Source organism: Paenibacillus prosopidis (assembly GCF_003337375.1).
Taxonomy (GTDB): domain Bacteria; phylum Bacillota; class Bacilli; order Paenibacillales; family Paenibacillaceae; genus Pristimantibacillus; species Pristimantibacillus prosopidis.
Genome location: NZ_QPJD01000007.1, coordinates 115,343 through 230,685, shown reverse-complemented (window position 1 = coordinate 230,685; position 115,343 = coordinate 115,343). Strand labels below are relative to the sequence as shown.

Sequence of the window (115,343 nt, the reverse complement as noted above, 5' to 3'; positions counted from 1 at the left end):
AAGCCTTTTATCCTGCACGAGGAAGACATTATTCTCATAAACAGCAATGAAATTCATACTATTCAATCGGATCATGACAATTTGCTGCTGGCGCTGCAAATTCCTGACTCCTTCTTGAAGGAACAGGGAATCGACAGTGAGCATATGACGTTCAACTGCCATTCCTTCTGGAGCGGTCCGGAGGAGCAAGGGAAATTCGATGAAGTCCGTACGCTGGTTTCGACCATTATGTGGGTTTACAATAAGGCGGGTTACGGCTATGAGGTCAAAATTCGTTCACTGCTGCTTGACTTGCTTTACTTGTTGCTTCGGAAATTCAGAAGCGGACAGAAGCCGAAGGAGAATCAAATCAGCAAGCGGACGATGGACAGGCTGCTCCATCTGAACGAATATATTCAAACCCATTTCAATCAGCAGCTGACCTTGAACGAGCTTGCGGAAAGGGAAAATTTCTCCGTTCCTTATTTGTCCAGCTTCTTTCAGAAAAGTATGGGCGTTTCCTTTCGGGCGTACATTACACGAATTCGGTTGGAGCATGCGGTAAAAGACTTGCTGACTTCCGATTATCAAGGTTGCGCTCGATAACGGATTTCCGAATTTGAAATCGTTTCATAAGGCTTTTAAAGACGTCTATCATACGACGCCGGCTGAATACCGCAAGCAGCGGGACGCGAATATCGAAACAAAAAACTTGTCAAAGCATGAGGGAACATCCTATCTCTCTTATGATCGCGACAATGCTTATGTCAGCCTGTTCAAATATTTGCCTTCCCAGGCAAACGAACCGGCAGCGAAGCTCTCTGAACAAAGCGTGATGGTGAAAGAATATGATATTCGTCTATCCGGGAATGGCAAGCCTATCAAGCATACCTGGAAAACGTTATGCACGATCGGGAAAGCGAAGGAAGCGCTGTACGGTCCGGTGCAAGAGCATTTGAAAATGATTCAAGAAATCGTTCCTTTCCGTTATATCCGTTTTCATGGCATTTTCGATGATGAGATGATGGTGTACCGTAAAGATGCGGAAGGTGAGCCCATATTCAATTTCACCTATGTCGATAAGGTTATCGATTTCCTTCGGAGCATCGGTTTACGTCCTTTTTTCGAGCTTGGCTTTATGCCGGGGGAATTGGCAGATAAAACGAAGACGATTTTTTATAAGACGAGCTATGTCAGCTTGCCGCAAAATAATGAGCATTGGACGTCTCTCCTGCAGTCGTTCATCCGGCATTTGGCAAGCAGGTATGGCGCTGAAGAAATCAAGACCTGGTATTTCGAGTTTTGGAACGAACCGGATGTAAGATTATTTTGGCCCTATTCCTTCGAGGAGTTCACTCTGTTTTACCGAAACAGCTACCGCGCTTTGAAGAGCGTCAGTCCGGATTTGAGAATAGGCGGACCAAGCATCGTGAGCGATTCGCTGATCAAGAGCGATTGGATAGAACGATATATGACATATTGTGTCCAGCATGACTGCAGGCCCGATTTTATAACATTCCATATGTATCCTTTACTTCTGGAGAGAGGGACATTGGATAATATCGATTCCCCCACTGGTGTGCAGTATGCCGGCGAGGACTATGTAAAGGAAACAATCATGAAAGTGAAACAAACGCTGAGAAAATGGGGGGCGCCGGGCGCCGAGCTTCACGTTACGGAATGGAACTCGACTCCTCATCACCGGGAGCTGACGAATGATACTTGCTACAAATCGGCCTATATCGTCAAAAACATCATAGAAAATATCGACGAGGTCGGCAGCATGGGTTATTGGACCGTCACCGATTTGCTGGAGGAGCTGCCTTTGCCTGCCGAGACGTTTCACGGCGGACTCGGTCTCATTACGAACAATGGGGTAAAGAAGCCGGGCTTTTACGCTTATGAGTTATTGGCAAAGCTTGGGGACAGACTGCTGGACCTTGGAGAAAGCTATTGTCTGACCATGTCGCAGGACGGCTCCTATCAGCTGCTGCTGTATCATTATTGTCACTTTGATCAGTTGTACAGCATGAATGATACGTCAGCAATCGGCTCCTTCAACCGCTATGACGTATTTACGGATTCGGGGCAATTGAATCTAACATTCAGAATGGACGGAATACCGGCCGGAAACTATGAAATCCGAAAATACGCGATAAACCGGGAACACGGCAGCTCCTATGATCTATGGATGGATATGGGGCACCCGGAAGGAATGACGCCGCAAGACGTACAATACTTAAACATGCGGAGCATGCCCCGTCAAACCGTGAAGCAGGAAGCAATCGGAGAATCGTTTGCGATTCGCAGCAGCTTAAGCCCGCATGAAGTTCAATTGATTGAGATCAGGCCGGTATATTAGAAGGATCTGAGGCTATAAAAAGATAATTAACAGACACCTCCAAAGGGAAGATTCTTTCATGGAGCTGTCTGTTTTTTTGCTTTCTTTACTGGGAGATTTATCGATAAGCACACATAATCTTAAAAAATGACATTGATTTCAATAAACTTCGGAAAGATTAAATAAGCTTGTAGCCCTATAATCAGAATAGAAAAACGCTTTCATTCAAGATGGAGAAAAAATGTTACGGATTACACGATTCTGGAAAACATAAAACGCAAATTAGGAGGCATTATTTTGCAGCGAAATATACAAGAAATCATTGCGCAAATGACGTTGGAAGAAAAAGCAGGCATGTGTTCGGGATTGGATTTCTGGCATTTAAAAGGGGTGGAGCGTCTCGGCGTTCCATCGGTTATGGTGACGGACGGACCGCACGGGCTCCGCAAGCAAAAGCAGGGGGCGGATCATTTGGGTCTGTTCGACAGCGTACCTGCGACCTGTTTCCCTTCGGCCGCAGGGCTTGCATGCTCTTGGGATCGTGATTTGATCGGACAGGTAGGCGTCGCCTTGGGAGAAGAATGCCAGGCGGAAGACGTCGCAGTACTGCTTGGACCGGGAGTCAACATTAAGCGCTCGCCGCTGTGCGGCAGAAACTTCGAATATTTCTCGGAAGATCCTTTCCTGTCTTCGGAGATGGCGGCAAGCCATATCAACGGCGTGCAAAGCCAAGGCGTCGGAACATCTCTGAAGCACTTTGCGGTGAACAATCAGGAGAACCGCCGTATGTCTGTCGACGCGGTTGTCGATGACCGCACGCTCCGGGAAATTTACTTGGCTAGCTTTGAAGGAGCGGTCAAAAAGGCGCAGCCTTGGACGGTAATGTGCTCGTATAACCGGGTAAACGGGACCTATGCTTCGGAGAACGAGTATTTGCTGACCGACATTCTAAAAGAAGAATGGGGCCACGAAGGGTTTGTCGTATCCGACTGGGGCGCAGTCGATGAGAGGCATCACGCGCTTGCAGCCGGTCTGGAATTGGAAATGCCGGCCAGTAACGGCGTCGGGGAACGGAAAGTAATCGAAGCCGTGAAGAGCGGCAAGCTTTCCGAAGAGGCGCTCGACAGAGCGGTCGCCCGATTGCTTAACATCATTTTCAAGGCGGTCGACAACAACAAAGAAAATGCTTCTTATGATCAAGATGCCCATCATCGTCTGGCAAGAGTAGTAGCAAGCGAAAGCATGGTGCTGCTGAAAAACGAGAACGGCATTCTGCCGCTCAATAAGAATGGGAAGATTGCCGTCATCGGTGCATTTGCCCAAAAAACGAGATACCAGGGCGGTGGAAGCTCACACATCGTGCCGACGCGTCTGGACAATTCGTTAGAGGAAATCACGAAGCTTGCCGGTGACTCGGCACAGGTTGTATATGCTGAGGGGTATGATCTGGAAAACGACGCCATCGACGAGACGCTTCTGCAGGAAGCGAAGCGGGCGGCAAGCGAAGCGCAGGTGGCCGTCGTATTCGCGGGGCTTCCGGACCGTTATGAATCCGAGGGATATGACAGGGAGCATCTTCACTTGCCGGAAAACCATACAAGGCTGATTGAGGCTGTTGCGGAAGCGCAAAGCAATATCGTTGTGGTGTTATTAAACGGTTCTCCTGTTGAAATGCCTTGGCTAGGCAAAGTAAAAGCTGTGTTGGAAGGCTATCTAGGCGGTCAAGCTGTCGGGGGAGCCATTGCCGATCTGTTGTTCGGCGAAGCCAATCCGAGCGGCAAGCTTGCCGAGACGTTCCCGGTAAAGCTGAGCGACAACCCGTCCTACCTGAACTTTCCGGGTGAAGGTGACCGCGTGGAGTACCGGGAAGGCTTGTATGTGGGATACCGCTATTATGACGCAAAACAGCTGCAGCCGTTGTTCCCTTTCGGATACGGACTCAGCTACACGACTTTCGAATATACCGGCATCACGATCGGAAAGAACGAAATGAAGGATACGGATACGGTAGAAGTACACGTAAGTATTAAAAACTCGGGCTCGAAAGCCGGCAAGGAAATTGTCCAGCTGTACGTAAGGGATATTCAAAGTACCCTGGGTAGGCCTGACAAAGAATTGAAAGGCTTTGCCAAGGTGGAGCTTCAGCCGGGCGAAGAAAAATCCATATCCTTTACGCTGGACAAACGTTCGTTTGCTTATTATAACGTCGAGCTCAAGGACTGGCATGTGGAAACCGGAGACTTCGCGATTCTAATCGGCAAATCGTCGCAGGACATCGTCCTTCAGGAGACGATCCATGTTCAATCCACGGTGCCGGTCAAAAAAACGTACACCCGGAACTCGACGCTCGGCGATCTGCTCAGCGATCCGGAAAGCGCAGCAAAAGTGGGAGCCTTGCTGCAGCAGTTCCAGGAGTCAAGCCCCTTAGCGGCAATGGCGGATGACGATCATGGCGACATGGTTGCCGCCATGATGAAGTTCATGCCGCTGCGCGCTCTCGCAGCCTTCAGCCAGGGAGCGTTAACGGATGAGAAGCTGAACGAATTGCTTGCTGAAATTAACAGCTAATCAAAAACGGATGACACTAACCAGGTGTCATCCGTTTTTTTGTTCCTTGCAAGACAACGCGACGGATCGCAACGCTCACCAAACAGGATTTTCACACGTACAATAACCTATTAGAAAATCGATGATCTGGAGGAAAATACGGTGATACTTGTTTCGGGCAGCAATACGTTTCAACTCCAACCCTTCATGCTCTCAGAACCGGAAAGAAGAATGATGCAAGCCAAGCAGAGGAGCCCTGTCATCTACCGGTATCCTTCAACCGAAGCGTTGGTATTTGAACTAAAAATGCGGTCGCAAATTGTGGAAGCGGCGAAGGCGATGAATGCCAGCGGGGTAAACTTTGCCACCTTTGATACCTCGAAGTGCAATGAGCGATATTGGATGCGTACAGAAAACGGGGGTTTCCAGTTAAGGCGCGGCGTATTGCCATCGGTCGGGGTCAACGATGTTTTTTATAATGGACCTTTGTACGGCTTTGAATGCGCGGTCGCCATCATCATTATGTTATACAAAGCCACGCTCGACACAATTGGTGAAGAGGTGTTCAACTCCTATTTTCAAAGCTTGTATCTGAGGAGCTGGCAGTATGACCGGGATATGCCCTTAATCATGACTTATAATAAAAATGAAGCTTATCCTGGTGACGTGCTGTATTTCAAAAATCCCGCGTATAATCCCGAAACGCCGGAGTGGCAAGGTGAAAATGTCATCATGCTTGATGATAATCTGTATTTTGGACATGGCATTGGGATCGGATCGGGTCAGCAAATGATTGCTGCACTTAACCGGATGCGGATGCCGGGAAGTTTCATGTCGGCTTACCTTGATGACATAGTCGTAACTCCGGAGTTTGAATATTTGCGGCGGATTTCTATGAGGGACAATGTGCGGGAATCCCAAGCCTATGATAAGCCGTATCCCGTTGTGGCAAGAATAGGGGCAAGTAAGAGTATTTATAGATAAACAAAATTATTGAATCAAACATAAGAGCAAAATAAGTACCTGTGAGATCAGCATTAACCAGAAATATTCCTAAGCTTAAACGCTGGAACAACGGATCAAGAGCACAGAAATGTGCTCTTTTTTTTGCGTGGCGACTTGGCTCTACAGCTCCGGTTGTCGCCCCTGGCTTAATTAAAGGGAAATCCTCCTGTTCGTTGACCTTTGAAATCGTGAGGGAACCATCTAGCAGGAAAACCTCCATCTAAAGCGGCAGTTTTCTTAATCATTGACCGGATCGGATTAAATTAATGGGGGGTTTTCGCTTTATATGATCACGATATCGGTCGTGGTGAACAATTAGGAGGATGTTTTCCCGTTAAACCCGTAGGGGAACCGTTAACTGAGTGACTTAAAAAATTCGTACCGCATTGGAATACTACTGTATGCTTGCGCTTTGTCGAAAGCTGTGGTATATTTTCGTTGTGGTAACGTTACCACATACGAAAATCATAATACATCAGCCTATTTATACCAACTAAATTAATATAATAATAATACGTGGTACCGTTACCACTATTTACGAGGAGAGGGTTCGTCATCGCAACGATTCGTGATGTGGCCAAATTGGCCGGTATTTCCGTATCGACCGTATCGCGTTACTTGAACAAAAGCGGCTACGTGAATGCGGAAACGGAGCAATCGATCAAGAATGCCATCGAGAAACTGAATTATGCGCCGAATCAGGTAGCCCGAGGCTTGGCCGGTAAAAAAACGAACACGATCGCTCTCATTTTGCCCGACATTTCGAACCTGTTCTTTTCGGACCTCGCCCGCGCGGTGGAGGATGTCGCAGCAACATATGGCTATACGGTCATTTTCGGCAATTCGGACGATCAGGGCGTCAAAGAAAAAAGATATATCGAAACGCTGAAGCAGAAATATATCGACGGGATCATTTTCGCCTCCAACACGTTCGGGCACGACGATGCGGAAATGCTGACAAAGCTCGGCATCCCGTTCGTATGTTTGGACCGCGGCCCGGATGAGCAGAACTTCAGCGTCGTCCGGTCTAAGAACAGGGAAGGCGCGGTTATGGCGGTTCAGCATTTACTGGACGTCGGCTGTCGCAAAATCGCTCATATATACGGTCCGCAGCATCTGATTACAGGGAAGGAACGGCTCATCGGCTTCGAGCGGTCAGTGCAGGGGTTCGATTGGTATACGCCGACGCTGCTCGAGCCTGCCGACTTCCGGATAGCCGGCGGGATGAAAGCGACCGAGCGGCTGCTGGAGCGCCATCCGGATATCGACGGCATTTTTGCCGGTAACGATTTGATGGCGGTCGGCGCGCTGAAAGCGCTGAACCGTATGGGGATTAGGGTCGGCGAGCAGGTCGCTGTCTGCGGCTTCGACGGCATTCAAACGACGGAGATTACGGCGCCGGAGCTAACGACGATTGCGCAGCCGATTTACGATATGGGCGCGCTTATCTCCCGACTACTCATTAAAAAAATCGAAGGCACGCTCGAAGAAGACAAGCTGTACGAGCTGGATGTGAAGCTGATTGCAAGGGAATCGACATTGAGGAGGAAAAACATATGAACAAACCTAAGCTGGTCGTGATCGGCAGTTTGAATATGGATATCGTTGTTGAAACCGATAGCTATCCGCAAATAGGAGAAACGGTAATGGGAGAGCGCATAAGATTCATTCCCGGCGGCAAAGGGGCGAATCAGGCGGTCGCGGGAGCGCGGCTGGGCGCGGAGACGGCAATGATCGGAGCAGTCGGTGAGGATGCCTTCGGCGAAGAGCTGCTCCGCTGCCTGCAGGAGGACGGCGTCGACGTATCCGGTATAAAGCGGGTAGCCGGCATGGCGACCGGAGTCGCTTCGATCTATGTTGCCGAAGGCGACAACAGCATCATCGTTGTGCCGGGTGCGAACAGCCGGGTGGAGCCGGCCGACATTGACCGTTGCGAAGATAAGCTGCGGCAGGCGGATATCGTGCTGCTGCAGCTGGAGATTCCGGTGGAAACGGTCGTATATGCCGCCCGCAAAGCGAAATCGCTCGGCAAGACGGTCGTGCTTAATCCGGCGCCGGCGCAGCCGCTGCCGGATGAGCTGTTCGGGCTCGTCGACTACATGACGCCGAACCGCACGGAGCTTGGCCGGTACACCGGTATGGACACCGAAGGAGAAGCGCTCAAGCCGGCGATGCGGCGCATGAAGGAGATGGGTGCCGCCCATATCGTTACGACGCTCGGGGCGGATGGCTCCACATACTTGGACGATAACGGATCGATGCATACGATAACTGGCTATAAAGTGCCGGTCGTCGACACGACGGGGGCCGGCGATTGCTATAATGCCGGACTGGCGCTATCGATCGCATCCGGAAGGAGCCTGGAGGAAGCGATTGCTTTCGCATCGCTTGTTTCCGCGCTCGCCGTGACGAAATTCGGGGCGCAGGAGGGAATGCCAACGGAGGCGGAAGCGCGCCGGTTTGCGGAGGAACAGCAGAAGACAGGAGCGTAACGAAGCATGAAAAAGATTGGAATCATCAACAGCGAGCTGTCAAGATTGATCAGCGAGCTTGGCCATACGGACACCATTGTTATTGCGGACAGCGGGCTGCCGATTCCGCCCGGCGTGAAACGGATCGATTTGGCGCTTAGGCGCGGCGTGCCGGGTTATCTGCAAACGCTGGAGACTATTTTGGAAGAAATGCAGGTCGAACGGTATACGGTAGCCGATGAAATGAAAAATAAAAATCCGGAGCTATTCGAACAGTCGAAGCAGATGCTTGACGGAGCGGAGGCGGACAGCGTCAATCATGAGCAGTTTAAAGTTTTGACCCGTCAAGCGAAAGCGGTTATACGCACCGGCGAATGCTCGGCTTACGCGAATGTTATTTTACATGCGGGGGTCACGTTTTAGAAAGGGAGGTATTACACAGATGACAGCGCAGCTGCTGGAGATGAAGGGGATTGACAAAAGCTTTTCCGAAATAAAGGTGCTGCAACAGGCGCAGTTTTCGCTCGAAAGCGGTGAATTGCATGCTTTGATGGGCGAGAATGGCGCCGGGAAATCAACTTTGATGAAAATATTGAACGGCATATACATGAGAGATGGCGGAACGGTGAAAGTTAGAGGGGTTGAGCAAACGATCTCTTCCCCGTCGGCCGCGCTGCAGCTTGGAATCGTCATGATTCATCAAGAGCTCAATTTGATTCCGCATTTGACGGTGATGGAAAACATCTTCCTCGGCCGGGAATTTACGTTTGGACCGACGAAGCTCATTGATTGGCGCAAAATGAAGCGGGAATCGACCCGGTTTTTGTCGCAGCTTGGGCTCGCGATCGATCCGGATACGATCGTCGGAGAGCTGTCCGTCGGACAGCAGCAAATGGTCGAAATCGCCAAGGCATTATCGATGAATACGGAAATTTTGGTGCTGGACGAGCCTACGGCTGCGCTTACCGACAAGGAAATCGATGCGCTCTTTGATGTAATCGCTTCCCTCAAAAAACGGGGCGTCGGCATGATTTATATTTCGCACCGAATGGAAGAAATATTCCGGATGTGCGACCGGATCACGGTTATGCGCGACGGCCGGTATGTCGGCACGGAGAGGGTACAGGAAACGAATATGGACCAAATCGTGAAGATGATGGTCGGCCGTGAAATCAAAGACCGCTTCCCGAAGGTGGACATCAAGTTCGGCGAGGAGAAGCTTAAGGTCGAAGGGCTTTCGCAGAAAGGGATTTTGCATGACATCTCGTTCTCCGTACGGGCGGGCGAAATTGTCGGACTCGCAGGACTGATGGGAGCAGGCCGGACGGAGCTTGCCAAGGCGCTGTTCGGTGTTTCCAAAATCGACCGGGGAACGATATCCGTTGGCGGCAAGGCGATTACGCTCCGCAAGCCGATGGACGCGATCCGCGCGGGAATCGCGCTTGTAACGGAGGACCGGAAGGATGAAGGACTGCTCCTTCCGATGTCTGTAAGTGATAACTTGTCCATGACCAATTTGACGACGGTTTCAAATCTCGGTTTTCTGAGCGGAGCGAAGGAGAAGCAGCTTTCGGATAAGATGATGAAACAGCTGTTCATTAAAGCGTCAAGCGGCGCGCAGCCGGTCGGGTCGCTTAGCGGCGGTAACCAGCAGAAGGTCGTCATCGGCAAATGGCTGGCAACGAATCCGCAGGTGTTCATCTTGGACGAGCCGACGAGAGGCGTCGACATCGGGGCGAAGAAAGAGATCTACGACCTGATGAACAAGCTGGCGTCGGAAGGAGTCGCGATATTAATGATTTCATCCGAACTTCCCGAAGTGCTCGGGATGAGCGACCGGATTCTCGTTATGCATGAAGGGAAAATTTCGGGACATTTTACCAAAGAAGAAGCTACTCAAGAAAATATCATGATGTGTGCAACAGGGGGAGGAGAACAGCATGCAGGCTGATGCAATAGGCGTTCAGAAACTAAAAAGGTTAAAGTTCCAGGGGCTCGGATCGTTAGTCGGGTTATTGTTGATCATCATCGCGCTTGCAATTTCAGCAGATAACTTTTTAACAGTTAACAACCTGCTAAACGTGCTCCGGCAGGTTTCCATTAACGCGCTGATCGCGTTTGGAATGACGTTCGTCATTTTGACGGGGGGCATCGACCTTTCGGTCGGTTCAATCCTTGCATTATCCAGTGCGCTGTCGGCAGGCTTGATGGCTGGCGGAACGGACACTTGGATTGCCGTCATCGTCGGCCTCGGGGCAGGGATGGCAATGGGCGCGGTCAACGGATTGCTGGTCGCGAAAGGGCGGCTTGCTCCGTTTATCGTTACGCTGGCCACCATGACCGTCTTCAGGGGATTGACGCTCGTCTACACCGACGGGAAGCCGATTACCGGCTTGAACAAAGATTTCGCCTTGCTGGGCAAAGGGTATTTTCTGCAAATTCCGATGCCGATCATTTGGATGGTCATCTCGTTTGCAGTATTATATATCATTTTGAAACATACGACTTTCGGCCGGCGTGTGTACGCGATCGGAAGCAATGAGGAGGCGACGTGGTTATCGGGGATCAGCACCTCGAAGGTAAAAGTATTGGTCTATTCGATCAGCGGGTTATTGGCGGCGATTAGCGGCCTCATCTTGACCTCTCGGCTCAATTCCTCCCAACCTACTGCGGGCGTTTCATACGAGTTGGACGCAATCGCGGCAGTTGTGCTGGGTGGAACAAGCTTGTCGGGCGGTAAAGGCTGGATTGTCGGAACGTTGATCGGAGCCGTCATTATCGGCGTGTTGGACAACGGACTCAATCTATTGAACGTATCATCATTTTATCAACAAGTTGTAAAAGGGGCCGTCATTTTAATTGCAGTACTGTTAGACCGCTCGAAAAAACACAAATAATAAACTAATCATAAGGGAGATTAAAAACTATGAAAAAAAGATCCTTCGGATTTTCACTATTGCTTGCTGCATTTGTGATGCTTTCCGCATGCTCGACAGGCACGGAAACGAATAATGGAACGGCAGAAAACGTTGGCGACAATCAAGCAGCGGACGGCAAGGTAACGATCGGCTTGTCGATTTCGACCCAGAACAACCCATTCTTCGTAACACTTAAAGAAGGCGCTGAGAAAGCGGCAGCAGAAGCTGGCGCGGAGCTGATCGTCGTGGACGCTCAGGACGATACGGCGAAGCAAATCAGCGGCATCGAAGACTTGATCCAAAAGAAGGTTGACGTCATTTTGATCAACCCGACGGATGGCGACGCTGTCGTGACCGCAGTGGAAGCTGCTAATGACGCAAACATTCCTGTCATCACGGTTGACCGTGCAGCTAACGGCGGAACTGTTGTCTCGCATATCGCGTCCGACAACGTGAAGGGCGGTCAAATGGCGGGCGATTATATATTGGAAGCGCTTGGAGGCAAAGGAAACATCGTCGAGCTTCAGGGTACGGCCGGCACTTCCGCGGCTCGCGACCGCGGCGAAGGATTCCACAAAGCTGTAGACGGCAAGGACGGCGTGAAAGTCGTTGCTTCGCAGCCTGCTGATTTCGACCGCGCCAAAGGCCTGTCGGTAATGGAAAACATTTTGCAAAGCAACGGCGACATTCAAGCGGTATTCGCCCATAATGACGAAATGGCGCTAGGCGCCCTGCAGGCGATTGAAGCTGCCGGCAAAACAGACATTATCGTTGTCGGATTCGACGCGACTGCCGATGCGGTAACAGCCGTCAATGCCGGTACGCTGGCTGCCACAGTTGCACAGAAGCCGGAAGCAATCGGACAAAAAGCGATTGAAACAGCGGTGAAAGTAGCCGGAGGCGAGACAGTGGAAACAGCTATTCCGGTCGAGCTGGAGCTTGTGACTAAACCATAATCCTTATAGAGAAAGCAGCTATCGCAGGTCTTCTGTGATGGCTGCTTTTTTTGTTAAGCCAAGAGACATCTTCAAAGATGTCTTTTTACTTTAGATACGTATGATATGATTGTAGCCATTGTTTGGGAGAAGATTGCCTATTTGGAGTGATTTGGAGAGTTTTTTAAGAAGAGATTCAAAACTCAGACTACACCAGTAGAAGCCTGCTGCGTGATCTTCGGACAGGGGTTCTAATCCCCTCGCCTCCACCGTAAAAAACCACAACCTCATCCGGTTGTGGTTTTTTGGTCAGCGCGTAGTTATTGAATCCAGACGCAGTTCAGTTAAGCTGACGCACATAGTTTAAGGCTTTAACGGCAAGGTCTTCCCATTGTACGGAATGGCGGTTGGGCACCTGCACCCATCCGGTCATGGGGCGGCCTGGCATTGGTTCGAACGGACGGACGCCTTCCATAGACATTAAGCTTTCATCTGCAGGCAGCTTGAACACCATTTCCTCCTGGTGGAACATGGCGAAAGCTTTCTTGTTTATTTTCAGACACTTTGCGCCGAACATGTTTCCTTTTGCCACGTTATCCGTTAAGTTCAAATGGCTGGCAATTTCGTTGAATTTCACCTCGTATTGCGACAATGAAATCCCTCCTAGCCCAAATATTTCTCCAGCGAATTCCAGTAGTTATCTTTCCAACCCGGCGCCAAATGTTCGCTCTGACCTTCGGGGATGCCCGTGTGATCAAAGACCAACAGGGTATCCGCGCCTTGCTCCTTGAGTTCAAACTTGACGATGGAATATACGCCATCCGGCCATCGGGACGGACGCCAAGCCTGTACGATTCGTTGGTTAGGCACCAATTCCACGTTACGGCCAACGATATGTCCTCCAAAACAGGAGAAAGAACCGCCAACCTCCGGGCTGATCTCGGTAGGAGCACCTCCGGTAGCTTCACTAAATTGCCCGGAATTCATGAGAATCTCATAAATGCGGCTAGGGCTCGCTTTGAAAATAACTTCCTGATGGATAGATGTAGACATCTTTACGCCCCCGCCTTTAACTGTTCGTCTTTATGCTTCAACCAATTCTCCAGCATTTCAACGGTCATGCTTTTGAGCATATCCGCGTGATCGTGAATGGCGTGGTGCCACATCGCAGCTTCTACTTTATATTTATTTTCGTCCGTTACGGAAAATCCGCAGTTGCAGGATAGAGTAGTCATTTGATTTTAAGTCTCCTTTAATTAGGTATATATTTAGTTGTATTAACTTTCGTGCATAGCTTGTTCGGACCAAGGGTCGATGCCGGGATCTTGACCTTGAGCCAATAATTGCAGACGATCCATGTAATGCGCCCAACCCTGCTGATGAGACGGGATTTCCGTGGCCGGCAAATCGTAATGAGTTAATAGTAAAAGGGTTCCGTTATCTTTTGGCGTCAGCTTGAACTCGAGCGTACTTGACCCCGGAGGTACTAGCTTCGACTTTTCCCAACCCCATGTCATAACGATTTTCTCGTTAGGGATAATCTCCTTGTATTCGCCCATCGCAATGTCGCTTCCGTTAACATCGATGCGATATTTGCCGCCGATGCTCGGTTCGAGCAGAACGTGGCGCCCCATCCAACGGACCAGCTTGTCCGGGTCGATAAAGAACGAGAACAAGGTTTCCGGGCTGCATTCGATAAAAATCTCCTTAGTGACCGTGTCACTGCTGTTGATTGGATTCATGTTTTCTCCTTTCTTCCTCTTCCGCTGCTTCTTTCAAACGCAGTAAGCTATCATCCCAGAAACGGTCAATATATGCTTTCAAATCAGCAAAACCTTCCCTCCTAATTCGGTAATACCGTTTGGTTCCGTCTCTTCGAACGACAACAAGTCCGGATTCCTCGAGAACCTTGAGATGCTGCGATACTGCAGGCGCTGAAATATCAAAATGCGACGCTATCGCGCTGGAGGTAAGCTCTCCATTACGGACGAGATACAAAATATCTCTGCGTCTAGGCTCTGTAAGAGCATGAATGGCTTTTTCGATCATGACATTAATTTAGCATATACTTAATTAAGTGTCAACTTAAATAACAAATAAAGAAGAAGGCTATAGATTAGAGTTCATGTAAATAGGGGAATTTATACTCGCAGCTTAATAATGAACGTGCTCATATATGAAAGAAAACCTGAATGAAACCGCTTTACAATTTATAAATGAGCATATATAATCATAAATAAGAACAAATAGTCATAGATGAGCAAGAATAGGATAAATTCATCGGCGAATGGGCATCAAGGAAAGAGGTGTTACACACATGCTGTTTGAGGAAGAGCGAAAGCGGAAAATCGTTGAATATATACAGAGCCATGGAAGAGCGTTAGTGCCTGAGCTTGCGGACCGTTTTCAAGTTTCTGAATCAACGGTGCGCAGGGATTTAAGGGAATTGGAAGAAGCCAAGCTGCTCCGTAGAACTCATGGCGGCGCGGTCTTGCTCCAACAAGATAGCGTTGAACCCTCATTTGTGGAAAAGGAAGACCGCTACCGCCTTCAGAAGGAAGGAGTCGCACAGAAAGCGTTGTCCTTTATTGATGAAGGGGATACGATTTTTCTGGACTCGGGAACCACGACGTATTTTATAGCTAAACACTTGAGAAATTTTCAGAAATTAACCGTGGTCACAAATTCGAACATGGTCGCGCAGGAGCTGAATCAATTGAAGCATCTTGATTTGCTTCTTACTGGCGGAACCTTGCGTTATGAAACGCAGGCGATGGTTGGTCCGATTGCGGATCGCGCGATTGATTCCATCCGTGTCAATAAGCTGTTTCTGGCCATTAACGGTATTGACCCGGACGCCGGACTTACTACGCCAAACCTGACAGAGGCGGAAACGAAACGGCGAATGATACAATCTGCCAAACAAGTCATACTAGTAATGGATCATAGCAAATTCGGGAAGGTGTCGTTTGCTAAGGTTGCCGAGTTATCCGACATTCATCATTGTATCGTCGATGACGAGTTACCGGCACAAGCGGTTAGAGCGATGGAAGCAGAAGGAATAAAAGTAACAGTGGTAAGGAGATTGGAACAATGAATACCATCCAAACGGTAACATTAAATCCCGCTGTAGACAAAACCGTAACGGTGGAAAATTTTTCATTCGGCGAATTGAATCGCATCAAGACCATCCGAACGGATGCGGGCGGCAAAGGCATTAATGTCGCGAAGGTTTTGCAGCGGTTTTCGGTACCTGTCAAAGCGCTCGGTTTTCAAGCGGGACATGAAGGAAAAGTGATTTTGGAGAAGCTTCGCGAACAGGGTATCTCCTCATATCTGATAGAGGCGGAAGGAGAAACCCGCACCAACTTGAAGGTGGTGGATGAGCGGACCAAACAAACGACGGAATTGAATGAAGCCGGCTTCTCGCCAAGCGAGGCGCTGCTGGAGGAATTCGTTGAACGCTTCGAGTCGAGCCTTAGCGAAGCAGCGCTTGTTGTTTTAGGAGGAAGCTTGCCTCCGGGTACGCCGGTTGATTTTTACCGGAGGCTGATAAAGCTGGCAAACCGTAAGGGAGTCCGTACCATTCTGGATGCTGACGGTGAAGCCCTTGCCCGGGGAATTGAGGCGGTGCCGTTTGCTTTGAAGCCGAACATTCATGAACTGGAAGCCTTGTTTGATACTACGTTCACGACGGACGAGCAAATCGTATCTGCAGCGCAGCAGCTGATCCACAAAGGAATTTCCTATGTCATGGTGTCTATGGGAGGCGAGGGATCTATTCTCGTCAGCGAACGGGAAGCGATTCGTGCCAAGCCGTTTCCGATCACCCCTTTAAGTACGGTAGGTGCGGGGGATTCCATGGTAGCTGCAATGGCATATAGCTTCGTACATGGTAAGTCTCTCGAAGATATGGCAAGGTGGACTTCAGCGGCAGGGACCGTCACCGCTTCCAAGTCCGGAACAGAGGTTTGTACGCTTGACGAGGTTCAGGATAAGCTGGGGCTTGTCAATATTTTCCGATTAACAATCGAGGTATAAACAATCAGGAGGGGAAAATAATGAAGAAAATTATTGCGGTTACTGCTTGTCCGACCGGCGTCGCGCACACTTATATGGCTGCGGAATCACTTGTGAAAGCGGCAAAAGAGAAACAAATTGAGCTGAAGGTCGAAACCCGCGGCGCGGTTGGCGTTGAAAATGAGATCACGGAACAGGAAATCGCTGAAGCGCATGCTATCATCATTGCAGCAGATACGGATGTCCTAGAATCCCGCTTTCAAGGAAAGCCGGTGGTGAAAGTTCGTGTCGCACAGGCGATCAAAGATCCTAAAGGTTTGATTGAACAAGCGTTAAATATGCAGGCTTCTGACCCAACCGATTATCTTAAGCAAGTAGATAAATCTAAAGCGGAACGCAGCTCATCGCGAACGGGCGCTTACAAGCACCTGATGACCGGCGTTTCGGCAATGCTGCCGCTTGTTGTGGCGGGAGGATTGCTGATCGCAATTTCCTTCATTTTCGGAATCGAGGCATTTAAAGAAGAAGGAACGTTGGCAGCGGCTTTGATGAGTATTGGCGGGGGCGCCGCTTTCGCGCTTATGGTTCCCGTTCTTTCCGGTTTCATCGCATTCTCTATTGCTGAGAAGCCTGGACTTGCGCCGGGATTGGTCGGTGGCATGTTAGCTTCCCAACTAGGTGCGGGCTTTATCGGCGGTATCGCGGCAGGCTTTCTGGCGGGCTACTTGGCGCTATGGTTGAAAAATACAATTAGATTACCTAGAAACCTGGAAGGCTTAAAGCCCATTCTATTGATTCCGCTTATTGCGACGGCGATTACTGGGTTGTTGATGGTATTCGTTATCGGGGAACCAATCAAATTTATTATGGACAGCTTGACGGCGTGGTTACAATCGCTTGGTAAGGCAAATGCGATATTGCTTGGATTGCTGCTTGGCGCGATGATGGCCTTCGATATGGGCGGGCCGGTTAATAAAGCCGCTTATACGTTTGCGGTAGGGCTCCTGGCAAGTAATGAGTTTGGCCCAATGGCAGCGGTGATGGCAGCTGGAATGACGCCTCCGCTTGGCGTGTGGCTCGCAACGATGCTGGCGCCTAGGAAGTTCACGCAGGATGAGAGGGATGGCGGAAAGTCTGCGGCTGTGCTAGGCATTTCCTTCATCACGGAGGGCGCGATTCCTTTCGCGGCAAGCGATCCGATTCGTGTCATTCCGTCCTTAATGGTAGGCTCGGCTGTCACGGGAGCATTATCGATGTTATTCGGAGCAACGCTGCGGGCGCCGCACGGCGGCATCTTCGTACTGCCGATTCCGAACGCGGTCTCTCATTTGGGCTTGTACGCATTAGCCATTCTAATCGGAACCGTCGTAACGGCGATAATGCTCAGCATTTTGAAAAAAACAGTAAGATAAGAATTAGCAGGAGGGGTTTAATATGAACGTAAATGCACTGTTGGATAAACAATCGATTTTAATTCCTTTGGATATTTCGGACAAAACGGAATGCATACAGGCAATGGTGGACGCGTTGGCGCTATCCGGCTGCGTTACCGACAAGTCAGCCTACCTTGAGGCAGTTATGAACCGCGAGAAGACGGGTTCCACCGGCATTGGCTTTGGCGTCGCAATCCCGCATGGAAAATCCGCCGGCGTAAGCAAGCCCGGCTTAGCCTTTGCGAAGCTGGCCAAGAAGACAGATTGGGACTCGCTCGATGGAGAGCCCGTTTCCGCCGTTTTTATGATCGCGGTGCCGGAGGCAGCGGCAGGTAATGAGCATCTGCAAATACTAATTGCAATATCCCGCAAATTAATTGATGAGGAATTCCGCAATAAATTGTTCGCTGTTCAGGATTCAGAGGAATTGATCGGCTTATTGCAAACTATATAGAAGAAGGAAATGGAGAGAAACTCATATGTTGACTAAAGAAGTGACCATTCGTAATGCAACCGGCTTTCATATACGGCCTGCGCAATTGTTTACGGAGCAGGCGGCTAAGTTTCAATCGCAAGTAAACATTTTGGTTAAAGATCAAGGTGTGAAAGTGGACGGCAAAAGCATTTTGGGACTCATGACACTGGGACTTTCGCAAGGAAGTGTCATTGAGATTTCTGTCGATGGCCCCGATGAAGAGAAAGCGTTGGAATCGCTTGTGCAGCTGGTTGAAGGTGGATTTGGAGAAGTATAACAACAATGTGAAAACGGAGAGGAGGCCCGGGTCTATGTCACAGGATTTGAACATTCAAGGCTTAGGGGTTTCAGAAGGCATTAAATTAGGAAAAGCGTTTGTCTATTCGCCTGTGCGTCTGGAGGATGTCAAGGATCAAAAAACTGACGCTCCGGACATGGAAGCGGGCTTACTTCATACCGCAAAAGCGCATTGTTTAGCCGATTTGGATGCTTTAGTCGCGCGGGCGAATGACATTTTAGGGGAAGAGAAGGCGGTCATTCTAAAAGGCCAGGTCAGCATGCTGAATGATCCTTCTTTTTTTCCGCCCATGGAGAAATTGATTCATAACGAAAAGTGGACGGCGGAAACGGCAGTCCGAATGGTGACGATACAGACGGCTAGCATATTCGAAAGCATGCCGAGTGAATATATGCGGGAACGGGCTGCGGATGTTCGGGATGTGGGCAGCAGGCTGTTGATGTACGTGCGGGGACGTCAAGGCAGCCAGTTATCCGATATTCAGGAAGAAGTCATTATCGTCGCAGATGATCTATCCCCGTCTGATACCGTTCAATTGGATAAGCAGTTCGTACTTGGTTTTGTTACCCGTATTGGCGGCAAAACCTCGCATACGGCTATCTTGGCCAACTCATTGGGTATCGCGGCCATTCTGGGAGCGGGAAGCGGTATTGAACAAATTAAAGATGGCGATATGCTCGCGATTGATGGAGCTACCGGCGTTTGCATCGTGAACCCCGATACTAAGACGATTAAGGATATGCGTGAGAAGATGCGGCTTCAAGAGGAATCCCGCCAACAATTGTTGGCTTATGCGGATAAAGCAGCGGTTACTGTAGACGGCTTTAAGGTCGAAATCGCTGCGAATATCGGAACGCCTGAAGAGGCTCTCGGCCTGCTGGGAACAGGAGCGGAGGCAGTCGGTTTATACCGTACCGAGTTTTTGTTCATGAGCCGCAGCAGCATGCCGGATGAAGAAACACAATTTCAGGCATACAAATCGGCGGCGGAAGCGATGCAGGGACGTCCCGTCATTATCCGGACGCTCGACATCGGCGGCGATAAAGAGCTGCCTTATTTGGAGCTTCCTCATGAGTTGAACCCTTTTCTGGGTTATCGCGCTATTCGATTGTGTCTGGATCGTCCGGACTTGCTGGTAACTCAGCTGCGGGCTATTCTGCGGGCTAGTGCTTACGGAAATCTCAAAGTGATGTTTCCGATGATCTCAGGCCTTGAAGAATGGAGAAAAGCGAAGGGGATTTTCGAAGAGGTCCGGGAGCAGCTTCGCCTTGAGTCTATCCCGATGGCGGAGAAGATTGAAGTCGGCATCATGATTGAAATACCGTCCGCGGCGCTTCAAGCCGACCGTTTCGCCAAAGAAGTGGATTTCTTCAGCATTGGTACGAATGATTTGGTTCAATATACGCTTGCCGTGGACCGAATGAACGAGAAGGTCTCTTATCTGTATGATTATTTCCACCCTGCGGTTATCAGGCTCATTAAACAAGTCATTGATGCTTCCGACCGTCACGGCAAATGGACAGGCATGTGCGGAAGCATGGCGGGAGATCCTTTGGCCGCGCCATTATTAATGGGTTTAGGGCTGCATGAGTGGAGCATGTCTCCGTCCGCCATCCAAAAGATCAAGCGTCAAATTATTAATTTGAACCGCAGAGATTGCCAGGAGCTTGCCGAGCGAATTTTGGATATGGATACGCCTGCAGAGGTTCGCAAAGCATTAGAGGCTTATCAAAAGTAACTTTATTGCAGCGGATTATGGCTTTGTACCGCCATGGTTCGCCCTTAAGAGAAACCTGACCGGAAGGGGTCAGGTTTTTTTGTTTTGCAGGAAACTACATCGCTCAGTAGTCATCAGCCCCGAGTGTGCCCTTATCGCGCAGGAGCCCTCCGGCTCGTCTTCGTGTCACCTCTTGCTTTCATTAAAGGGAAATCCTCCCGTAATTTGTCCTCGAAATAATGAGAGATCCATCTAACAGGAAAACCTCCTTCTAAATCGGCGATTTACATGCTGATCGACCGAATAAGATCAAATTAGCGGGAGGTTTTTCATTTATATGATTACGATAACGATAAAGTAGAAAAATTAGCTGGATGTTTTCCCGTTATCTCTCACTCAGGGAAGTGAAACCCGCAGGGAGATTTTCCTATTGCCCAACCTCAGTTCTACTAAAGATTTGCGAATCTATGATAAGGCATAATCATCGGAGCAAATTCCATTGTCGGGGAATGCGATTCTCTGGTAACGTTGATTTTCATGTTTACAATATTTTCTTTATTATGCTAAAATCACTTTAACGGAAGCACCGTGCAAACAGCTTAAGAGCTGTTTGCACGGTGCTATTTCTATTTAAGGGAGGATTTTTCATGTATGCCAAAGTCGTCACGCCAGCAATTATTACTCAAGAGTGGCTGGATCAAGCATTTTCTCCATTAATGAATTATTTGAATCAAGAACACAGCGAGCGTAAAGACCGAATATTGAGTAACATGATGTTCATCGGCAATGCAGACGAGAAGTTTTATTATAAAAATCGTTTGACGCGCTCATACATCGTATTTGATCAATCAGGAAAGAAGCAATATTGTGCGGAAGATGCCCTCATCGAGGCTTGGTGACTTCTTTCATTCTCGACAGAGGCGATGCGACGATACGGTGAATTGCATCGGGAGCATCCTCATCGCGAATATTGCTTTTTTCATATATCTCGACCCAAATTAGTTGCGCGAGAACGATATGTGGGAGTGCGGGAGCCCAGATGATTTTTCGAAAATAATCAACCATTCCAAAATTGGAGTGGTTTTTTTGTAGCTTAGGAACTCCTTTTAGCTTGAATCAGAAGTAATTAATGCTGGACAGGGGTTCAACTGCCCACTCAAGCCTGATAGGCAAAGAACAGAGGGGTGATAAAAGTTCATCCTTACCGATAATGTTTTATCCACATATAATTCGAAATGTAGCAAGGGAACGAAACCCGGGAGGCTGTAATGAGCTGACCGAAACAGACCGCATTCACAAAAAGTATTTTATCTTGAATGGGAGTGATTATCATTTTTCGTAAGTTAATAGCAACGATGTTAACGTTTTTGCTGCTACTCGGAGCTTTCCTTCCGGCAGCGAATGCAAGTTCAGGGCTCGGCCAGTGGATCTGGTGGACCGATGAAGGAGAAGCCTATAAAACATTTGGAGGAAACTCCAGCATTACCATCCACACCGGGAAGATGCAAATTATTCCGCATTGTTCTGAAGGAAATCCTGACGGGTTAACCTCATGGACCGATCTTTATATCGTGAAGAGCGGAAGCATCAACGCACTTTCCCACGGGGAGGAACTAGAGGATGAGGGCGGCGGCGACCCGAACACCGTCATGAGTATATCGAACGGCATCTTCATCTCTGAAACGATCGGCTACACAGGGCCGGATGGAAAAATACCCCCTGGCGAATATGCCGTTGTGTTTGACGAATGTCAAGACGGAAAGTTCGATTATCTCATCGATGGAGTCATTGATCCTGCTTTCAAGGTAGAATATACTACCGGTTTCGTTCCACCGCTGGACCTGACGCAGCTGAAGGAAGATGCAGGAAAGCTGGCGGAGCGCTGGGAGAAGTATAGGGAGTACGCAGAGAAATTGTTTGCTCTTGCAAAAGCAGCGGATGCCAATAGAAATCCGAATGAGAAATTTGTAGATTTCCTAATGCGCAGCGGTCTTCAAGATCCGCGGACAATGGCATTGCTTCAACTCGCCAATCAGTCCAAACATTATCAAGGCATCAAGGATGACCCGCCGGATCCGGACTATAAACATATTACTCCGCTTGGAGAGAGGCTGCTCCTGGACTTCCAAAGTAACGATCCAGTGGATGCCGCCATGCAGGGTCTGGCGAATGATATTGCCAAAGAGCAAGCGATGACCCGTCAAATGTGGACGCAGCTTGAACGTTATCAAGGAGCGCAAGCGACGGGTGATGTGAATTGGGCGCTGATACACGGCAAGGCGCTTAGCGACAACATAAATCTAATGCTCTATCAGCTGCAGTTTACAAGCCAAAGTCTCTCGCGGTTTAATCAAGCATTCGCACAGAATGATGAAGCATTAAACGAGAAGGCTGCCGAATTGCGGCAGCTTCAAGAGCGAGTTGCAGCGTCAGGCTTCACGGATGAGGAAAAGCAATATTTCGCCTCGCTTGGCTTAACCGAGTCGGAAATTGTGCAGTTTAAAGCGGAATTCACGGCTATGGACTTCAATTTTTCAAAGCAAGATATGTTAGCTGAGGGTGCTGCTATCATTGAAGACAATAACGTCTTCGGTACAAACTTGGTAGACTTCGGCGGCCATGTGGTCGGACTCGTTAACCAGCTTCTGCAGGATCCGACAGTAGTCGATGATGCTCCTTATGCGGACGCCGGTGGTCCTTACTCCGGGAAAGAAGGAGATCCCGTTACGTTCAACGGCACCTGGTCCACGAGCGATGCCGGTATCGCTGCCTTTGATTGGGATCTGGATAGCGACGGATTTTTCGATGATGCTCAGGGCGTAAAGGTGACACACACGTTCACCAAGCCGGTTAATGGGCTTGTCGGGTTGAGAGTAACGGATAATAACGGAAAACAAGCGGTTCATTATGCGCAAACCGTCATTGCCGATGTGAATCGCGCACCGCTTCTCGTGGAACAATCGCCCGCCGCTCGTCAAGTGCAGCAGTATGTAGGGGAGGCGGCGTCATTTGAAATTACGGCCATTGAGCCCGATAACGACCCAATAGCTGTTGAATGGTTTGTTGATGGGGCAACCGCAGGCACAGGAACAGGAAATAAGTATACGTATGTTCCGACTTCCGTCGGCTTGCATGCGGTTGAGGCGATCGTTTCGGATTCAAATCCGCTTGGCGGAACCTTTCTAGTCAGTTGGATTGTTAAAGTCGTTCAAAAGCAGCCGCCGGCGACTATCAATCTAACACCTGAGAGCGCATCGCGTTCGCTTGGCTCAGCACATACGATAAAAGCGACAGTCCTTGATCAGCAAGGCCAACCGGTGATCGGGACACCTGTTTCCCTTGTTATTACTGGTGCTAACCCAGGCACACATACGGCAAACACGGATAATACTGGTATGGCAGCATTTCAATACACGGGCACACAGACAGGTGAAGACCGGATCGTCGCACAGGTCGGATCGCTGTCCAGTAACCCTGCAGCTGTTGTTTGGAGTACAGAGGATGTGACCGCCCCTTTCACGACAGCATCATTGTCGCCGGCTGAGCCGGACGGCACGGGCGGTTACTATCGATCCCCGGTAACCGTTTCATTTACAGTTAATGACGAGGGCAGTGGTGCCGCTAAGACGGAATACCGGGTGAATGAGGGCGATTGGGAGATTTATCGGGCTCCGGTCACATTTAGTGCGGACGGATCTTACACCATTTCGTATCGAAGCACGGACAACGTAGGTAATGTCGAGACCGTGAAGCAAGTCTCGTTTATGATTGGCGCATCGGAGGTTCCTCAAGCGTTCTTTAATCCCGTTACTGCAGGAAAGAACGTCGCACTGTTAGAAGAGAGAGCCAAGATTGAAGCCGTATCCAGCAATTATGACTCAGGCCATAGTGCAGAAAATATGTTGAAATTTAATTATCATAACCCATGGGCAACAAAGTCGAAAGACAATCAATGGGTGAAGATCAACTTGGCAGACGGCGAGTCGTACCTCATTGACCGGATCCAGATCAGACCGCGTATTTCTTTTGCGGATCAGCGGGTGAAAGATTTCGAGGTAGCAATTTCAAATACAACGTTAGACGACTTCAGTACAATCATTAGCGGTACGCTTGAAAACAATGGAGAGCTGCAGGAGTTCAAGCTTCCAAAGCCGATGTTAGCCAAATATATTTTGTATAAACCACTTTCTTCTCAAGGAAACGGTTCAGTCATTTCAACTCAGCAATTGAAAGTCAAGACCGGTCAGATCGGCGGCGAAACCGTCACTTTCCAAAACCTGTCCACAGACAAAAATAATGATATTGTTTCTTACGAATGGGATTTCGGGGACAACAGTCCGAAAAGCAACGTGAAGGAACCGACCCACACGTTCCCAGGTCCGGGCACCTATCCGGTTACATTGACCGTAACGGATTCACAGGGCCAGTCGAGCAGCGTTACGTTGCAGCAAACGGTTGAGCCTGCAGATTTCGAGTTCCTCCCGCAAAATCCGAAAGAAGGGGAACAGGTCACTCTCATAAATACGACAGCCGGCGGTGACCAAGGACTTATTACAAGCAGCACATGGGATTTCGGTGACCGATCCTACACGGATTACGGAATGTCCGTCTCGAAATATTACCATGACAGCAATACCTATATAGCAACGCTTGATATAGTGACTAAAGACGGCAAGAAATACCAAGTGAAAAAACCGATCACCCCATCGAACGTTGCGCCTATCGTCGATGCAGGAAGAGATGTAACAGTACTTGGCGGCCAAAGATATGAAGGAACTACTCGAATTATCGATCCGGCCAGAGACGACCGTCACACTTGCGTCTGGGACTTCGATGACGGAACGACATCTACATCGTGCCACTTTGATCATGCCTATCCGGTAATGGAAAAGGATTCGCCTGACAAAATTTATAAGGCAACCGTTACCGTTACGGATGATGATGGCGCAGTGGGCAAAGATACGTTTAAGATTACCGTTCGCGCCGAGCAGACACCTAGACAGATCGCTTACTATACGTTCGATGGCAATTTCCAGGACTCTTCGGGTAACGGCAACCACGGAGCGTCGACGATCGGCAATCCGACATTTATCGAAGGGATAATCGGCCAAGCCGCGAAGTTTGACGGTAAAAGCGGGGTACTCGTAGAAGACAGCGATTCGCTTGATTTGGCGACATCCTTCAGCTTCTCTATGTGGGTGTACAAAGAGAATGGAGGCACAGGCGGCTACGCGCCTATATTATCCAAGGGCCACACAGAAAATTACGGACCGTATTCCTTCTTGCATGACGGATGGGGAGATTCTCCGGGCATGCGTCTTGTAAGCGGCGACCGCAATGGATTTACACACCTCTTCCCGAGCACGCCAATGCCGGACAAAGAGTGGTATATGTCTACTGTCACCTGGGACGGCACGATGGCTAAGTACTATATTAACGGCGTATACAAGACTTCGATGGCTTGGAAAGGTATATTTGAGAATACAAACGAGAAGCTGACCATTGGATTCGATCCTCCGGGAGCGACGGAATATTTCAATGGTATGATGGACGATTTTAGAATGTACAATTACCCTCTCACCGAGGCGGAAATCAAGCAGTTGTACGAACTGAAAAACCCGGCGCCTGCGGACGTTGCGGTTACAGCGGATCCGGCCATTCTTAACGCCGGCCAATCGAGTACGGTTACCGCTGTTGTGAAGGATTCGAATGGTCAAACGATGGCGGGGCAAGAGATAACGTTCACGACGACACTCGGTACGATTACCCAAACAGCAGTAACAAATGCGAATGGAGTGGCAAATGCCGTGTTGACGTCACAGCTCGCCGGTACGGCGAAGGTGAAGGCGCAAACCGCCCGGGGAGCCTACGGGGAAACTAGCGTACAGTTTAAGAATACGAATACGCCTCCGGTTGCGCAAGCGGCTTCCGTCCAAGGGCACGAGGACCTGCCGTTGTCGGGAGAATTAAACGCGAGCGATGCGGATGGGGATAACTTAACCTTCAGCTTGGTAAATCAGCCGCTGAAAGGCACGGTTTCCATTAGTCCTTCGGGACAGTTTAAGTATGTACCGGGCCTCGACGACTGGAACGGAACCGACAGCTTTTCCTTTAAAGTAAATGACGGCAAGGCGGACTCCGAGTCTGCAGACATATCGGTAACGATTGATCCGGTAAATGATGCGCCGTCATTTAGAAAAGGAGATGACCAGGCGGCGAATAAGGCCGATGTGGTTCAAGAGGTAAGCGTGCCAGCCTGGGCTTCGAACATTTCCGCCGGTCCGGCTGACGAGTCCGGTCAGGCTCGAGCATTCAGTGTTACCAATGACCGGAACGATCTGTTCGCCGTTCAACCGGCGGTCGCATCGGATGGTACGCTGAGCTTCACGCCTGCGAATGGCGTCAGCGGTACAGCAACGGTTTCCGTCGCTCTGACGGATGACGGGGGTACGGCATACGGCGGCGTTAACGCATCCGCAGTTCAAACCTTCACCATTACGGTTGACTCCATCAATCCGGAAATTTCGGCTGATTTCCCGGCCGATTGGACGAACGACAGCGTCGCCGTGACGGCGGAGTTTGACGGAACCGGCAGCGTTGTTACGGCAAGGAAATGGGCCGCGGGTGAGCGGATGGCCGAGTTTTTTGCGGCCGGAGGCAACAACTTCACGGGTAACAGCTTTACGGTGACGTCGAACGGCAGCTACACATTGTATGCCGAGGATGAAGCAGGAAATCAGGCGGTTAAGGTGATTAAGGTAGGAAACATTGATACGGTCGCGCCGGTTACGGCAGCTTCCGTTAATCCGGCTGGACCGAACGGATGGCATACCGTCGATGCGGTTCTCACGCTTTCGGCTGCTGACGATTTGTCAGGCGTAGCCAAGACAGAATACCGGATCAATAACAGTGAATGGGCCTTATACACCGGTTCGGTCCCTGCCTTCCATGACGGGGAGTACCGGGTCGATTATCGCAGCGTGGATAACGCGGGGAATGTGGAAGCGGAACAATCAATAACGATTCGAGTGGACACAACCGCTCCGGTCTTTACCGTCAGCTTGGATCAAGGAACCTTGTGGCCGCCGAATCATAAAATGGTCGATATTACTGCAACCCTTGATTTCGGCGACGCTACATCCGGTATCGCCTCGGTCGTACTGACTTCTATTACGAGCAGCGAGCCCGATGACGGGCTTGGTGACGGCGATACGGCGAACGATATTCAAGGCGCCGATTATGGAACGCAGGATACCCAGTTTAGCTTGAGGGCGGAGCGCTCTGGGCAGGGTACGGGCCGTCTCTATACGATTACGTATACCATAACCGATAAAGCTGGCAACCAGTCGGTACAAAACGTAACCCTCAAAGTGCAGCACGATAATTCGGGTCAACTGTCCAAAAAATAATGGTTAACGTGCAAGCTGTCCCCGAAGGAGATGATCCTCGGGGACGGCTTTTTTGCATTTAAGGTTTTAGGTAATTGTAATCCCTTGTTTTATCCCGACCAACTTAGTTCTATTCCTCGTCTTCGTTCTCTGCTTGCACCTGCGGCTTGGCCGGAAGGCCGTGAGCTTCCCGGATGAGCGAGAAGTAATGATCCGCCCGCACGGCTTGATATTCCGGTCCGAGCGACTCGGTCACCGCGACGACATCCGACGGTGTCATGCTCCAAGCGAGCAGGCCGAGGGAAACGAACAACGGCGATTTGCCGTCCCAGTTTGCTTTGACTTCGTCCAAAACGTTTTTGCCGTCTTGTGCGGTGCTGATGCCCTGAATCGTCGATAACGGAAGGGAGCCGTTCACGATCTCGACGCCGTGATGGTTTTCCCAGCTGAGGAAGAGTCCCGACGCTTTGTAGTCGTTCTCATATGCGGCTGCCTTTGATTCGCTAAGCGGCACGTTCTCGCTGTTGACACGGTTCAGTACGTAAGGAATGGTCATCCCTGTTTTCTTCAGATACTTGTAAGACTGCTTCAGGAAATCCGAGAATGTGGCATCGGGCCAAGCTTCCGGATAGAAGTACCCGGCTCCGGACGGTCCGGCAATGATGAGGTCATTTTCCGTCGCTGTCTCTTGGTAGTAGTTCAGCATAGCAGGAGCGCCGTCGTAAAGGAGCGGACTCGAGGTCCAGTTGATCGGTACTTTGCCGCGGGCCGGGTCATCCCATAGAATGCGCATTCTGTGCTGGTTGTATTGGAAGTTGTCGCCTTCGCTGAAGGTATATGTGACGTAAATTTTATTTTCAAGCTTCGGTGCCTCTGGTGTCTTGGCTTCAACCGGCTTAGCCTTTGTTCCCGAGAAGACCGTCAGGTTGCTAAACCAGTCCGCCGCAAGCACGTAGACGCTGTGATTGGATGTGATTTCTACGGAGCTGAATTCGCCTTCAACGTCATTGCTGAACCAACCCAGATAAGGGGTCCCCGGCTTGACGTCTGATAAAATTTTCTCGAAGAGCGCCTTCTGTTCAGGTACATTCGAGTCGAGCCAGAACACCATCGCTTTGTTTGCGACCGCATAATCGCGGAGGTAGCCGTAAGGCTCCTTCTGCTCCGAAGAGAGTGGCTGGATATTGCCCGCCGAAACCTTGTATTGGTTCCACATAAAGACGGAGGCGGTCAGCTGCTTCGTGCCGGCCGGCGGTGTGAACTTGTAAACGAAGTAACGGCCGTTGTCGGCGAACCGGTGTCCGCCTTGTCCTGACGATACTTGGGAGCTTTGACGGTCATACAGGAACGCTTCCTCTTCGGGCGTGCCCGGGATGAACTGCGCGATCGTCTGCCCGTCCGCTTTCACGGTAACCTCGTGAACGGCCGGTCCCCAACCGTCCTGCGGAAAGGCGTCATCGAAGCGGAGGTAGACGGATTCTTTGCCCAGAAAGCCGGACAGATCAAGCTCATACGTTTTCTTGTTGTTACCGTCGCGCTCCTGCGTAAGCTCTTCCGCGATCGTCTTGAACGATTCAGGAAGACCCGGAGGCATTTTGATGGAAGTGTCCGGGCTTAAGCCGATCAGCATCCGGTTCGTCGTTTTTTTCCACAGATTCTCATATTGCCAGGTGTAAGCATCCAAACGGTCCTTGAATTTGCCCTGCAGATCCTCGAGTACCTTCAGGTTGAACGGAGATGCTTTCAACTGCGCAGCGAGCGCCGGGCTCGCCACGACGGCGTCCTCCAGTCCTGCGAGTGTGGTCGCTACATTGACGGAATCCGCGACCTTCGGATCGTAAACGATTATGCCTTTGACTTCTTTTTTATATTTCTTAACGATGTCCCAGTAATCTTCGTACAGGTTGTAGGGAACCTTAAGATCATTCAGCCAGGTCAGCTTGCCTTCTTCCTGATTTTCCAACAGGTAGATCCGCGGCTCCGCACGGTTAACGATACCCTGCAGAGTCGCAAGCAGCAGCTTGATGTCTCCCGGCGCATCATAAATATCCGCAGCATCCAGCTGTTTGGGCTTCGCAAATGTTGGGAGCGCTTGCTTTTCTGGCCAAATAACTGAGCCGTTGTTCAGAATCGATTCCGAAGAAGCGGAAGCGCCAAGCGTTAAAGACAGCGTGCTAATTAGAGCCAGACATGTGACGGTAAGTTTTCGAATCACGTCGTACACCTCGTCTTATCCCAATTTGGTGGAACTATCGTCAGAGCGGCCTTTCTAATTCCCTCCTTCTTCGGCTACCTCGCAGATAAAAAAACGATAGTACCTAAAACCTATATTAAATATATTTATATACATTACAATCGTTTCGACAAAAGTTCCGAGAGAAGACAACTTTAGAACTAACCTAAATAGGACTATGGATGCGGTAAATCGTCCGATTTAGATTAATTAAATGGTTTACACTTGTGTTTTAATAATTCATATTAAATATGTACAATTAGATCGAATTCGTATTATTTAAAACCCGGCCGTATGAGGTCGGGTTCTTTGCCATTTACGATTATGGTTTTCCCAGTCATGGTCTTAATGAAAGTGCATCAATAAGCTCATCTTGTGAAAATGGCCTCTTTCTTCCCCATCGGATGACACGGACTAAAAAGGGCCTGTCAGGATTTTTCATATGATAGAAGCCGGGTATGCGCATCACTCTCGCTAAATTTGTAATCGCAGGATCGGAATTGAATGTCCGGACTAGTGCTTTTTGGATTGGAACGAATTTACCTATTGTACCCCCTACTATGGGCCAATAAATGTGATATCCGTTGTAAGTTTCAACGATCATGGCATCCCTGATGCGGCTCCAATTCTTGCGGAGAAACTCCTTTTTCAGTTTTTGGATTCGCTTATTCGGTTCTATTGTAGTAAAACGTCCCGAAATTTTGTTTAAATCTACATCGATAAACTGTGCTCTAATTTCTTCGATCTCGCTATCCTTAGTCCCCCCAACATTTATGCCCATAAAAACGGCATACCCGTTTGCGTTTTGACTGAGTAAGTGGATAGGATTGTTGTTTTTTGCATAAAGCTTGATTTGAGGTATCCTTGTTTCCAAACGTTTTAGAGGTTTATACAAGCGGATCGCCCGTTTATGATTTGAATGGTTTGAAGAGCTAGTATTACTGCGTTTATTGCGGTCTGAGTCATGGACTAAAAGAAAATGAACGCTTTCGTTCTCTTTGTAGCGAAGTTTATTAATGAATTGATGCAGTTGGCTGGAACTTTGCCGGACACGGCTGGAATACGGGGTTTGGCTGGGCATCATGTAAAATACATCCCTCCTATAGGCTCACAGCGTATGTTGGTTTCTTTTCTAAACAATCATATTCGTTATAAATATAACAAGTGCGGATGACGGAACCCATTTTCAGGCGGAGGGCAGCCACTGTTATCTTAAACGCTGAGAGGAGCGTCGCAATCTGCGCCGATAACTGTTACTGTAAAAGATATGATGAATACAATTAGCGACTTACTGGAGGGATGTTCATGACTTCTTTTAAAGCACTAATTATTAACAATATAAATAACGAGGTTATTGCGGAAACACAGCTCATAGAGTTGAAAGACCTGCCTGAAGGCGAGCTTACGATTCAAGTTGCCTATTCCAGCGTGAATTATAAGGATGCGCTAGCCTGTACCGCCAACGGAAATATTGTACAGAGCTATCCGTTTATACCGGGTATTGATCTGGCCGGCGTTGTGGTAGATAGCAGGCATGAACAGTTTGAGCCGGGTGATGAGGTAATTGTGACTGGCTATGGGCTGGGGGTCAGCCATTTTGGCGGCTTTAGCGAATATGCCAGAGTTCCTGCGGAATGGGCGCTCAAACTGCCGCAGGGCTTGTCTCTGAAAGAAGCGATGATACTCGGGACGGCAGGCTTTACGGCTGCTTTATCCGTTCTCGAGCTTCAGCAGAACGGGATCAGGCCGGAGGATGGCCCTGTTTTGGTCACGGGTGCTGCGGGAGGCGTGGGCAGCATAGCCGCGGCGATTGCCGCGAAGCTGGGATACGAAGTGGTAGCAAGTACGGGAAAGCAGGATATGCACGGCTATTTGCTTGGACTTGGCGTAAAGCGGATCCTTTCGAGGGAAGAGCTCGCAGCCGGATCGAAGCGGGCGCTGGATAAACAGCTGTGGGCGGGGGCAATCGACTGTGTCGGCGGTCAAACGCTGTCATCCATTATGCCAAAAATAAAATATGGCGGCGTCGTAGCGGCAAGCGGATTAACGGGCGGCTCGGAGCTTGCGATGACCGTGTTTCCTTTTATCATTAGAGGCGTTCGGCTTATTGGCATCGATTCGGTCATGGCAGGCCTGGACAAGCGGGAAAAGATTTGGAAGCTGTTAGCCGGAGCTTATAAACCGCTTATGCTGGAAGATCTGTACGAAGAAATCAGCATGGAGCAGGTGAGCGAGCGGGTTGGGATTATTTTAAAAGGACAGTCGAGGGGCAGAACGCTCGTTAAGCTCTAGTAGAAGAAAGGGTTAAACTATTATATGAATTCACCATGTGGAAGCAATCTGCCCTTATAGGACTGATCGCTCCGCATATTGAATCGTTAGCCGCGTTTCAATCTCCGGGCACGGAATTGCTTATATTGAAAGTAAATGGTGCAGCCAATGCAGTAGCCGAGTATGGCGCCCAAGGCTGCAACGCTCATCATTCCTGCAATGATATAACCGGCCAAAGTCCAGCCAAACAGGAAGCTGAGCAGTGATAGGGTGAGAAAGCCTACCCCGAGCGAATTATTGAAGCGCTGCAGCTCTGCCGCTTCCGTCTTGGAAGAAGCAATGATGCGGGTAAGAAATGGACGGGCGACAGTAATAAACAGATTCGCCTTAGGACCGAATACGAGGCCAAGCACTTGAATAATCCACAACGCGGCAATAAGCCAAGGCTGTTGTAAGGCGATAGCAAGAATTATGACGGTGACGATACCGACTTGATTACTGCGGACGTACGGAATCGGAACTTCTTTCATTTATAATACCAACTTTCTTTGTTGGATTTATACACTTTAATAGTAGTGGAATGCGGCGGCTTTGGCAACGGGTAAAAACGGGAGTAGGTTAACTTTATCCTTGAGTAGGTAAAACTAATGTGTGTGAAAACAAATAGGGCGCATCTATTATAGATATGCCCTATTTGCTTTTATTATCCAGCGAGTAATAAGAGACATGTATTAACTACCCATAGCCGAAAGGCGAGAGTATATAGCGGCAATTTGTGGTCTTATTCATATAGTTGGTGGTAGTAACCCCGAACAATAAGGGAATTTTTTGGTCTTATTCACGCTGAATGGACCTCTCACTCCTCTTACTCACCTAAAACCGCAGAATAACGCCAAATTTTTTCTCTATTTTAGTAGGTAAAGCAGAAATAGAGGACATAGCGCCATTTATTACCGTTATCCTTATACCACTACTAATGAATCGATAGTCTCGGGATCGGACCAGACTGCAAATGTTCTATAAAAAATCAATCGAGGTTTAAAATTGTGATAAATTGCGACAATTTACTATTAATTTCGCTATGCATATATATATAATAGAGACATACATCTAAAGAACTATTTTCCAAGGATCAGCGTTTTTTATGCGACCATGGTCCTTACAGGGGGAATTATGTGAAAATAAAGCTCGTACATATGATAGCTTTTCTGACGGCTCTAGCTGTTTTCCTCATGTATAGAGGAACTCTCGATACGATGGATTACTTTTTCCAGGACCGGTTTATGCAGCAGGAAAGTGTCGCCGACACCCGCATCGCGATCATAGCTATCGACGACGAAAGCGTAACCGACTTCGGGAGCTGGCCGTGGAATCGAAGCGTTCATGCTCAGCTTATTCAAACGTTAGCTGAAGGTCAGCCGGCCGTTATCGCGTTCGACGTGACTTTTCCTTCCCCGTCGGCAGATGATACGGAAGCAGATCAAGCATTGGTCGAAGCAGTCGCTAGCGCTGGCAACATCGTTTTGCCGGTATACGGGACGTTTGCTCCATCCGCCAAGAAAGGCGGCATTGAAGCTTTGGAAATGTCCGAGCCGTTTGCGGAGCTTAAGGAAGCAGCGGCAGCGGTTGGTCATATTAATACGATTCCAGACCGTGACCGCGTCGTCCGCAGCTCCTTATACAGCTTTACTAATGAGGGACAACAGGTGGAGAGCTTCTCTTGGGTTATTTACCGGATGTTCAAGGAGCGCTCGGGCGAGACCGTAAATGCAGACATGCTGCCGCTGGACGGATTTGGCCGGTTTCATATTTCCTATACGGGACGTACGGGACAGTACGAAGCTATACCTTATTCGGCCGTGCTTAGCGGGGACGTGCCAGCCGATTATTTTAAGGATCGTATCGTATTAATCGGGCCTTATGCGACAGGCTTTAAGGACGATTATTTGACTCCGCTGCAAGTTAAAAGTCCAATGTACGGCGTGGAAATACACGCTAACATTGTACAAGCTCTGCTTGAGGGAGACCTCAAGAAGGAGCTGGATTGGAAGTGGAACGCAGTCATTCTGTTAATGGCTGCCGCTCTGGCATACTTCCTGTTCCGTAAGCTGAAGATGATGGTTTCCTTCCTTGCGGTTGCAGCTGTTATCACTGTTTTCGTAATTGGAAGCAGCTACCTGTACGGTAGAGGGATCATCATTTCAATTGGATATGTTGTTCCTTTTCTCGTTGTTAGCTGTATCGTCGTTGTCGGCTTTCACTATGTGCAAGAGCTGCTGGAGAGACGCAGAGTTACCGAAATTTTCGGTAGATATGTGGCTCCGGAGGTCGTCAATCAAATTTTGAAAAATGGCGAGGAAGGCTTGAAGCTGGGCGGAACGCGCCGTGAGCTGACCGTATTGTTCGTCGATATTCGCGGCTTTACGCCGCTTTCGGAGCGTGCCGAGCCGGAGGAAATCGTCGAAATCCTGAATGAATATTTGGATTTGGCAGCCAACTGCATTTTCAAGCACGACGGTACGCTGGACAAATTTATAGGGGATGCGGCAATGGCCATCTTTAACGCTCCGCTGCTGCTGGACGATCATCCGATGAAAGCGGTGGAAGCGGCATGGGCCATGAAGGAAGGCGCAGCGGCATTGGAGCGGAAGCTCGTGGAACGGTTCGGCTTTGGCGTTAAATTCGGTCTTGGCATTCATACCGGCCCGGCCGTATTTGGCAACATTGGCTCGAAGAGCCGGATGGATTATACCGCAATTGGCGATACCGTCAACACGGCAGCGCGGCTGGAAAGCAATGCGAATCCGGGGCAGATTATTTTGAGCGAGGCTGTCTATAACGTGGTTAAGGATCGTATCATAGCTAACTCGCTTGGAGAGATCAAGGTAAAAGGGAAAGAGCAGGGCATTACTATTTATGAGTTGGAGGGGTTGAAAAAATGAAGACGATAAAGCTATTAATAACAGCTTTATTAGTGCTTGTACTTGTGTTTCCGACGGTTGCGTTCGCCAAGGATACGGATAAAGCCGGAAAATTGACGGCTGTATCGGGCAAGGCCGAAGTGAAAAAGGGCGGCGGCACGAAGAAGTTTAATGCTTTTAAAGGGATGGCGATTACGCAGGGCGATACGATTTTGACAGGCAAAGACGGTAAAGTAACGTTGGACCTGGATAGTGATAAGGAAGCTACGATCGGCTCCGACACGACTCTTATCGTTAGTGAGCTGGTTAAGAACGCCAAGGCGATGGGCGGCAAGACAAGCCTAAGCCTTTTGAAGGGTAAAGTATTAATCAAAATTAAGAAGAAGCTCGAGGGCGATTCCCGTTTTGAGATCGAGACGCCGACCGCTATTATGGGCGTAATGGGAACAGAGTTTGTTGTAGGATATGAAAATGAAGAGAGCTATGTAGGCGTGTTCGAGGGCGCTGTAACTACGGCATACGGGGATGGCGGATCGAAACAAACCGTCGTTAGGCCAGATGAGCAGCTGAAGCTTGATGGAGAAGGCAATGGAACAAAAGAAGAGCTTGATGTTAAAGATCTTCCTCTAGTTGGTATGGAGCACTATATGAAGCTTCTGGAGAATGAGAATGCAGATCAGGCTTTGATCGATCAACTGAAGCAGTTAATTGAGACGAAGCAGGAGCAAGAGCAGACAGCCGCAGTGGAAGAGGAAAATAATAGCGGATCGCAAACTTCTTCGACGATTATCTATGAGGATAATGGCGGACAATCGGACGGCGGAGGTAGTTCGGTGACACCGACGCCAACGCCGACGCCAACGCCGACACCAACACCAACACCGACGCCGACGCCAACACCAACACCGACGCCGACGCCGACGCCAACGCCAACACCAACACCAACACCAACGCCGACATCAGGGGCGCCTGAGTTGGATGTAGAGGCGGTTTATCAAGACTTGTATTCGTATATGGTAAACGATCATACTTTTATATTGCCGTTTACGAGTGAGTTGGCTTTTAATACAGATACCGGAAATGCCCCTCCAAATCTATCTGAAATAGTAAGCGCTAGAGTTAAAAATTTCAGTGCATCTATATCTCCTGTACAGGGTGAGATAGGGACAATTCCGGATATATGGGGAAACCCTGAATATTCTAAATTGGTTGCCGTTAAAAGTGTGGTAATTAGCGAAAATCAACTAGTCATTACATTAGATGAAAGTATTGATTATAGATCGATAGTATTTATTACGGTTCATGAAAACAAATTGAAAAACAAGCTGAATGGTGATTCTATTGAAATTGATGTGGCTAAAAGGGTTTTCTTCCCTTTTGTCGCTGTTCCGGAACCCTTTTACATGAGCATTTCACCGGATACTACGGACTTTTCAGACTATACAGATATAACGATTCCGACGCTTGGATACGAGCTGAGAGATGCTGAATTACTCTATTATTGGACGGAAAATGATATTCCGTTTGAAAAGCACTCAGCCGAACAACAAAATCAGTATAGCCTAACAACTAGCGGCAACAGAGGACTGTTATCGCTCTCCGAAACCTTCTTGGCCGGTTTAGAAGAGGGGGAATACCGGATTGAGATACCGTTACGAAAACAAAATAATGAAACTATAGTAGGAAGCGCGATTATTTACATTTATGTTCAGCCTGAAGGTCCAAATGAATCCCCACTTCCAATAGAATCATCTGAGCCAACAGAAAGTACCCATTCCATCATCACCAGAATCATAAACATCCTGACGAGAGGAGGATAATGAAATGAAAAGAAGATTTACTATATTTACGGCGGGAACAGCTCTACTTACAGCACTCTTTGCTGTTAATTTTTCGGTATTGGCCGCACCAGATACTGCTACAGTCACTAATGCGATAGAACAGGTGAACCAGCCTTGGGGGCTGGCAGCAGCAGCGGATGGCGGCATTATTGTTGTTAGCTCTGGAAGCAATCAAATTAACAAGTATCAAAATGGACAGCTGTCGTCCTTGACCGGTCAAACAAAGAGCGGTTACTTGGACGGAGCGGCTTCGGCTTCTACGTTCAACAACCCGACTTATTCGGCCGTGGGGAGTAAGGGAACGGTATATATCAGTGATACCGATAATCACGTTATCCGCAAAATAGAAAACAACAAAGTTTATACGTTTGCCGGAAACGGCCAAGAGGGCTACAAAGACGGCAAGTACGGAGATGTACGGTTTCATGCACCGACCGGGCTGGCTTTGGATGCCAATAACAATGTGTATGTAGCGGATACTTTGAACAATGTCATTCGCAAAATAACGCCGGAAGGCATCGTGTCTACATTCGCAGGCATCGCTGGCACCACAGGCGGGTACAAGGACGGCAGTGCTGCCGAAGCTGTTTTTAACGAGCCGATGGGTCTGGTGCTTGACGAGAAAGGCGGCTTGTACGTAGCCGACAGCGGCAATCATCTCATCCGATACATTTATGATGGCAAAGTTACAACAATCGCAGGTAAGGCGACGACAGTCGACGCTCTTACTGGCTACATGACTGGTGGATACGCAAATGGTACAAGCAGTGCAGCCCGGTTCAACCGGCCTCGCGGGCTGGCTTATGCAGAAGGCGTTCTGTTTGTTGCAGATAGCTTAAATAACCGGATCCGCGCGGTTCAGCCGAACGGCAAGGTCGTTACGATTGCTGGACAAAGCAAGCCAGGCAATAGAGTAGGGGCAGTGGATACTGCGCAATTCAATCAGCCTTCCTCCTTGCTGTACCATTCCGGTAAACTGTATGTGTCCGATTCGCTGAACGATAGCGTGAAGGTGCTGGAGGTTAACCCTGCAGCACTTAAGCCGGTCAACAGCAAAGAGGATTTAATTGAAGGAACGGAACTGCTTCCGGCAGGCAAGGACATTCAAGTATGGGTTGACGGTAAGCAGGTGAAGTTCTCTTCTGCGAAGAAGGCATACAAGAGCGGAATGAAAACATATATCCCTTTAAGAGCGTTGTTTGCAGCTATGGGAGCAGACGTAGAGTGGAATGTCGCCGCTAAGGAAGTGAAAGTGGCGAAGGGCCAATGGAAGCTTACATTGAAGCCAGACGCGAAACACAATGTGCTAGTTCTAAAGGGAACGGCATACGTGGAAGCAAGCTATCTGGAAAATGCAGCATTGTTCATAGTTGCTTATGACGAAGAATACAATGCTATTGTAATCAACAGCGGACAATAAAGGACCGTTTATCCCAGCTCACGAATAAGGAGCATAATTGAAATGAGGTTGCCCATTAGGGCAGCCTTATTATTTTGCATAATGGGCCTCATTCGATAGGAGGTAAAGTGACTCAAGCATACGATTCCGTTTAGTGGTATAATGAATAGATAGCGGCGATACGGCTCGCTGGTTTAGAGGAAGAAGGGTTGCGGGTATATGTTTGTATCTGAGGACTGGAATCAGAAAGTGAAGAAAACGTTTAATGCTACTAGTAAAGAAGAGGTACTTACTATTTCTGAAGCGGGAAGCTTGCTTGGTCTAACTAAGGATCAAATGAAGGTTTATGTAGATAAAAATAAGCTTACTAAAGTTCCGATAATGAGAAATGTGCATAGATATCTTCTGCTGAAGAGTGAAATAGATGCAATTGTTTCCACAAATAATGAGTAAAGAGTAAGCGGTAAAATAAGGCGCCCCTGACATTGATGCCAGGAGGTGCCTTTTTGTATATCTATGAGTGTAACTTTCTGTACACCACTCCACTGTTACCTCTGTAGTTTCTGCAAATAAATTGAAAAATAATCCGATTATAGCAGCTAACTGCAATGGAGAGTGACCAACAGATTCAGTACAGCCCCTAACCTGCAACGGTCGGGGGCTGTGCTATAGGTTTATGTGCGCGTTCTAGTATCGTCCTTGAGCCTCCTCCCACCAGCCGAACGAGATCACGGCGGGCGAAGGGTGGTCCATGGAGCTGGTCAAGGTGAATAAGATCGCTTTGCCGGGTCCGATAATCCAGTGGCCGTCCTTCTCGCTTGCTACGCTCGAGTAAGAGGGAATGACTCTGGTGGACACGGGAATGGCCGATAAGTGAGTCGTATCGAGGTTGCTGCCGAACTGAATTTGTCCATGGGGCAGTGGGTTCGGATGAAATGCCAGATTGGCAGTCGATACCTCGTGCGACTGTTTGCCGTGAGTCGGCAAGTTTGAACAGAAGCAAATTTGCGACACGAGCTTATCATCCGACAAGTTGCTTAAGACATATATGCCAAAATAAAGGTTAACGCCCGAATGCGGGGGATTAATTAATGCCGCCCATGTCCGGTTGGAATCCGTCGGATGCAGCTGATCGGTTTCCCCCAGAAAATATTTTCCCTGCAGCGATTTATTGAGCGGATTCGTTAAATTCACTACACTTACGGGCATATACGAATACATAGCTTTCACCATCCTTCATGACATGCTTATATTCCACCATATGATAGGAATCTCGGAACATGCATGCATATCGGACTGGCGGGAGCGGTCATATTGAAATTTTACTCCTTCGAAACGTGGCTGCCCCAAATCGAAACGCCTTCCTTGGATAATGCGCTGAACGTCATCACGTAGCTGAGAGTACCTTCATTCCATTGGCGCAGCAGGGAGCCGTGGTATACGGTGCCGTCGATCGTCAGATCGAGCGTGGAATCGCCGGTGCTCTTCCAAGTTCCGTTTACGCTGCCGGTTATTTTACCGTCCTTGCCAAGCTGGATAAGGCTGGCTTGCTTGATCTCGGCCGTAATGTCCTTGCCGTGATTCACATATTTGTATTCGCCAATAATCTGATCGGAAGTCACCTTCTGGGTCGATTCACCCGCATAACGGTGCGGTGCAACGACCGGCCAGCCCTCGGAGTTCATCATCATTTGGTGTACTCTGACTTCATGTCCTTCGCCGCGGGAAGGGAAGCGGGTGTGGAAGATAAGAAACATTTTGCCGCTTTCCGGGTCAATATAGGTTGAATTATGACCGGGAGAAGCGTAGCCGGTTCCGATATTAGCGATTTCGCCGTCAACATTATCCATCTGAAAATTACCCATTAGCTTGACTCCATAAGGCGCGATAGACAAATCATCGAACAGCGTCCCGTAAGCGCCAAACGCGTCAATCATGTCCTTGCCTTCGGAATCAAGGAAGGGGCCGTCCGGATTTTTGGAACGCGCTACGCGGATGTTGTAGCCCCCGCTTGCATCCAGTCCGCCATAAGATAGGAACAAATAGTAATAGCCGGTTTCCTTGCTGTACATCATATACGGCGCTTCGATACGGCTGTGGTTATTGCCAAGCAGCTTCTTGCCGTAGCCTTGATCCGGATAAGGCAGGCCGGTTTCGGGGTTCATTTTCATAATAAAAATTCCGCCCGAGTATGAGCCGTACACCATCCATAGAATGCCTTCCTTATCGTAAAATACGTTCGGATCGACCACGTTCGGATGAACGGTCGCGTCATACACGGTGCCGTCCTCGCTTATGTCGTTCCACATGCCGGATTTTAGAATAATCCCCTTGTCGGTATAAGGCCCCTCCACTTGATCGGCGACGGCGTAGCCGAGCACTGACCTCGGAGAGTCGCCCTTGCACATGCTGTAATACATATAAAATTTACCGTCAGGCAATTGGATAACATCGCCCGCCCAGAACGTATCCGTCTCGGCCCACGCTAGTCCTTCGCTCATTTCCGTCAGCACGTCAGGAATAATCGGATTTCCTTCATAGACGCTCGAGTTGAGCTGCTCCCAAGACATGAGGTCCTTCGACTTCGCGACAGCGAGGTGTGATCCGAATACATAAAAGGTATCGCCTACTTTAATAACCGATGGGTCGTGGACGGAAGCGTTTGCGAAAGTGGGCTCCTCCTCTGTAACCGCTTCCGTTTTATCCTTCTCAGTATTAGCAGCGGGAGCTGCGCTCTCTACCGGCTCGGTATTACCGGCATTGTTGCCGCTGCATGCGCTCATAAAAGCCAGCAAACAAGCAGCGAGTAAAATAGTCGTCTGTTTCTTCAAGTTGTTGTTTCCCCCTCGGATGCCTACATATTGTTCACATTAGTATTAATCGATTAATGATTATATTATAGTTGAAAAATAAAAAAAAGAGAAGGGCTTGGCCCCTCTCAAATTATTCTACTTTTTTAGGTTCTTCAAACGTCATTCCGAGCGTATCCACCGTTACTTTTTTCATGGAAATCGGATCATTAGGTTTATCACTGGCGTCTCTTGGTTGATTAACGATCTCGTCTACCGCCTCCATGCCTTCTGTAACTTTGCCGAAGGATGCATACAGGTTATCAAGCGAAGGGGCGTCTGCAACCATGATAAAAAATTGCGAGCCTGCGGTGTCAGGCATATTTGTACGCGCCATTGAGAGCACGCCGCGCGTATGCTTCAGCTTGTTCTCGAAGCCGTTATCGCTGAACTCGCCGGGAATGCTGTAGCCGGGACCGCCCGTTCCTACGCCGTCCGGGTCTCCGCCCTGAATCATGAAGCCTGGAATAACGCGGTGGAAAATAACACCGTCATAGAAGCCTTTATTGATAAGAGAAATAAAATTGTTGACCGTATTGGGAGCAACCTCCGGGTAAAGCTCAAGCTTAATGATTTTGTCATTGCTGAGCTCGATCGTTACGACAGGGTGCTTGTCCGGTCCTAGGAGCTTCGGCTCATCTGTTACGGGTTCCTCAGTCGGGGCCGGGGTTGCCGCATTGGCATTCGTATTGCCACCGCCAAGGCTATCGTTTCCTGCTGCGCTTTTGTTAGCACCGCAGCCCGAAGCGACAATGAGCAGGGCGGCCATGAGGAGCAGCATAACCCCAAAACGTTTTTTGTTAAGCAGCATAATAACATCCTCCTAAAGTTTTGCGAATGCAAAACGACATCGTAAGCACCCGCTTTAGATTTCGCGAATGCAAAGCTTTATCGTAAGCATCCGCTTAATTTGCGAAAGTGAGCATCCGCTATGATTATCCAATTTGTATAATAGCATATCGTTCGATTTGAAAGCGAGTAAACTGTCCTAGACCATCATTGTTTTTCTGTTAAAACTTAGCGTCTTTCTTCAATTCATACACTATAATGAAATCTTCTTTGACAACAACAGAGATGACCGTCTCATTTTTTTTAAAGAAATGAACGTGTCCCATCCGTTTATCCTTCAATTCTCCCCAGCCTGACTTCTCTACTTCTTGGAAATATCGCATTGGCGGATAAAGACCTTGCTCGCCTCCAATACCTTTTAAAGTGTACTTTGATCCCTTTAGAATATTCGGATTATCAAAGTCTACGTCCTGTTGCTCAGCATTTATCGGAACGATAAAGTCCTCATTTACGGCTGATTTCTTATACCCCGCCTCCGTTTCATATGTAGAAGCATGTACTCGCACATGCAGTCAGAATTCCAAGCAATAATATAGAGAACCAAAACTTTAACATAATTGATCCCTGCTTTCCGATTAATCAAGCTCTCGTTCCAAATAGACGCAGAAATCAGTTGCAATGTTTCTGTGCTGATATCATCAGTCTAATCCTTTATTTTCTCTGTTCACTTGCCAGATTTGTTTGTTGAAACTGCTTCCGCTTCCATAGACGATAGGCAAATAGGGACAGGGCCAGAAATACGCCGTATACGCTAATCGTGACTAGAATATTTTTCGGATCGCCCATGAGGTTGTCGCCAACCGTTACGAACAGCAGCGCCGCCGGAATTTTGCCAAGAGAGGAAGCGACTGCGTAAGAGGTAAAGGATACACGGCTGAGAGCAGCATACGTATTAATAACGATGGAAGGGATGAAAGGGATTAGTCTGGCGAACAAAATCGTCAGAAATGCGTTTTTCTCAAACAGCTCCGTCAGCTTCCCTATCCGTTTATAGCGATGCAATACGTTAACGCCCCACTCTTGATAGCCGTATCGGATGAACAGAAACATGAGGATCGAAGCCGTTGCGGAGCCAGTCCACGTGACCATTGCACCTTGTACCGGGCCGAGTGCGGCTCCGATTACACCCCCGACAACCGGATAAGGAATAACGGGAAATAGAGCCATCAAAGCGGCCATTATAATGACCAGCCCCACATTATCCGATTGCTGAAACCAACTCAATATAGTATCGCCATATCGATATATTACAAAAGTGATTCCCATATATATGGCCGCCAAGCCTAGTTTTTTGTACATGACAACTCTCCCGATAGGTAATAGCCTCTATCATAACACACCTGTATGCAGAAATCGGAAGCGTTCAAAGGAAAATAGCCGCAGCTTCGCGAATATACTTTAATTTGTAGCGTATGTAGCGTATCAATCATAATGAAAAGGAATCGATATCATGAATGATAACCGCAGTCAATTAAAGCCCGAAGTGCGAGCTTATTTGGAACGAATTAAGTATGATGGACCGGTAGACGGCAGCGCCGAAACGCTTGCCGCATTGCAGGAATGCCATCTCCATACGGTACCTTACGAAAATCTTGATATTTTGAACCGCAGACCGCTGTCGCTTGAAACCTGCGACCTCATAGAGAAAATCGTCGTTCGCGGGCGAGGCGGCTACTGCTTTGAGCTCAATGCCCTCTTTGGCTGGCTGCTGCGGGAGCTGGGGTACCCGGTGACTGACTTCGTGGCACGCTTCTGGCGGGATGAACCGAACCTCCCCCCGAAACAGCGCCACCATGTCTTGAAGGTCGAGGCCCAGGGAAGCTTTTATTTGTGCGATGTGGGAGTGGGAGGTATCGTGCCTCGCCGTCCAATTGAAATGATTGAGGGCATTGCCCATCAACAAGGGGACGAAAGCTACCGATTTGAGCGCGACCGCGATTACGGCTGGGTTCTATGCGAGCTGTATCATGGCAAGTGGAGATGGCTGTACTCCTTCACGGAGGAGCGCAAGCTGCCAAAGGACTTTATAATGTCCACCTATTGGTGCGAGAACGCTCCTGATTCTATTTTCATCAAAGATGCCATGGTCGCCATCCGAACTCGCGAAGGGCGTAACACCATAGCTGGAGAGCAATTTCGTATTTTCACCTCAGACGGACTGCAAACCTTTGTTCCGCAAACCGAAGAGGAGTACAAAGAAGCCTTGCGCACCTATTTCGGCATCGTGATATAACAACATAGAAAGGGCTCATACAATGGGACTTTTATTTGCTGTCATGGGATTTCTTATTATTGATTTATATTTTAATTTGATCCCGCACTTAATACCTTTCGGCACTGTTTCATGGTTGCTGTACGCTTGTTTGTTTTTTGTGCTGGCCCATCACGTTTCTAAATTGACCGGATTAAATGGAATAGGCGATTTGGGCGTAAAAGCTCATTACGGCTGGAAAAGAAATATAAGGATCGGCTTTTTCTACGGTGCCGGCATATGGGCAATGATGTACTTGCTGCTGTGGGCATTCGGCGATTTTCAGGTTATTGGTATAAAAAAAGCACCTGAATCTCTTATTTTCCTGGTAGAAGCATTTGCGGGAATGTTTCTTGGTTCGCTAATCAATGACCTCATTGTAAGAGGGTATGTGTTTGCTCATCTAAAAGGGAAGGTTGTTAATAGCTTGCTGCTGCTTATTTCGGCATTTATCTATGCGCTTGATGATGTATGGCTTGTAGGCTTCAGCATTCAAAACACCATATTCTCAGTGATTTTAGGCTTTTCGCTTGGGTATGTTCTCTTAAAATCGGGGTCCATTTGGATGAATACGGGGATACATACGGGCTTAAATGTGACGTATTGCATCGTTTATGGCATACCGGGTCGTGAGGAGGCAAAAGGATTTCTTCTAATCAACCCCGGCGCAAGCGAATCCTTACTATTGGACCATGCACATATCCTGGCAGCCATCGTATTGTTTTTGGTTGTGTTTGTTACCTATAGCCGGTTAAGAATTAATTCTGTTAGTTAAATGTTACTGACCAGTAAAAATCCCGGGAGAGACCGCTGCAGGCGGTCTATTCCGGGATTTCTTTGTATCCACGTTACGACAAGATTAAGTTAAATTAATCGATAATCCGTCAGGTTGAAATTCCCTGACGTTTTTTTTATTTATTTTTGCGGTAGAAAGATGGTTTGACACCGTCTATTTTCTTAAAAGCTTTGCTGAATGACTGAATATCGGAGTATCCAAATTTTTCGGCAATTACAGTCAAAGAGTCCGTAGTGAACTGAATTATCTCTTTCGCTTTTTCAATTCGTAACATCTGGTGATATTGTATCGGACTCATACCGAATGTTTTTTTAAACAAATGAATTAAATAAAACTTGCTTATTCCTGAGATGTGAACGAGCTCGTCCACTGTCACCTTTTGATCGATATGATGTTTCAGGTAGTTGCGAATTTTAACCAATTCATCCATGTTGGTAACCAGATGAGGATTCTGGTTCCAATAATTCTCGCGAAGGAGATGGATAAACAGTTGAATGAACATACCCTTCACATTGGTCTCGTAATAAGGCAGCTTCATTTGGAATTCATTAATAATTTCAAATAGCATATTCTCGATAATAATAGGATTTCGAAGCCTCAGGTGGCTCGCAATCTTAAGCGAATTACTATCCAAGACGTCTTCGCGGAACCACATCATTTCCTCCTCAGAAATCTCCTCCAACGGTTTAAAAGAAATTTTCACATCAGGACTGTCTTCCTTAAATATCAAATCAAAATGCAAATGTGGTTGCCGCAACCTTCCGGTACCTATTTTCATAATGGAGTGCGGTTGTTTCGGTCGAAATAGAAATAAATCCCCAGGTTCTCCTTCATAAGTTTGATTTTCGATGGTTACTTTTACCCTTCCTTCTTTTACATAAAGAAGCTCGTAATCAAATAGAACTCGTTCTTGCAAGTGCCATTGTGACGGAACTGTACTGTCCATTGCCACACGAATATATGGAGAAAGCTTTTGAAACAACATTCGGGTCACCTCCGAGAGAAAAATAAATAAAAAGCAATATATGATAAGTATTGAAAAATTATAGCCAAGGACTTTTAACTTATATTAATATACAATGAACTCGTGGAAATCGCTACCGTTAAGCGCTTCCAACATCATCAATACTTTAACAATATAGAACAACTTATTTGTATTGTATAAGCAGATGATGGGAAAGGCATAAAGTTTATAGGAGGAAAAAACTGTGTGCTGAATATCGACAACTGATTGCCTCGAAGATGGCCGGAACATGGGTTGTGGGATCGATAAAACAAAATATAAAGGGGATGTTAGGTATGGCTTATCAGAAAAAAATGGGTTTGGTTGCTTTAGTTATCATGATGCTGATAATAGCAGTATTGTCGGGATGTACAGGCGGAAATGAAAAAGTAAGCAATACGGCAGGAAACAAAGAAGGCTCTGCGGATAAGCAAAAGGACAAGTCCCTTACTGTGCTCGTGGAAGGTGGAAGCCCCGCTTTTAAAGTGGCCACAGCAACAGCGGAAGAATTCAAGACTGAGACTGGGTACGAAGTAAAGATAGAGGCAGTTCCTTACATCGGCGTTTTTGACAAGCTCAACGCGGAATTGAAAGCAAAAACGGGTTCTTACGACGCCGCGATAATCGACATTCTGTGGTTTCCTGCATTAGCGAGTGGTTTAGAGCCAATGGACGACCTGTTTACTGACGAGGTAAAGAACGACTTATATCCTAACTTGATTAATGGCGGAAAAGTAGACGACAAAATTCTTGGCATGCCGGTTTGGACCAACTCCAAAACTATGCTATACCGAAAAGACCTTTTTGAAGATGCGAAAGAAAAAGAAGCTTTCCAAAAGGAATACGGTTATGAACTGAAGGTGCCTACCACCTGGCAGGAGTATCGCGACGCAGCGAAATTCTTCACACGCGACACGGACAACAATGGCGAGATGGATATGTACGGTACAGGTGTATTAGGTAAAAATAACGGAGATTCCGTTGCGAGCTGGCTTGATCATGCGTTGCAAGCCGGAGCTGATCAACTCGTAGTCGGTGAAGACGGTAAAGCAAATGTAAATACAAAACCGTACGTAGATGCTTTGGATTTCATCACGAAGGTTTTGAGAGAAGACAAATCGGCACCTGAAGGCGCTTTGAATATGGCTTCTGACGAAATTGCCGAGCTGTTCTGGAATGGCAAGATGGCAATGATGCTGGAATGGGGACATTTCTTCGTCCCGTCTAATGATCCTGCCAAATCGAAAGTAGCAGGAAAAGTAGCAGCTGCGCCGATGATCGGCGGAGAAGCCGGAGTTGGTGTTGTACCTGGTCCATGGTATCAAGTCATCCCAGCCTCCTCCAAGCAGAAAGACATCGCTAAAGAGTACATTAAATTCCTTTACGATCGCAATGACCAATACTTGGCTGCAATTGGTGTAGCCGCTCGTAAATCTATCCTTGAAACTAGCGGACAGAAGCCTGAGTACGCTCATCTGCTTTCGCTTGGCGAGACTTTGGCAGCTAAGCAAACAAAGAACCGCCCAGTACTTGAGCACTGGAACGAGATTGAAAGCGAAGCGCTGATTCCTGCTGTTCAAGCAGCTTTGTCGGGCAAAAAGACGCCGCAAGAAGCACTGGATGAAGCAGCTGAGATCATTAACGAAATTCAAGGTCAATAAAAATGAATGTTTTGAGCGGAGGAGGGGCTCACCTATCCTCCGCTTTCTTTAATCGAAATGAAAGGATGTGACTCCATGAACAAGAGTGATCGGAGAACAGCCCTGTTATTCTTTTCACCGGCTGCTGTTTTCATGATTCTATTTTTCGTTTATCCCATGTTTCTTCTGGCAAGAGACAGTCTGTTCGATTCCAAAACCGGTACACAATTTGTCGGCGCCGAAAATTACGTCACTGCTTTAACCTCGGCCCGTTTCTACCACTCCCTTTACAATATTATCGTTTTTGTAATTGGAGCGGTGTCGATCGAGCTCGTGCTCGGATTAATTCTGGCGCTGCTGTTAAGCACGGGTTTCAAAGGCAGTCATTTTGCGCGTACGTTATTTTTAAGTCCGCTTATGATCGCACCGCTTGTTTGCGGCTTAATTTGGAAGTTTATGCTCAACGATCAATTCGGAATTCTTAATTCCTTTCTTTTCAAGATGGGTATCATTGATAGCCCGCAGAGCATCTTGTGGTTGTCAGACGAAAGATTTGCGCTTCTGTCCTGCATGATAGCAGATATCTGGCTGACTACGCCGTTTATGATGCTGATCCTGCTGGCAGGCATACAAGGCATACCCGAAAGTCTGTACGAAGCAGCGCACATTGACGGAGCGAATAAGAGCCAATGTTTCTGGCGCATTACACTGCCATGTCTTCGTCCGGTTATCGTCGTCGCCGTCCTGATAAGAATGATTGATGCGGCACGCTCGTTTGATATCATTTGGGTGTTGACCCAAGGCGGCCCTAACTTCTCCTCTTCCCTTCTGAGCACGATGATCTATAACACGATGGCTCGTTATAATCAGGTTGGATATTCCAGTGCGCTTGCCATATTATTTATGGTCGCGTTAATGTCGATTTGCGGTTTTTTCATGATGCGGTTATGGAATCCGAACAAGAAAGCAGTATGACACAGGGGGTTATCAAATGACTACGTTCACCAAACAAAGATTAACGGTAAGCTCCATGGTAATCCTGCTTTTAACGGGATTGTTTGTGCTTGCCTTCTTATTTCCTTACGTTTATTTAATCATGACTTCCCTGAAAGAATCAGCTGAAGTTATTTCATCTACCCCGACCTTAATTCCTACCGTATTCACTTTGGAAAATTACCGGACGATGTTTGATTTACTTCCGATTGCAAAATATTTTGGCAACAGCTTTTTTACCGCAATTTCCAGTACCGTTATAAGTGTATTTCTCGGATCGCTCGCCGCATACGGCCTGTCCCGGTTTTCCTCCCGTTTGGGTAATATGTTTTTATTGCTGACCCTCGGCGTCCGGATGGTGCCTTTAATCAGCGTGGCGGTTCCGATGTACGGAATAATAAACCAGTTGGGCCTATACGATACGAAATTCGCGTTAATCCTTGTGTATACAAGCATTAATATTCCATTCGTGATTTGGATGATGATTGGATTTTTTGATGGATTGCCAAAAGAGCTGGATGAATCTGCACGTGTGGATGGCTGCAGCAGGCTAGGTGCGTTTATAAAGATCATTCTGCCCATTTCCCTGCCCGGCTTGGCAACAACCTCCATCTTTTGTTATATGCTTTCGTGGAATGATTTTTTGATGGCATTGATGATGACCAGTACATCTGCTAAAACGATGCCTGTCGGTCTTTCCGAATTTTTGGGCGCGTATAATCTTGATTTAGGGCCCATGACGGCCGCGGCTGTCTGTTTCAGTTTACCGGTAATGATATTCTCCATCATGATTCAAAAGTATATTGTAAGCGGCATGACGATGGGAGCAGTAAAGGAATGAGTGAAATGCCGGCTTCCTATCTCTTTCGTTAATGAAGCCGCATGGAAATAAGCAGGCGAACTCTATGTATGATGTTGAAGTCATTCAATCCCAGTGTCTGGCAACCAGTAAGATGGAATCACTTTTGAGAAATTCGCCGTTATAGAGGTATATACGGACGATTACCGTACGGCAGTAACCAATAATATCTATCCGGATCCAGCAAGCATAAACATGGATGTATTTGCAACTGGGGATCAGGCCAATCTGATTTCAATCGATATCTGGAAATTGTGTTTATGAACAAACACACTAAATTGATAGGAGAATTTATTTATGGCTAGTAAAAATTATTACGACGTAACAGAGTGGCCTGTCGGTAATCCGTATGAGGATATTGGCGAGGTAATCAATAGCATTATAGCAGATATTAAAAGTAGGCAAACGGACACTGATGTGAATAAAGGCGGAAAGCCGGGTGCGGTTATCTATATTCCACCGGGAGATTATCATCTTGGCAGTCAAGTAGTTATAGACATCAGTTATCTTAAAATTATGGGTTCTGGACACGGGTTTACATCTTCGAGTATTCGTTTTAATACTTCTGAGAATGAATGGGCGGACTTGCATGAATTGTGGCCGGGAGGAAGTCGCATACTCGTAGATATTCCCCTAGCAGTAAATGACGAGGAATATAAAGGAGCTGCATTTTATGTTGAACGAAGTGGAAATCCCCGAATAAGTTCGGTAGAGTTTTCTGACTTTTGTATTGATGGATTGCATTTTATTGAAGATGGTTCAGGAGAAACAAATCCGGAAAACACATACACTAACGGGAAAACGGGTATTTATGTTGCAAGTGCTTGTGACTCATTTCGGATTACAGGCATGGGGTTTGTGTATTTAGAGCATGGAATTACTATTTATCATGCAGATGCACTGACTATACATGATAATTTCATAGCTGAATGTGGTAACTGTATAGAACTACGAGGGTGGGGACAGGCTTCAAAAATAACCGATAACTTGATAGGAGCCGGTTTTAAAGGATATTCAATTTACGCTCAAAATTTTGGTGGACTTTTGATTACAGCGAATAATGTTTTTCCACGAGGTGCGAGCAGTATCTATTTTGATGGTGTGACACGTTCCAGTATCACAAATAATAGACTTCATTCATTTTATCCAGGAATGGTGGTATTCAGGGAAAATTGTTCGGAAAACTTGGTTTCTTCAAATCACTTTTTACGTGACCATGAACCTTGGACTCCTTTTCTGGGAATAGACAATGGTTTAGATGATTTGTATGGTCTCCTCTATATCAGTGGCAATAATAATTCTGTAATTGCTAATCACTTTTCTGAAGGAATTAATACTCAGAACATCAAGCCGGTAGGTGCAACACCTGTAATCATACGTATTGTTTCGGGTAATGGAAATTATATTTCTAATAATCATGTTGTTGCCACGGAGGTTCATGCCAAGATAAGTGATTCTTGTTTCTCTGCGCAAGTAGACGCTTTGTTGACTACCGAAGCAGCAGAGCCGCTTACCGTAACAACAGTATTGGTAGAAAAAGAATCGCTTCAAAATACGATTCTTGATTCGGGAAGTGATGTACAGGTTGTTATGGACAAGACTGTAAATGTATTCAGAGCCACTCCAACGCCAGGAGCATAAATAATATATTCAACTATGTTTTTGTGGTAGTTTTTGTTCCAAAGTTTCAATTGCAAGTCGGACACTTGTCATTTAATTTTTGGGGTGCTTCCAAGCGATGGAAGTGCCTCTTTTTTAGTATTTCCTATATTTGGATAAATGCCAATAAAGTAGACAGAAAAAAGGAATGTTTCTTTAGGAAGACTGCCAGAAAATTTTTACGATTCAGTTCTTCTTTCTTCATATATTAAAAAAAAGGTTCTATTACTGCATTATCCGAGAGATAAGCGAGCTTTGAATAAGATGGAACGATGGCTAAATGGTCTTGTAATTGACGGTGTTCAGAAGAAAGGTACTGTGAGCTCTATCTGTCTTTTCCATAAAAAAATCCTTTATAATGGATTGGAGGCAGTAATCCATCCAAATCCAAAATAAAGGACAATCCCATGGATAAGATTACACGAAACTGCATTTGAGCAATGGGCATCGCCTATACAAAGAAGCTCCACATGGCTTCTTTCACGAAGTTACTCTTGTACGCACAGCTTCACGAGTGCGACGGCAGTGATTCTACTTGTGTCCCTAATTTTGAGCAATTAAAAAACCTTACATTGAAGATCTAGTCAAAAGGGTATTCTTAAATAGAGATAAGGAGTGGATTTGTCATGGAAAATAAAACCTTTACGCTGAGCGAAGCGAACGCGCTGCTGCCTCAGCTGCAAGCAGATTTGCTGAGACTGCAGCAATTAACGGGCCAGCTTGAGGAGGAGTATCTGGAGCTCCGGAAGAAAAAAGTCGAATATGAACAGTTTTCTGATTACGCAGAGGGTGGCAAGGATCCTTTTTTTGAGCTGGAAAGCCGGCTTGATTTTATGCAAATGGAGGTTAATCTCTTAATTGAAAACTTCGCGCGGAAGGGTGTGCTTTTGAAGATGATCAATCCCGGTTTGATTGATTTTCCGGCGGTGCTTGATGGGGAGGACGTGCTGATCTGCTGGAAGCAAGGCGAAGAGCGCGTTACCCATTATCATGGCTGGCATGAAGGGTTCATTGGCCGAAAGTCGCATCCGGAAGCATAAATTATTAGTAAATATTAATTATTCATTTTGAATAAGAATGTGAGAAAATCTCTTATAGATTATTCATTAAGAATACTATAAGAGAAGCGGAGGCTCAATATGAGGTTGAAAAACATCGTATACAGGCTTAACGGGTACTACAAATTTGGCAAAGCAGCACCGAAGCTGCGCGGGAAAGTGTATGTCAATAGAGTAGGGGAGATTCAGATCGGCAAAAATCTTTCCGTAGTAGGACATCCCTGGGCTGTCCAGTTTACAAGCACGAAGGGGGCTAATTTGACAATTGGAGACAACGTATACATAAATGCAGGAGTGGGGATAGCCGCTAATCATAAAATCGTGATTGGTGACAATGTGAAGATTGGTCCTAGAACGAGCATTTTTGATAGTAATTACCACCGCTTGGACAGTGCCGACCAGAGTGATCTCGCCAGAAAAATCGTGATCGGGAATAATGTTTGGATAGGAGCAGATTGCACCATTTTGCCGGGAGTCACCATAGGCGATAATTCCGTGGTGGCGGCTAAAAGCACGGTTAATAAAGATGTTCCGGAAAATGTATTGGTTGGAGGAAGCCCTGCGAAGATTATTCGGGAATTGATCATCGAAGATGGATGGGTGAGAGCTTAAAGGATTGTATGACCACCGACCCAAAAGGAGCTCCTTATGCGAAGTGTATGGTACCACTACACCAAACATTGGGAGGATGCGTTATGTCGATCCTAACCGCGATCAAGGTCAACTGGCATAAGCTATCACGTAATTACCATATGTTATTGTTAGAAGATTGCTTAGATCATGAATTTAAACTTAAGCTCAGAAGAAAAGTGGAATACCACGTATTAAAGCTGAGCAACTATTAGAGACAATTAACTGAAATAAAGGGGGGCTTGGTTCATGGAACCAAGCCCCTTTGTCGTGAAATCTTTTAGCCTTGCAAAGACTGCTTCACCACTTCTTCAAGCGGAATCAGCGTGCCGATGAGATTTATCAGATCATCCGATGTTTTTGACGTTTCGCCTTCGGCTACGCTTTGGTAAATCGCTGACATCATGACAGCAACGCCCTCAGGAAGTCCGGCTTGTACGAGAAGCGCTTTATGCTCATCAAATGAAATAGACTTGTACACAACCTCTTTGCCGGAGACGTTAGCGATCGTTTGGGCGAGCTGTCCAAGTTCGTGTCCATCCTCTGTCAGAACGGCAGCGCCTGCGAGCGCAAGGTCATGACGGCTGGCCGTATGCACGCCGCCTTCTCCAGCATTGGCAACGAGCGCTACGAACTGGACAGCTGCGCCGACGCTCTGAGGATTAACGAATACGTCCGTATAAAGCGGGTTGCGCAGGAACGTGAACGGAATATTTGTCGTGCGAATAATTCTTTCGGTAATGACATGGGTGGAAGTAAGCGGCAATTGGGACGTCTCTCTAAACGCATAGCCGTAATAGATGATATGGCGGGCGTTCGCATCCTTTGCTGCCTTTGCGACATTTGCATGCTGGAGAATTCGAAGCGTTTCGTCGTGGGCGTCCGGACTTGGAATGAATAACAGCCTGGATGCTCTGGCAAAAGCTTTTTCCAACGACGCTCGGTCATTATAATCGCCATGACGCAATTCCACGCCTAAATCTGCAAGAGCGGATGCCTTCTCCGCATTGCGGACAACCGCGACAATTTCATTTGCCGAAGGTTGAATACTCACTCACTCCGATGGGTAAGAAGCTTATTCCCGTCTTGCAGCAGCTGCTCGATTGGGGAACGGATTATATGGAGCATATGGGCACGCTGGATCTTGAAAACGCAAAGCTGGATCCATCCCGCTGGACTGGTGCGAAGATACCTGCCGACGAAGCTTAGGAAAATGCGGTTGCAAGACCGGCGATGATTCGCTATAATCGCTTTAATCCATTTGAAGGGATTCGATATGATGTACAACATACAAATGAATCAGCTTCATTATTTCACCGGGCGTTAGCACACCTGATCAACATTCAGGGTGGGCTAGCGCTTCTCGCGTTGGCCTCCCTGCAGCATACGATGCGCGCAGGACCAAGAGGTCCTGCGCGTTTTTTTTATTTTGCCAAAGGGGAGGAACGATGATTATGATTATGCAAAATCTGAAAGGCACCAATGATTATGTTGGCAAGGAACAGGCGCTAAGGAAGAGGGTCCAAGCAGCACTTCGGGATATGTTTGAGCTATATGATTTCGAGGATGTGGATACGGCAATAGTAAACGAGCTCGATTTCCTGACCTCAAAATATGCCGGCGGCGAAGAGATCGTAAAGGAAATGTACCGGTTAAATGACCAGGGTGGACGCCAATTAGGACTCCGCTATGATTTGACCATTCCTTTTGCAAAGGTTATTGCGCTAAATCCGAGCCTTGAATTTCCGTTCAAACGATACGAGATCGGAAAGGTGTTTCGTGATGGGCCCGTAAAACGGGGGAGAATGCGTGAATTTTTGCAATGCGATGTTGACGTTGCCGGTATAAAGGGACCAGAGGCGGAAGCTGAGTTAATGCAGTTGGCGGTTGATGTATTTCGGAAGCTGGACATACCTATAGTGTTGAGGTGGAATAATCGACGTTTTTTGGGTGAAGTGCTTGCAGCTGTAGGTGTTCCTGATAAGGATGCGCTATCGGTTATGCTGACGCTTGATAAGCTTGCGAAAATCGGATTAAACGGCGTCAAGAAAGAGCTTGCTGATAAAGGATTGGACGCTGGTGTGACAGATGCCATTTTAGAGTGGGTGGAAGGGGGAAATCCGTCTTTGGAGGAGGCTGCGGACAAATATGGTATTAGGGAAAGGAGGGGTGCCTTGGAGGCATACGCATTGCAGGAGATGATTCGAACCCTTGGACTCGAACAGGTCTGCGTGTTTGACCCCTTTCTATCACGCGGGCTCTCGTTCTATACAGGAACCGTGTATGAAATTTTTGATGCAGCGGGCGGCTTATCTTCGAGCTTGGGCGGAGGTGGACGGTACGATGCGATCATTGGACAACTGGTCGGCACGGAGGACAGCGCATTTCCTGCAGTCGGATTATCGTTCGGGATGGAGTCGATTATGGCATTGCTCGAAAACCGTTGCATAGAGAAAACAGCTGCTTCTGTTGTCATTGTGCCCGTTGGGGTTACGGCGGTGGAGGTGCTGCAGACAGCGGCTGCGCTTCGCGCAAATGGAGTGCGGGCAAGATTGGATACCAGCGGGCGGAAGCTGAAAAATATACTCGCGTCCGTATCGTCAAGCGGAATTCGGTACGTGCTGCTGCTGGGGGAAAGTGAATGGAAGGCTGGAAAGGTACGTCTGAAGGATATGGAAGAAAGAACGGAGATAGAAGTGTCTATGGATGAAGCGATCTATTTAATAGCGGACAAATGGCTGTCATCCATCTGAACATAAACCATTATGGGCTGCTTTTGCTAGCACTTATGGTGAAGAAGGGCGACCGCAGACGGCGATACCGCAGCGGTCGCAGGCATTATTGGGTAGCAACCGTTCTGCCGTTGAGCGGCTGGACAGGGCGATGATTGTCGGAGAAAATAGCGCCGAACGCCTGGATCTGCTTCTCGGATAGTTCAATCGGTTCCTCCAGCACGGTCCAGTCCACCCCTTCCGAGCAAGGAGGCGTCGTCAACGAGCCTTTGTATCGGAATGCTTTCTTATCTTGTGGCAGCAGCGCGTTCAAATCAATGACTTGATTCAGCTTGAGATCTTCCTTGGTCTCTTCCTTCGGAAGCTTCGAGAACATTTCCGCCAGTTGTTTGTTTTCACTGCCTGACTTGATTAGAACGCCGAGCACGGCAAGTTTGCCTTCACTATTCTTGTGTACAAGATGCATCTCCATATCGAAAGTTTTACCGTTGATCTGGTTTTCGCTAGGTTTATGGAAATGCAGTTGAACGAGCGTATAATCTTTGCCTTCAATGGTAATGGTATTGCTGCCGGATGCGTCATTCGCTTGAATGGTATGCCCGTTGTTCATCAGAGTGAAGGCGGTCGGTTTATAATTGGTCTCGAATTTGCCTAACTCTTTGTCCACTTTTAATTGAGAAAGCTCAATATCGATAGGGGACTGCTCGGTTCCATTCGCGCATGCGGCATATTGCTTATCCAGGGCCGACCATTTGGCAGGGCCCGTCTCGCCCGAGTAGGACCAGTGGGCGGGCTTCGTTGCAGTTGCACCGGTGCCGGCGCCGGGTATTGCGCTATTCTGAGCAGCGCACGCCGCCAGCTGCAGAGTAAGTGCAACAGCCATCATTCCACGAATTACTGTGTTTCTGTTCATTGACATTCTCCTCGTTTCTTCGGTTAAGTTCATCTTGGAAGATTCCACAACCATAGTATTTAAACGAGAATCATATCGTCCAGTTATAAAACGTCACTCTTTCCCTATGATAGATTGTCATATGATTTTACTGACAACGTGACAACGTTATATAATCGAATGTAACGAAGTAACTTGGAGGTAACGTCATGCGCGGTCTGATAACACGATGGGAATGGTACGATTGGTTCATGATTGCGCTCAGGATTTGCTGGTGCATTTCTATCATTGGGCTATTATGGGAAGTGGAGGGGCAGTGGAACTTTCCGTTCTGGATTAAGATGGTTATTGCTTTCATTGTCATATCCGTTCCGTATCTGGTGATGCGGATCAATCAACATCTGTATGTTGCGTGCGAGCTGTTGCTTCCCGGAGTGATCCTGTTCCTGCTGAATAAATCGCACCCGGACACCCATTTGTATCTCCTTCCGATTTCGTTCATGATCGGTTACAATAGCCCCGGTTATGCGTTCATATGGCTGGCTCCTTTGACAGCCCTCGCTTTTCCGGCATGGCTCGGTTGGCATATGAACTATTACTCTTGGGATACCGTCGTGTTCGGGATTATTTTCAATTATTGCGTTGCTTACGGATTGGGCTATGCCTTTCGTTTACTTATTACTTCGACTAAGCAAAGCAAAATCATCGAAGAGCAGAACAGAATGTTGGAGCAAAATATAAAGCAGATTGAGAAAATAACGCTTCTTGAGGAGCGCAACCGGCTTTCGCGCGAAATGCACGATACGATCGGACACATGCTCACGACCATGATCATGGGTATGGAGTCGATTCGCGCGTCGATGGCTCCCGGCACGGAGAAGAGTAAGATTGAAACGCTCCTGTCCCTGACGAGGGCGGGCTTCGAGGACATTCGCAGGAATATTCACGAAATTCAAACGGAACAAACGGACTTGCCGCTTCCGGTGCTGCTGGATGATATCGCTAGGGCCTTTGCGCAGCAGACCGGCGTGAAGATTGAGCTGGAACAGTCGGGGGATCCTATTCCTGTACATCGGCCAGGCCGGTTCACGTTCATGCGCTGTTTGCAAGAGACGCTGACCAATTCGGTTCGGCACGGCCAGGCGGATCGTATCACCGTAATCCTTCGCTTCGAGAAGGATCGCATTGTGCTGCAGATCCGGGATAACGGAACGGGACTTGAAGCTTTGCAGCCCGGATTCGGCATAACGGGTATGCGGGAGAGGCTCGAGGCCTTGAACGGAAGCCTACAGGTCCAGTCCGATTCTCAGAACGGAACGATCGTGACTTGCTCCCTGCCGTATCAATCGCCGGAAACCAAGCAAGTCATTCATGTCGTCATAGTGGACGACCAGCCGATCGTACTGGAAGGACTAAAGGCCTTGTTGGAGAACGAGGACGGGATCCATGTAGCGTCTACCGCCGGGAACGGTCTTGAGGCTATTAGGGTCTGCGAACAAACGAATCCGGATCTGGTTCTCATGGACATGCAAATGCCGGTCATGGACGGAATTTCCGCTTTACAGACAATCAAGCAAGCTTATCCGGGAATCAAGGTGTTGATGATGTCCACTTTCGATGATTTGGATCAGGCCCTAACCGCTTTAAAGAACGGCGCTGACGGGTACTGCCTGAAGTCGGCGCAATTGCAGGAGCTCATTGAGACAGTACGCCTCGTCCATTCGGGGGGAACCGCGATTAATCGGGAGATCACGGCCAAAATGCTCGAGAGGTTCGATCGAGTTTCCGAGGTCGCCGAGCCCACCGCTGTGGATCGATTTCTTTACGGATTAACGAAACGCGAGATGGAGATATTGCAGTATCTGGATTCGGGGATGCGTTATAAGACGTTGGCGGCAAAGCTGTTCTTGTCCGAAGGAACGGTGCGCAATTACATTTCTACGATTTACGGCAAGCTGGGCGTCAGCAATCGCGAGGACGCGGTGGAGAAGGCGCGTACGGAAGGCTTGTTGACCGATAACTAGGTGTATTGATCAAAGCTGCCGCTTTTTATTCGGCTTTCCTTGAGATAACCCCGATTGGAATATCAAAGGGTATGCCTATATAATGGGTTGATATTAAGCAATTATGGAATTCCCGAGGAGACGCGACAAATAGATGCCTAAGAAAATCATACCTGGCTTTTATTTTATTGGTAATCACCCTGTTTTGGATTTTGTGAATACGAAGATCGCAGTGAAAGGCCAACCATTAGACCTGCTTAACACTTTCGCCGATCTGCTAGATTGGCTAAGGCAAGTCAGCTTTATAACGTTAGAAGAAGTGAAGTTGTACGAACAAAAATGGGGAGATACGGTCCAAGGTGTCAAAGTGCTGGAATCTGCGGCTGAGCTGCGGAGTTATCTGCTAACCATCATCGAAAAGAGAAAGATAGGTGAAAAAGCCCCAGACGCCAGTATTCAATTCATTAACCAATTAGTTAAACAGCATGCGGTTATCTCAGAGCTTGTTCAGAGCGATGATGGCTTTATCAGGGAAAAAAAACATGTTATGTTTCAAAAGCCTCTAGACCTTCTTGTTCCCGTTGCAGAAGCGGCAATCGATTTTTTTGTCACCCATGACCTAGCCTTGGTTAAAAAATGTGAGAATCCAGCGTGTGTGCTTTATTTTTATGACAACAGCAAAAATAACACACGACGTTGGTGTAGTCCAAAAACTTGCGGAAACCGCATGAAGGTAGCAGCTTATTTAGAGCGGCAGCAGAATCAATTAAATAAATAACGAAAAAAAATAAAGCACGAGTTTTAGAATCTAATTCTAAAGCTCGTTTTTTTAATCCCTAAAATCAATGTTTACAGGTTAAATGCTTTCATATATAATACCCTTAATAAGATATAGGTGGTTAATAAAATGCGAGGTGTTAATATGACCGATCCGTATCATACTGGGGAATTAACTGTTCAGCAATTGGCCGGGGTTTCCATCGTGGCGGAGCAAAACGGCCGCTCTATTCGAAATAGCATACCGAAAGGAGCTGTTCCTTTTCTAACTAGCCAGACTTTAGCTGTCGTAGCCTCGCAAGATGAACAGAAAAGAACGTGGTGCTCGTTTCTGACAGGAGCTCCGGGCTTCATCACCGTTGAGGATGAGGTTACTTTACACCTAGAGACTCTTCCGGTTGAGGGTGATCCACTTGCTAACAACCTTAGTATGAATCGGGATGTAGGTCTGTTAGTTATTGATTTATCGAAGCGGATCCGATTGCGCTTGAACGGAACAGGATACATCGATGGTAACCAAAGGCTAAAGGTCTTGGCTGAGCAGGTCTATGGGAACTGCCCCAAATACATTCAGAAACGAGTCATTCTCCCAACCGCAGTTAGCCATAGAAAGACCCGAACTATAATTCGAATGAACCACCTCAGCGCCAGGGCGCGGGAGTGGATTAGCACGGCGGACACGTTCTTCATTGCAAGCAGCAGCTTAGAGGGAAAAGTTGACGCTTCGCACCGAGGAGGGTCACCAGGTTTTGTGCATATCGTTGATGATCGAACACTTATTTTCCCTGATTATTTTGGGAACTCGATGTTCAATACACTGGGGAACATCTACAGTAATCCTCATACCGGGCTCTTATTTATTGATTTTAATTTCGGACATTCGTTTCAGCTTACAGGACGGTCTACAATTATTTGGGACGAAGAACAGATCAATCTGTATCCTTCGGCGGAGCGAATCATACGTTTCGAGCTGGACGAAGCACTTATCACCGAAAACAGCACTGCATTATCATGGGAGTTTATGGAGTTCTCTCCTGCGAACCCATCACTGGTGAATCTTAAGGGGAGGTGAGGGTGTTTTCACCCAGGTCAGTCATAAAGTATAAATCCATTACAATACATGATTTTCAGAGGAGGAACAAAATTGACAGCAAACAAGTATGTCATCATTATTCAAGCGAATCAACAGGATGTGGGCAAAGCAATTCATGGATTACTATATGGGCAAGAACTGTATGAAGAAGGATTTGAGGTGGAAATTCTCTTTGATGGATTAGGTACACAATGGCCTGGTCAATTCAGCAAGGCGGATCATCCGATGAATGCACTTTATAAACAAGTGATGAAAAAGGGGATTATCAAAGGCGGGTGCCAAGCTTGCTCGAATTTTTTTGAAGTGGAAGAAGAGGTTAAAGGGGCCGGAGTTTCGCTTGTTGGCGATCAAAAGGCAGAAGGTCATATCCCCTTTGGACAGTATATAAAAGATGGGTTTTTCCCAATAGTTCTATAGGAGTTTAGCAGGGACTTTCATCAATAAAAGCCTTTGGAATGAGCTCCAAAGGCTTTTGTTTTTGTACCAGAAATACAGCATTGAATTGAAAACAACATTAAACGTGCGTTGGCACACTAAGCAGCTTTTGAATGTGGCTTTCAATTTGCTCGGGTGTGTCGGTTGAACCGAAGCGCTTTAGCACTTTACCGTTCCGGTCAATCAGGAATTTAGTGAAGTTCCATTTGATGGACTTGGATCCGAGAAAACCACGGGCTTCAGACGTCAAGTATTGGAAAAGCGGATGCGCATTGCTGCCGTTCACATCAATTTTAGCAAAGAGGGGGAAATTGACTCCAAAATTGATTTCGCACGCCTCTGCAACTTCGTTATCACTGCCTGGCTCCTGATTGGCAAATTGTCCCGAAGGGAATCCTAAAACGGAAAAGCCTTGACCCTTGTAAGTATCATGCAGCTTCTGCAGCCCTTTGAATTGCGGAGCAAAGCCGCATTTGGTAGCCGTGTTCACGATAAGCATAACTTGCCCTTTATAGGGCGCAAGCGTTTGTGTTTCTCCTCTGATCGTTTTTACTTCAATATTGTAAAGTGACATATGAAAATCCTCCTGGCAAGAAGTTTATATTTTATAAAATTTAATTTTACATAATATATATGATGATGTCAATGTAGCGCGGGATAGATGGTCTGAATCATAAAAATCCCCTACTGCTCCTAGGGTGCAGTAGGGGGTTTTTTAACTAGCCTTTAGCGCCGCTTTGTTGGATTTTGCGTAGAAAATCATGCATTTGATCAAGCAGCAACGCTGCTTCTTCCGGCTTAGCGTCGAGCTTGCAGGCTAATTGAGCGGGAATGCCGACGGCCTTCTCCTTCAATGCTTTTCCTTGCTTGGTAAGCTCAACGAGTACGCTGCGTTCATCGTTTCGGTCGCGCGTACGCGTAATGAGCCCGGCTGCTTCCAGCTTTTTAAGCAGGGGGGTTAAGGTGCCGGAATCCAGATAAAGCTTATTGCCTAGCGCTGTGACCGTCACATGGTCCTGCTCCCACAAGGCGAGCATTGTGACATACTGTGTATACGTCAGGTCTAATTCTTCAAGAATTGGACGGTAAAGCTTCGTTATTTCGCGGGAGCATGCATAAAAGGCAAAGCAGATTTGATTATCTAGTTTTAACGTTTCGTTGTTATCCATGTTATTGGCCTCCATAGGAAGGGGTTTTATTTAGTGTGTTAAATCTTCAATGCCACTAAATTTAGCTAAATTAAATTGCAATAAATATAATATAGTGGAATGGAAATATGCTGTCAATGTGAGGGCAGGTTTTTGAGAAAGGGTTGTCAATAGGAGAAGACTATGACAGTATATAAGGAATTTGAAAATACTTCTTATAAATTTGAATGAACATACCTGATGGAGGAAATGAAATAATGATGGAGATGCCTAATTGCCCAAAATGTAATTCAGAATACACTTGTAAATGAAACGGAACAGGGAGTGAAAAAAATGGCCTATACCGCTGATGATGTTGCAGAATGGATGCTGAACGAGGTGAAATCCGCTGGTATTTTGCATCAAAGCGCTGCAGTTGAGCATATTAAGAGCCACTTTGGCGAATCGTTTATCTATGTGAATGAGCACGGCAACCAATCGATCGACAAAGAAGTGAAGAAGGCATTCCGTAAGCTGCACCGCGGCAAGGCGGCTTGGGAGAGAGACGGCTTTTTCTGGGGCTGGAGTTAAGCGGCGAGAGGAAGTTACGGCGGAAATGGGGGGGCCTTGCGGGATTGCTGCAAATAATAGCGGAAATTTAAGGCGTTATACCGGCCAATCGTCACTTTAAAGTGGCTTAACTGGGTGAATAACGCCGATTCATTCCGCTAATGTAACTTTTTTCCTCAAAATAAGCGAATAGCGCCTCTTTTTTTCGTTAATTATGTAGTTGAGTCGAGAGCAGCTTCACTAGCTTACTACTGCATACAGCCGATGATCAGACCAGCTATCGCATACGACACGAGGTGGTAGCCGATCGTGATGAAATACAGGCCCAGCTTATGTCCTTCGAACAGGTAGTTCATGCCGATTTTAAGTGATACGCTTATGCCGACCAGAAGTCCGACGATCAAACCGGCCGCCACCGTAGCTTCATCTGCAAGCGTCAGCAATAGCGCCAAAATAAACGCGCCGCCAAGTGCGGTTAACGCTGTCAATACATAAGTGAGCGGCCCCCCGCCTGAGATGTCCTCCATTTTCATGCCGCGCTGCTTCACCCAAGCATTGCCCAGCAAAACCGGGGAATACCACAAGAAGCCGAGTGCCATCGTCGCAACGGTGGCAATCAATACGGCTAAATAATTAACTTCCGCTAAATTTACCATGCCTATTTTCCTCCTTCGTATCATAAAGCATCTCCATCTTATCAGAAAGAAGCATAGTTCGTCAGTGCGATATTTAGACGATACGATAACTTGACAAATCAAACTGTAACTATTAAACTTACAGTAAGAGTAACGCAAACAAGACGGTACGGTTAACGAAAAGTGCATCGTCTACTTTTTTACTCCAAATGTATTTAAATTTATTACAGTTAACGTATCTCCTTACTATTATGGATAGGTGGTGTAGAAGGATGAAATTGAATATAAGTGACTGGGTAAAGGGCAAAACGAAAGACGGAGAGCTCATCCAAGGGTTTATTCAGTCGATCGATGCCGTACAAGGATTCGCAACTGTGTATGTCGTTCATTCTGATAATGAAGATGTAAAAGGGAAAATCGTTGCGGTACGTGAGCATTGGCTCAAAAAGATGCAGGAGCTTACGTTAGATGATGCCCAGCTTGTCCAAAATTTAATCGATATGGCACTGGCTACATGGGATGAAGCCTGGTTTATGGAGCTGACGGATACGCTGAAAGCCATTCAAAATGATTCCGTCCAAGCCGATGATCAATCCAAACCATTTCCCTTTTACCATAATCGGTTGGGTCCGGTAAGCCGTTAATGGAAGAAAGGCAGATAGCGCCCGCGACACGCTAACTGCCTTTCTTTTTGTTTCAGGAGCCGGTCACTTTACCCGAATGCCAATGCCGAGCGCTTCCGCCCGCATAACGAAATAATGAGCAGCAGCTATATCGAACACGGCCATACCCATAGGGCAAAATAACACGGGGTCCTCTGGCCGGAACGCCGTCAGCGCACTGCGGCATACAACATCCGCTAATGAGCGGGTATCCGCCTTCGTTAACCCGCACTCCCGGTGCAGCAGCTCAATATCGGTATTTTCCCGGCAAACCTCTTCCCAGTCGTCCACAATAATGGCTTCAATACCGCCGATAGCAGCGGACGAATAGTCCCGGAGCGACACATCAAGCAGCAGGCTTCCCGGAGCGGGAGGTTGGTCAATATATCTCTGGCTGCTTACCGTACACGTAATTATGAGATCACATTCGCTATATAACTGCTGCCAGCTGCCAGAGAGCTTCGTCCGGCTGCGTAATTCCTTCGGGACGCTGCTGAGATCCGGACTGTCCAGAGCCGGGCTGCGAATATCGTATACGTATACCGCGTCCAACCGGCTGCCGAACAGCTGGCAGCACATATCGTAATGAAGCCGTCCCACCGGACCGAAGCCAATGATGCCTAGCCGGAACCGCCGCGCCGCATTAGCCTTCAAATAATGACGAATGAGCAGGCCGCTAACGGCTGCCGTTCGTGCAGCGCTTGGCAATGGCGTATTAAGCATAGCATAGGGCAAGCCGGTATCGGCTTTATTTAAGAGCGTAATGCTGTGCGCCCGCGGCAAACCTTCATCGATATTGCCCGGAAAGCTGGCGATCCATTTCATTCCGGCCGTCTGTACCGGCCCTCCGACGTAGGCGGGCATGGCAATGATCCGGTTTTGCGGGTTTTTGTAACGTAAGTAAGGCTTTAGCGGCTGTGCATAGTCGCCCGAATCAACGACCTGTACCGCATCTTCCACGCAATCAACAAGCTGCTCCCAGTGCAATCCAATGCTGCGTATATGTTCATCACCGAGATATAGCACGGACACTATCCTTTCGATTGTAAAATGTTTTTGCCGAATTGCTGCTCCACCCATGCATCGTTATATACCGTATCCATATAACGCTCTCCACGGTCATGCAAAATAACGGCGCACACCGAGTCGTCCGGTATTTCATGCTCGATCGCTTTCATGGCGGAAATAACTGCGCCCGAGGAGGGGCCGACCAAAATCGATTCCTTCCGGACGAGCATTCTGCAGGCGATAACCATGTCCAGGTCCGTTATGTTAATGGCACGGTCCATGAATTTGGTCTGGCCGAAAGGGGGGACAATCCCTGCGCCAAGACCGGGAAACCGGCGGCTGGCCTTCGCCCCGCCAAAAATAACGCTGCCTGCCGCGTCGACGGCAACGACTTTTGTCGGAAGACCATGGTCGTTTATATATTTGGCGCAGCCAAGCATCGTACCGCAGGTGCTGACGCCGCCTATCACGTAATCGACACGCTCCAGCTGCGCTGCAATTTCACTCATCGTACCTTCATAATGGGATAAATAGTTGTACTTGTTCGCGTATTGATTCGGCCAATAGCTGTTCGGGATGCGGTCCAGCAGCTGCTGGACCCGCTGCAGCCGGGCGGGCAGAAACTCGCCCGTCGCAGCATCAGGCTCGGCAACATACTCGATTTCCGCACCATACGTTTGCATAATCCGGATGTTCTGTTCCGTCGTCTTCGGATCAATGACGCTTATGAACCGCATGCCGAGATAGGAGCATATAGCCGCGAGGCTAATGGCCATATTACCTGAGCTCGACTCTACAATAACCGAGCCGGGTTTAATTAATCCTTCGTCCCATGCGGCCGTAATGATGCGCAAAGCGGAACGGTCCTTGGCGCTGCCGTTCGGATTCATCAGCTCGAGCTTGGCATGCACTTGAATGCCGCGGTCACCCGTAAATAGGTTTGACAGCTGAATGAGCGGCGTATTTCCGATTATAGACAACAAATTTTTCCTCACAGGCTGCAGCACCTCTTAGAAATAAAGTTTTTTGGATTTCACCGTCCCGCGCTCAAGCTGTTCATCCTCCGCTGCGCGTGTCACCTCTATGCCGGAAAGCATGCGGTTTTGAATCATTTGACCGATCTCCGCAATTTTATGCTCAATAGCGTTCTGAATATGAACGAGCAGCTCCTCTCTCAGAGATTTGCTTTTGATACGAACGGAGAGCTTATTGTCACGCAGCCGTACACGAAGCTCCGCATCCTTAACAAATTGGTTCACAACGTTTTCGATATCATACAAGCTGATCTTCTCGCCGTGCTTCAGATCCGTTCCGATTCGTTTCGAAATACAGCTGAAGCATTGCCTCCGCTGACCGTTCACCTCAACCGTTTGAAAGTCGCGCACGACATCGTAGGTGACGAACCGTATAGCCGGGAACATAGAGCGCACGTATGAAGTGAGCACAAGAACGGCTTCGTTGTCCTGCAAGGGCTCAAACCGCGGATCGATTTGCTCGGCGGGCACAGCTTCCGCATAAATGCCGTCCGTAATGACGTACTGACCAAGCACATGCGAGTAGGAGGCGATGGCACCGATCTCGATCGAGCCGTACGTATCCAAAATATCGCCTGTCCCGATACCGAACCGCTCAGCCATGTTCGCCTGCCATTCGAGGGGCGCGATTTCGCCAACGAGGATTATTTTCTTTATGCCAAAATGGCCCGGCTCCGGCGCAGCGGCAACGATAGCATCCAAGATGGACGGCATCGTATAAAGCAGATCCGGCTGAAAACGTTGAAGCCCTTCGATATGATCTTCGATCGGCAAAGCATACGACAATGAATCTGCTTGCAAGCCAAGCCGCCCGAAGATCGTCAGCGCCGTGCTGGCCGCGTGTCCGGTTCCCATATCCGCCAGCGCTTTTTTTACATCGGCCAAGCTGCCTTCAAGCCATTCCTGAAAGCACGCCGTCTTGCTTTCTATATAGCTTTCATCGTCTTCCTCCGAATAGTAGATCGCCTTGCGAATGCCCGATGAGGTGCCTGAAGTCTTGTATACGGACAAGCCAGCCTCTGTCCTGCTTTCTTGCGTGAAATAATAATGCGCCAAAATATCCTCTGTCATTAGCGGAAGCTCGGAAAGCTCCGTATGCCGAGGGTCTATCCCTTTTTGCGTAAGCAGAGCGCCATACCAAGGGTGGAAACGGCAAATTAGATCGATTTGCTGCTGAAGCGTGTTTAATCGCAACATGCAATCTGAGCCTCCTAAAAGACAGCATATCAGCTGAACGAGTTACTTAAGCATATGTCGAAACAGCTTGTTGGTTCGGCTTATGCCGACAGCGGCCTAAATCCATTTTGAAAAAGCTTCGTATTGTAATAAGAGGTTATAGAACGGAGGGAGCAGGATCGAATGAGAAGGAAGTTGAGGAAGATAAGGAAGATAAGGAAGATAAGGAAGATAAGGAAGATAAGGAAGATAAGGAAGATAAGGAAGATAAGGAAGATAAGGAAGATAAGGAAGCCAGGGAAGCGGTTGAAGCGAACGAACATAGTGTTATCAGGCAAGAGAGGAAGCCGGATCTCGGACAAATGGGCGAAAACAAAGGTGCTGCGGGCGAACCCCATGCTGCGCAGGCATATCCCGTTGACGAAAAGAATGACGAAGGTCAGCTTGCGTACGATGCTGCTAAAATTCGGCATGGTGTACATCAAGCCAAATCGCGGCTCGCAAGGGCACGGCGTCATGAAGGTGGAAAGAATAATAGCGGGGAAGACTGGCCGTAAAAAAAGCTTCGTGTACCAGCTTGATGAGAAGAGATCAGACTTTTCTAACTATGAATCAGCCTACCGCTCGATCTTGAGGGATACGAAGGGCAAGCCGTATTTGGTGCAAAAAGGCATTCATCTGATTAAGCACAGCGGCAGGCCGTTCGATACGCGTCTTGTTGTCCAGCGGGCGCCGCACGGCGGCTGGGAAGCGACCGGAACGATAAGCAGAGTTGCCCATCCCCGCAAAATTGTGACGAACGGCAGTCAGGGCGGTACGATTTATCCGACTGCGTTTCTGCTCGGCAGCCACGCAAATACCGCCAAGCGGATAGCTTTGATGAAGAAAATGGACAGCATCGGCGTCAAGACGGCTAAGCGGCTGCGCCAGGCTTATCCCGGCATCATGGAAATTGGCGTCGATTTTGCTCTCGACAGCAAGCTGAAGCCGTGGATATTGGAAGTGAACACGCATCCTGACCATTGTCCCTTTGCGCTGCTTAGCGATCAGTCGATGCTCCGCAAAATCATCCGATACGGCAAGGCTTATGGCAGAACGTACCGAATGAACTGCCTGAAGGCGAAGCAGGGGCTATTGCCTGAGCGATCGACTGGGCGATTGCCTGCTCCTCCGCACATGCGAACCGGCAAGCGTTAATCCGACAAGACGAGCGGCTCCATGGAGAAGGCAGTACGGAAACGAAGGCTCTCGACGGGATCGCGCAGATCCCGGCCGGTGAGCCTTTGGCATTTTTCGAGACGGTAAGTGACGGTGTTGCGGTGGACGAACAGCTGCTTGGCTGTCTCCGCAAGCTGGCAATGCGTATCGTAGAAGGTGCTAAGCGTTTTCAGTAAATCGCTGCGCTCTTTCCCTTCAATATGGAGCAGGTCCTTGAACGTTTCCTCGTAATACTCCTTTAACTCTTCCTTTGGAATCATCCGCAGCAGGTTATTGAAGTTTTTGGCACGGTACGACTGGACGAACTGTTTCTTGCGCGCATCATAGCCGGTTTGCAGCGCTTCGACTGCTTCCTTGTAGGAGAGGGGAATGTCGGGCAGCTGAGATACCGGATTACCGATGCCCATGGAAATGGGGATGCCGTGCGTTGCGCCCAAATTGCCAACAATGAGCTTCAGCTGCTCTACGAATTTGCTCTCCTTGCCCTCCTCCGTAACGTCTTGCCCGGCATGCAGTGCGATAAGGAAGCAGAAGTATTCGTTCTTCGTAAACAGCACAAAGCGCAGATCAAACTTGGAAAACTCGCTCTTCAACAAGTTATAATGCCGATCACGTTCGGAAATAAAACGGCCGTCCGACTCCATGGCGCTGGACGCACGCAGCAGATCGTAAGACGTATCGCGTTTGGCGACGACGCTAATATAAACGGGATGATTAAGCAGGCCGTAGTTTTTGCTGCGGTGCATAAGCTCCTGCTCCGAGGTGATTAGTCCGTCGACAAAGTCGGAGAAAAACTCATTTTTGTACCGGCGCGACCGTTCCTTGACTGCTTGCTTCTTCATAAGCTCAAGCCCGATGACGTTGGCGGCCTGCTCCATCGCATGTTTGGTTAAGTTACTCAGCTGCTTAGCGTTGTCGCTGCTCAGGGCGATCAAGAAGCCTTCCAGCTGAAAGGTAACAATGGGGTGAAGCTCGGCTGCCGAGTAAGGGGTATCTGCAAGCTCCATTGTAAATGAGATAGGGGAGGAGAGCGCGGCAAGCTCGGCTTGAAGCTTTGGCAGCAGGCCGATGTAGAACTGCTCGAATAGAGAGCTTGAGTGAAAGAGCAGCTCCATATGCTGGTTAATCAGCATGACCGGCGAGTCGATAAGCTGGGACAAGGCTTCAATGACTTCCTGCGTGCTTTTGCCCTGCATAATCATTTGAGAAAACTGCTTGTGCGTCGAGAGGGCATAATGCAGTTCGTCCGTGCGCTTCTCTAATATATGGCTCAAAGAATAATTGGATATATCGCCGAGTGATTGCTCCAAGGAAAGCTCGATAATGGGAAACTGCAGCTCATTGGCACGCTGCAGCACATCCCCAGGAACCTCCTGAAGAAATCTTTTTGTCTTAATCGCCAGACCGGCGCAGCCGACGCCGGACATATTCGTAACGAGGGCAAGCAATGCATCCGGATGATCCTTCATCGCATAGCCAGTCGTTAGAAGCAGCTCCTGCGGCTTCAAATAATGAATAATATCAGGTGCGTCCATGATATTGACCGATTGGACGCTATTTGTCATGCCTTCGTGACCGGCAACCACTTTTGCATTCGCATAAACGGGGAGAGATATGAGCTCCTTGAGCAGCATGACAGCACCACCCTTGCACCAATGTTATATTTTATTACATGAATATATCATTTATTTTTCCAGCTGTAAATGTCTAATTGTTCATGATATTCAACGAGTTATGGTGATTTTTGGCTAATGTGCACAATGACATTTGGGTGGAATGGGATTATGATTTAGCTATACATCACCGATACATGTAAGTTAAGTTAACATTTAAATGGATTGGGGTTGAGGTAATGAAATTGGAAGTGCGCCAGGTTGGAAAGAGCTTCGGCAGCAGATCGATTTTGAAAAAAGTAGATCTCACTGTTCACTCTCACGAGTTTATATGCATATTAGGCCATAGCGGATGCGGCAAATCGACGCTGTTGAATATGATTGCAGGCTACTTACTGCCTGATGAGGGAGAAATAACGGTTGACGGCGAAGCGGTCAAGGGGCCGTCGAAATCGCGGGGCATGGTGTTTCAGGATCATGCTTTGTTCCCCTGGATGACGGTGCTTGACAATATTTCGTTCGGTCCCGAGGTGCAGAAGATGCCGAAAGCGCAGGCGAAGGAAACGGCCAAAGAGTTTTTGAAGCTGGTCGGACTGGAGCCATATGCTTCGCATTACCCGGGGGAGCTGTCGGGCGGGATGAAGCAGCGCGTCGGTATTGCGAGGGCGCTCGCCAGCCGCCCGGATATTTTGCTCATGGATGAGCCGTTCGGCGCTCTTGACGTGCTGACAAGAGAGACGATGCGCATCGAGCTGCAGAAGATTTGCAGCCAGCTGAAGCCGACTATTTTGTTCGTGACGCACAGCATTAGCGAGGCCGTTTATTTGGCGGACCGCGTTGTCGTCATGAAGCATGGCGAGATTGCGGAAATTTTTGAAGTTGGCATTAAGCATCCGCGCTCGTCGCATTCGGCTGGCTTCGGTGAAATGATGAGCCGAATCGAACGCGTTCTGATGGACGAAGAGCATTTGGAGCTGGCTTCTGCAAAGGTGGGTTCGTAATGAATGGAGCAAAATGGCCGACAGTGAAGGATGCCGGATCGCTCGCGTCAGCTGAAACAACCGTTATCGGCAAGCAGGTGCGCGGGAAGCGCCCCGCTGCGTCCGGTACATTTTTTCAAAAATACAACATACTCCCCTCGTTGCTGTTCTTTGTACTATGGGAGCTGTTTTCCAGAGTAAATGAATCGGCAAAGTTTTTTAATCCAAACTTTCTGCCTGCTCCGACCGTACTGCTGTCGGAAGGCTGGGAGCTGGCGAAGACAGGGATCATTACGGACAGTATCATTTCCAGTACGATCCGAATCTTGCTCGGCTTTGTGATCGGAAGCGCGGTGGCGGTTGCGCTCGGCGTCGTGATGAGCAAGTTCAAGGCGGTTGAACGCTGGTTTTCGCCGATTCTGAATCTGGTCGGACCGATTCCGGCGCTAGCCTTGCTGCCGCTGTTTATTATTTGGTTCGGCATAGGCGAGTTTCCGAAGGTGCTGCTCATCGCATGGACGACTTTTATACCGGTGCTGGTGTATACGCTCGACGGCTTCAAATCAGTGCCCTCCACGTTAATCCGGTCAGCGCTCAGCTTGGGTGCGACGGAGCGGCAAATTTTTACGAGAGTGATGCTGCCTTCCGCTATTCCGAATTTTCTCGTCGGCGCACAAGTGAGCCTCGGCTTATCGTTCTCCGCTCTCATCGTCTCTGAAATGATGGGCGCGAAATCGGGACTCGGCTATATCATCGTAGACGCAAGAAACTATTTCAAAATAACCAATATGTTCGTAGCCATCATTCTTATCGGCTTAGAATACAGCTTGTTCTCCTACTTACTGAAATTAGTCGAGAGGAGGATCATGGCTTGGCGTAAAGGCGGACTCCGCGATGCTGTAGAGAAGTAGTGCTTCCAGCTAAACCAGTCAGTCACGGGAATTAGAGAAAAAACAAACAAAAGTGGAGGGAATACCAATGAAGAAAACGGGAAAATGGTTCAAATCTGCAATCGTTTTGATGTCGCTAACCTTCGTGCTTGCTGCCTGCGGCGGCAATAATAACGCACCGGCATCCATCAATGAAGGGGCGGCGACGAATGCGCCTGCGGGTACCGAAGCTTCTGCTAAGCTGGAGACGGTTGACCTGACGCTGGTCGGCGTTCGTGACGCGCAAATTTCCTCACAGCAAATTATTGCCGATAAGCTCGGCTATTTCAAAGAAGAGGGCTTGAACGTAACGAGCCAGCTGATCGAGAGCGGACCGGACATCGGACCGATGGTTGCCGGCGGCAGCGCGCCTGTCAGCATTCAAACGAACTTTATGGATATTATCCTTAAATCGACTGATATTCCAGTCAAAATCATATCTCCGCTGGCGCAAATAGCAGGTACGCAAGCGGTTGTCGGTTCGAGCAAGCTTGAGCTGAAGAGCGCGAAGGATCTCGAGGGCAAAACGATCGGTATCCCGAGCGGCGCTGACGTCATGATCGCGATCAATAACATGGCGACAGAGCTTGGCGTGGATGCAAGCAAAATCAAATACGTGAACCTTGCGCCGAGCGATGCGGTTGTTGCTTTGGAAAAGGGGGACATCGACGCATTGGCTGCTTGGGAGCCATTCATTACGAAGGCGATTCAAGGCGGCGGCAAGTTCCTCTTCAGCGGAACGAAGAGCGAGCTGCCGGATAAACAAGGCGACGTGAACTGGATGAGCGTGCATACGACGATTCAAGTATCCGACGAATTCATTGCGAAAAATCCGAACACATTGAAGGCTGTACTGCGCAGCTTGAAGAAAGCAACGGATTACATCAATAACAACCGTGAGGATGCCATCAAAGTATTGGCTCCTGAGCTGCACCTTAGCGAAGAAGAGCTGACGCAAATTATGAGCCGCAACGTATACTCGATGGAAGTTAGCGATACTTACGTGAATGGGAGCAATGGTCCGGCCGTTGGTGAGTACCTAAAAGGAGTAGGCAATATCAAAACGATTCCGACACCTGCATCTTACCATGATCTGAGCTTGCTGAAGGAGGTTGACTCCAGCCTCATCTCGGTAGAGCTGAAGTAACTCTGGCAGTAATAGACTCACACCAATCGGGCCGCTGACTTCAAAGTCGGGCAGTAATAGACTCAAACCATTCGGGCCGCTGACTTCAAAGTCCGCGGCCTGATTGTTTTAAGGAAGCTGCTTGTTTTTAAAGCTTTTGGATACGGCGCGGACTGAGGGATGGTCGTTAGGTAACTGAGAATACAGTCGCGGACTGTTGGTGGTTGTTAGGTAACTGAGGGTACGGCGCTGACTGTTGGTGGTTGTGAGGTAACCTCATTATTTAGTAAGGAGAATCTCACTATATTGGGCCGTTTATCGGACTTTTGAAGAATTAGTGAGGGAAAGCTCATTGCTCGTGAGGCTGGTCTCATGGCGAGTGAGGTTAGACTCACTATTTTGCGGGGGCTTCTGGGAGAGCGCTAAAAATAGTGAATGCAACTTCACTATTTAATGAGGTTGCTTCATAAACTTCATTAAGTATAGTAAGAGAAGGTAATGTAACCGAGAAACGCATCGTGAGAGGCGGGCGAGTGGATGAGTGGTCAGGGAAAGTTGGATCTAGTCGTGAGAGGCGGGCGAGTTGTATGAGCGGTCAGGGAAAGCTCGATCTAGTCATAAAAAACGGCACCGTCGTATTGAAGGATGAGGTGCGGATTCTCGATATCGGTATTCGAGAGGGGCGTATCGTGTTGCTTGGCGAACTGCCGGATGAAAATAACGCGGAGACAACCGTCGACGCGGCCGGGCTTACCGTCATGGCGGGAATGATTGACGTCCATGTGCACTTAAACGAACCTGGGCTCGGCGAATGGGAAGGGTTCGAGAGCGGCTCCGCTGCGCTTGCAGCTGGCGGCTGCACAACCTATGTGGATATGCCGCTGAACGGCATTCCGCCGACGGTTACCGTCTCTGCCATGCAGCAAAAGCTCGATGCCGCGCAAGGCAGGTCGCAAGTCGATTATGCGCTTTGGGGCGGATTGGTGCCGGGCAAGCTGCATGAGCTTAAGCCGCTGCATGAAGCGGGTGTGGTTGGATTTAAAGCTTTTATGTCATCACCGGGCGATCCTAGCGAGGATGCATTCCGCGAGGTGGATGACTATACGCTGCTCGAAGGGATGAAAATTATCGCAGGCTTGAATAAAGTGCTTGCGCTGCATGCAGAGAGCGAGCCGATTGTATCGAAGCTCGGCCAAGCTATGCGGGCGGAAGGGCGATTGTCACCGGCGGATTATGTGGCCTCCAGGCCTATTATTGCAGAGCTCGAAGCGATTAACCGTGCGTTGTTCTATGCGGAGCAAACGGGCTGTGCGCTCCATTTCGTTCACATTAGCAGTGAGGCCGGCGTGAAAGCGATCGTGCAGGCGCGTGAACGCGGTCTGGATGTTACGGTAGAAACTTGCCCGCATTATTTGACCCTAACGGCGGCGGATTTGGATTTAAAGGGCGCGGTTGCCAAGTGCTCTCCGCCGCTGCGCGATGAAGCGGAGCGGGAGAAGCTGTGGCAGGAGATTGCTGCCGGGCATGTGGATATGATTTCCTCGGACCACTCGCCATGTCCGGCTTCCATGAAGGAAGCGGATAATTTCTTCGACGCTTGGGGCGGCATAGCAGGCGCGCAAAGCTCGATGGAGCTTATTATAGGCGAGGGCCATTTAAAGCGCGGTATCCCGCTCACGCTGCTGAGCCGTCTGCTCTCTTCTGCGCCGGCGAAGCGTTTCGGGCTGCACGCGGGCAAAGGCGAAATCCGTATCGGAGCAGATGCGGACATTGTACTCATCGATCTGAACAAACCTTATATTTTGGAAACTCATCATTTGTATCATCGGCATAAGCATAGTCCTTATATAGGCGAAACCTTTCATTGCAAAATAGCGGCAACCTACCTAGGCGGGCAGCTCGTGTACGATGAGAAGCGGGGCCTCGGCGAGCGGAAGCCGGGCCGGTGGGTTCGATAGTTTACAAGAGAGGGGGAGCAGATATGGGGCTGAGCGTACTTTCTCATCCACAGGATAAGGAGCGGCTGTTGGCTTATTTTGAAACGCAGATCCTGCAGGTGTTGAATTGGTTGGCTTCATTCAGCCCGGATGAAGAAGGCGGTATTACGCGGCTGCTTTACACCGAAGGATGGCTGGAGACTCAGCAGGCGTTAGCGGTCAAAATGGCAAGCCATGGTCTGGAAACCGGGTTTGATGAAGTAGGCAACTTATTTGGGAAATTACAAGGCGAGGATCGGCAGGCGCCTTCTATCATAACAGGGTCTCATATTGATACGGTTGTTCAAGGCGGTAAATATGACGGAGCTTATGGTATTGCCGCAGGCCTGCTTGCGGTAAATTATTTGCAGCAGCATTTCGGCAAGCCGAAACGCTCGATTGAGGTCGTATCGCTTTGCGAAGAGGAAGGAAGCCGCTTTCCGATGGCTTATTGGGGCTCGGGCAGCATAGTCGGCAAACGCAACTTTGAGCAAATCGTTCACTTGCAGGATACGCAGGAGGTTTTCTTTGCGGATGCGATGAGCCGCTGCGGCTTTGGCGAAGGTAAGGGTCGGAAAAGCAGGCGCACCGATATCGGGGTATTCATCGAGGTGCATATCGAGCAGGGGGCTGTGCTGGAAACGGAAGGGACGGCCATCGGAATTGTAGAGACGATTGCAGGACAACGGCGGCTGAAATTTGAGGTGACGGGGGAATCGAACCATGCGGGAACGACTCCAATGCATATGCGCAAAGATGCGCTTGAGGGCGTAAGCGTAATGATTCAGGCTTTGCGGCAAGAGGCGGTAAGGCTGGGAGCTCCGCTCGTGGCTACTGTCGGAAGGCTGCAGGTGCAGCCGAATGTGCCGAATGTTGTGCCGGGAAAGGTTACATTTACCGTTGATGCGCGCCATGATGACGAGCATGCGCTCGATAGCTTCTGTAAGTGGGTTATGCGAACGTTTACTGCCTTGGCGGAGAAAAGGCAACTAGCCATTCTCGGAACGGAATGGTTTCGTGAAGAGCCCGTTCCGATGAATGATCAATTAAAACAGCAAATGGAAGACGTATGCAACAGGATGTCGATTAAGTCGAAGCGAATGATTAGCGGAGCGGGGCACGATGCACAAATGTTCGAGCATATTTGTCCGACAGCCATGCTATTTGTGCCGAGCAGGCGCGGTATCTCGCACTCGCCGGAGGAATATACGAAGCCGGGCGATCTTGCGGTCGGCGTGCTTGTTCTGACGGAGCTGCTTTACAGATTAGGCTACGAGGGGGAAGAGCTATGAAGGCTTATAGAGATTTATCGCCGTCTCCGCGGACGATTATGACGCCGGGACCGGTAGAGGTTGATCCGCGTGTGCTGCGGGCGATGTCTTTTCCGATATTGGGTCAGTTTGACCCTGAATTTACAGCGCTCATGAATGAGACAATGGGGATGCTAAGGCAGCTGTTTATGACCGGTAATGAATGGGCCTTTCCGGTGGATGGGACGTCTCGTTCGGGTATTGAAGCGGTGCTCGCAAGTCTCATTGAACCAGGGGATAAGGTTCTCGTTCCGATTTACGGCCGCTTCGGTCACTTGTTGACGGAAATCGCCAAGCGATGCGGCGCAGAAGTCGTCACGCTCGAGAAGGAATGGGGTTTCGTTTTTGATATCGAGGAAATCGTAAGCGCCATTAAGCAGCATCGGCCTAAGCTCGTAGCTATCGTCCATGGCGAGACGTCTACCGGCCGGATGCAGCCGCTTGAGGGGATTGGACAAGTGTGCAGAGAAGTTGACGCGTTATTCGTCGTAGATGCGGTCGCGACAATTGGCGGTGTCGAGGTGGCGACGGATCGGCTGTTGATCGATGCGGTCATCGGGGGAACGCAGAAATGCCTGTCGGTCCCGGCCGGTATGGCGCCGATTACGTATAACAAACGGGCGGAATCGAAGCTGCAGGGTCGCAAAAAAATCGAAAGAGGGCTCATGCTGGATGGCGGCGAGGACGACCCGCTGCTGCGCCCGATTCAGAGCAACTATTTGGATTTAAGTCAGCTTCAGGACTACTGGAGTCCAGATAGACTGAATCATCATACAGAAGCGACATCAATGCTGTATGCGCTGCGCGAAGGGCTTCGCCTCGTGCTGGAAGAAGGGCTGGAGGCGCGATTTGCGCGGCACCGGGCGAATGAGGTTGCCTTAATTGCTGGCGTAGAGGCTATGGGGCTCCGTCTATATGGTGACCCGGCCTGCAAAATGCCGGTCGTCACATGTATTGAAATACCTGAGGGAATTGATGGAGAGTCGGTCCGGTCGATGCTGCTGGACCATTTTGGCATCGAAATCGCCAGCTCCTTCGGCCCGCTGAAGGGGAAAATATGGCGCATCGGCACGATGGGCTACAGCTGCAGCAAACGAAATGTGCTGCTTACGCTCGGAGCGCTGGAAGCGGTGCTGCTGCGGCACGGGCACAAGCTGGACGCGGGGCTTGGATTGCAGGCGGCGATGGACGCATATGGCATGAACGCGGCAGTACATTCATAGCGATAGAAACGATCGATGTAAGTTAGCTTCATGAATGCTCTAATATTCGTTTAGAAGAACTCCGATATATATTACTAATCAATAGGACGACGGTTATAAGATTAGTAGCATATTATCCTCATCTAATTCGATCTGCGGTCATGAACGGGTTGGGATGGGGTAAAGGAGTCGAAGGAATAATGGAGCCGGCAAAGATTGTACAGATACTTCACTCGCTTCCCCCGATGCTGGATGAAATCGAAGATTCGATTTATATCATGAAAGTGGATGAAAAGGATTTTCGGTATTACTATGTTAACCATGCCGCAACCCGGTTCAGCGGAATTACGATGGATGCGGTTGGTCTGACTTTTTTTGATGAGAATCCGGATCGAATGGCAAATTACTTACATAAAAAGTACTCGAAAGTTTTATCCGAACGAAAAACGGTTAAATACGAGGATGGCTTCGTTATGCCTAACGGGAAGATTAGCGGAGAGAGCATCCTTACTCCTATTTTTGATGAAAACGATAACATCGCATTTGTGTTCTGCGTCACCCGCGATATTACAGAGCGTAAAGAGCATGAAAATATGCTTCGTTATTTTGCAAATCATGATGATCTTACCAAACTTTTCAATCGAAGATACCTGCTTGAGCACGTCGTTCTTCCTGCTTCGATTCATTTGTTGGATTTAGATTATTTCAAAAATATTAACGATACATTTGGACATGACGCCGGCGATACCGTATTGGTCGAAGTAGCGAACCGCCTGAACCAAAAGTTTGGTTCTGCACATACGCTCGCAAGGCTGGGGGGAGATGAATTTATCATCGCCTCGTCCGAAGGAGCGGACTCTCCCGAATGGCTGGCGGAAAGAATTATCGAAATTTTCCTCGCTCCTTTTGCGGTCAATGACCGGCAGATGAAAATAAATGTTAGCGTAGGCATTGCCATCCGGAGAAATTATGAGAATATCCAAACGCTGCTAAAGCAAGCGGATATTGCGCTCTACAGGGCCAAAGGGGAGGGGCGAAAAAGATACCACGTCTATGAAGCCTCCTCCAAGTACGACCACGTGGAAAATTTCATCCATGAGCTTGAGCTTTCAAACGCCATTGAACGCGGAGAATTGGAGCTGCAATATCAATCTATTTACAGCCCCGTTTTGCAAAAGATCACCGGAGTAGAAGCGCTGCTGCGGTGGAATCACGCAGATGCGGGCTCCGTTTCGCCCGGAGACTTTATCCCTGTAGCGGAGGCGACCGGATTAATCATACCGATCGGTTACTGGGTTATTCGCCAGGCTTGCCGCGATTGGCACAAATTCAAAGAGACATTCGGCAACGAATTCAAAGTAGCGGTAAATATATCGAAAGTTCAATTGAACGAGCATGATTTTATTGATCAAATCTTCAAGATTTTAGAGAGCGAGAGGGTTTCGCCGCATGTAATTGTGTTAGAAATAACGGAAAGCACGGTCATCCATAATCTCCAAGCGGTACAAGAAACATTAAGAAAATTGAGAAAAGAAGGATTCACAATTTCGTTGGATGATTTTGGAACCGGGTATTCCTCGCTTAGTATGCTGACTCTGCTTCCGATCGATAATTTAAAGATCGACCGGTCCTTTATTCAGGATATGAATCAAGCCCTTGTTTCCTCTGTGCTGGTGATGGCGACGGCGTTGAACCTCAAAGTGATCGTAGAAGGCGTAGAGGATATTAACCAGTTTAAAATACTGGAAGCAATGAACTGCTGGGGCTTGCAAGGCTACTTTATAAGTAAGCCGGTTGAACAATCTTTGGTTCCTGTAAACTTTGCTGCTTCGGTCCACTGAATGTATGCTGGTTAGCCGCGAGTGCGAGTGCCGAGCTATATTGGATAAATGCAGTAACTTTTGGCATTATGGGCTCAACGTGTGCTCTATATTGGATACTTCCAATGTAGAAAGCCCACGAAAGCCCATTTTCCTCGAAAGCTTCGATTTTATCTGATATTTCTGTACGAAATCCAATGTAACTCAGCGCGCCAACAAACATCTGCTTCGATCCTGTACCGAATCCAATGTAGCCCCCGGGTTAGTCTGTTTATGGGATAGTGGAACGACGATTAGCTGGTTCCCCGGAAGTGTGGAGGTTAGTAAAGTGCGAGCGCTGAGCTATATTGGATAAATGCAGTAACTTTTGGCTTTTTGAACTCTACGTATGCTCTATATTGGATATTTCCAATGTAGAGTGCCCAGAGAACGCCCATTATCCACGAAAACACTGATTACAGCTAATATTACTGTACGAAATCCAATGTAGCTCCGCGCACCAATAAACTTCTGTTCCTATCCTGTACTGACTCCAATATAGCTATAGCAATTTCTCCAAAATCCCTCCCTTTATCTCATAATATCGTGTGGTTTGTCCCTTTGAAATCGGTTGAAGCCATCCTTTTTCAGTTAAAGAAACGAGATGCTTTCGGGCTGTACGAAAATCAATTTTCCATTCGTCGCAAACATCCTTTGGACGGATAGGTCTTCCAAGATTGCAAGCGAACAAGAGTAGTTCTTTCTCCATCATAACTGCAGGTGTAGTGGATTCTTTGCGCAACAAATAAGGGCCGATTACCATTTGCAGCAGCATGCGGCACACCTCGGGACGATCCCGGAAATCGTCGAAGGAAAAGTGAATCATTTTCCAACCTAAACCCGTTAGAAAAGTTCCTCGGCCCAGTGAGTAGCTAAACTTCTCTCTGTCCATATCTTTGACATGGGTTTGGAAACCATCGCATTCGATACCAAAACGCCCATAAGGAGAAAGAAATGCAAAATCAAGAAATATGGATTTACGATTCCAGTCCAAAATTTCATATTCCGGGTGCAAGTGATCGAAATTTCCGAATATTGGCCACCATACATTCTGGAGAAAAAGTTTTTCGCCATGTTTGTGGCCGCGGAGCAATCGTCCCTTTCTTTCTCCATTTCTACCGGCCAAATGCTTGTCTAAACTTAGCATGCATATGCCCAAAAAGATCCAAAATTGTTTCCCTCCTCGTGATTCTTACAAAAAAAGAACGTCCAGCTGCCGCACGGCAGCTGGACGTTCTTAGCAACCCGGTTGTATTCAGTCTACAACAATTTGGACTTTAGGCTTCCATTATTCTCACAGTAACGTGCGGTCCGCCCCTTTGCTACAAATACAAAAATTATATAAAGATAAAGGACTCTCCCACAATATGAAGAATAATAGATTATAGTTTAACCTAATACTTGTGGGGTGGGTCAATAATGAACATCTTTGAAAGACATAGAATTAAAAATTCATTACGAGGCTGCGATTATGTTCTGGCCGCGGACGTTATTAAAGAAAAGTTTCTTGACAAAAGCAACGAGAGTTATGGGTATCTTCATAAATACATTGAAGTTTTTTTGGCAAATCCTTGTTTAGATCATGCATTAAAACTGATTGAGCAGGATTCTATGATGTTTTTTTATTTTAACGGATGTAAGGAAGATGGCTTGTATAAAAAACAAACCAATAAAATAAAAATGGTAACTGCAAACGAATCAAAGAAACCGGTTTCTGACAATATTCTGACGATGACTAATCCCAAGAAAACAAATTTTCCTAATGTGATATCAACATTAATATATGATTGCTCTGAAATTGAGAATCAAATCAAGGAGTTCCAACGTTTGCTTAATGAAGGCAAAGATATAGAACACAATCAGAGATTATTAGAACACTATAAAGAAGGTTTAAGGGAATTCGAAAAGGCAATTAAAGTTTTACAAAAATATGATGGACTGGAACTAGGCGGGAAGTCGGTTTCAAGTCAAACGTAAGGGTTAGCCTTCTATAGTAATTGCTCCAATATTCCTTCCTTTATTTCTATCCTGTACCGAATCCAATATAGCCACCTAACATTAAAGATTAATGGAGTTAAACCGGCCAGGCTCCTAATATCATGTTGGGTTGGGCCAGCACGCATGTTTCGTTATTTTTTATAAACACTTTACCTTAACTTTACTTTGCCGCGGCGTTACTTTTACCCTCGTTCTATACAATGGCTTAATAGGGTAACTAACGGTGCAGGGGGTCGGGGAATGGTAAGGTACAAGTGGACGATGCTGATGACGATGCTTATGATTGCTTTGACAACGGTCTTCCTGCTGCAAGGAGCGGGACGCACGAAGGCTTCGGGGGATCTGTCGGACCCGTTTCTCGATCCATATGCGCTGTCCTTGGCGCATCGACACTTGGGACCGGGCATGGAATCGGCTGCGGAGAAAGGTGTTCAGATGCAGCTTTCGTGGCCCCAAGGGGAGCCGGAAGCAGGCGTATCATCACAAATGTCCCTATCTATTAAGAATAGTAACGGGAAACCGATAGAGAAATTCGAGATCATGAATGAGAAGCTGCTCCATCTTATCGTCGTAAGTGATGATTTGCAGCAATTCCAGCACATCCATCCCGAGTACAAAGGCGGCGGCGTGTTTGAACTGCCGGTTTCGTTTCCGGCAGGAGGGGCTTATAAGCTGTATACGGACTTTCTGCCGGCAGGAATGAATGAACTGACCCGAATCGGCGAAGTTACCGTGAAAGGCGAAACGCCCGAGCGCCCGATATTGAAGCCCAGCGAGACGTTATCGGCAAGTGTTGACGGGATGCGGGTTACACTCGGGTTCGCTGAGACTCTCGTGCCTCAGACGCAGACGAGCATGACCTATACGTTCACCGAAGAGAAGTCAGGTGAGCCGGTAACGGATCTGGAGCTATTCCTTGGCGCGGTCGGTCATGCTGTTGCGATCGATAAGTCGACCAAGCAGTTTATTCATATCCACCCGCTTAATTGGGCGTCATCGGGACCGCAGGCTGTATTTGGGGTTAGCTTCCCGTCAAGCGGTCTGTATAAAATATGGGGCCAATTTGGGCGGAACGGCAAGACGTTTGTTGTTCCCTTTGTCATTGAAGTGTAGCCAGGCAGTTATCGCGCATCATATCTCTTAAAAAGCTTGTCTTCAAAAGCGATCGGAAGCTTCGATTCAGGAGTTGAAGAACACTTTTGCAGATGAGCTTTTTTGTGCTGCAGTTATTCTATATTCACGCAGCTCTTCTATGAAAGTTTACCTAAAAGGGATGAATTTATTAAGTTTCGTTTACCTAAACGCCCGTGTTTTATTACCTTCAGATGTTAGAGTATGTAACATCAATAAACGGAAATGAGGGATGCGATGGAGATGCGGTAACCGTGATCTGCATTCGTTTTGAGAGAAATAATAATCGGAGGGAAACTATGAAAAAGAAAAAACTTATCGTTTCAGTCATTGCTGCGTGTGTCGTCATTGCTTCTATTAATCTTTTTCCGGGAGCGTTAGGCCTTGGCCGGCTAAGTGCCGCCGAGATCGACAAAATCGTTTATCATCCGCTTAATCCGCTCAGCCCTCAAGAAATCGAGGAAGCGGCAGCTATCATCCGTAATTCACAGTATGGCAGCAAAGACCTTTATTTCTCGGAGATCAAGCTGGAGGAGCCCGATAAGCAGAAGGTGTGGGCTTGGGATGATAAAGGCGGGGCCATGCTTCCGAGGGAAGCGACGTTCACGCTCGTGAAGGGAAATAAACCGTATGAAGGTACGGTTGATTTGGATAAGGATAAGGTCGTTTACTGGAAGGAAGTCAAGACGGGCTGGCCGCTCTATGTGGAATGGGGCCAAACCGAAGCTATCGTCGAAAAAGACAAAGACGCGGTAGCTGCACTCGCCAAGCACGGCATTACCGATCTCAGCAAAGTTACATTTGCTGACGGTCCGCTCGGAGATTACGGTCCGAAGCTTACTCCGCCGGGCTCGCGCCTCGCCATGTCGGTACCGCGTCCAAAAATCGAAGGTGCGGTAAACAATTTTGCACATCCGATGGACGGTCTTGCTTTCCTGGTCGATTTGAATGCGAAAAAAGTACTTAAAATTTACGATACCGGCAACCCTCCGGTTCCGACGGATCCTAATGATTACACGAAGGTGATCAAGACAAGCCGGACTGACCAAATCAAGCCGTTAATCATTAGCCAGCCGAAAGGCGCGAGCTTCTCCGTTAAGGGCTCATCAGTGGATTGGCAAAACTGGAAGTTCCATTTCCGCCTGGATCCTCGCGTAGGCCCTATGGTTTCCACCGTTTCTTATACCGAGAACGGAAATAAACGAAAAGTGATGTACGAGGGCGGTCTTGGAGGCATGATGGTTCCTTACGGCGACCCGGATGCGGCTTGGCTGTACAAAATATTTATGGATGCCGGAGAGTATGGCGTAGGCTTGTCGACACGTACGCTTAATGCCGGTTCCGATGTGCCGAAGAACGCCACGCTGTTCGATGCGGCCATCAATAATACGGAAGGCAAAGCGACGGTCATTAAAAATGCGTTTGCGCTGTTCGAGCGGTACGCCGACCCGGAATGGTCGCATAACGGCGATGCGAGAGAGCGCCGCGAGCTTGTGCTTCGCGCGGTAGCTACGATCGGAAATTATGATTACGTGCTCGACTGGGTATTTTTGCAGAACGGTTCCATCAAGCTGATGACAGGGGCGACCGGACTTGCCCAAGTCAAAGCGGTAGAGACGAAGACGATGGACGATAAAACGGCAGTGCGCGATACGCGTAACGGTAAGCTCGTCGATACGAATATCGTCGCGCCGACCCACCAGCACATTTTCAGCTACAGATTGGATTTGGACGTGGACGGGGAGTCAAACTCCGTCGGTGAAATTTTGCCGAAGGCGGTATCGGTTGCTAATCCGGAGTTTGCGCGCAGCGAGATGATTACGGTCGAGAAGACTTACAAGGTCGAACAGGAGGCCATTCAGAAGTTTGACCCGGACAAAATCGTGCTGGTGACGAACACCTCCAAGGAAAATAAATTAGGCTATGCAACGGGCTATCAAGTCATGCCTTATGCGGGAGGCACCCATCCATTCGTGGAGGAGCCGCTTTTCACGAAAACGGACTACGTATTGAAGCGCGCGGAATTCATTAATAATCATATTTGGGTAACGCCATACAAGAAGGATGAGCTGTATTCGGAGGGTAAATATACGACCCATAATACAGATACCGGACTTGGCCTATGGACGCAGCAAAACCGGAACATTGAGAACAAGGATACGGTTGTATGGCTTACTACGGGAACGACGCATGTCATGAGGGCGGAGGAATTCCCGATCATGCCTACGGAATGGGTAACGGCGATGATCAAACCGTTCAACTTCTTCAACGAAACGCCTACGCTGGATTTGCCGAAGGTGGAGTAAGCATAATATTCAACAAAAAAACAGTCCGTTTATTTGCCGCCTAGGCAGATGAACGGACTGTTTCTCTTATCATCGCATTATACCGCTTGCTGCTTAGATTGCCAAAGCGGCAGCGTTAAGGAGAAAATGCAGCCGCTGCCGTTCTCCTCATTTGGTGCAACCGTTAGCTGGCCGCCGTGCATATCGGCGATTTCTTTGGCAATGGACAGCCCAAGTCCGCTTCCGGGAATGCCGCTGTTTCTCGATTTATCTACCCGATAGAAGGAATTAAACACATAGGGCAGCGCACTTTCCGGGATTCCTGCTCCGGCATCAATTACACGGAAAACGACTGCATCATTGGTTTGCTCAAAAACGAATGTGATCGGACAACCAGTCCCCGAATACTTGAGAGCATTGTCAATAAGGTTGTCGATGACTCTGCCGATGAGATGCTGATCTCCGCGGAATAGACCGCTGCCCGCCAAACGCTTCGTATGAAAAGGTCTCCGCTCGAGGTTCAAAAAGGCATCCCACTTTCTGGCCGTATCGTCAAAAAAGGCTTCAGTTGCAATGACGGCAAACTTGGCTTCCAGCTGTCTCGATTCCAATAAGCTTAATTCGTTGAGGTTACGAACGAATTGATTAATCGTTTGAATGTCCTCGTAAATTCGTTTTAAATAGATGCCTGTGTCGGCAGCAGGAATTGTACCGTCGTTAATCGCTTCGATGTAGCCTCGGATTAACGTGATTGGTGTCTTCAAGTCATGCGATATGTTCATGAGCAGCTCTTTGCGCCAATGCTCCAGACGGATCAGCTCATCCACCCGTATTTCCAGCTCGTTATTCATGTCCCGCAACTCTCCGGTCCGCAGCTCTACCTTATGCTCGAGCTGCTGGTTCAGCTCGGTCTGCTGCGCCATAAGCTCGCTGATTTTGCCCGACATCCGGTTGAAGGAATGGAGCAATTGATTGAATTCGAGCGTCCTCGTATCATCGAGCTTGGCTTTAAATTGGCCTTCTCCCATTTCGGCGAACGCGTTCGCCAGTAAATTGACGGGCCTGGACACCTTCGAGCGCAAATAGAAAGCAAGCAGCACGCACAGGCATACCGCTAATAGGCCAAGCAGCGACAGCTGGATAATGAGCTGCTCCCCGGTTTGTTCGGTGAGCTTCTGTGTCGCGAAATGAATAGGCTCAAGCAGCTTTTTCTCCGGAATCACATAGCCGAGTATCCAGTTTGTCGTAGGGATGGAGCGGCTGAACACAACCTTCTGCTGACCGTTTAACTGGAGACTTCGATAGCTGTTAAGCGTATCCTCGCTAAATAAAGCGGCCAAATCCAGCTCACCGATCTCGCTCATGCCATGCTGCTGAGCCGCGATAAGCTCGTGATCGGTATCAAGCAGGAGGGCGAAGCCGTTCTCGTCACCGAATCTAGTGTCGAGCACGTTGTCCACGAATCGCTCAATTGTCACATCCGCGGCTACGACTCCTCTGAGGACGCGCCGTTCGTCGTAAATCGGCGTCGTTGCAGTGAACATCCAGCCTCTCGGCGTAATGTCGAGGTAAGGCTTCGTCCAAGCGACTTGGTTCATCTTCGGCCGCACGTTAAGGGCGTCGGAATAAAAATTGTACGAGGTGAGCGCATAAATCGGCCTGGACAAGTCCAGCGTTTCAGTGCCGACATATTCCGGGTAATAGAAAGAACCGGATTTCGGATGGATGTAGTACATCGAGACGATGTTGTGCTTGCGCGACGATTCGGATTTAAACAGAGGGAACAGCGCTTTGCTCAAAGCGAGATCATAGGCCTGGTCCGGTAACGGATACTTGTCCGGATCATCAGATCGAATCGAAATAACGCCTTGGCCGACCTGCTGCTTCTCGGTGAAGCGTTTGTTCTCCGCATCATAGACGAATGAAATCGGGCGGACGTCCGACGGGTTATCCCGCGAAAAAATAGACTCGGCCATCGCCTTGGAGAGGAGCACGGCGTCTTCGACGAGGCGAAGCTCTGTATCGATCGCCCGCACCTGCTCCTCAATGTTGGCTTCATACATGCTAATGTAATTTTTTTCGGTCAGAGCCATGTTCAGTTCATTAAAGCGGCCCAGCTGCGATGAGACGGTTTGACCGGCGAACACGGACAATAGCAGTAGAGGAATAAGGGAGACAGTCAGCATGGCCGCCAGCATTTGAAAAGCGAACGTGCGCGGCCGGACGGAAGCTTTAAAGGTCTTTAATCGGTTCATCGAATTTATACCCGATTCCGCGGATCGTAATAATGCGTGACGGAGCAGCGGGATTCTGCTCGATTTTTTTGCGCAAATGGCCAATATGTACCTGCAGGGTTTTCGTATCGAGACTGCTTTCATAGCCCCAAATATGGCTGAGCAAACGTTCGGTGGTGAGCACCTGGCGCGCGTTTTGCATGAGGTAAGCGAGCAGCTGGAATTCCTTGACGGACAGCTCGATTCGCGTGCCGTCAACATAAACCTCATGGGCATCGATGCGCAGCTGTACGTGCTCGGAGGAAATGATGACAGAGTTTTCTTCGACTTGACGGCTTCGGACAATCCGGTTGCGGCGCAGCTGGGCTTTAATGCGGGCGACGAGTTCGACCGGGCTGAACGGCTTGCTTACGTAGTCATCGGCTCCGACGCTTAGCCCGACGACCTTATCGATTTCCGTATCCTTGCAGGTCAGGAAAACGATCGGAACGTCCGTCTTTTGCCGCAGCCGGGCACACAGCTCGTAGCCTTCCATGTCAGGCAGCAGAACGTCGAGCACGATAAGCGAGGGCTGCTCATTCTCGGCCAGTTCAATCGCTTGTTTACCGCTTGTCGCGCTTAAGTGGCGAAACCCGTCCTTGGATAAGTACATTCCAACGAGCTCTCCGATTCTGACTTCATCATCGACCGTTAATATGAGTTCTCCCGGCATGTCGGTTCACCTCTTTATATGAGTTAGAAGAGCGGTACCACTCTATAACTATAATCTTGGAAGTTAGAATTATACAATGTTTATGTGAGGTTATATTACATTCCATGGTGCATGTATAATTCTGCAAGTCTGATGCAAAATATGGGTTATTTGAAAGGGTGGCGGAAAACATGATTCGAGCTCTTATCGTGACAAATGAGTTGAAGATTATAGATGATGTGCCGCTGAACCGTTTATCCGATGCCGATGTGAAATGGTTTTGGGTGGATTTCGATGCTCCTACGAATGAAGAAGTCAATCTGCTTGCTACCCATTTTGATTTTCATGCATTAGCGGTGGAGGACTGTCTTCATTTTTTGCAGCGTCCAAAACTGGATTATTACGAGGGCTATGATTTTTTTGTGCTGAACACTTTAAATCAAGATTTGCTGACTCCTGAAGAAATAGATGTATTTGTCGGGAACCATTTCATCGTCACTTTCCACTTTTCACACTCCCGTCAAATCGAAATGGTTCGGAAAAGGTTAATGGAGAACGAAATGGAGAACGAAAAAACGTTATCCAGAGGGTCAATTTACGTTTTTTATTTGATCATGGATAAAATTGTCGACGAGTATTTTCCTAACATTTATCGGCTTGAAGATGAACTGAATGAAATTGAAACCAAAAAAACAATTCAAAATTTGATTGAAGACGTTTATGGAATTAGAAGCCATTTGCTTAAACTACGCCGAATTATTTTTCCGATGCGTGAATTACTGTATCGAATACTAAATTCGGAGAGGGTGATCATCCCCAAAGAAGAACGGGTGTATTTTATGGATATTTACGATCATTTGTTGAAGCTTTCCGACATGATCGAATCTAATCGGGAAATGACGGCAGATATACGAGACAGCTACATTTCATTAAATTCAAACCGGATGAACATCATTATGAAAACATTAACCGTCATGACCTCTATTTTTATTCCCTTAACCTTTATTGCGAGCATATACGGCATGAATTTTGAGTATATGCCGGAGCTGACGCGGCGAGGGGGTTATTTTACAGTGTTAGGGGTTATGCTTGGCGTCGGCAGCGGAATGTTAATCTGGTTATGGCGCAAGGGCTGGTTTAAATGAAAAGTAAAAAAACCGGTACCCTCTACAGAGAAGGCATCGGTTTTTTAAAAGTTCACCGCGAAACGATCTTTTGCCGCCAAGGACGGCGACAGCCGTTTACGCTTGGTTTAGAAAAATCTTTTTTTCCAGAAGATCACGGCTGTGATGCTGGATAAAATGATGGAAATGAATATGGTCCCAACAAATGCATAGGGGTACTCTTGAAAGGGAAGCTTTACGTTCATGCCGTAAAAACTCGCCACCATTGTAGGTAAAGCCAATATGATCGTGATGGAAGTCAAAAATTTCATAACGATGTTTAAATTATTGGAGATGACAGATGCGAAAGCATCCATCATTCCGCTTAAAATCGTCGTATGCGTTTCAGCCATTTCAATGGCCTGCTGATTTTCGATGATAACATCCTCCAGCAATTCCTGGTCATCCTCGTACATTTTCAAATAATTGCTTTTCAGCATTTTCTGCATGACAATGTTATTCGATTTTAAGGAGGTTGTGAAATAAACCAAGCTTTTTTCCATATTCAATAAAGAAAAGAGCTCTTTATTTTTCATCGACTGCTGCAATTGCTTCTCGATTTCGTCAGTCATTTTGCTGATTTGTTTAAGATATTTCAGGAAAGAAGTCGCTATTAAATACAGGATTTGAAGCGAGAACCTGGTTTTTTTGTTTGTGAAAAAATGTTTTACTTTACTTTGCGCAAAAGAGTGGAAGATGGGGTTGTCTTTCAAGCAAATGGTAATAAAACAATCGCTTGCTATAATCATTCCAAGTGGAATCGTATCGTAAATGGCGTTTTCCTTCTCATCCTTTGACATCAAAGGCATATTAACAATAATTAGAATATTGTCATCGTCTTTCTCAATCCGAGAGCGTTCCTCTTCATCTAACGGGTCTCTTAGAAAGTCCATAGGAATTTGCAGTTTATTAGCTACATGAATAATCTCTTGTTCGGTCGGGGCCACCAAATTAACCCAGCAACCGCATGTAATCTCCGTTGTTTCTTGAAGTGCTCCATCTTCATTAGTCAAAAAAATCTTCATCATAACGTTAACCTCCTCATTTTAATAAGGAAGTCAAAAATGCCCCTGCCATACAAAAGAGATGATGTTTAGATCAGTAATCAGTCTTCTGAGGAATGGTTCGTTTATGACCTCCGCATGGGATGAACTGGGCTCAGGTTCGCTGCAACTTCGACTACTCACAAAACTCAACTCCTTAATAGTAAATATGGTTAAGCACTTTTATCATCATACGCTGACAGCTTGGAGTTGCAACTCGGATTTCCGCCCTATTATTCCAACAAAAAGAGCGTGTGCTGTTTCGCACACGCCCTAATCCATGCGGATCTAATTATTGATATAACGCTCGAAGACCGCTCCGAAATCCTTTACCCGGTATTGCTTGTGAGTGTCCACGAGCCAGGTGAAGGCGGACTTGTTAAGCGCATCGAATTGCTCGACGATATTAAAGTCGCCTTTATGGAATTGCTGCAGCGTAGTGGATGCGAGATTTAAGCTTTGTCTCGCATAATCAAGCGTTTGTTCGTTCTCGCGGTTGATTTCCGAAATTTTGAGGAGCGCCTTATACAAGTCTTTAAGCTGCTCAATAAATTTCTTGTTCACGTCAATCGACAGCGCAGCGGAGCCGATTGTGAATTTAATTTCCACGTCGAGATCGACCGTTCCCGCCGTTTCGAGCGCTACGTTTGAAATAGGGTTGGTGCTATAAGGGTAGCGTCTAAGCGTCCGTTTCTTGCTCATCGCGCTTGTGCCGTCAAGATGGATAAGCGCTTGGTTGGTAAAGCAATATTCATCGGCTTTCGATTTAATTAGAAAATAACTTTTCTCATTATCCTCGTGCATTACATAATCGTCAGAGTCAACCTTGTTGTAATTATCCGGGTGAATGACCGAGCCTACATCGCTTAGCCCGAGTACATCTGCTGCAATTTTACCGAACATGATACCAATCCTCTCTTATGCCAAGAATGAATGAATGAATGAATGAATACCTCAACATTATATAATTGTTTTTGGCAGAAATTCCACATTAACAGAAAATCCCATGGACATTCACACTCGATTGCCGTAAAATCGTGAAGTTTCCCATGGACGCCGTTAAAAGCGGAAAACGGTTAGCGGATAAATAAGGGGAAATTATGCAAACTGAGGATAGGACATGCTTGCTCAGGAAGACTTTAGCAAAATGGAATGGAGTGTTACGTTTGAATAAGCAACAAAAAGGTTCGGGTTCGCTGCGCAGAGGGCTGAAGGCCCGGCATATGACGATGATTTCGCTGGGAGGCTCAATCGGGACGGGGCTATTTCTCGCCAGCGGCGGCGCGATCCATTCGGCAGGACCAGGCGGAGCGCTGCTCGCTTACGCTTTGATTGGTATAATGGTTTATTTTCTGATGACAAGCCTTGGTGAAATGGCTACCCATATGCCCGTATCGGGAACGTTCAGTACGTATGCATCCCGTTTTGTCGACCCATCGCTCGGCTTCGCCCTTGGGTGGAACTATTGGTACAACTGGGCGATTACCATCGCCGCCGAGCTGGCGGCAGCTACATTGATTATGAAGTTTTGGTTTCCGGACAGTCCATCGATATTGTGGAGCGGGCTATTCCTGCTGTTAATGCTGGGGCTTAATCTGCTGTCTGTAAGAAGCTACGGCGAGTCGGAGTATTGGTTTGCCATGATTAAGATTGTGACGGTTATTGTATTCATTGCTATTGGCTTGCTGATGGTTATCGGCATATGGAATGGGGAGGCGGCAGGCTTCCGCAACCTGACGGATAATCCGTTTCCCGCCGGGTTTCTTGCTACGCTTGGCGTATTCATGGCGGCGGGCTTTTCGTTCCAAGGAACGGAGCTGATCGGGGTAACGGCCGGCGAAAGCGAGAATCCGCGTGAAAATATACCCCGCGCGATCCGTTCGATCTTTTGGCGCATCCTGTTGTTCTATATTCTTGCGATCCTGCTGATTGGCTTGCTGATTCCGCATACGAACGAACAGCTCGCGAGCAGCGATATTTCGACGAGCCCGTTCACGATTATTTTCGAGAAGGCTGGACTTTCGATTGCTGCATCCATTATGAACGCCGTTATCCTAACCTCCGTGCTCTCGGCGGGCAATTCAGGCATGTATGCCTCGACTCGAATGCTTTGGGTGCTGGCGAAGGAAGGGAAAGCGCCCCGTTTCCTGGCCCGGCTGAACGAGCGCGGCATTCCGGTGGCATCGCTGCTTGTGACCGGCGCGCTCGGCATGTTTGCTTTTCTCGCTTCTTTTTTTGGCGACGGAGTCGTATATGTGTGGCTGCTTAACGCATCGGGGATGTCAGGGTTTATCGTGTGGTTAGGCATTGCGATCAGTCATTACCGCTTCCGCAAGGCGTATGTGGCACAGGGGCGGAGCCTTGAAGACTTGGCTTATCGGGCAAAATGGTACCCCTTCGGTCCGATTCTCGCGATGCTGCTCTGTCTCGTTGTAATCGGCGGGCAGTTTGTCGGCGCTTTAGAGGACGGCCGAATAGACTGGGGCTACATCATCGCTTCCTATGTCGGCATACCGCTATTTCTTGCCATCTTCATCGGTCACAAATGGAAGCATCGCACGAGGATGCTGACGCTGGAGGAATGCAAGCTGGATCCGGAAGAAAGAGTGGAAGGGTATACATGCAAAGAAGGGGCTGTCCCACAAGTAGGTAAACTTACTTGAGGGGCAGCCCTTCTTTTAAGAAAACTTGAACTGAAATTAATAAAACCCATGTTATTCTAAATGTGTAGGGGTTAACTGGATGTTGCCGGCTAATAGTGGTTCCTAATTTCAGGTCTATCACCATGAACTGCATGAAGTGAAGAAGTCTGAATACAATTGATAAAAAGCTTGAAAGACTGGTTATTTTTGGTACTATGTTCACGAATCGGTGTCTTAAAAATGTATAGGAGGGTTATTTGCAGCCGAATTGACGGGAGGTAGGACGATATGGAACAAGAAGTGGAGCAGCTTTTCGGGGAGGACATTCTGCGGGAAGCAGCAGCTCGTTTCGGTCTGAAGGCAAACGCTTGGAATAAGCTCGGTGACTTCGAAAATTACGTGTATGAAGCGGATAAGGAAGGTGCCGAAGTTATTTTGAGGCTAACCCACAGCAGTCACCGGACGTTGGATGAAGTAAGAGCCGAGCTGGATTGGATCGCTTATCTATCGGCATCTGGTCTGGAACAAGAGATTTCGGGACCAATCCCTTCCCTTCAATCGCTGCTGGCTGAACGAATCGATGCGGGGGAGTCTTACTTTATTGCCTGCCTCTTCCGGAAAGCGCCGGGGCACCGTCCGGATTCCAAAGATCCGTCTATCTGGAATGCGGATTTGTACCGGGAATGGGGAGCGGTTACTGGACGAATGCACCGGGTCACACAGGGCTACCGCCCAACCGTACCGGATTTTCCGCGTCGTCCCGAATGGGATCAGGATGAGCTGATCATGCGGGCGCATCAGTACATTCCGGAGGAGGAGGAGCCGCTTGTCCGGGAAAGACTGGAGGACGTTTTGACTCATCTAAAGCGCTTACCCATGCCAGCTGACGGCTACGGTCTGATCCACAGTGACATTCATGCGGGGAATTTCTTTACGGATCAGGGGCGCATCACGGTTTTTGATTTTGACGATGCAGCGTATAACTGGTTTGTCCACGATTTGGCTATCCCGTTGTATTACACCGTAAGCAGAGGAACTCCCGAAGCGTACAATGGCGACCGGGAATCATTCGCCCGGGATTTCTTTCTGGCATTCTGGGAAGGGTATACGTCAGAGTATCAACTCTCGCCGGAGTGGCTTGAAGAACTGCCGGTATTTCTGAAGATGAGAGACTTGACGCTCTATTTGGTCATCCATAAAAAGATGGATGTTACCGCGCTGCCGGACAGTCTCAGGAGCTGGTTTGCGGAAATCCGGGAGCGGGTTCTCGCCGGGCGGTCTTTGGTTGAGTTGGATTTTTGGAGTCTCGTTCATCATCCAGATTGCAGGTAATGCAAGATCAGCGGAAAAAGACCGTCTCCGGTGAAATACCGGAAAACGGTCATAGAATTAATTTTCGTATTGTATCCCGTACTAGACCATCTTGTACTGCGCTAGTCGAGTACGGCTGTAATGTGCGCCTTCGTAATCGACCAGTGCGATGCGGTCCAAACCTTAGCTTTTTTATCGATATAAATGATTTGCGGCGATTCGTGCTTCACGGATGTGTCTTCGGCAATTTGATTCGAAACCGGACGCGACTCGATTACTTTCACGAGCACATATTCAACGTCTTCTCTTGGCTTGCTGTCCAAGTAATTATTAAACTCTTCATAAGCGTTCGCGCTGACCGGGCAAGTTGTGCTGTGCTTGAACACCACAAGAGGGCGGGAAGCCGAGTTTTCATAGACGCTGTTCCATTCTTCAATGGACGTAATTTCTTTGTATGGCATAGGGGGAACACTCCTTTTTTTCTGCAAAGTAGATCATAATGATAGTACGAGTATTATATCCTTTTATGATGAGTAAAGTCATCTTTGGGCGGATAAGAGCGCTGAGGCTTTGCGGCGAGCAGAGTTTAAATGTTCGGGTTTTAGTTGATATTGATGGGACATGGAATGGATTTCTTGTTTTATATGGATTGAATACGAACATTTATGTAGTAGGTGGTTGACGCATTCGTTATTTTGCGTTATGATTCCAATGTTCGTATATCCTCAAAGATACGGTTTGAGGGTTTCTACAAGGAACCGATAATTCCTGGCTACGGATAGGCTGCTTTGGCATACCTATTCTTGGTCAGGATTTTTTTTGCGTTCATAATCGACTCAGGGGGAATTGTAGAAATGAGCAAATACGATGCAATTGTGGTTGGAGCCGGTCCGGCCGGTATTTTCGCATGTTACGAATTGACATTGAAAGCACCCCACTGGAAAGTTTTGCTGGTGGATAAAGGCCATTCTATATATAAGCGCAGCTGTCCGATTTTGGAGGAGAAAATAAAGCTCTGTCCGCCCGCTGCGGGCAAAAAAGATTTTGCGGGCTGTCTGCCGGCCTGCTCCATAACCGCTGGCTTTGGCGGCGCCGGCGCTTACAGCGACGGGAAGTTTAATATCACAACCGAATTTGGCGGATGGATGACTGATTATTTATCGCCGTCGAAGGTGCTTGAGCTGATTCGTTACGTCGACGATATTAATTTGCAGCATGGCGCGACAACTTCGGTAACGGATCCGACCACGGATACGATTCGCGATATCGAGCAGCGCGGTTACGCGGCGGGGTTGAAGCTGCTGCGGGCGCAGGTGCGTCACCTTGGGACAGAGCAAAATTTAGAGATTTTACAGTCCATCTATGCTTACCTGGAAACCCGGGTAGATATGAAGTTCAAGGCTGAAGTTGAGGATATTACTACGGTTAAGCAGGATGGCAAGCAAAAGGTGCAGGGGATTGCGCTCAAAAACGGGGAGACGCACGAGGCGGATCTTGTTATGATTGCGCCTGGCCGCGACGGCTCGAAATGGTTGACGGATATATTGAAGAAACGCCGCTTGCACATGTACAACAATCAAGTCGACGTCGGCGTTCGCGTGGAGACAAGCGACGTTGTCATGCGGGAGATCAACGAGCATTTGTATGAGGGCAAGTTTGTATTCAACACATCTGTCGGTACGCGTGTGCGGACGTTTTGCAGCAATCCGTCAGGCCATGTCGTCGTCGAAAATCATAGCGGGGTCATGGCGGCTAATGGCCATTCCTATAAGGATCCGGCGCTTGGCTCGCAGAATACGAATTTTGCTTTGCTTGTATCGCATAAGTTCACGGAGCCATTCGATAAACCGAACGAATATGCTCGTGAAATTTGCAAGAGGGCTAATGATTTGTCGAGTGGCGGCGTCATCGTGCAAAAGTACGGCGATATTATGCGAGGCCGGCGCTCGACGGAAGGCCGGATCCGCGAGGGTTTTCTCGAGCCGACGCTCAAGGAGGCCGTACCGGGCGATCTCGGCCTGGTGCTCCCATACCATACGATGCGCAGTCTGATCGAAATGGTGGAGGCGCTGGAAAAAGTAACACCGGGTATTGCATCCGAGCACACGCTGTTCTACGGCGTCGAAGCGAAGTTTTACTCCGCCCGTCCGAAGCTGACGGAGAAGTTCGAGACGGAAATCGCCGGCTTGTATTGCGGCGGCGACGGCGCCGGTATCACGCGCGGCCTCGCGCAAGCGGGAGCAGCAGGCGTGTGGATCGCGCGGGGTATGATGGATAAGGCGGGGTTGAAGTAAGTTAGATGGGCTTAAAGTAAATTTTATGGGGTCACCCGTGCTGGATATGCGCTGTGAATGGACTGTGGGGTAGAGAGTAAGCAGAATGAGGTGCAGAAATGCATCTCATTCCTCGGGAATCGACGATGGATGCGATATGAGGTGTAGAAATGCACCTTAAAATTTGTCTACCACTCATCCAATCCTCGAGCTGGCGTAGACGGATAGAGTTGTGCTTCCTGCTGCGGCTGATACGGTTAAGGTATTGCAATCGAAAATAGAGCGTGCTATGATTACTTCTGTCGATATGACCAATTTGGTTTTTTGGTCAGTTATCAGGAGGTGGCGGGATGGCGGTTGACCGGCGGCAGCTGATTGTGGATGCGGCGGCGAAGTCGTTTGCGTTGTTTGGTTACAAGGCGACGACAATGGATCAGGTTGCGAAGATTGCGAACGTGGGCAAAGGGACGATCTATACTTTTTTTACAAATAAAGAAGAGTTGTTTCATGAAATAATGAAACGGCTTATTATTGAAATGAAGCAGGTCGCGGAGAGGGTCGTTGATCCGAATCGGCGATTTTTCGATAACTTGAATGCCGCGCTGGAGCAGCTGCTCGAATTCCGCGAGGAGCACGAGCTGGCGCTCAAGCTATCGCATGAGGTGCGCGAGATTGGGACGCCGATGGCGCTTGAAGGCATTCAGCAGATCGAGAAAGTGGTCGTTGGCTACATCCAGCAGCAGGTGCAGCTGGCCATCGACAAAGGCGAGATCAAGCCATGCAATGCGGAAATGACGGCATTCGTTATGCTGAAGCTGTATATGGCCCTCACGGTGGAATGGAAGAAGACGCACGAACCGCTCACGAAGCAGCAGGTTGCTGAGCAGCTGCGCTTTTACATGCAAGTAGGACTGGCACCGGAATAGCCCGGATGCCTTTTTTTATCCAATAGAATGACCAAATGACAAATATGGTCAGATAGTAAAAAAGGGAGAGTGGAAGCATTGAAGTTTAGAGGATTCAAGCAGTTTGGAGCGGAATTATCCGGGATCGCCCGGAATAAAATGCTGCTTATATCGGTCATCGGAGTATTAATGATTCCGGTCATGTATTCTTCTATGTTTTTGGGAGCCTTTTGGGATCCTTACGGACATCTCGACAGAATGCCGGTAGCAGTTGTGAATGCGGATGAAGGCTATGAGTACAATGACAAAATGATGCATGTCGGAGACGATTTTGAGGAACAATTAAAGGAAAATGAGAAGTTCGAATGGCATTTTGTAAGCAAGGATGAGGCGGAATCCGGTCTTAAAGACCATAGCTATTATATGGCGATAGAAATACCGTCCGATTTCTCGGAGAAGACAACCTCGCTAACATCGGATCAGCCAACTCCGGCGCAGCTGACTTACCTCGCTAATGAGAGCTATAACTTTCTGGCTTCGCAGATCGGAAGTAAAGCCGTCGATACGATGAAAGCTGAGCTGGGTAAGGAAGTGACGGCGGCCTACACGCGAACGGTATTTGAGCAAATGGAAGAGCTTGCCGATGGCATTGAAAAAGCGAGCGACGGCGCGGGCGAAATCGCCGATGGCACGGCGAAAGCGAAGGATGGCGCCGTGCTCATCGAGCAAAATCTCGCTAAGCTCGTCAGCGGATCGCTGACGCTGCAGGAGGGTGCCGCCAAGCTTGATGCGGGCGGGACGCAGCTGAGCATGGGCAGCGCCGAGCTTAGCGAGGGCGCAGCGAGTTTGGCCGGCGGCCTGGCGCAGCTTCAGGCGGCGCAGCAGCAGCTTGGCGCGGGAGCCGCATCGCTCGGCGCGGGCGCGGGTTCGCTTGGGGCCGGAGCGGTGAAGCTGAGCGACGGCTTGTCGCAGTTGTCCGGAGCCAGCGGCGAGCTGGCGGAGGGTGCGTTGAATGCACAGCAGGCGGCAGGGCAGCTGGCTGGGGGGCTTGAAGCGTCAGCGGCGGGAACGGAGCAGCTAAAGCAAGGTGCGGCACAGCTGGCAAAAGGCATGGAGCAGCTTGCGCAGTCTGATTCGCAACTAGCGCAAAGCGAGAGCTTCAAAGCCTTACTGGCAGCCAGCAAGGATTTGGCCGCGGGCTTGGAGAAGGCTTCCGCTAGCCAGTCGCAATTAAGCGGCGGCGCAGCGCAATTGAACGAAGGCCTGGTGAAAGTGTCGGAAGGCCTTGACGCATTTGATTCGAAGGTGCAGGAAGCGGCTGCTGGCGGGAAGCAGTTAGGGGTTGGCGGCGAGCAGCTGGCAGCAGGCGCAGAGCAATTTTCAAGCGGCATGGAGCAATTCGGCTCGAAGCTGGCTGAAGCAAGCGCTGGCGGAGCGAAGCTGGCAGCTGGCGCAGAGCAGCTGAACAGCGGCGCCGGAGAGCTGGCAACGGGTCTGGGTAAGCTATCCGCAAGTCTAACGTCTTTCGTCGACGGTTCGGTGAAGCTGGAGGACGGCGCACTGCAGGTTGCTTCCGGTCTGTTAAAGCTGGATGACGGTACGCAAGAGCTGTCGGGCAAGCTGGGCGATGCTTCGGAGAAAACAGATGAATTAAAGCTGACGGATGAAATGGTCGACATGTTCGCTGATCCGGTCATACTCGACGTTGAGAAAGTAACCGAGGTGACCAACTACGGCACGGGGCTCGCTCCATACTTCCTGTCGCTTGGTTTATATGTAGGCGCCATGCTTCTGACAATCGTATATTCCGTCCGCGAGCCGGCAGTTCGTCCGGCGAACGGCTGGACCTGGTTCTGGAGCAAAGCGCTCACCTTGGTGCTTGTCGGAACGATACAAGCGCTTATTGCAGATGCGGCGCTCCTCTATGTGCTCAAACTCGAGGTACGGAGCATGGCTCTATTCCTGGCCTTTACGATTTTAACGAGCATTACCTTTATGATGATCATTCAGTTCCTGGTAGCAACGATGAATAATCCGGGCCGTTTTATCGCCGTCATCTTATTGATTTTCCAATTAACAAGCTCGGCCGGCACATTCCCGATCGAGCTCATCCCCGGCTGGTTGCAAAATATATCACCATTCCTGCCAATGACGTATTCCGTAGCAGGTCTCCGGGATATTATCTCCAGCGGCGATTTCAGCTCGATGTGGAAGTATACTGCAACACTCGCGGGTATCGCTATATTGTTCGGAGCGTTAAGCTGCGCATATTTCACATTTTCACATCGCAAAAACAATTCAGTCAAATCAGAACTATAGCATTATGAGTAGAGGCTGCCGTTGATTAACGGCAGCCTCTTAATGTTCGTGTGGTGCTATAATTTTAAGTTTGATGCTGCTGAAGCTTCACGATCCACACATCATGACCCGCGAGCTCCGCTTTGCCACCCTGCAGCGCGCGCCCGCTGATCAGTTCGATGCCGGACAATTCGCCCAGATCGACCGTTTCCGCCTCTGCATTGTGGTTAAGCACAAACAAATACTCTATTCCGTCTTTGACCCGAAGCGTCGTTTCCACGCCTTCCGGAGAAGCGGGAACGAGCGGGGCGATGCCGCGGGAAGCGCACAGCTGCGGCAGCCAATCCCTTAGGAATGCCGCTTCCGGACTCGTCGCCAAGTACCACGCTTCGCCCGAGCCGAACTTGTTAACGGTGAGCGCCGGCATGCCGCGATAGAAATCGTCGCCGTATACGGCCTTCACTTCGGCGCCTTCGGAATGGATCAGGTCGCATATCATCCCGCACTCGTATTCCGGCTTGAAGCCGGGAGCGCCTCCTTGAACGATGATCCGGTTGCGCTGGCTCGGAAGCAGGGCGTCGATTTCTTCCGCCCAAATACCGAGCAGCTTCCGAAGCTCGCCCGGATAACCGCCAAGCTTAACCAGGTCGTTCTCGTCGACGATGCCGCTGAAGAAGGTCGTGATGAGCGCTCCACCTGCTTCAACGTATTTTTCAAGCTTATCGGCCACGCCCTTCTTCACCATGTACATGACGGGCGCGATGACGAGATCATAGCCGCTGAGATCGGCTTCCACGCTGACGACGTCCGCCGCGATTCCCGAACGGTACAGCGCATCGTAGAACTTGTGCGCTTCGTCCACATAACGGAGGGCGATGGTCGGACCGCTGGACATTTCGATTGCCCACCAGTTCTCCCAATCGAACAGAATGGCGACTTTAGCCTTGACCCGGGCGTCCAGAAGCGTATCGCCGAGCTTCCCGAGCTCCGCACCGAGCTGGGCGCATTCGCGGAATACGCGGGTATGCTCATGGCCGACATGCTCGATGACGGCTCCGTGATATTTTTCGCAGGCCCCAATCGACCGGCGTAGCTGGAAGAACAAGATCGTATCTGCGCCTCGGGCCACCGCTTGGTAACTCCACAATCGCATTACGCCCGGACGCTTGAGCGAGTTGTAAGGCTGCCAATTCTGCTGGCTCGGGGTCTGCTCCATCAGCATGAACGGCTGGCCGTCTTTCAGGCCGCGCATCAGATCATGCATCATGGCCGTGTAGCTGTGCGGCGTATCGAAGCTGGGATAGTTGTCCCATGACACGACATCCATGTACTTGGCCCATTTATGGTAATCGAGCTTTTTGAAGGCACCCATTAGATTCGTGGTGACGGGAATATCCGGCGTATGCTTCTTGACTGCTTCGTATTCAAGCTTGTAGCACTCGAGTAGGCTATCGGAATGGAAGCGTACGTAATCGAGCGAGATGCCTTGGAAGTTCGTTTCCGTACGCCCATTCGCACCGAACCATTCCTCGCTGAGGCCGCTCGGCAAGACGATGTCTTCCCAATCGTGGAACGTGTGGCCCCAGAACGCTGTGTTCCAAGCGCGGTTTACCTCGTCCAGCGTACCGTAGCGCGCTTTCGCCCATTCGCGGAAAGCCGCTTCGCAGTTGTCGCAGTAGCAATTCCCGGCGCCGCCGTATTCGTTGTTGATATGCCAAATGAGAAGAGCCGGATGGTCCTTATAACGCTCCGCAAGCTTCTCCGCCATACGCACCGAATACTTGCGAAAGGTTGGGCTGTTCGGGCAGGAATTGTGGCGTCCGCCAAACTTGCGTTTGCGGCCGTTGAAATCGACCTGAAGCACGTCAGGGTATTTGCGCGCCATCCATGCGGGATGCGCCCCCGTGCTTGTCGCGAGACAGACGCCGACTCCGTCCGCGTGAAGCTTGTCCATGATTTCGTCGAGCCAGGCGAAATCGTAGGTTTCCTCATCGGGCTGATTTTTCGCCCAAGCGAATACGTTCAGCGTCGCCACATCGATGCCGGCAATCTTGAACATGCGCAAATCTTCGTTCCAGACCGGCTTCTCCCATTGATCAGGATTGTAATCGCCGCCGTACCAAATTTTCGGTTTGCTTGCGTTAATCATCTTGTCGCACCTCATTTTATATGATAAAACTGCATTAGACTATTATATTTTATGACTTATGATCGCTATATCCTATATAGAATAACCGAAAATTGTATATAAAAATATGGAGGTTTTACATGAAGCGACACGTAGTTCCCGCCTTCCCGGCGGAGCTGCTGCCCCTGCAGCTGGAGACGATTGGGATGAATCCCGAACAAGAGACGTTGGAGCGACCGAACGGCTATCCCTATTTCCATTGGCTTCAGACGCTGGAAGGAGAGGGAGAGCTTTCGGTAAACGGCCAAACATGGAAAATGACGGCATGCTCGGGTGTGCTTCTGACCCCCGGGACGCCTCATCGATATGAGACCAAGATCGGCAGCCGGTGGCGGACTAGTTATATCACCTTTCAAGGAAGTATGGCCGCAAGCTTCGTGCAGTCGCTCGGTTGGAACATGGCCGAACGTTTTCAATGGGAAGCCGGCAACGATCGGATAACCGCTCAGCTGGAAAGCATGCTGGCGTTCGCCGAGTCCGGCGGCGATCCGTCTGGATGGCGGTATTCGGCGGATTTGTACCGATTTCTGACGCTGCTTCGGACCGATGCACGCACGGACAACCGGCCGTCCATGTCGAAACGGCTGGAGCGGATTCAAAGTCTGCTGAACTGGCTCGAAAATGAATTCGCCAACCCGGGGATCGGATTGGCGGAGATGGCAACGCAGCTCGGCATCGGCGAACGGCAACTGAACGAGAGGTTTCGCGAGCTGTTCGGACAGACGGCATACGCTTATTTGATTCAGCTGCGGCTCCGCAAAGCGAAGGAATGGCTTCCCTCCCGTCCGGATTGGACCATACGCCGCATCGGGGAGGCGGTAGGATTCCGTGACGCGAGTCATTTCGTGGCCACGTTTCGCCAGAAGGAAGGCATGACGCCGGACACGTACCGGAAGCTGTACCGCACGGGAACGGCTTCGGAACATCAGCCGGATTAACCGTTCTGGCTCATAATAAATATGACCAAAACCTCCTGATTAATAGGGAGGTTTTTATTTAATTAGGACATCTATTATATCCCGCCATCAATTGGCAGGGGATGGACTGATCTATGTTGGAATTTAGAAAATACCGATTAACAATCCATTGTCACGCTGAATTGACCTTTTACTCATCTAAAATCGCTAAATAGTGCCACATTTCTCTATTTCTCAACCCCGGAGCGAACGAGGTTTGTTTGACCGTAAGACGTAAAGTAGAGCTAGTTTTTAGCTCTATTTATGCAATTTTGTTTAGTTTAGGGTATAAAGAGCTAATTTCTAGCTCTATTTTCTCAGTCCGGTGCAAACAAGACTTGTTTAAGGTCGTAATGCGATAGCAGAGCTAGTTTTTAGCTCTATTCATGCAATTTTTTATAGTTTGGAGGATAAAGAGCTAATTTCTGCTCTATTTTCTCAGCCCCGGGGCGAACGAAGCTTGTTTAATGTTGTAAGACGTAGAGTAGAACTAGATGTATGGGTAGGTCTAAATAGCTCGAAAAAATAAAGTTATTGGAAAAATCCAATATAGTAACCGTGCAAGAGTGAGATGGAGAGTTCTCACTACTTGCAATCCAATTAATTCCTTATAAGCATGTATTATTCTTCCACTTCTCACTTTCACCATGTGAAGCCTATTACTCTAGTTCCAAAAAAAGGTTGTCACATTATGTAACTATATGTATAATTTTGGTTGGAAATAGATTCTAAGAACTATTCAAATAGTAGATTTGAACTAACCAGGCATTAATAAAAGGCAAACCCGTACGAAAGTCGGGGACGCAAAGCCACGGGTCTTACGTCATGATTATTCATGAACTGACAGCCGGGTTGCTTAAGAGGCTTGGTTTTTTATTTTCAAAAGAGGAGAACGATGATGAGCAGAACAAGCATGGTGTTGAAAGGATTCATTATTTTGGGATTGTTAGGGGGATTGCTGCTGCCTGCGGGGCAAAAGGCTTCTGCGGAGACGGTGCATACATATAAGGACGAGACGTCTTCCTTCGCCATAAACGGCAGTTCCGTAAGAATGACGGGTGAGCATGTCGTCTGGCGCGAAAATGGTCAGATTCGATATGGCAATACAAGCACCGGCCAAAAGACGGTTATCACGAATCACGGAAAATCGACTGATTCGCCTGCTATCGGAATCAACGGGAGCGGCGAAGCCGTCGTCGTATGGGCAGACAAGAGGAATCAAAGTGAAGGAACCGGCAATTTGAACTGGGATATTTACAGCTATAATCTGAGCACGAATACCGAGAAGAAGCTGAATGATACTGTAGGTCAGCACCGGATTCCTTCCATCGACGGGAACTATATCGTCTGGCAGACCAATCCGGATTATGAGATGCATGTATACGATATGACGGCAGGAGTGTTGACGAATTTGGGACTCGGAAGAGATCCGATTGTCGGGAATGGCCGCATCGTCTATAAAGGGGCTGCGGACGGAAGTTTATACGAATACGATATTGCTGCCCGAACGCATGAGAAGATTCTGGACTTGCCGTATTCCCAGTACGTCGAGCGGTTTGTTTTCAATGGCGAAGAGATTCTGTGGAAGCAGCGGGATATGGACGGCTATGGTAAATATACGTTCATGGATCTGGGCGAAAATAATCCCCAGCCGGTCGATCTGACTGAACCGGTAATACAGGGTGTCGAGTATAAAGAAATGAGCATCACGGATGGAATGGCTGTCTGGCTGGAAGCATCCGGCGGTTCGGTAGTCATGAAGGGTGCGGATTTGACCGGTGGTTCTTCCTACACGCTCGGCGTGACAAAGCCTTCGCAGTTTATCGGATTTAACGGGGACGGGCTTGTCCTTGTAAACAATGGGAAGCTGGTGAACCGAACCATCATCCAAACGGAAGCAGGACTTTCGAATAACCGGGACGACGGTCAAAATACTGGAGGCACAGTTATCGGTTTGGACGGCGGTATCGTGTCGGCCGACGATCAAGCGGCATCGTTGAAGTTTGAACAAGGAACGTTCAATGCAGATACCCGGATCGTTCTGGAGAAAAGCACGGAAACGGCCTTGTTCGATAGTAAGCCGGCACAAGGCATGACCTGGGCAGGCATGGCATGGAATTGGACGGCGGATGCGGAGCTGAAGAAGCCGGCCATGCTGACCTTCGAATTGGAACAAGCCTTAGATTCGGCCGATTTGGCAAACCGGATTGGTATTTACCGATATATCGAATCGGACGGCAAATGGATATATGCTGGGGGAATGGTAGATTCGGCATGGAGCAAGGTCCACGCCCAGGTTGTTACGGAGGGCTTATACGCTCTGTTTACCTATACTCCTTCTTTCTCGGATATGAAAGGCCATTGGGCGCAATCAGAAGTGGAAGTACTGGCGTCCAGATGGATTGTGAATGGGATGCAGACGGGGAATTTTGAGCCTAAGCAATCCGTGACGCGCGCCCAGTTCGCCAAGATGCTGGTCGAGACGGCGGGGCTCGGAACTGGACAAGCAGGCGGGGGATCGTTCCGTGATGTGCCGGACGGCCACTGGGCCGCCCGGTGGATAGGGCAGGCGGCTGCTGCGGGATGGATCAAGGGCTATGAAGGCAGTCTTTTCAAGCCGAATGCCGCTGTCACCCGTGAAGAAATGATGGTTATGCTGGCCAATGCCGCCCGTTTGGGGAAGGAAGACACAAGCGATACGCTCTCGGGTTATGCCGACGCAGACCGTGTGCGTGAATGGGCAAAGCCGTCTGTCGAAGCCGCAATCAAGAGCGGCATCATACAAGGGAACGGCGGCTTTTTAAATCCCGGCGGAACAAGTACGCGTGTGGAAGCGGCAGCGGTCATTTACAGGTGGCTGGCGATGAAGGGAGAGGTATTCAATGGGTAAAGAGGCAAAGAGTAGGCGTCGTAGACCGGTGTGGGGCCAAATCGGGAAATGTTTGCTTGCGTTTATCGTGCTTTTGACAGGGCTCCCGCTGCTGCCGAATGCAAATCTGCCGAAAGCGTATGCGGACACGTCGCTGCAGATCAATCCGAATTCTCTCAGTTCGGTCTATAACGGACGGACTGAGGTGAATTTCAGCTTTGATGATCCGGACCCGGATGATGAAACGCAAGAATCGCATGAAACGGTAATTAGTATGGAGAGTAACGGCTCGGCGGTCGCAACGCTAAAAAGCGGTACGTATCCGACCGAAACGAACAATAGTTATACATGGGATGGCAAGGCAAACGGGAAGCCGGTCAAGGAAGGCAGCTACCAGATTCGGGTCACGCCGACACGGTTTCCGGATAACGGCAATTCAGGCAGCGTGCAAATCATAAACCCGAATCCTCCGAAGCCGATAATGGATATCGTGTCCAATACGAAAAGCGAGGAGCATACGATCAGGGGTATTGCGGAGATCGGAACTACGATAGAGCTGAAGATGAAGCGAATTCGGAGAGTCGGCACGAATACGACTGTCGATGATGGTATCGTTGAAACTCTTGCCTCGAACATTGCAGTTAAACCAAGGATATCGCCTTGGGCGCTGGCTGTGCCGGTTAATGCCTCCTACTTTACGAATTTCCCCGTACGGTCAAATAACCTGCCTAAGAATTTCGTTGGCGAATGGGAAATAAAGGTACAGCTACCCGCATATGAAATTGCAGAAATCCAGGCTGTCGCGACGAGAGTATTCGACGGGAAGAAATCAGACAACTCGGAAACACTGCGGGTGCTGAGGTACAAAACGCCTGCATGGAATATTAACTGGTCGGTCATCGCCAGCTATTATTACAACGTGATCGAGAAAGAAGCCATTGTCGAGAAAATCGGCAAAGTCGCGAGCTTCAACGGCTTTCCCGTGGAGAATTGCAACGGGCAGACCTGCTACGGCAACCTCGAAGAGGGCGAAAACCTGCTGATTATGGAGCCGCAGCAAGGCGGAGAGATTGGCAAGGAAGATGACGAGCGAATCCACGAGGAATATGCGAACCGCAACGGCCATCCGATTGCAGATGCGTTCGACCCGGTCAACCTGGCGACGGGGGATTTCGTGTTCCGTCATCCAAATCTGAGCGTACAGGCGGTTATACCGCTTGACCTGACGCTGACGTACCACAGCCGGGACCGTTATGACGGCGATTTTGGCGTCGGCTGGCATCATACTTATGAGGGGAGATTGGAGTTCCGGGAGAACGGCGCTGTCTATGCGGTATCCCCTGAAGGCGCCAGTCACCGCTTCGAGCCGACCGGCAACGGGCAGTACGCAGGACAGGACGGCATATACGATACACTGGTGAAAAATCAAGACGGCACCTTTACGCAGCAAACGCCGCAAAGATGGTCCTATATTTATCGCAGGGACGGCCTGTTGTACCAGATATTAGATCCAAACGGCAATCGCATTCAGCTCACTTATCTGGGAAGCCTGCTTACCGATGTGGCGACGAGTGGCGCGAAGCTCACGCTCACCTATGGAGCCGGAGGCAAGGTCGTGCGGGTAACCGACCATTCGGGACGATATGCGGCCTATGAATATGATGCCGTCAATCATGATTTGACGGCTATGATCCTCCCCGACGGGGCAAAGATTGCATATGAATACGACGATAGGCACCGCATAACCGCTATAAACAATCCGAATGAAACGGCGGCGCTTATCAATGAATACGATGAGCAGGACCGGGTTGTGCGCCAGCGGGATTTTGCAGGCGTCTGGGGCAGCATCGAATATTATCCTGCAAAGATGCAGACGGTCACAACCAATGCGCTTGGAAGGCAGACCGTCTATCAATATGACGAGCGTTACCGCAAAACGGCGGTGACCTACGCGGACGGGACAGCCGAGCGTTACCTGTACGATAAGCACGACAACCTGATTGAAATGACAGACCGCGGCGGCGGGGTCTGGGGATATATGTATGACAACATAGGCAATCTGATCCGTGCCAAGGACCCGGAGGGCTACCAGACGGAAATCCGGTACAACGCCTTCAATTTGCCGGAGGAGATTGTTGATCCGCTTGGACACAAGACGGCGCTCGGTTATGATAGCAACGGCAACCTGACGGCGATTACTGACGCTGAAGGCGGTGTTTCGCGTATTGTGGTGGATGGCCGGGGCATCCCGGTATCCGTTACGAATGCGAACGGCGAAACCGTAAGCATCGAGAATGACGAGTACGGTTTTGCAAAATTTATCACGGACCCGCTGGGCAACCGCCAAGAAATGATCCGCGATCCGCTTCACCGCGTGACCGGCTTGTTGGATGCGCTGGGACAGCGGACGCAGATGGAATACGACCCGCGGGACAGAATCACCGCGAGGATCGATGCGCTTGGGAATACCGAGCGGTATGAATATGACAAGGACAGCAATCTGACCGGTTACACCGATGCGGCTGGATCGCGTACCGTCTATGCCTATGACAGCTACGCAAGAGTGATTGCGGTGACCGACGCTTTGGGAAATACAACCCATAACGAGTATGATGCCGTAGGCAACCTGACGAAACGGATCGACCCGAACGGGGCCGAAACGGTTTACAGCTACAACGAGACTAACCGTTTGAAGACGGTAACCGATCCGGAGGGCGGCGTGAGCCGTTACGAATACGACAATAATGGGAATCTGAAGCGTTTCGTCGATCCGAACGGCGGCGAAACCCGGATCGAATACGACGGGCGCAATCTGCCGCTGAAAATGACCGATGCGGAGGGAGGCGTATCGCTGATGAGCTATGACGCGGCCGGCCGGTTGACGCAGGAAACCGATCCGCTGGGCCACTCTGTCTTATACGCCTACGATACGCTGGGTAGATTGATCGAACAGACGGATGCCCTGGGTCAGAAGACCGTCTATACGTATGACAGCGCCGACCGCCTGATCCAGACCGTTAACCCGAACGGAGGGGTATGGCAGCTCGACTATGACCCGCGCGGCCTGCTCGTCAAGATCACCGATCCACTCGGACAAGTTTCCGAGATGACCCGGGACGCGCTTGGCCGGGTTGTCGACTCCATCGACGAAGCCGGGAAAGCGACGACCTATAGCTACGATGCGGCCGGACGGGTGACTTCGCTAATTAATCCGCTTGGTCACAAGACGGAAATGGACTATGATGCTCGAGGCCTGCTTACCGCCTTGAAGGACGCCAAAGGACAGACGACGCAATACGGGTACGATCCGCTTGGCCGGCTGCATAAAGTGACCAATGCGCTTGGGGCTGCGACGGCTTACAGACATGACGCCATGGGCAATATTACATCGAAAACGGATGCCCTTGGGCGAATCACAACCTATGAATATAACCTGAACAGCCAGCTGATTCGGGAAATAGGTCCGGAGCAGCGCGTGACGGAGCTGTTGTATGACAGCCTCGGCAATCGGACAGGCGTGAAGCTGCCAGATGGCGAAACGACCAGCTACGGCTATGACCTTATGAGCCATTTGACGGATATTCTCTATCCGGATGGCAAGCAGGTCGGTTACGAATACGACGCGGCCGGACGCAGGACGCGAATGACCGACGAGCTCGGCGAGACGAGCTATATGTACGATGCGCTGAACCGTCTTACTAAGGTGACCGATCCGTACAAACAAACGATTCAATATGAGTGGACGCCTAGCGGACAGCGGAGCAAAATCGTGTATCCGGATGCCACCGCCGTCAATTATCAGTACGATCTGCTGGACCGGATGACGGCCGTAACAGATGCGGAGGGCAGAGTTACAACCTATGCTTACGATGCGCGGGGCTTGCTCATTTCCAAGAACCTTCCGACAATGGGGCAAAGCAGCTACCGTTATGACGATGCCAGACAGTTGCTCGAGTTAAGACACCGGAATCAATTCGGTAAAGTGATAGAGCAAATGACGTATGCCTATGATCCTATCGGCAACCGGATTCAGAGTGAGCGTCTCTCGGACGGGAACGATGAGGATGATGCAGACGTTAGTGAAAGCCAGGAACGAGTTATAACGGACTATGCGTATGACGCGTTGAATCAGCTAGTTGGCGTTCAGACGCAGAACGGCCTGGCAGCGGAGCTTCCGGTGTCCACCGGCTACCTCTATGACGCTGTAGGGAATCGTTTGAAGAAAACGAGCGTATGGGGGGATGTGACCGATACCGAATCGTATTCGTACGATGCGGCGGATCGTCTTCTTCAGTGGACAAACGGCAGCGAGATGAAAGACTACACGTACGACCCTCGGGGCAATCTGCTGCAGGTCATGCATAAGAATTTACAGCTTCCAGAGACGGAGCTGGAGCTGGAGCCGTACGCAGCAGTGACCTCATCCGTGTATGATCCCGCGGGAACGGTCAATGAATCCGGTGATCCGAACGCGGAAGCCGATGCGGTCATCGAGTCTTTAACGGCATTAAATGAATCGCAATGGTCCGAACCGGAAATCGTCGAGAGCTACGCATGGAACGGAGCAAGTCGGCTGATTGAGCAAATCAACGACAAAGGCGACATTACGCGTTATGCTTACGATGGTGACGGCAACCGCATGAAAATGACGATTGATTATGCAGGCAGTCCGAAAGGCAACAACGGTAATGGAAATGGTAACGGTAATGGTAATGGTAATGGTAAAGGTAAAGGTAATGGTAATGAGAACAGTAATGGCAACGGTAATGGCAATGGCAATGGATCGGCCAATTGTCATGTAGTGCCGCCTGGTTTTATTCCGCCGGGACTCGCCAAGAAGTGCGGCCAGACTGACGAAGAATACCCGGATATGCATCCGGGCGGTCCGCGCGATGGATGGGAGAAACAATATAAGAAGAAGCATTGGGAATTAACTTATACCAATGATATCACTTTGGCACTTCCTGAGCCGCTGCAAGTAACGGAGGCTGACAGCACGAAGTGGAAGCAATCCTATGTGTACGGCGCAGGTGGTGAACGTCTGAGCATGACCTACCTGCCGGCGTATGATGACAACAACGGCTGGGAGCCGACTCCTGGTGATGGCGGTGCCGAACCGGGCACACAGCCTAAGACGCTCTGGTACCTGCAGGACGCCCTTGGCAGTACAATCGGCCTTGCGGAGAAGGACGGACGAGTGTCTGCAAGATACCACTACGACGAATTTGGTGTTATGCTGGACAGTAAGAAGTCCGATCTGAACTGGCCAGGCCCGGACAACTTATTCGGTTACACCGGATTGGGATATGATTATTCCAGCGGTCTCACTTATGCTAGAGCACGTTATTATCAGCCGGAGTTGGGTCGGTTTATAAGTGAGGATACGTATAAGGGGGAGCTTGGCAATCCGCAGAGTCAGAATCTTTTTTCATATGTGTATAATAATCCGTTAAGATACCTTGACCCAAGTGGACATATACCAACTGTAATGGAAGCGGCGTTAATGGCACAACACATCTACGGTGCTACAGAGGACGATATTGAAAGTAAAACAAGTCTTGATGGTGGATGGACAATAATTGACATTATGACAAATGACGAAGGGTTAAAAATGGGGGTGTACTCAAGGCTCAAGGACGATGGAACTACGGAATACTCGCTAGTTAACAAAGGTACCACCTCATGGGGAGATTGGGGCAATAACTTGCAACAACCAGTAGGCTTTTCTACAGACATGGAAGATTCAATTTCAAAATCTGAGTATTTTGTGGATAACCATAAGAATAATGAAATAACTATGGTGGGGCATTCAAAAGGAGGGGCTGAAGCGACAGCAAATGCAGTTGCTAACAATAAAAATGCTATTACATTCAATACTGCACTTGTACACCTTTATGCATATGGTTTAAGCAAAAGCGATTATACTGCTACCATGACCCATTACGTGGTTAAGGGTGAGATATTAAATCATACCTTTACTGCACCCTCAATTGGAAAAACGGTCTACTTGCCACAACAACATAAAATTAAGTGGTGGCACGCTTCCTTGTATAAAACGAACCAAAGAATAAAAAATCATTCAATGAACTCAGTAATAAATGCTTTAGAGGAGGCTGGTTACAACTGAGAGAGAAAATGATGTTAATAATAGGTATCCCGTTGATGTTGGTCATTGCAATCGTAATTTATATTGCTTGGCCGTGGTTGGCTATATTAATAGGCATCCAATTGGAGTCCAATCCCCCACGTCCTGAAATCACTTATGGAGAATTTCCATTTCGTTTGGAATATGAAATTAACGGGCAACGAATGGTGATTGAAGATACCTTAATATGTGAATATGATGGTATAGGTGCAGATGAAGGGCGAGGCAAATATCGCAAATGGAATCAAAGGTTAGCTAGTGGGCATGAGAGAGTAACGTTGTTAAAAGTCGATGAAACAAAGGAAATATACTATTCTCCAGGTAGTGCAAACTACTACATGGATGATTTGGAGCATGGTAGAGAATATCAGCACGGGTATCCAGACGCTTTAATTATTGAAAAGGATGGTAGGTTTACTAGTAATAGATTAATCCGCGCAGATCAATTACTGACGGAATACAATATAAAATTGATAAGGTGGGATGCAAGCCAACCAATAACAAATAATTTTCCCGAGGAATAAATTCAGATATTACCACATGCGAGTGTAACAATTCCATGTGGTTTTCTTTTGAGAGTCCCGCCACCGCACCATGCACCACACATAAGGCGGGCGGGAGGTAACGAAGCCAAGCAAATTCGGATGTTCACACCTCTGCTAAGACTGAACCGAATCTGAGTTTCATCCAAAAGTGTGACGGGGTGCGACAATCTAATCGAATCCACTAGGGAATTACCGTCATTATCTAGGCTTTCTTGTTATTGATGAAATAATCCGATGTGACAAATTCAAGAATCGCCTTATGCTTCTGTATGTCTGGTGATATTCCTGCCTGTAGAGTGTCTAACCTATAAGGGAAGACAACTTGAAAGGAGACATCATTCATGAATCATCCTGTTAAAGAATGCATTCAGAAGCTAGGACTAACACATCGGGCGTTCGTAATCAATATAAAATCACATGCTATTTTTATGGCCAAGCTGTAGATGATCTCCCTTGAGGAAAACGAGAGTACGGCGGGATACGACCGATTCTGAATCGTATATTGATCCGGATAATGGGGTAGTTTCTGATTCATCCAAGATTGGTTAACTGATCGGTTAGAGTTAACCCTTTATAATCTTCAAAGGAGGTAGTGTAATGTTTAATGGTATTCAACAAAATATGGATGAGTCGGAAGAGGTGAAAACCACCGATAAAATTCATCCGCTAGGCCACATGAGAGAAATGGCCTACGATTCACAAGACCAGCCGAAGACCAAATGAACTTAAGCTTCACTAAACTCAAAATTGTGAAATAAGGGCTGCCCCGGCAGGTCGAATATGACCCTGCCGGGGCAGCCCTTTGCTATTAATGGTACGTAACCCCATTAACCATTAACTCCATTAACACTATCCACTAAACCCGCGCTACTCGTGAATTCCCGTCAACAGCTTACCCAGCGCATCCAGCGCTTGCACTGCCTGCTCGCCGTCAATTTCGAGCGTCACTTCCTCGTTTGCCTTGATGCCGAGCGTGAGCATGCCCAGCGAGCTTTTGCCGTTTACTCTTTTTCCTTTGTTGATGAGGGTGATCTTGCAAGGGAAGGTGCTTGCGGTTTGCACGAATGTTTTGGTCGGTCGGACATGAAAGCCCGTTGGATTAAGAATAGTAAAGGTTTGACTGATCATTATGAACTCACTCCATTTCTTAGCTGTTCTACAAATTGCGTAATTTCTTGCGTGCTGTGCATCCGGAGCGCTTGATCGGCATAATCGGACCATTGTGCTTGATTTAGCTGACCGATAAGCTCCCTTGACGGGAGGATGGAACCGGCGCTCATACTGAATTCATGCAGGCCGAGACCGAGCAAGAGCGGAATAGCCGTAGCGTCGCCCGCCATTTCGCCGCACATGCCGACCCATTTGCCTTCCTTCTCCGCCGCTTGAATAACGAGACGAATCAAGCGCAGCAAGGAGGGGTGCCAAGGCTGATACAGATATGCCACCGTTTCGTTCATGCGGTCAGCGGCCATTGTATATTGAATTAAATCATTTGTTCCGATGCTGAAGAAATCGACCTCCGGAGCGAACAAGTCCGCGGAAACGGCTGCGGCCGGAACTTCGATCATCATGCCTACTTCAATGTGATCGGCCAGCTGAACGCCCTCGGCGATTAGCTTCTGTTTTTCTTCCTCGAGCAGCCGCTTAGCCTCCAGCAGCTCTTCGAGCACCGCGATCATCGGGAACATGATTTTCAGGTTGCCGTAACGGCTTGCCCGAAGCAGCGCCCGCAGCTGCGTGCGGAACAGGTCCTGTCTATCCAGACAGAGACGAAGCGCCCGCTGGCCCAGGAAAGGATTGCTTTCCTTCGGCAAATCCATATAAGGAAGCTCTTTATCGCCGCCGATATCCAGCGTTCGGATAACGACCGGCTTAGGGCTCATTTTCTCGAGCGCATATTTGTAGCTGGTGAACTGCTCCTCTTCGGTGGGAAGAGAGCTGCGGCCCATATATAAAAATTCCGTGCGAAAAAGTCCGATGCCCTCGGCGCCGTTATCGATGGCCCTTTGAATATCCTCGAGTTTGCCGATATTGGCTGCAAGCTCGACCTGTTTACCGTCTTTGGACAGCGTCAGCTGATCCTTCAGCTTCGCCAGCTCGATTCTGCGCTGATCGTCCTGTTGCTTTTTAGCTTGATAAGCTTCTAGTTCTTCTGTAGTCGGATTAATTAGGATAAGTCCTTCGTTAGCATCCATGGCCAAGAGAGTATTCTCCGGTACGTCATAAATCGCTGCGCCTACACCTACGATTGCGGGTATTTCCAGCGAGCGTGCCATAATGGCGGAATGAGAGGTGCGGCTGCCGACCTCGGTAATGAATCCGCGAACGACAGCCAGATTAAGCTGGGCCGTATCCGAAGGAGTCAGATCCCGAGCCACAATTACGCATTCTTCTGTCAGATTGGCCAAGTCCATATGCGGAACGCCCCGCAAATGACTCATCATCCGGCTCGAGATGTCCTCTATATCTACAGCGCGTCCTCGGAGCAATTCGTCTTCCATCGATTGCAGCAGCTCAATAAAGGATTGCGCTACCTCATGAAGCGCGAACTCAGCATTAATGGCTTCATCCGTTATTTTCTCTTCAATGGCATCAATGAGATCCGGATCCTCAAGCAGCATGAGATGTCCTTCGAAAATCTCCGCTTTGTCCGCTCCGAACCGTTCTTCGGCAGCGACGCGGATGGCTTCCACTTCGTTACGGGAGACGGCTACAGCTTCACGAAACCTCGCAACCTCCTGCTTCTCGTCCGCAACAGCAGCCCGGGCCGGAACGAAGCGCTCCGTCGCCAGGAAGAAGGTGCGGGCGACAGCGATGCCTGGCGATGCTCCTATCCCTTTCAATGATTGTGTCATCGTTCGATCATTCCTTTCCGTGCCGGACCCATTGTCCCAACTGCTGATATTGCTCCGCCGCACGCGCATGAAGAGGGCTCTGCCCGCTTAAACCCGTATACTCCGCTATCGTTCGATGAATGCCATGTTTTTTAATCGTTTCCTGCAGCTCTACGGCCTCAGGATCATCCGCATAGTCGAAGTGCAGCGCTGCAGCCATGGCGTTGGTCAAATGAGTAACCGTTATGCCGCATTGGTTAGCGAGCGATGCCGGCCGCACTAGCCGGTCTTGAGGTGAAAGCTTCCGAATCGGAGAGCGGCCAATCCGCACGATTTCATCAACCAAATAAGGGTTAATGAAACGCTCCAGTATTTGCTCGATATATTGCGAGTGCGCCGCTTCGTCGAATTGATAGGTTTGTATGAGTGCAGCTCCCGATTCCTGCAGCGCTCCTCTAACTTCAGCAACGATGGACGGATCCTTCATCGCTTCCTGGATAGTCGTATAGCCCTTCAAGTAGCCGTGATAAGCGGCGCAGCAATGTCCGGTATTGACAGTAAACAGCTTGCGTTCGATATAGGGCTCGAGCTGATCCACATAGTGGACGCCGGCGATTTCTTGATGTCCGGGCAGCACGGCAGAACGATCGATCGTCCATTCGTAAAAGGGTTCAACGGTAACCAGCAGCGGATCCT

At 48.7% G+C, this 115,343-nt stretch carries 95 protein-coding genes, 1 other RNA gene, 1 pseudogene and 2 riboswitches (2 of these 99 running past the window's edge); of the genes and pseudogenes, 64 read left to right on the top strand and 33 right to left on the bottom strand.

Annotated features, from left to right (window positions below; translation table 11 throughout):
- The 11 genes and pseudogenes from DFP97_RS31500 to ssrA all read left to right on the top strand — a co-directional run.
- Positions 1-585: the 3' portion of an AraC family transcriptional regulator gene (locus DFP97_RS31500; RefSeq protein ID WP_245976181.1), read on the top strand. Its footprint begins 150 nt before the window's first position; the window shows 585 of its 735 coding nt (coding positions 151-735); its start codon lies beyond the left edge, outside the window; its stop codon occupies positions 583-585.
- A gap of 13 nt (positions 586-598) precedes the next feature.
- The gene (locus DFP97_RS12900) at positions 599-2,341 is read left to right on the top strand and encodes a GH39 family glycosyl hydrolase (protein WP_245976179.1); all 1,743 of its coding nucleotides are present in this window, start codon (positions 599-601) and stop codon (positions 2,339-2,341) included.
- Positions 2,342-2,617: 276 nt separating this feature from the next.
- On the top strand, positions 2,618-4,888 hold the full coding sequence (locus DFP97_RS12895) for a beta-glucosidase family protein (protein WP_114380396.1): 2,271 nt from the start codon (positions 2,618-2,620) through the stop codon (positions 4,886-4,888).
- Between the two features lie 141 nt (positions 4,889-5,029).
- Positions 5,030-5,851, top strand: a complete 822-nt coding sequence (locus DFP97_RS12890) for a protein-glutamine gamma-glutamyltransferase (RefSeq protein WP_114380395.1) — start codon at positions 5,030-5,032, stop codon at positions 5,849-5,851.
- A gap of 576 nt (positions 5,852-6,427) precedes the next feature.
- Positions 6,428-7,432: a LacI family DNA-binding transcriptional regulator gene (locus tag DFP97_RS12885; RefSeq protein WP_114380624.1), complete on the top strand. Its 1,005-nt coding sequence runs from the start codon at positions 6,428-6,430 to the stop codon at positions 7,430-7,432.
- A complete protein-coding gene (gene rbsK / locus DFP97_RS12880; protein WP_114380394.1) occupies positions 7,429-8,364 on the top strand; it encodes a ribokinase in 936 nt (311 codons plus the stop codon). Before DFP97_RS12885 ends, rbsK begins: the two co-directional genes overlap by 4 nt.
- A gap of 6 nt (positions 8,365-8,370) precedes the next feature.
- On the top strand, positions 8,371-8,766 hold the full coding sequence (rbsD, locus tag DFP97_RS12875; RefSeq protein ID WP_114380393.1) for a D-ribose pyranase: 396 nt from the start codon (positions 8,371-8,373) through the stop codon (positions 8,764-8,766).
- 19 nt (positions 8,767-8,785) lie between these two features.
- The gene (locus tag DFP97_RS12870) at positions 8,786-10,294 is read left to right on the top strand and encodes a sugar ABC transporter ATP-binding protein (protein WP_114380392.1); all 1,509 of its coding nucleotides are present in this window, start codon (positions 8,786-8,788) and stop codon (positions 10,292-10,294) included.
- Positions 10,284-11,240 carry an ABC transporter permease gene (locus DFP97_RS12865; protein WP_114380391.1) on the top strand — a complete coding sequence of 319 codons (957 nt, stop codon included), beginning with the start codon at positions 10,284-10,286 and terminating at the stop codon, positions 11,238-11,240. The genes DFP97_RS12870 and DFP97_RS12865 overlap by 11 nt, the downstream gene beginning before the upstream one ends.
- A gap of 29 nt (positions 11,241-11,269) precedes the next feature.
- Positions 11,270-12,151 (top strand): annotated as a pseudogene (gene rbsB, locus DFP97_RS12860) (ribose ABC transporter substrate-binding protein RbsB); the annotation flags it as partial.
- Positions 12,152-12,157: 6 nt separating this feature from the next.
- Positions 12,158-12,468: a transfer-messenger RNA gene (gene ssrA / locus DFP97_RS12855) on the top strand.
- Between the two features lie 68 nt (positions 12,469-12,536).
- On the opposite strand, the gene DFP97_RS12850 is transcribed toward ssrA, so the two are convergent.
- From DFP97_RS12850 to DFP97_RS12830, 5 genes are read right to left on the bottom strand one after another with little or no spacing between them, the layout of a single operon-like run.
- On the bottom strand, positions 12,537-12,848 hold the full coding sequence (locus tag DFP97_RS12850) for an MmcQ/YjbR family DNA-binding protein (protein ID WP_114380390.1): 312 nt from the start codon (positions 12,846-12,848) through the stop codon (positions 12,537-12,539).
- A gap of 11 nt (positions 12,849-12,859) precedes the next feature.
- Positions 12,860-13,249, bottom strand: coding sequence for an SRPBCC family protein (locus tag DFP97_RS12845; protein ID WP_114380389.1), 390 nt, complete (start codon positions 13,247-13,249; stop codon positions 12,860-12,862).
- A 2-nt stretch (positions 13,250-13,251) separates the two neighbouring features.
- Entirely contained in the window at positions 13,252-13,431 is a 180-nt protein-coding gene (locus DFP97_RS12840; protein WP_114380388.1) for a hypothetical protein, read from the bottom strand.
- Between the two features lie 42 nt (positions 13,432-13,473).
- Positions 13,474-13,938: an SRPBCC family protein gene (locus tag DFP97_RS12835; protein ID WP_114380387.1), complete on the bottom strand. Its 465-nt coding sequence runs from the start codon at positions 13,936-13,938 to the stop codon at positions 13,474-13,476.
- Positions 13,916-14,245 (bottom strand): ArsR/SmtB family transcription factor, encoded by a 330-nt coding sequence (locus tag DFP97_RS12830; RefSeq protein ID WP_114380386.1) that lies wholly within the window; start codon positions 14,243-14,245, stop codon positions 13,916-13,918. The genes DFP97_RS12835 and DFP97_RS12830 overlap by 23 nt, the downstream gene beginning before the upstream one ends.
- A gap of 268 nt (positions 14,246-14,513) precedes the next feature.
- Between DFP97_RS12830 and DFP97_RS12825 the strand changes: the two genes are divergently transcribed.
- The 8 genes from DFP97_RS12825 (at position 14,514) to DFP97_RS12790 (ending at position 27,548) form a co-directional block, all read left to right on the top strand.
- Positions 14,514-15,293: a DeoR/GlpR family DNA-binding transcription regulator gene (locus tag DFP97_RS12825; protein ID WP_181873496.1), complete on the top strand. Its 780-nt coding sequence runs from the start codon at positions 14,514-14,516 to the stop codon at positions 15,291-15,293.
- Positions 15,290-16,237 (top strand): 1-phosphofructokinase, encoded by a 948-nt coding sequence (gene pfkB / locus DFP97_RS12820; protein WP_114380384.1) that lies wholly within the window; start codon positions 15,290-15,292, stop codon positions 16,235-16,237. The genes DFP97_RS12825 and pfkB overlap by 4 nt, the downstream gene beginning before the upstream one ends.
- A 20-nt stretch (positions 16,238-16,257) precedes the next feature.
- Entirely contained in the window at positions 16,258-17,628 is a 1,371-nt protein-coding gene (locus tag DFP97_RS12815) for a PTS fructose transporter subunit IIC (protein WP_114380383.1), read from the top strand.
- A 22-nt stretch (positions 17,629-17,650) separates the two neighbouring features.
- Complete coding sequence (locus DFP97_RS12810; RefSeq protein ID WP_114380382.1) at positions 17,651-18,103, top strand: PTS sugar transporter subunit IIA; 453 nt, start codon at positions 17,651-17,653, stop codon at positions 18,101-18,103.
- A 25-nt stretch (positions 18,104-18,128) separates the two neighbouring features.
- Positions 18,129-18,401, top strand: coding sequence for an HPr family phosphocarrier protein (locus tag DFP97_RS12805; RefSeq protein ID WP_114380381.1), 273 nt, complete (start codon positions 18,129-18,131; stop codon positions 18,399-18,401).
- A gap of 34 nt (positions 18,402-18,435) precedes the next feature.
- Positions 18,436-20,160, top strand: coding sequence for a phosphoenolpyruvate--protein phosphotransferase (ptsP, locus tag DFP97_RS12800; protein WP_114380380.1), 1,725 nt, complete (start codon positions 18,436-18,438; stop codon positions 20,158-20,160).
- Positions 20,161-20,786: 626 nt separating this feature from the next.
- Positions 20,787-21,038 carry a hypothetical protein gene (locus tag DFP97_RS12795; RefSeq protein ID WP_114380379.1) on the top strand — a complete coding sequence of 84 codons (252 nt, stop codon included), beginning with the start codon at positions 20,787-20,789 and terminating at the stop codon, positions 21,036-21,038.
- Positions 21,039-21,506: 468 nt separating this feature from the next.
- On the top strand, positions 21,507-27,548 hold the full coding sequence (locus DFP97_RS12790) for a PKD domain-containing protein (RefSeq protein ID WP_181873495.1): 6,042 nt from the start codon (positions 21,507-21,509) through the stop codon (positions 27,546-27,548).
- Between the two features lie 109 nt (positions 27,549-27,657).
- On the opposite strand, the gene DFP97_RS12785 is transcribed toward DFP97_RS12790, so the two are convergent.
- Together DFP97_RS12785 and DFP97_RS12780 are read right to left on the bottom strand one after the other, a co-directional pair.
- Entirely contained in the window at positions 27,658-29,742 is a 2,085-nt protein-coding gene (locus DFP97_RS12785) for a GxGYxYP domain-containing protein (protein ID WP_114380377.1), read from the bottom strand.
- 355 nt (positions 29,743-30,097) lie between these two features.
- The gene (locus DFP97_RS12780; protein ID WP_114380376.1) at positions 30,098-30,844 is read right to left on the bottom strand and encodes a hypothetical protein; all 747 of its coding nucleotides are present in this window, start codon (positions 30,842-30,844) and stop codon (positions 30,098-30,100) included.
- A 221-nt stretch (positions 30,845-31,065) separates the two neighbouring features.
- On the opposite strand from DFP97_RS12780, the gene DFP97_RS12775 reads away from it, so the two are divergent.
- Positions 31,066-32,052, top strand: a complete 987-nt coding sequence (locus DFP97_RS12775) for an oxidoreductase (protein ID WP_114380375.1) — start codon at positions 31,066-31,068, stop codon at positions 32,050-32,052.
- An 86-nt stretch (positions 32,053-32,138) separates the two neighbouring features.
- Here the strand turns inward: DFP97_RS12775 and DFP97_RS12770 are convergent, their stop codons facing one another.
- Positions 32,139-32,561 (bottom strand): DUF4395 domain-containing protein, encoded by a 423-nt coding sequence (locus DFP97_RS12770; protein ID WP_114380374.1) that lies wholly within the window; start codon positions 32,559-32,561, stop codon positions 32,139-32,141.
- Between the two features lie 645 nt (positions 32,562-33,206).
- Between DFP97_RS12770 and DFP97_RS12765 the strand changes: the two genes are divergently transcribed.
- The 4 genes from DFP97_RS12765 to DFP97_RS12750 all read left to right on the top strand — a co-directional run bounded on the left by DFP97_RS12765 (position 33,207) and on the right by DFP97_RS12750 (position 38,645).
- Positions 33,207-34,973 (top strand): CHASE2 domain-containing protein, encoded by a 1,767-nt coding sequence (locus DFP97_RS12765; RefSeq protein ID WP_114380373.1) that lies wholly within the window; start codon positions 33,207-33,209, stop codon positions 34,971-34,973.
- Positions 34,970-36,772, top strand: a complete 1,803-nt coding sequence (locus DFP97_RS12760) for a FecR family protein (RefSeq protein ID WP_114380372.1) — start codon at positions 34,970-34,972, stop codon at positions 36,770-36,772. The genes DFP97_RS12765 and DFP97_RS12760 overlap by 4 nt, the downstream gene beginning before the upstream one ends.
- Before the next feature lie 4 nt (positions 36,773-36,776).
- Positions 36,777-38,213: an NHL domain-containing protein gene (locus DFP97_RS12755; protein WP_114380371.1), complete on the top strand. Its 1,437-nt coding sequence runs from the start codon at positions 36,777-36,779 to the stop codon at positions 38,211-38,213.
- A gap of 198 nt (positions 38,214-38,411) precedes the next feature.
- Positions 38,412-38,645 (top strand): DNA-binding protein, encoded by a 234-nt coding sequence (locus DFP97_RS12750; RefSeq protein WP_114380370.1) that lies wholly within the window; start codon positions 38,412-38,414, stop codon positions 38,643-38,645.
- 234 nt (positions 38,646-38,879) lie between these two features.
- Here the strand turns inward: DFP97_RS12750 and DFP97_RS12745 are convergent, their stop codons facing one another.
- From DFP97_RS12745 to DFP97_RS12725, 5 genes are all read right to left on the bottom strand, one after another.
- Complete coding sequence (locus DFP97_RS12745; protein WP_114380369.1) at positions 38,880-39,413, bottom strand: DUF6143 family protein; 534 nt, start codon at positions 39,411-39,413, stop codon at positions 38,880-38,882.
- Positions 39,414-39,514: 101 nt separating this feature from the next.
- Positions 39,515-40,975, bottom strand: a complete 1,461-nt coding sequence (gene abnB / locus DFP97_RS12740; RefSeq protein ID WP_114380622.1) for an arabinan endo-1,5-alpha-L-arabinosidase AbnB — start codon at positions 40,973-40,975, stop codon at positions 39,515-39,517.
- 160 nt (positions 40,976-41,135) lie between these two features.
- Positions 41,136-41,852, bottom strand: coding sequence for a peptidylprolyl isomerase (locus DFP97_RS12735; RefSeq protein ID WP_114380368.1), 717 nt, complete (start codon positions 41,850-41,852; stop codon positions 41,136-41,138).
- A 199-nt stretch (positions 41,853-42,051) separates the two neighbouring features.
- The gene (locus DFP97_RS12730; RefSeq protein ID WP_114380367.1) at positions 42,052-42,396 is read right to left on the bottom strand and encodes a hypothetical protein; all 345 of its coding nucleotides are present in this window, start codon (positions 42,394-42,396) and stop codon (positions 42,052-42,054) included.
- A 145-nt stretch (positions 42,397-42,541) separates the two neighbouring features.
- Positions 42,542-43,189, bottom strand: coding sequence for a TVP38/TMEM64 family protein (locus tag DFP97_RS12725; RefSeq protein WP_114380366.1), 648 nt, complete (start codon positions 43,187-43,189; stop codon positions 42,542-42,544).
- 151 nt (positions 43,190-43,340) lie between these two features.
- Here DFP97_RS12725 and DFP97_RS12720 point away from each other — a divergent pair, with 151 nt between their 5' ends.
- Entirely contained in the window at positions 43,341-44,123 is a 783-nt protein-coding gene (locus DFP97_RS12720; protein WP_114380365.1) for an arylamine N-acetyltransferase family protein, read from the top strand.
- A gap of 22 nt (positions 44,124-44,145) precedes the next feature.
- Complete coding sequence (locus tag DFP97_RS12715) at positions 44,146-44,916, top strand: CPBP family intramembrane glutamic endopeptidase (RefSeq protein WP_114380364.1); 771 nt, start codon at positions 44,146-44,148, stop codon at positions 44,914-44,916.
- 136 nt (positions 44,917-45,052) lie between these two features.
- Here the strand turns inward: DFP97_RS12715 and DFP97_RS12710 are convergent, their stop codons facing one another.
- A complete protein-coding gene (locus DFP97_RS12710) occupies positions 45,053-45,922 on the bottom strand; it encodes an AraC family transcriptional regulator (RefSeq protein WP_114380363.1) in 870 nt (289 codons plus the stop codon).
- A 314-nt stretch (positions 45,923-46,236) separates the two neighbouring features.
- Between DFP97_RS12710 and DFP97_RS12705 the strand changes: the two genes are divergently transcribed.
- The 8 genes from DFP97_RS12705 (at position 46,237) to DFP97_RS30730 (ending at position 52,994) form a co-directional block, all read left to right on the top strand.
- A complete protein-coding gene (locus DFP97_RS12705; RefSeq protein ID WP_114380362.1) occupies positions 46,237-47,601 on the top strand; it encodes an ABC transporter substrate-binding protein in 1,365 nt (454 codons plus the stop codon).
- A 75-nt stretch (positions 47,602-47,676) separates the two neighbouring features.
- Positions 47,677-48,555, top strand: a complete 879-nt coding sequence (locus DFP97_RS12700) for a carbohydrate ABC transporter permease (RefSeq protein ID WP_114380361.1) — start codon at positions 47,677-47,679, stop codon at positions 48,553-48,555.
- A gap of 16 nt (positions 48,556-48,571) precedes the next feature.
- Positions 48,572-49,414: a carbohydrate ABC transporter permease gene (locus DFP97_RS12695; RefSeq protein ID WP_114380360.1), complete on the top strand. Its 843-nt coding sequence runs from the start codon at positions 48,572-48,574 to the stop codon at positions 49,412-49,414.
- Positions 49,415-49,531: 117 nt separating this feature from the next.
- Positions 49,532-49,696: a GH32 C-terminal domain-containing protein gene (locus DFP97_RS32260; RefSeq protein WP_181873508.1), complete on the top strand. Its 165-nt coding sequence runs from the start codon at positions 49,532-49,534 to the stop codon at positions 49,694-49,696.
- Positions 49,697-49,729: 33 nt separating this feature from the next.
- Positions 49,730-51,073, top strand: coding sequence for a NosD domain-containing protein (locus DFP97_RS12690; RefSeq protein ID WP_114380359.1), 1,344 nt, complete (start codon positions 49,730-49,732; stop codon positions 51,071-51,073).
- A 644-nt stretch (positions 51,074-51,717) separates the two neighbouring features.
- Positions 51,718-52,131 (top strand): DUF2203 domain-containing protein, encoded by a 414-nt coding sequence (locus DFP97_RS12685; protein WP_114380358.1) that lies wholly within the window; start codon positions 51,718-51,720, stop codon positions 52,129-52,131.
- Between the two features lie 99 nt (positions 52,132-52,230).
- Positions 52,231-52,761: an acyltransferase gene (locus DFP97_RS12680; protein WP_114380357.1), complete on the top strand. Its 531-nt coding sequence runs from the start codon at positions 52,231-52,233 to the stop codon at positions 52,759-52,761.
- 83 nt (positions 52,762-52,844) lie between these two features.
- Positions 52,845-52,994 (top strand): hypothetical protein, encoded by a 150-nt coding sequence (locus DFP97_RS30730; protein WP_181873494.1) that lies wholly within the window; start codon positions 52,845-52,847, stop codon positions 52,992-52,994.
- Positions 52,995-53,059: 65 nt separating this feature from the next.
- On the opposite strand, the gene DFP97_RS12675 is transcribed toward DFP97_RS30730, so the two are convergent.
- The gene (locus DFP97_RS12675) at positions 53,060-53,833 is read right to left on the bottom strand and encodes an NmrA family NAD(P)-binding protein (RefSeq protein ID WP_114380356.1); all 774 of its coding nucleotides are present in this window, start codon (positions 53,831-53,833) and stop codon (positions 53,060-53,062) included.
- 8 nt (positions 53,834-53,841) lie between these two features.
- On the opposite strand from DFP97_RS12675, the gene DFP97_RS12670 reads away from it, so the two are divergent.
- Positions 53,842-53,988: a helix-turn-helix domain-containing protein gene (locus tag DFP97_RS12670; RefSeq protein WP_220271157.1), complete on the top strand. Its 147-nt coding sequence runs from the start codon at positions 53,842-53,844 to the stop codon at positions 53,986-53,988.
- A 245-nt stretch (positions 53,989-54,233) separates the two neighbouring features.
- The gene (locus DFP97_RS12665) at positions 54,234-55,532 is read left to right on the top strand and encodes a histidine--tRNA ligase (protein ID WP_342773272.1); all 1,299 of its coding nucleotides are present in this window, start codon (positions 54,234-54,236) and stop codon (positions 55,530-55,532) included.
- A gap of 85 nt (positions 55,533-55,617) precedes the next feature.
- Here the strand turns inward: DFP97_RS12665 and DFP97_RS12660 are convergent, their stop codons facing one another.
- Complete coding sequence (locus tag DFP97_RS12660; RefSeq protein ID WP_114380355.1) at positions 55,618-56,424, bottom strand: carbonic anhydrase; 807 nt, start codon at positions 56,422-56,424, stop codon at positions 55,618-55,620.
- Between the two features lie 188 nt (positions 56,425-56,612).
- Here DFP97_RS12660 and DFP97_RS12655 point away from each other — a divergent pair, with 188 nt between their 5' ends.
- From DFP97_RS12655 to DFP97_RS12640, 4 genes are all read left to right on the top strand, one after another.
- Positions 56,613-58,427, top strand: a complete 1,815-nt coding sequence (locus DFP97_RS12655; protein ID WP_114380354.1) for a helix-turn-helix transcriptional regulator — start codon at positions 56,613-56,615, stop codon at positions 58,425-58,427.
- 133 nt (positions 58,428-58,560) lie between these two features.
- Complete coding sequence (locus DFP97_RS12650) at positions 58,561-59,184, top strand: CGNR zinc finger domain-containing protein (RefSeq protein ID WP_114380353.1); 624 nt, start codon at positions 58,561-58,563, stop codon at positions 59,182-59,184.
- A 129-nt stretch (positions 59,185-59,313) separates the two neighbouring features.
- On the top strand, positions 59,314-60,255 hold the full coding sequence (locus DFP97_RS12645; protein WP_114380352.1) for a pyridoxamine 5'-phosphate oxidase family protein: 942 nt from the start codon (positions 59,314-59,316) through the stop codon (positions 60,253-60,255).
- 72 nt (positions 60,256-60,327) lie between these two features.
- Positions 60,328-60,693, top strand: coding sequence for a hypothetical protein (locus DFP97_RS12640; protein ID WP_245976174.1), 366 nt, complete (start codon positions 60,328-60,330; stop codon positions 60,691-60,693).
- 97 nt (positions 60,694-60,790) lie between these two features.
- Here the strand turns inward: DFP97_RS12640 and DFP97_RS12635 are convergent, their stop codons facing one another.
- Together DFP97_RS12635 and DFP97_RS12630 are read right to left on the bottom strand one after the other, a co-directional pair.
- Positions 60,791-61,285, bottom strand: a complete 495-nt coding sequence (locus DFP97_RS12635; RefSeq protein WP_114380350.1) for a glutathione peroxidase — start codon at positions 61,283-61,285, stop codon at positions 60,791-60,793.
- A 145-nt stretch (positions 61,286-61,430) separates the two neighbouring features.
- Positions 61,431-61,880, bottom strand: a complete 450-nt coding sequence (locus DFP97_RS12630) for a MarR family winged helix-turn-helix transcriptional regulator (RefSeq protein ID WP_181873493.1) — start codon at positions 61,878-61,880, stop codon at positions 61,431-61,433.
- Between the two features lie 312 nt (positions 61,881-62,192).
- Between DFP97_RS12630 and DFP97_RS12625 the strand changes: the two genes are divergently transcribed.
- Positions 62,193-62,429: a DUF6953 family protein gene (locus DFP97_RS12625; protein WP_114380348.1), complete on the top strand. Its 237-nt coding sequence runs from the start codon at positions 62,193-62,195 to the stop codon at positions 62,427-62,429.
- Positions 62,430-62,656: 227 nt separating this feature from the next.
- Here DFP97_RS12625 and DFP97_RS12620 read toward each other — a convergent pair whose 3' ends face one another.
- The gene (locus tag DFP97_RS12620; protein WP_181873492.1) at positions 62,657-63,064 is read right to left on the bottom strand and encodes a DUF1761 domain-containing protein; all 408 of its coding nucleotides are present in this window, start codon (positions 63,062-63,064) and stop codon (positions 62,657-62,659) included.
- A gap of 251 nt (positions 63,065-63,315) precedes the next feature.
- Between DFP97_RS12620 and DFP97_RS12615 the strand changes: the two genes are divergently transcribed.
- Positions 63,316-63,687: a hypothetical protein gene (locus DFP97_RS12615; RefSeq protein WP_114380346.1), complete on the top strand. Its 372-nt coding sequence runs from the start codon at positions 63,316-63,318 to the stop codon at positions 63,685-63,687.
- 63 nt (positions 63,688-63,750) lie between these two features.
- Here DFP97_RS12615 and DFP97_RS12610 read toward each other — a convergent pair whose 3' ends face one another.
- The 3 genes from DFP97_RS12610 to DFP97_RS12600 are packed head-to-tail and all read right to left on the bottom strand — an operon-like array spanning position 63,751 to position 66,944.
- On the bottom strand, positions 63,751-64,731 hold the full coding sequence (locus tag DFP97_RS12610; protein WP_114380345.1) for a 2,3-diaminopropionate biosynthesis protein SbnB: 981 nt from the start codon (positions 64,729-64,731) through the stop codon (positions 63,751-63,753).
- Positions 64,732-64,736: 5 nt separating this feature from the next.
- Complete coding sequence (gene sbnA, locus DFP97_RS12605; protein ID WP_114380344.1) at positions 64,737-65,708, bottom strand: 2,3-diaminopropionate biosynthesis protein SbnA; 972 nt, start codon at positions 65,706-65,708, stop codon at positions 64,737-64,739.
- Between the two features lie 15 nt (positions 65,709-65,723).
- Entirely contained in the window at positions 65,724-66,944 is a 1,221-nt protein-coding gene (locus tag DFP97_RS12600) for a phenylacetate--CoA ligase family protein (protein ID WP_114380343.1), read from the bottom strand.
- Between the two features lie 162 nt (positions 66,945-67,106).
- Between DFP97_RS12600 and DFP97_RS12595 the strand changes: the two genes are divergently transcribed.
- Positions 67,107-68,120 (top strand): YheC/YheD family protein, encoded by a 1,014-nt coding sequence (locus DFP97_RS12595; RefSeq protein ID WP_181873491.1) that lies wholly within the window; start codon positions 67,107-67,109, stop codon positions 68,118-68,120.
- Here the strand turns inward: DFP97_RS12595 and DFP97_RS12590 are convergent.
- Positions 68,117-69,775, bottom strand: coding sequence for a PucR family transcriptional regulator (locus DFP97_RS12590; protein ID WP_114380342.1), 1,659 nt, complete (start codon positions 69,773-69,775; stop codon positions 68,117-68,119). The two genes, DFP97_RS12595 and DFP97_RS12590, sit on opposite strands and share 4 nt — an antisense overlap.
- 218 nt (positions 69,776-69,993) lie before the next feature.
- Here DFP97_RS12590 and DFP97_RS12585 point away from each other — a divergent pair, with 218 nt between their 5' ends.
- The 7 genes from DFP97_RS12585 (at position 69,994) to DFP97_RS12555 (ending at position 79,118) form a co-directional block, all read left to right on the top strand.
- On the top strand, positions 69,994-70,755 hold the full coding sequence (locus DFP97_RS12585; RefSeq protein WP_114380341.1) for an ABC transporter ATP-binding protein: 762 nt from the start codon (positions 69,994-69,996) through the stop codon (positions 70,753-70,755).
- Positions 70,755-71,645 (top strand): ABC transporter permease, encoded by an 891-nt coding sequence (locus DFP97_RS12580; protein WP_114380340.1) that lies wholly within the window; start codon positions 70,755-70,757, stop codon positions 71,643-71,645. Before DFP97_RS12585 ends, DFP97_RS12580 begins: the two co-directional genes overlap by 1 nt.
- Positions 71,646-71,712: 67 nt before the next feature.
- On the top strand, positions 71,713-72,810 hold the full coding sequence (locus DFP97_RS12575) for an ABC transporter substrate-binding protein (protein WP_114380339.1): 1,098 nt from the start codon (positions 71,713-71,715) through the stop codon (positions 72,808-72,810).
- 566 nt (positions 72,811-73,376) lie between these two features.
- On the top strand, positions 73,377-74,747 hold the full coding sequence (locus DFP97_RS12570; protein ID WP_114380338.1) for an allantoinase: 1,371 nt from the start codon (positions 73,377-73,379) through the stop codon (positions 74,745-74,747).
- 23 nt (positions 74,748-74,770) lie between these two features.
- Positions 74,771-76,057: an allantoate deiminase gene (gene allC, locus DFP97_RS12565; protein WP_114380337.1), complete on the top strand. Its 1,287-nt coding sequence runs from the start codon at positions 74,771-74,773 to the stop codon at positions 76,055-76,057.
- The gene (locus DFP97_RS12560) at positions 76,054-77,298 is read left to right on the top strand and encodes a pyridoxal-phosphate-dependent aminotransferase family protein (RefSeq protein ID WP_114380336.1); all 1,245 of its coding nucleotides are present in this window, start codon (positions 76,054-76,056) and stop codon (positions 77,296-77,298) included. Before allC ends, DFP97_RS12560 begins: the two co-directional genes overlap by 4 nt.
- A gap of 179 nt (positions 77,299-77,477) precedes the next feature.
- Positions 77,478-79,118 (top strand): putative bifunctional diguanylate cyclase/phosphodiesterase, encoded by a 1,641-nt coding sequence (locus tag DFP97_RS12555; protein WP_181873490.1) that lies wholly within the window; start codon positions 77,478-77,480, stop codon positions 79,116-79,118.
- A 520-nt stretch (positions 79,119-79,638) separates the two neighbouring features.
- Here the strand turns inward: DFP97_RS12555 and DFP97_RS12550 are convergent.
- On the bottom strand, positions 79,639-80,283 hold the full coding sequence (locus DFP97_RS12550) for a hypothetical protein (RefSeq protein ID WP_114380334.1): 645 nt from the start codon (positions 80,281-80,283) through the stop codon (positions 79,639-79,641).
- Positions 80,284-80,555: 272 nt separating this feature from the next.
- On the opposite strand from DFP97_RS12550, the gene DFP97_RS12545 reads away from it, so the two are divergent.
- The 3 genes from DFP97_RS12545 to DFP97_RS12535 all read left to right on the top strand — a co-directional run bounded on the left by DFP97_RS12545 (position 80,556) and on the right by DFP97_RS12535 (position 84,571).
- Positions 80,556-81,113: a hypothetical protein gene (locus DFP97_RS12545; RefSeq protein ID WP_114380333.1), complete on the top strand. Its 558-nt coding sequence runs from the start codon at positions 80,556-80,558 to the stop codon at positions 81,111-81,113.
- 261 nt (positions 81,114-81,374) lie between these two features.
- On the top strand, positions 81,375-82,247 hold the full coding sequence (locus tag DFP97_RS12540) for a hypothetical protein (protein ID WP_114380332.1): 873 nt from the start codon (positions 81,375-81,377) through the stop codon (positions 82,245-82,247).
- Positions 82,248-82,564: 317 nt separating this feature from the next.
- Positions 82,565-84,571 carry a copper amine oxidase gene (locus DFP97_RS12535; RefSeq protein WP_181873489.1) on the top strand — a complete coding sequence of 669 codons (2,007 nt, stop codon included), beginning with the start codon at positions 82,565-82,567 and terminating at the stop codon, positions 84,569-84,571.
- 77 nt (positions 84,572-84,648) lie between these two features.
- Here the strand turns inward: DFP97_RS12535 and DFP97_RS12530 are convergent, their stop codons facing one another.
- Entirely contained in the window at positions 84,649-86,805 is a 2,157-nt protein-coding gene (locus tag DFP97_RS12530) for a cache domain-containing sensor histidine kinase (RefSeq protein ID WP_114380330.1), read from the bottom strand.
- Positions 86,783-87,496, bottom strand: a complete 714-nt coding sequence (locus tag DFP97_RS12525) for a response regulator transcription factor (protein WP_114380329.1) — start codon at positions 87,494-87,496, stop codon at positions 86,783-86,785. The genes DFP97_RS12530 and DFP97_RS12525 overlap by 23 nt, the downstream gene beginning before the upstream one ends.
- A 170-nt stretch (positions 87,497-87,666) precedes the next feature.
- Here DFP97_RS12525 and corA point away from each other — a divergent pair, with 170 nt between their 5' ends.
- Positions 87,667-88,620, top strand: a complete 954-nt coding sequence (gene corA, locus DFP97_RS12520; protein ID WP_114380328.1) for a magnesium/cobalt transporter CorA — start codon at positions 87,667-87,669, stop codon at positions 88,618-88,620.
- A gap of 107 nt (positions 88,621-88,727) precedes the next feature.
- On the opposite strand, the gene DFP97_RS12515 is transcribed toward corA, so the two are convergent.
- Positions 88,728-89,666 (bottom strand): magnesium transporter CorA family protein, encoded by a 939-nt coding sequence (locus DFP97_RS12515; RefSeq protein ID WP_114380327.1) that lies wholly within the window; start codon positions 89,664-89,666, stop codon positions 88,728-88,730.
- A gap of 303 nt (positions 89,667-89,969) precedes the next feature.
- Complete coding sequence (locus tag DFP97_RS12510; protein ID WP_114380326.1) at positions 89,970-90,584, bottom strand: PH domain-containing protein; 615 nt, start codon at positions 90,582-90,584, stop codon at positions 89,970-89,972.
- Positions 90,585-90,904: 320 nt separating this feature from the next.
- Here DFP97_RS12510 and DFP97_RS12505 point away from each other — a divergent pair, with 320 nt between their 5' ends.
- On the top strand, positions 90,905-92,344 hold the full coding sequence (locus tag DFP97_RS12505; RefSeq protein WP_245976202.1) for an amino acid permease: 1,440 nt from the start codon (positions 90,905-90,907) through the stop codon (positions 92,342-92,344).
- Between the two features lie 267 nt (positions 92,345-92,611).
- Entirely contained in the window at positions 92,612-93,655 is a 1,044-nt protein-coding gene (locus DFP97_RS12500) for a phosphotransferase enzyme family protein (protein WP_114380324.1), read from the top strand.
- A gap of 101 nt (positions 93,656-93,756) precedes the next feature.
- Here the strand turns inward: DFP97_RS12500 and ytxJ are convergent, their stop codons facing one another.
- Positions 93,757-94,095 (bottom strand): bacillithiol system redox-active protein YtxJ, encoded by a 339-nt coding sequence (gene ytxJ, locus DFP97_RS12495; RefSeq protein ID WP_114380323.1) that lies wholly within the window; start codon positions 94,093-94,095, stop codon positions 93,757-93,759.
- 234 nt (positions 94,096-94,329) lie between these two features.
- Positions 94,330-94,429, top strand: a riboswitch (purine riboswitch).
- 59 nt (positions 94,430-94,488) lie between these two features.
- Between ytxJ and DFP97_RS12490 the strand changes: the two genes are divergently transcribed.
- The 3 genes from DFP97_RS12490 to DFP97_RS12480 all read left to right on the top strand — a co-directional run bounded on the left by DFP97_RS12490 (position 94,489) and on the right by DFP97_RS12480 (position 99,131).
- On the top strand, positions 94,489-95,928 hold the full coding sequence (locus DFP97_RS12490) for an NAD(P)/FAD-dependent oxidoreductase (RefSeq protein ID WP_114380614.1): 1,440 nt from the start codon (positions 94,489-94,491) through the stop codon (positions 95,926-95,928).
- 329 nt (positions 95,929-96,257) lie between these two features.
- The gene (locus tag DFP97_RS12485; protein ID WP_114380322.1) at positions 96,258-96,833 is read left to right on the top strand and encodes a TetR/AcrR family transcriptional regulator; all 576 of its coding nucleotides are present in this window, start codon (positions 96,258-96,260) and stop codon (positions 96,831-96,833) included.
- A 78-nt stretch (positions 96,834-96,911) separates the two neighbouring features.
- Positions 96,912-99,131 carry a YhgE/Pip domain-containing protein gene (locus tag DFP97_RS12480; protein WP_114380321.1) on the top strand — a complete coding sequence of 740 codons (2,220 nt, stop codon included), beginning with the start codon at positions 96,912-96,914 and terminating at the stop codon, positions 99,129-99,131.
- Between the two features lie 64 nt (positions 99,132-99,195).
- Here the strand turns inward: DFP97_RS12480 and DFP97_RS12475 are convergent, their stop codons facing one another.
- Positions 99,196-101,259, bottom strand: a complete 2,064-nt coding sequence (locus DFP97_RS12475) for a beta-galactosidase (RefSeq protein ID WP_114380320.1) — start codon at positions 101,257-101,259, stop codon at positions 99,196-99,198.
- 119 nt (positions 101,260-101,378) lie between these two features.
- Between DFP97_RS12475 and DFP97_RS12470 the strand changes: the two genes are divergently transcribed.
- The 5 genes from DFP97_RS12470 (at position 101,379) to DFP97_RS31910 (ending at position 112,536) form a co-directional block, all read left to right on the top strand.
- Complete coding sequence (locus DFP97_RS12470; RefSeq protein WP_114380319.1) at positions 101,379-102,236, top strand: AraC family transcriptional regulator; 858 nt, start codon at positions 101,379-101,381, stop codon at positions 102,234-102,236.
- Positions 102,237-103,021: 785 nt separating this feature from the next.
- Positions 103,022-103,114: riboswitch (cyclic di-GMP riboswitch) on the top strand.
- 35 nt (positions 103,115-103,149) lie between these two features.
- Positions 103,150-105,144, top strand: coding sequence for an S-layer homology domain-containing protein (locus DFP97_RS12465; protein WP_147275050.1), 1,995 nt, complete (start codon positions 103,150-103,152; stop codon positions 105,142-105,144).
- The gene (locus DFP97_RS12455; RefSeq protein WP_114380318.1) at positions 105,137-111,250 is read left to right on the top strand and encodes a DUF6531 domain-containing protein; all 6,114 of its coding nucleotides are present in this window, start codon (positions 105,137-105,139) and stop codon (positions 111,248-111,250) included. Before DFP97_RS12465 ends, DFP97_RS12455 begins: the two co-directional genes overlap by 8 nt.
- A gap of 35 nt (positions 111,251-111,285) precedes the next feature.
- Entirely contained in the window at positions 111,286-111,792 is a 507-nt protein-coding gene (locus DFP97_RS12450; RefSeq protein ID WP_245976172.1) for a hypothetical protein, read from the top strand.
- 618 nt (positions 111,793-112,410) lie between these two features.
- Positions 112,411-112,536, top strand: coding sequence for a hypothetical protein (locus DFP97_RS31910; RefSeq protein WP_281270966.1), 126 nt, complete (start codon positions 112,411-112,413; stop codon positions 112,534-112,536).
- Between the two features lie 144 nt (positions 112,537-112,680).
- Here DFP97_RS31910 and DFP97_RS12440 read toward each other — a convergent pair whose 3' ends face one another.
- The 3 genes in view from DFP97_RS12440 to DFP97_RS12430 are tightly spaced (at most 7 nt apart) and all read right to left on the bottom strand, a layout consistent with a single transcriptional unit that may run on beyond the window.
- Entirely contained in the window at positions 112,681-112,941 is a 261-nt protein-coding gene (locus tag DFP97_RS12440; RefSeq protein WP_114380316.1) for an HPr family phosphocarrier protein, read from the bottom strand.
- Complete coding sequence (ptsP, locus tag DFP97_RS12435; protein ID WP_114380315.1) at positions 112,941-114,668, bottom strand: phosphoenolpyruvate--protein phosphotransferase; 1,728 nt, start codon at positions 114,666-114,668, stop codon at positions 112,941-112,943. Before ptsP (DFP97_RS12435) ends, DFP97_RS12440 begins: the two co-directional genes overlap by 1 nt.
- 7 nt (positions 114,669-114,675) lie before the next feature.
- Positions 114,676-115,343, bottom strand: the 3' portion of a protein-coding gene (locus DFP97_RS12430; RefSeq protein ID WP_114380314.1) for a mannitol-1-phosphate 5-dehydrogenase. 499 nt of this gene lie beyond the right edge of the window; only the last 668 of its 1,167 coding nucleotides appear in the window; its start codon lies off the right edge, out of view; the stop codon is at positions 114,676-114,678.

Bases quoted from the DNA above. Each gene is read 5' to 3' on its own strand.
- rbsK (WP_114380394.1), top strand. From the start codon at position 7,429: ATGAACAAACCTAAGCTGGTCGTGATCGGCAGTTTGAATATGGATATC.
- rbsD (WP_114380393.1), top strand. From the start codon at position 8,371: ATGAAAAAGATTGGAATCATCAACAGCGAGCTGTCAAGATTGATCAGC.
- DFP97_RS12870 (WP_114380392.1), top strand. From the start codon at position 8,786: ATGACAGCGCAGCTGCTGGAGATGAAGGGGATTGACAAAAGCTTTTCC.
- DFP97_RS12865 (WP_114380391.1), top strand. From the start codon at position 10,284: ATGCAGGCTGATGCAATAGGCGTTCAGAAACTAAAAAGGTTAAAGTTC.
- DFP97_RS12845 (WP_114380389.1), bottom strand. From the start codon at position 13,249: ATGTCTACATCTATCCATCAGGAAGTTATTTTCAAAGCGAGCCCTAGC.
- DFP97_RS12840 (WP_114380388.1), bottom strand. From the start codon at position 13,431: ATGACTACTCTATCCTGCAACTGCGGATTTTCCGTAACGGACGAAAAT.
- DFP97_RS12835 (WP_114380387.1), bottom strand. From the start codon at position 13,938: ATGAATCCAATCAACAGCAGTGACACGGTCACTAAGGAGATTTTTATC.
- DFP97_RS12830 (WP_114380386.1), bottom strand. From the start codon at position 14,245: ATGATCGAAAAAGCCATTCATGCTCTTACAGAGCCTAGACGCAGAGAT.
- DFP97_RS12825 (WP_181873496.1), top strand. From the start codon at position 14,514: ATGCTGTTTGAGGAAGAGCGAAAGCGGAAAATCGTTGAATATATACAG.
- pfkB (WP_114380384.1), top strand. From the start codon at position 15,290: ATGAATACCATCCAAACGGTAACATTAAATCCCGCTGTAGACAAAACC.
- DFP97_RS12815 (WP_114380383.1), top strand. From the start codon at position 16,258: ATGAAGAAAATTATTGCGGTTACTGCTTGTCCGACCGGCGTCGCGCAC.
- DFP97_RS12810 (WP_114380382.1), top strand. From the start codon at position 17,651: ATGAACGTAAATGCACTGTTGGATAAACAATCGATTTTAATTCCTTTG.
- DFP97_RS12805 (WP_114380381.1), top strand. From the start codon at position 18,129: ATGTTGACTAAAGAAGTGACCATTCGTAATGCAACCGGCTTTCATATA.
- ptsP (WP_114380380.1), top strand. From the start codon at position 18,436: ATGTCACAGGATTTGAACATTCAAGGCTTAGGGGTTTCAGAAGGCATT.
- DFP97_RS12795 (WP_114380379.1), top strand. From the start codon at position 20,787: ATGTATGCCAAAGTCGTCACGCCAGCAATTATTACTCAAGAGTGGCTG.
- DFP97_RS12780 (WP_114380376.1), bottom strand. From the start codon at position 30,844: ATGATGCCCAGCCAAACCCCGTATTCCAGCCGTGTCCGGCAAAGTTCC.
- DFP97_RS12775 (WP_114380375.1), top strand. From the start codon at position 31,066: ATGACTTCTTTTAAAGCACTAATTATTAACAATATAAATAACGAGGTT.
- DFP97_RS12770 (WP_114380374.1), bottom strand. From the start codon at position 32,561: ATGAAAGAAGTTCCGATTCCGTACGTCCGCAGTAATCAAGTCGGTATC.
- DFP97_RS12760 (WP_114380372.1), top strand. From the start codon at position 34,970: ATGAAGACGATAAAGCTATTAATAACAGCTTTATTAGTGCTTGTACTT.
- DFP97_RS12755 (WP_114380371.1), top strand. From the start codon at position 36,777: ATGAAAAGAAGATTTACTATATTTACGGCGGGAACAGCTCTACTTACA.
- DFP97_RS12750 (WP_114380370.1), top strand. From the start codon at position 38,412: ATGTTTGTATCTGAGGACTGGAATCAGAAAGTGAAGAAAACGTTTAAT.
- DFP97_RS12745 (WP_114380369.1), bottom strand. From the start codon at position 39,413: ATGTATTCGTATATGCCCGTAAGTGTAGTGAATTTAACGAATCCGCTC.
- abnB (WP_114380622.1), bottom strand. From the start codon at position 40,975: ATGAGCGCATGCAGCGGCAACAATGCCGGTAATACCGAGCCGGTAGAG.
- DFP97_RS12735 (WP_114380368.1), bottom strand. From the start codon at position 41,852: ATGCTGCTTAACAAAAAACGTTTTGGGGTTATGCTGCTCCTCATGGCC.
- DFP97_RS12725 (WP_114380366.1), bottom strand. From the start codon at position 43,189: ATGTACAAAAAACTAGGCTTGGCGGCCATATATATGGGAATCACTTTT.
- DFP97_RS12720 (WP_114380365.1), top strand. From the start codon at position 43,341: ATGAATGATAACCGCAGTCAATTAAAGCCCGAAGTGCGAGCTTATTTG.
- DFP97_RS12715 (WP_114380364.1), top strand. From the start codon at position 44,146: ATGGGACTTTTATTTGCTGTCATGGGATTTCTTATTATTGATTTATAT.
- DFP97_RS12710 (WP_114380363.1), bottom strand. From the start codon at position 45,922: ATGTTGTTTCAAAAGCTTTCTCCATATATTCGTGTGGCAATGGACAGT.
- DFP97_RS12705 (WP_114380362.1), top strand. From the start codon at position 46,237: ATGGCTTATCAGAAAAAAATGGGTTTGGTTGCTTTAGTTATCATGATG.
- DFP97_RS12700 (WP_114380361.1), top strand. From the start codon at position 47,677: ATGAACAAGAGTGATCGGAGAACAGCCCTGTTATTCTTTTCACCGGCT.
- DFP97_RS12695 (WP_114380360.1), top strand. From the start codon at position 48,572: ATGACTACGTTCACCAAACAAAGATTAACGGTAAGCTCCATGGTAATC.
- DFP97_RS12690 (WP_114380359.1), top strand. From the start codon at position 49,730: ATGGCTAGTAAAAATTATTACGACGTAACAGAGTGGCCTGTCGGTAAT.
- DFP97_RS12685 (WP_114380358.1), top strand. From the start codon at position 51,718: ATGGAAAATAAAACCTTTACGCTGAGCGAAGCGAACGCGCTGCTGCCT.
- DFP97_RS12680 (WP_114380357.1), top strand. From the start codon at position 52,231: ATGAGGTTGAAAAACATCGTATACAGGCTTAACGGGTACTACAAATTT.
- DFP97_RS30730 (WP_181873494.1), top strand. From the start codon at position 52,845: ATGTCGATCCTAACCGCGATCAAGGTCAACTGGCATAAGCTATCACGT.
- DFP97_RS12670 (WP_220271157.1), top strand. From the start codon at position 53,842: ATGGGTAAGAAGCTTATTCCCGTCTTGCAGCAGCTGCTCGATTGGGGA.
- DFP97_RS12665 (WP_342773272.1), top strand. From the start codon at position 54,234: ATGATTATGCAAAATCTGAAAGGCACCAATGATTATGTTGGCAAGGAA.
- DFP97_RS12660 (WP_114380355.1), bottom strand. From the start codon at position 56,424: ATGAACAGAAACACAGTAATTCGTGGAATGATGGCTGTTGCACTTACT.
- DFP97_RS12655 (WP_114380354.1), top strand. From the start codon at position 56,613: ATGCGCGGTCTGATAACACGATGGGAATGGTACGATTGGTTCATGATT.
- DFP97_RS12650 (WP_114380353.1), top strand. From the start codon at position 58,561: ATGCCTAAGAAAATCATACCTGGCTTTTATTTTATTGGTAATCACCCT.
- DFP97_RS12645 (WP_114380352.1), top strand. From the start codon at position 59,314: ATGCGAGGTGTTAATATGACCGATCCGTATCATACTGGGGAATTAACT.
- DFP97_RS12635 (WP_114380350.1), bottom strand. From the start codon at position 61,285: ATGTCACTTTACAATATTGAAGTAAAAACGATCAGAGGAGAAACACAA.
- DFP97_RS12630 (WP_181873493.1), bottom strand. From the start codon at position 61,880: ATGGATAACAACGAAACGTTAAAACTAGATAATCAAATCTGCTTTGCC.
- DFP97_RS12625 (WP_114380348.1), top strand. From the start codon at position 62,193: ATGGCCTATACCGCTGATGATGTTGCAGAATGGATGCTGAACGAGGTG.
- DFP97_RS12620 (WP_181873492.1), bottom strand. From the start codon at position 63,064: ATGGTAAATTTAGCGGAAGTTAATTATTTAGCCGTATTGATTGCCACC.
- DFP97_RS12615 (WP_114380346.1), top strand. From the start codon at position 63,316: ATGAAATTGAATATAAGTGACTGGGTAAAGGGCAAAACGAAAGACGGA.
- DFP97_RS12600 (WP_114380343.1), bottom strand. From the start codon at position 66,944: ATGTTGCGATTAAACACGCTTCAGCAGCAAATCGATCTAATTTGCCGT.
- DFP97_RS12595 (WP_181873491.1), top strand. From the start codon at position 67,107: ATGAGAAGGAAGTTGAGGAAGATAAGGAAGATAAGGAAGATAAGGAAG.
- DFP97_RS12590 (WP_114380342.1), bottom strand. From the start codon at position 69,775: ATGCTGCTCAAGGAGCTCATATCTCTCCCCGTTTATGCGAATGCAAAA.
- DFP97_RS12585 (WP_114380341.1), top strand. From the start codon at position 69,994: ATGAAATTGGAAGTGCGCCAGGTTGGAAAGAGCTTCGGCAGCAGATCG.
- DFP97_RS12580 (WP_114380340.1), top strand. From the start codon at position 70,755: ATGAATGGAGCAAAATGGCCGACAGTGAAGGATGCCGGATCGCTCGCG.
- DFP97_RS12575 (WP_114380339.1), top strand. From the start codon at position 71,713: ATGAAGAAAACGGGAAAATGGTTCAAATCTGCAATCGTTTTGATGTCG.
- DFP97_RS12570 (WP_114380338.1), top strand. From the start codon at position 73,377: ATGAGCGGTCAGGGAAAGCTCGATCTAGTCATAAAAAACGGCACCGTC.
- allC (WP_114380337.1), top strand. From the start codon at position 74,771: ATGGGGCTGAGCGTACTTTCTCATCCACAGGATAAGGAGCGGCTGTTG.
- DFP97_RS12560 (WP_114380336.1), top strand. From the start codon at position 76,054: ATGAAGGCTTATAGAGATTTATCGCCGTCTCCGCGGACGATTATGACG.
- DFP97_RS12555 (WP_181873490.1), top strand. From the start codon at position 77,478: ATGGAGCCGGCAAAGATTGTACAGATACTTCACTCGCTTCCCCCGATG.
- DFP97_RS12550 (WP_114380334.1), bottom strand. From the start codon at position 80,283: ATGCTAAGTTTAGACAAGCATTTGGCCGGTAGAAATGGAGAAAGAAAG.
- DFP97_RS12545 (WP_114380333.1), top strand. From the start codon at position 80,556: ATGAACATCTTTGAAAGACATAGAATTAAAAATTCATTACGAGGCTGC.
- DFP97_RS12540 (WP_114380332.1), top strand. From the start codon at position 81,375: ATGGTAAGGTACAAGTGGACGATGCTGATGACGATGCTTATGATTGCT.
- DFP97_RS12535 (WP_181873489.1), top strand. From the start codon at position 82,565: ATGAAAAAGAAAAAACTTATCGTTTCAGTCATTGCTGCGTGTGTCGTC.
- DFP97_RS12530 (WP_114380330.1), bottom strand. From the start codon at position 86,805: ATGAACCGATTAAAGACCTTTAAAGCTTCCGTCCGGCCGCGCACGTTC.
- DFP97_RS12525 (WP_114380329.1), bottom strand. From the start codon at position 87,496: ATGCCGGGAGAACTCATATTAACGGTCGATGATGAAGTCAGAATCGGA.
- corA (WP_114380328.1), top strand. From the start codon at position 87,667: ATGATTCGAGCTCTTATCGTGACAAATGAGTTGAAGATTATAGATGAT.
- DFP97_RS12515 (WP_114380327.1), bottom strand. From the start codon at position 89,666: ATGATGAAGATTTTTTTGACTAATGAAGATGGAGCACTTCAAGAAACA.
- DFP97_RS12510 (WP_114380326.1), bottom strand. From the start codon at position 90,584: ATGTTCGGTAAAATTGCAGCAGATGTACTCGGGCTAAGCGATGTAGGC.
- DFP97_RS12505 (WP_245976202.1), top strand. From the start codon at position 90,905: ATGACGATGATTTCGCTGGGAGGCTCAATCGGGACGGGGCTATTTCTC.
- DFP97_RS12500 (WP_114380324.1), top strand. From the start codon at position 92,612: ATGGAACAAGAAGTGGAGCAGCTTTTCGGGGAGGACATTCTGCGGGAA.
- ytxJ (WP_114380323.1), bottom strand. From the start codon at position 94,095: ATGCCATACAAAGAAATTACGTCCATTGAAGAATGGAACAGCGTCTAT.
- DFP97_RS12490 (WP_114380614.1), top strand. From the start codon at position 94,489: ATGAGCAAATACGATGCAATTGTGGTTGGAGCCGGTCCGGCCGGTATT.
- DFP97_RS12485 (WP_114380322.1), top strand. From the start codon at position 96,258: ATGGCGGTTGACCGGCGGCAGCTGATTGTGGATGCGGCGGCGAAGTCG.
- DFP97_RS12475 (WP_114380320.1), bottom strand. From the start codon at position 101,259: ATGATTAACGCAAGCAAACCGAAAATTTGGTACGGCGGCGATTACAAT.
- DFP97_RS12470 (WP_114380319.1), top strand. From the start codon at position 101,379: ATGAAGCGACACGTAGTTCCCGCCTTCCCGGCGGAGCTGCTGCCCCTG.
- DFP97_RS12465 (WP_147275050.1), top strand. From the start codon at position 103,150: ATGATGAGCAGAACAAGCATGGTGTTGAAAGGATTCATTATTTTGGGA.
- DFP97_RS12455 (WP_114380318.1), top strand. From the start codon at position 105,137: ATGGGTAAAGAGGCAAAGAGTAGGCGTCGTAGACCGGTGTGGGGCCAA.
- DFP97_RS12450 (WP_245976172.1), top strand. From the start codon at position 111,286: ATGTTGGTCATTGCAATCGTAATTTATATTGCTTGGCCGTGGTTGGCT.
- DFP97_RS31910 (WP_281270966.1), top strand. From the start codon at position 112,411: ATGTTTAATGGTATTCAACAAAATATGGATGAGTCGGAAGAGGTGAAA.
- DFP97_RS12440 (WP_114380316.1), bottom strand. From the start codon at position 112,941: ATGATCAGTCAAACCTTTACTATTCTTAATCCAACGGGCTTTCATGTC.
- ptsP (WP_114380315.1), bottom strand. From the start codon at position 114,668: ATGACACAATCATTGAAAGGGATAGGAGCATCGCCAGGCATCGCTGTC.